General features: G+C 63.0%; 103 protein-coding genes (2 of these 103 only partly in view). 57 read left to right on the forward strand and 46 right to left on the reverse strand.

All coding sequences use genetic code 11. From position 1 onward, the window contains the following. Positions 1–301, forward strand: the 3' end of a protein-coding gene (locus GTA51_RS03965) for a polysaccharide deacetylase family protein (protein WP_160958878.1). 722 nt of this gene lie to the left of the window's left edge; 301 of the gene's 1023 nt are visible here — the last part of the coding sequence; its start codon lies beyond the left edge, outside the window; it ends in the stop codon at positions 299–301. Here GTA51_RS03965 and GTA51_RS03970 read toward each other — a convergent pair. Beyond that, on the reverse strand, positions 243–1055 hold the full coding sequence (locus tag GTA51_RS03970) for a glycosyltransferase family 2 protein (protein ID WP_160958879.1): 813 nt from the start codon (positions 1053–1055) through the stop codon (positions 243–245). The genes GTA51_RS03965 and GTA51_RS03970 overlap by 59 nt on opposite strands. Positions 1056–1607: 552 nt before the next feature. Between GTA51_RS03970 and GTA51_RS03975 the strand changes: the two genes are divergently transcribed. From GTA51_RS03975 to GTA51_RS04115, 29 genes are all read left to right on the forward strand, one after another. Next, positions 1608–3299, forward strand: coding sequence for a sensor domain-containing diguanylate cyclase (locus tag GTA51_RS03975; RefSeq protein ID WP_160958881.1), 1692 nt, complete (start codon positions 1608–1610; stop codon positions 3297–3299). Positions 3300–3340: 41 nt separating this feature from the next. After that, entirely contained in the window at positions 3341–4999 is a 1659-nt protein-coding gene (locus GTA51_RS03980) for an ArnT family glycosyltransferase (RefSeq protein ID WP_160958882.1), read from the forward strand. Next, positions 4996–5439, forward strand: coding sequence for a hypothetical protein (locus GTA51_RS03985; RefSeq protein ID WP_160958884.1), 444 nt, complete (start codon positions 4996–4998; stop codon positions 5437–5439). The genes GTA51_RS03980 and GTA51_RS03985 overlap by 4 nt, the downstream gene beginning before the upstream one ends. Further along, positions 5436–5975, forward strand: a complete 540-nt coding sequence (locus tag GTA51_RS03990; RefSeq protein WP_160958885.1) for a hypothetical protein — start codon at positions 5436–5438, stop codon at positions 5973–5975. Before GTA51_RS03985 ends, GTA51_RS03990 begins: the two co-directional genes overlap by 4 nt. Before the next feature lie 126 nt (positions 5976–6101). Then, positions 6102–7385 carry an aminotransferase class I/II-fold pyridoxal phosphate-dependent enzyme gene (locus tag GTA51_RS03995; RefSeq protein ID WP_160958887.1) on the forward strand — a complete coding sequence of 428 codons (1284 nt, stop codon included), beginning with the start codon at positions 6102–6104 and terminating at the stop codon, positions 7383–7385. Between the two features lie 65 nt (positions 7386–7450). Next, entirely contained in the window at positions 7451–8704 is a 1254-nt protein-coding gene (locus GTA51_RS04000) for an ABC transporter permease (protein WP_160958889.1), read from the forward strand. Beyond that, entirely contained in the window at positions 8697–9401 is a 705-nt protein-coding gene (locus tag GTA51_RS04005) for an ABC transporter ATP-binding protein (protein ID WP_160958890.1), read from the forward strand. Before GTA51_RS04000 ends, GTA51_RS04005 begins: the two co-directional genes overlap by 8 nt. Before the next feature lie 20 nt (positions 9402–9421). Continuing rightward, the gene (locus GTA51_RS04010; protein WP_160958892.1) at positions 9422–11104 is read left to right on the forward strand and encodes a TolC family protein; all 1683 of its coding nucleotides are present in this window, start codon (positions 9422–9424) and stop codon (positions 11102–11104) included. A gap of 1 nt (position 11105) precedes the next feature. Then, positions 11106–12053, forward strand: a complete 948-nt coding sequence (locus GTA51_RS04015; RefSeq protein ID WP_160958894.1) for an efflux RND transporter periplasmic adaptor subunit — start codon at positions 11106–11108, stop codon at positions 12051–12053. 7 nt (positions 12054–12060) lie between these two features. Beyond that, positions 12061–13200, forward strand: a complete 1140-nt coding sequence (locus tag GTA51_RS04020) for a GNAT family N-acetyltransferase (RefSeq protein WP_160958895.1) — start codon at positions 12061–12063, stop codon at positions 13198–13200. Beyond that, entirely contained in the window at positions 13184–14836 is a 1653-nt protein-coding gene (locus tag GTA51_RS04025; protein WP_160958897.1) for a hypothetical protein, read from the forward strand. Before GTA51_RS04020 ends, GTA51_RS04025 begins: the two co-directional genes overlap by 17 nt. A 50-nt stretch (positions 14837–14886) precedes the next feature. Then, positions 14887–15873, forward strand: coding sequence for a glycosyltransferase family 2 protein (locus GTA51_RS04030; RefSeq protein WP_160958898.1), 987 nt, complete (start codon positions 14887–14889; stop codon positions 15871–15873). Further along, a complete protein-coding gene (gene asnB, locus GTA51_RS04035; protein ID WP_160958900.1) occupies positions 15849–17723 on the forward strand; it encodes an asparagine synthase (glutamine-hydrolyzing) in 1875 nt (624 codons plus the stop codon). The genes GTA51_RS04030 and asnB (GTA51_RS04035) overlap by 25 nt, the downstream gene beginning before the upstream one ends. Further along, positions 17713–18648, forward strand: a complete 936-nt coding sequence (locus GTA51_RS04040) for a class I SAM-dependent methyltransferase (protein ID WP_160958901.1) — start codon at positions 17713–17715, stop codon at positions 18646–18648. The genes asnB (GTA51_RS04035) and GTA51_RS04040 overlap by 11 nt, the downstream gene beginning before the upstream one ends. Further along, positions 18645–19922, forward strand: a complete 1278-nt coding sequence (locus tag GTA51_RS04045; protein WP_160958903.1) for a glycosyltransferase — start codon at positions 18645–18647, stop codon at positions 19920–19922. The genes GTA51_RS04040 and GTA51_RS04045 overlap by 4 nt, the downstream gene beginning before the upstream one ends. Before the next feature lie 3 nt (positions 19923–19925). Continuing rightward, positions 19926–21830, forward strand: coding sequence for an asparagine synthase (glutamine-hydrolyzing) (gene asnB / locus GTA51_RS04050; protein ID WP_160958904.1), 1905 nt, complete (start codon positions 19926–19928; stop codon positions 21828–21830). Positions 21831–22315: 485 nt separating this feature from the next. After that, positions 22316–23404 (forward strand): HlyD family secretion protein, encoded by a 1089-nt coding sequence (locus tag GTA51_RS04055; RefSeq protein WP_160958906.1) that lies wholly within the window; start codon positions 22316–22318, stop codon positions 23402–23404. After that, positions 23401–26196, forward strand: coding sequence for a ribosome-associated ATPase/putative transporter RbbA (gene rbbA, locus GTA51_RS04060; RefSeq protein ID WP_160958908.1), 2796 nt, complete (start codon positions 23401–23403; stop codon positions 26194–26196). Before GTA51_RS04055 ends, rbbA begins: the two co-directional genes overlap by 4 nt. A 2-nt stretch (positions 26197–26198) precedes the next feature. Beyond that, positions 26199–27323 carry an ABC transporter permease gene (locus GTA51_RS04065; RefSeq protein ID WP_160958909.1) on the forward strand — a complete coding sequence of 375 codons (1125 nt, stop codon included), beginning with the start codon at positions 26199–26201 and terminating at the stop codon, positions 27321–27323. A gap of 182 nt (positions 27324–27505) precedes the next feature. Beyond that, a complete protein-coding gene (locus tag GTA51_RS04070) occupies positions 27506–27826 on the forward strand; it encodes a hypothetical protein (protein WP_160958911.1) in 321 nt (106 codons plus the stop codon). 357 nt (positions 27827–28183) lie between these two features. Beyond that, positions 28184–29335, forward strand: coding sequence for a glycosyltransferase (locus GTA51_RS04075; RefSeq protein WP_160958913.1), 1152 nt, complete (start codon positions 28184–28186; stop codon positions 29333–29335). Further along, positions 29313–30152 carry a polysaccharide deacetylase family protein gene (locus GTA51_RS04080; protein ID WP_160958915.1) on the forward strand — a complete coding sequence of 280 codons (840 nt, stop codon included), beginning with the start codon at positions 29313–29315 and terminating at the stop codon, positions 30150–30152. The genes GTA51_RS04075 and GTA51_RS04080 overlap by 23 nt, the downstream gene beginning before the upstream one ends. 1 nt (position 30153) lies before the next feature. Further along, positions 30154–31200, forward strand: a complete 1047-nt coding sequence (locus tag GTA51_RS04085) for an NAD-dependent epimerase/dehydratase family protein (RefSeq protein ID WP_160958917.1) — start codon at positions 30154–30156, stop codon at positions 31198–31200. Between the two features lie 429 nt (positions 31201–31629). Beyond that, on the forward strand, positions 31630–32337 hold the full coding sequence (locus GTA51_RS04090; protein ID WP_160958918.1) for a P-loop NTPase family protein: 708 nt from the start codon (positions 31630–31632) through the stop codon (positions 32335–32337). Between the two features lie 172 nt (positions 32338–32509). Further along, complete coding sequence (locus tag GTA51_RS04095) at positions 32510–33697, forward strand: glycosyltransferase family 4 protein (RefSeq protein ID WP_160958920.1); 1188 nt, start codon at positions 32510–32512, stop codon at positions 33695–33697. Between the two features lie 115 nt (positions 33698–33812). Continuing rightward, positions 33813–35246, forward strand: a complete 1434-nt coding sequence (locus tag GTA51_RS04100; RefSeq protein ID WP_160958922.1) for an exopolysaccharide biosynthesis polyprenyl glycosylphosphotransferase — start codon at positions 33813–33815, stop codon at positions 35244–35246. Then, positions 35246–35863: a hypothetical protein gene (locus tag GTA51_RS04105; protein ID WP_160958924.1), complete on the forward strand. Its 618-nt coding sequence runs from the start codon at positions 35246–35248 to the stop codon at positions 35861–35863. The genes GTA51_RS04100 and GTA51_RS04105 overlap by 1 nt, the downstream gene beginning before the upstream one ends. Positions 35864–35940: 77 nt before the next feature. After that, on the forward strand, positions 35941–38007 hold the full coding sequence (locus tag GTA51_RS04110) for a beta propeller repeat protein (protein WP_160958925.1): 2067 nt from the start codon (positions 35941–35943) through the stop codon (positions 38005–38007). A gap of 5 nt (positions 38008–38012) precedes the next feature. Then, on the forward strand, positions 38013–40199 hold the full coding sequence (locus GTA51_RS04115) for a glycosyltransferase (protein ID WP_160958927.1): 2187 nt from the start codon (positions 38013–38015) through the stop codon (positions 40197–40199). An 83-nt stretch (positions 40200–40282) separates the two neighbouring features. On the opposite strand, the gene GTA51_RS04120 is transcribed toward GTA51_RS04115, so the two are convergent. The 9 genes from GTA51_RS04120 to GTA51_RS04160 all read right to left on the reverse strand — a co-directional run bounded on the left by GTA51_RS04120 (position 40283) and on the right by GTA51_RS04160 (position 54924). Further along, the gene (locus GTA51_RS04120) at positions 40283–41401 is read right to left on the reverse strand and encodes a radical SAM/SPASM domain-containing protein (RefSeq protein ID WP_160958929.1); all 1119 of its coding nucleotides are present in this window, start codon (positions 41399–41401) and stop codon (positions 40283–40285) included. Positions 41402–41453: 52 nt separating this feature from the next. Next, on the reverse strand, positions 41454–43031 hold the full coding sequence (gene murJ / locus GTA51_RS04125; protein WP_160958930.1) for a murein biosynthesis integral membrane protein MurJ: 1578 nt from the start codon (positions 43029–43031) through the stop codon (positions 41454–41456). A gap of 91 nt (positions 43032–43122) precedes the next feature. Further along, positions 43123–44424 (reverse strand): O-antigen ligase family protein, encoded by a 1302-nt coding sequence (locus GTA51_RS21370; protein WP_160958932.1) that lies wholly within the window; start codon positions 44422–44424, stop codon positions 43123–43125. Positions 44425–44486: 62 nt separating this feature from the next. Continuing rightward, entirely contained in the window at positions 44487–45905 is a 1419-nt protein-coding gene (locus tag GTA51_RS04135; protein ID WP_160958934.1) for a GumC family protein, read from the reverse strand. Between the two features lie 17 nt (positions 45906–45922). Then, positions 45923–47119, reverse strand: coding sequence for a polysaccharide biosynthesis/export family protein (locus tag GTA51_RS04140; RefSeq protein WP_160958936.1), 1197 nt, complete (start codon positions 47117–47119; stop codon positions 45923–45925). A 531-nt stretch (positions 47120–47650) separates the two neighbouring features. Further along, positions 47651–48931, reverse strand: a complete 1281-nt coding sequence (locus tag GTA51_RS04145; protein ID WP_160958938.1) for a glycosyltransferase — start codon at positions 48929–48931, stop codon at positions 47651–47653. Then, positions 48928–50889 carry an asparagine synthase (glutamine-hydrolyzing) gene (asnB, locus tag GTA51_RS04150; protein ID WP_160958940.1) on the reverse strand — a complete coding sequence of 654 codons (1962 nt, stop codon included), beginning with the start codon at positions 50887–50889 and terminating at the stop codon, positions 48928–48930. Before asnB (GTA51_RS04150) ends, GTA51_RS04145 begins: the two co-directional genes overlap by 4 nt. A gap of 60 nt (positions 50890–50949) precedes the next feature. Beyond that, the gene (locus tag GTA51_RS04155; protein WP_160958941.1) at positions 50950–52098 is read right to left on the reverse strand and encodes an HDOD domain-containing protein; all 1149 of its coding nucleotides are present in this window, start codon (positions 52096–52098) and stop codon (positions 50950–50952) included. A gap of 162 nt (positions 52099–52260) precedes the next feature. Continuing rightward, on the reverse strand, positions 52261–54924 hold the full coding sequence (locus tag GTA51_RS04160; protein WP_160958943.1) for an ATP-binding protein: 2664 nt from the start codon (positions 54922–54924) through the stop codon (positions 52261–52263). Positions 54925–55288: 364 nt separating this feature from the next. Here GTA51_RS04160 and GTA51_RS04165 point away from each other — a divergent pair, with 364 nt between their 5' ends. Beyond that, a complete protein-coding gene (locus GTA51_RS04165; protein ID WP_160958945.1) occupies positions 55289–55543 on the forward strand; it encodes a hypothetical protein in 255 nt (84 codons plus the stop codon). Positions 55544–55629: 86 nt separating this feature from the next. Here the strand turns inward: GTA51_RS04165 and lplA are convergent, their stop codons facing one another. The 3 genes from lplA to GTA51_RS04180 all read right to left on the reverse strand — a co-directional run bounded on the left by lplA (position 55630) and on the right by GTA51_RS04180 (position 59593). After that, the gene (gene lplA / locus GTA51_RS04170) at positions 55630–56607 is read right to left on the reverse strand and encodes a lipoate--protein ligase (RefSeq protein ID WP_160958946.1); all 978 of its coding nucleotides are present in this window, start codon (positions 56605–56607) and stop codon (positions 55630–55632) included. Between the two features lie 170 nt (positions 56608–56777). Further along, on the reverse strand, positions 56778–58328 hold the full coding sequence (locus tag GTA51_RS04175) for a HAMP domain-containing sensor histidine kinase (RefSeq protein ID WP_160958948.1): 1551 nt from the start codon (positions 58326–58328) through the stop codon (positions 56778–56780). Then, positions 58313–59593 carry an ABC transporter substrate-binding protein gene (locus GTA51_RS04180; protein WP_160958950.1) on the reverse strand — a complete coding sequence of 427 codons (1281 nt, stop codon included), beginning with the start codon at positions 59591–59593 and terminating at the stop codon, positions 58313–58315. Before GTA51_RS04180 ends, GTA51_RS04175 begins: the two co-directional genes overlap by 16 nt. A 383-nt stretch (positions 59594–59976) precedes the next feature. On the opposite strand from GTA51_RS04180, the gene GTA51_RS04185 reads away from it, so the two are divergent. Genes GTA51_RS04185 through GTA51_RS04195 form a run of 3 tightly spaced genes read left to right on the forward strand, consistent with a single transcriptional unit; the run spans position 59977 to position 63594 of the window. Further along, positions 59977–61290: a hypothetical protein gene (locus GTA51_RS04185; RefSeq protein WP_160958951.1), complete on the forward strand. Its 1314-nt coding sequence runs from the start codon at positions 59977–59979 to the stop codon at positions 61288–61290. Then, the gene (locus GTA51_RS04190; protein ID WP_160958953.1) at positions 61274–62383 is read left to right on the forward strand and encodes a pyridoxal phosphate-dependent aminotransferase; all 1110 of its coding nucleotides are present in this window, start codon (positions 61274–61276) and stop codon (positions 62381–62383) included. The genes GTA51_RS04185 and GTA51_RS04190 overlap by 17 nt, the downstream gene beginning before the upstream one ends. Further along, positions 62380–63594 (forward strand): MFS transporter, encoded by a 1215-nt coding sequence (locus GTA51_RS04195; protein ID WP_160958955.1) that lies wholly within the window; start codon positions 62380–62382, stop codon positions 63592–63594. Before GTA51_RS04190 ends, GTA51_RS04195 begins: the two co-directional genes overlap by 4 nt. Here GTA51_RS04195 and GTA51_RS04200 read toward each other — a convergent pair. The 5 genes from GTA51_RS04200 to GTA51_RS04220 all read right to left on the reverse strand — a co-directional run bounded on the left by GTA51_RS04200 (position 63578) and on the right by GTA51_RS04220 (position 69363). Beyond that, positions 63578–64408 (reverse strand): FAD binding domain-containing protein, encoded by an 831-nt coding sequence (locus GTA51_RS04200; RefSeq protein WP_160958956.1) that lies wholly within the window; start codon positions 64406–64408, stop codon positions 63578–63580. The genes GTA51_RS04195 and GTA51_RS04200 overlap by 17 nt on opposite strands. Continuing rightward, positions 64405–64890 (reverse strand): (2Fe-2S)-binding protein, encoded by a 486-nt coding sequence (locus GTA51_RS04205; protein ID WP_160958958.1) that lies wholly within the window; start codon positions 64888–64890, stop codon positions 64405–64407. The genes GTA51_RS04200 and GTA51_RS04205 overlap by 4 nt, the downstream gene beginning before the upstream one ends. Then, positions 64887–67166, reverse strand: coding sequence for a molybdopterin cofactor-binding domain-containing protein (locus tag GTA51_RS04210; RefSeq protein ID WP_160958960.1), 2280 nt, complete (start codon positions 67164–67166; stop codon positions 64887–64889). Before GTA51_RS04210 ends, GTA51_RS04205 begins: the two co-directional genes overlap by 4 nt. Further along, the gene (locus tag GTA51_RS04215) at positions 67153–68448 is read right to left on the reverse strand and encodes a hypothetical protein (RefSeq protein ID WP_160958961.1); all 1296 of its coding nucleotides are present in this window, start codon (positions 68446–68448) and stop codon (positions 67153–67155) included. Before GTA51_RS04215 ends, GTA51_RS04210 begins: the two co-directional genes overlap by 14 nt. A 168-nt stretch (positions 68449–68616) precedes the next feature. After that, the gene (locus tag GTA51_RS04220) at positions 68617–69363 is read right to left on the reverse strand and encodes a hypothetical protein (protein ID WP_160958963.1); all 747 of its coding nucleotides are present in this window, start codon (positions 69361–69363) and stop codon (positions 68617–68619) included. Between the two features lie 130 nt (positions 69364–69493). Between GTA51_RS04220 and GTA51_RS04225 the strand changes: the two genes are divergently transcribed. Next, positions 69494–70564 carry a sensor domain-containing diguanylate cyclase gene (locus GTA51_RS04225; protein ID WP_160958970.1) on the forward strand — a complete coding sequence of 357 codons (1071 nt, stop codon included), beginning with the start codon at positions 69494–69496 and terminating at the stop codon, positions 70562–70564. On the opposite strand, the gene GTA51_RS04230 is transcribed toward GTA51_RS04225, so the two are convergent. Both GTA51_RS04230 and GTA51_RS04235 read right to left on the reverse strand, forming a co-directional pair. Continuing rightward, positions 70554–71954 carry an SLC13 family permease gene (locus GTA51_RS04230; RefSeq protein ID WP_160958972.1) on the reverse strand — a complete coding sequence of 467 codons (1401 nt, stop codon included), beginning with the start codon at positions 71952–71954 and terminating at the stop codon, positions 70554–70556. The two genes, GTA51_RS04225 and GTA51_RS04230, sit on opposite strands and share 11 nt — an antisense overlap. Positions 71955–71957: 3 nt before the next feature. Then, complete coding sequence (locus GTA51_RS04235) at positions 71958–72353, reverse strand: PadR family transcriptional regulator (protein WP_160958973.1); 396 nt, start codon at positions 72351–72353, stop codon at positions 71958–71960. A gap of 150 nt (positions 72354–72503) precedes the next feature. On the opposite strand from GTA51_RS04235, the gene GTA51_RS04240 reads away from it, so the two are divergent. From GTA51_RS04240 to GTA51_RS04250, 3 genes are all read left to right on the forward strand, one after another. Continuing rightward, complete coding sequence (locus tag GTA51_RS04240; RefSeq protein WP_160958975.1) at positions 72504–72755, forward strand: type II toxin-antitoxin system HicA family toxin; 252 nt, start codon at positions 72504–72506, stop codon at positions 72753–72755. Next, positions 72752–73099, forward strand: a complete 348-nt coding sequence (locus tag GTA51_RS04245; protein WP_246197964.1) for a type II toxin-antitoxin system HicB family antitoxin — start codon at positions 72752–72754, stop codon at positions 73097–73099. Before GTA51_RS04240 ends, GTA51_RS04245 begins: the two co-directional genes overlap by 4 nt. Before the next feature lie 245 nt (positions 73100–73344). Then, positions 73345–76008: a PEP/pyruvate-binding domain-containing protein gene (locus GTA51_RS04250; RefSeq protein ID WP_160958977.1), complete on the forward strand. Its 2664-nt coding sequence runs from the start codon at positions 73345–73347 to the stop codon at positions 76006–76008. A gap of 105 nt (positions 76009–76113) precedes the next feature. Here GTA51_RS04250 and GTA51_RS04255 read toward each other — a convergent pair whose 3' ends face one another. The 5 genes from GTA51_RS04255 to GTA51_RS04275 all read right to left on the reverse strand — a co-directional run bounded on the left by GTA51_RS04255 (position 76114) and on the right by GTA51_RS04275 (position 79717). Next, positions 76114–76725: a tetratricopeptide repeat protein gene (locus GTA51_RS04255; protein WP_160958978.1), complete on the reverse strand. Its 612-nt coding sequence runs from the start codon at positions 76723–76725 to the stop codon at positions 76114–76116. 173 nt (positions 76726–76898) lie between these two features. Further along, a complete protein-coding gene (locus GTA51_RS04260; protein ID WP_160958980.1) occupies positions 76899–77159 on the reverse strand; it encodes an SHOCT domain-containing protein in 261 nt (86 codons plus the stop codon). A 66-nt stretch (positions 77160–77225) separates the two neighbouring features. Beyond that, on the reverse strand, positions 77226–77690 hold the full coding sequence (locus GTA51_RS04265) for a periplasmic heavy metal sensor (RefSeq protein WP_160958981.1): 465 nt from the start codon (positions 77688–77690) through the stop codon (positions 77226–77228). Between the two features lie 264 nt (positions 77691–77954). Next, a complete protein-coding gene (locus tag GTA51_RS04270; protein WP_160958983.1) occupies positions 77955–78251 on the reverse strand; it encodes a hypothetical protein in 297 nt (98 codons plus the stop codon). Continuing rightward, entirely contained in the window at positions 78248–79717 is a 1470-nt protein-coding gene (locus GTA51_RS04275) for a terminase large subunit domain-containing protein (RefSeq protein WP_211922424.1), read from the reverse strand. The genes GTA51_RS04270 and GTA51_RS04275 overlap by 4 nt, the downstream gene beginning before the upstream one ends. Positions 79718–79842: 125 nt before the next feature. Between GTA51_RS04275 and GTA51_RS04280 the strand changes: the two genes are divergently transcribed. After that, positions 79843–80148: a hypothetical protein gene (locus tag GTA51_RS04280; RefSeq protein WP_160958984.1), complete on the forward strand. Its 306-nt coding sequence runs from the start codon at positions 79843–79845 to the stop codon at positions 80146–80148. A gap of 149 nt (positions 80149–80297) precedes the next feature. Here the strand turns inward: GTA51_RS04280 and GTA51_RS04285 are convergent, their stop codons facing one another. The 5 genes from GTA51_RS04285 to GTA51_RS04300 all read right to left on the reverse strand — a co-directional run bounded on the left by GTA51_RS04285 (position 80298) and on the right by GTA51_RS04300 (position 81917). Then, a complete protein-coding gene (locus tag GTA51_RS04285; RefSeq protein ID WP_160958986.1) occupies positions 80298–80849 on the reverse strand; it encodes a terminase small subunit in 552 nt (183 codons plus the stop codon). 188 nt (positions 80850–81037) lie between these two features. Next, a complete protein-coding gene (locus GTA51_RS21205) occupies positions 81038–81163 on the reverse strand; it encodes a hypothetical protein (protein WP_281353941.1) in 126 nt (41 codons plus the stop codon). 19 nt (positions 81164–81182) lie between these two features. Continuing rightward, positions 81183–81452, reverse strand: a complete 270-nt coding sequence (locus GTA51_RS04290) for a hypothetical protein (protein ID WP_160958987.1) — start codon at positions 81450–81452, stop codon at positions 81183–81185. Next, positions 81442–81675: a hypothetical protein gene (locus GTA51_RS04295; RefSeq protein WP_160958989.1), complete on the reverse strand. Its 234-nt coding sequence runs from the start codon at positions 81673–81675 to the stop codon at positions 81442–81444. Before GTA51_RS04295 ends, GTA51_RS04290 begins: the two co-directional genes overlap by 11 nt. Next, positions 81672–81917, reverse strand: coding sequence for a hypothetical protein (locus GTA51_RS04300; RefSeq protein WP_160958991.1), 246 nt, complete (start codon positions 81915–81917; stop codon positions 81672–81674). Before GTA51_RS04300 ends, GTA51_RS04295 begins: the two co-directional genes overlap by 4 nt. A gap of 179 nt (positions 81918–82096) precedes the next feature. On the opposite strand from GTA51_RS04300, the gene GTA51_RS04305 reads away from it, so the two are divergent. Then, entirely contained in the window at positions 82097–82441 is a 345-nt protein-coding gene (locus GTA51_RS04305) for a hypothetical protein (protein WP_160958992.1), read from the forward strand. Positions 82442–82553: 112 nt separating this feature from the next. Here the strand turns inward: GTA51_RS04305 and GTA51_RS04310 are convergent, their stop codons facing one another. Both GTA51_RS04310 and GTA51_RS04315 read right to left on the reverse strand, forming a co-directional pair. After that, positions 82554–83699, reverse strand: coding sequence for a pyridoxal phosphate-dependent aminotransferase (locus GTA51_RS04310; protein ID WP_160958994.1), 1146 nt, complete (start codon positions 83697–83699; stop codon positions 82554–82556). Between the two features lie 146 nt (positions 83700–83845). Continuing rightward, positions 83846–85351, reverse strand: a complete 1506-nt coding sequence (locus tag GTA51_RS04315; RefSeq protein WP_160958996.1) for a dynamin family protein — start codon at positions 85349–85351, stop codon at positions 83846–83848. 100 nt (positions 85352–85451) lie between these two features. Between GTA51_RS04315 and GTA51_RS04320 the strand changes: the two genes are divergently transcribed. Both GTA51_RS04320 and GTA51_RS04325 read left to right on the forward strand, forming a co-directional pair. Then, positions 85452–86009: a type I restriction enzyme HsdR N-terminal domain-containing protein gene (locus tag GTA51_RS04320; RefSeq protein ID WP_160958997.1), complete on the forward strand. Its 558-nt coding sequence runs from the start codon at positions 85452–85454 to the stop codon at positions 86007–86009. 423 nt (positions 86010–86432) lie between these two features. Next, positions 86433–86570 (forward strand): hypothetical protein, encoded by a 138-nt coding sequence (locus GTA51_RS04325; RefSeq protein WP_160958999.1) that lies wholly within the window; start codon positions 86433–86435, stop codon positions 86568–86570. A gap of 148 nt (positions 86571–86718) precedes the next feature. On the opposite strand, the gene GTA51_RS04330 is transcribed toward GTA51_RS04325, so the two are convergent. After that, positions 86719–87549, reverse strand: a complete 831-nt coding sequence (locus tag GTA51_RS04330; protein ID WP_160959000.1) for an XRE family transcriptional regulator — start codon at positions 87547–87549, stop codon at positions 86719–86721. Positions 87550–87687: 138 nt separating this feature from the next. Here GTA51_RS04330 and GTA51_RS04335 point away from each other — a divergent pair, with 138 nt between their 5' ends. After that, positions 87688–87942: a Mor transcription activator family protein gene (locus GTA51_RS04335; protein ID WP_160959002.1), complete on the forward strand. Its 255-nt coding sequence runs from the start codon at positions 87688–87690 to the stop codon at positions 87940–87942. A 276-nt stretch (positions 87943–88218) separates the two neighbouring features. On the opposite strand, the gene leuS is transcribed toward GTA51_RS04335, so the two are convergent. The 11 genes from leuS to GTA51_RS04390 all read right to left on the reverse strand — a co-directional run bounded on the left by leuS (position 88219) and on the right by GTA51_RS04390 (position 96974). Then, positions 88219–90741: a leucine--tRNA ligase gene (gene leuS / locus GTA51_RS04340; protein ID WP_160959003.1), complete on the reverse strand. Its 2523-nt coding sequence runs from the start codon at positions 90739–90741 to the stop codon at positions 88219–88221. Between the two features lie 67 nt (positions 90742–90808). Then, on the reverse strand, positions 90809–91204 hold the full coding sequence (locus GTA51_RS04345; protein ID WP_211922425.1) for a PIN domain-containing protein: 396 nt from the start codon (positions 91202–91204) through the stop codon (positions 90809–90811). Positions 91205–91206: 2 nt separating this feature from the next. Then, complete coding sequence (locus GTA51_RS04350; RefSeq protein ID WP_160959007.1) at positions 91207–91437, reverse strand: DUF2281 domain-containing protein; 231 nt, start codon at positions 91435–91437, stop codon at positions 91207–91209. A gap of 31 nt (positions 91438–91468) precedes the next feature. Then, positions 91469–91945, reverse strand: coding sequence for a transcription antitermination factor NusB (nusB, locus tag GTA51_RS04355; protein ID WP_160959009.1), 477 nt, complete (start codon positions 91943–91945; stop codon positions 91469–91471). Positions 91946–91957: 12 nt separating this feature from the next. After that, positions 91958–92428 carry a 6,7-dimethyl-8-ribityllumazine synthase gene (ribH, locus tag GTA51_RS04360; RefSeq protein ID WP_160959011.1) on the reverse strand — a complete coding sequence of 157 codons (471 nt, stop codon included), beginning with the start codon at positions 92426–92428 and terminating at the stop codon, positions 91958–91960. Between the two features lie 48 nt (positions 92429–92476). Beyond that, complete coding sequence (locus GTA51_RS04365; protein ID WP_160959012.1) at positions 92477–93700, reverse strand: bifunctional 3,4-dihydroxy-2-butanone-4-phosphate synthase/GTP cyclohydrolase II; 1224 nt, start codon at positions 93698–93700, stop codon at positions 92477–92479. 356 nt (positions 93701–94056) lie between these two features. Beyond that, positions 94057–94704 (reverse strand): hypothetical protein, encoded by a 648-nt coding sequence (locus GTA51_RS04370; protein ID WP_160959014.1) that lies wholly within the window; start codon positions 94702–94704, stop codon positions 94057–94059. A gap of 110 nt (positions 94705–94814) precedes the next feature. Then, entirely contained in the window at positions 94815–95291 is a 477-nt protein-coding gene (locus tag GTA51_RS04375) for a VOC family protein (protein WP_160959015.1), read from the reverse strand. Between the two features lie 36 nt (positions 95292–95327). Further along, positions 95328–95747: a DUF4019 domain-containing protein gene (locus GTA51_RS04380; protein WP_160959017.1), complete on the reverse strand. Its 420-nt coding sequence runs from the start codon at positions 95745–95747 to the stop codon at positions 95328–95330. Between the two features lie 11 nt (positions 95748–95758). After that, complete coding sequence (locus GTA51_RS04385) at positions 95759–96412, reverse strand: riboflavin synthase (protein ID WP_160959018.1); 654 nt, start codon at positions 96410–96412, stop codon at positions 95759–95761. Between the two features lie 94 nt (positions 96413–96506). Continuing rightward, positions 96507–96974, reverse strand: a complete 468-nt coding sequence (locus GTA51_RS04390; protein ID WP_160959020.1) for a methylated-DNA--[protein]-cysteine S-methyltransferase — start codon at positions 96972–96974, stop codon at positions 96507–96509. Between the two features lie 570 nt (positions 96975–97544). Here GTA51_RS04390 and GTA51_RS04395 point away from each other — a divergent pair. Next, a complete protein-coding gene (locus tag GTA51_RS04395) occupies positions 97545–100334 on the forward strand; it encodes a PAS domain S-box protein (RefSeq protein WP_160959021.1) in 2790 nt (929 codons plus the stop codon). Here the strand turns inward: GTA51_RS04395 and blaOXA are convergent. Next, positions 100331–101149 (reverse strand): class D beta-lactamase, encoded by an 819-nt coding sequence (gene blaOXA, locus GTA51_RS04400; RefSeq protein ID WP_160959023.1) that lies wholly within the window; start codon positions 101147–101149, stop codon positions 100331–100333. The genes GTA51_RS04395 and blaOXA overlap by 4 nt on opposite strands. 103 nt (positions 101150–101252) lie before the next feature. Beyond that, positions 101253–102224, reverse strand: a complete 972-nt coding sequence (gene mnmL / locus GTA51_RS04405) for a tRNA modification radical SAM protein MnmL/YtqA (protein ID WP_160959024.1) — start codon at positions 102222–102224, stop codon at positions 101253–101255. A gap of 110 nt (positions 102225–102334) precedes the next feature. On the opposite strand from mnmL, the gene GTA51_RS04410 reads away from it, so the two are divergent. From GTA51_RS04410 to GTA51_RS04470, 13 genes are all read left to right on the forward strand, one after another. Further along, the gene (locus GTA51_RS04410; RefSeq protein ID WP_160959026.1) at positions 102335–103375 is read left to right on the forward strand and encodes a rod shape-determining protein; all 1041 of its coding nucleotides are present in this window, start codon (positions 102335–102337) and stop codon (positions 103373–103375) included. A 154-nt stretch (positions 103376–103529) separates the two neighbouring features. After that, positions 103530–104492, forward strand: a complete 963-nt coding sequence (gene mreC, locus GTA51_RS04415) for a rod shape-determining protein MreC (RefSeq protein ID WP_343039459.1) — start codon at positions 103530–103532, stop codon at positions 104490–104492. After that, positions 104489–104959: a hypothetical protein gene (locus GTA51_RS04420; RefSeq protein ID WP_160959028.1), complete on the forward strand. Its 471-nt coding sequence runs from the start codon at positions 104489–104491 to the stop codon at positions 104957–104959. Before mreC ends, GTA51_RS04420 begins: the two co-directional genes overlap by 4 nt. Beyond that, a complete protein-coding gene (mrdA, locus tag GTA51_RS04425) occupies positions 104949–106805 on the forward strand; it encodes a penicillin-binding protein 2 (RefSeq protein WP_160959029.1) in 1857 nt (618 codons plus the stop codon). The genes GTA51_RS04420 and mrdA overlap by 11 nt, the downstream gene beginning before the upstream one ends. A gap of 29 nt (positions 106806–106834) precedes the next feature. Beyond that, positions 106835–107947, forward strand: a complete 1113-nt coding sequence (gene rodA / locus GTA51_RS04430; RefSeq protein ID WP_160959031.1) for a rod shape-determining protein RodA — start codon at positions 106835–106837, stop codon at positions 107945–107947. Between the two features lie 57 nt (positions 107948–108004). Next, positions 108005–108409 carry a bactofilin family protein gene (locus tag GTA51_RS04435; RefSeq protein WP_160959033.1) on the forward strand — a complete coding sequence of 135 codons (405 nt, stop codon included), beginning with the start codon at positions 108005–108007 and terminating at the stop codon, positions 108407–108409. Positions 108410–108531: 122 nt separating this feature from the next. Further along, complete coding sequence (locus tag GTA51_RS04440; RefSeq protein ID WP_160959034.1) at positions 108532–108951, forward strand: F0F1 ATP synthase subunit B family protein; 420 nt, start codon at positions 108532–108534, stop codon at positions 108949–108951. Between the two features lie 45 nt (positions 108952–108996). Further along, positions 108997–109572 carry a F0F1 ATP synthase subunit B gene (locus tag GTA51_RS04445; RefSeq protein ID WP_160959036.1) on the forward strand — a complete coding sequence of 192 codons (576 nt, stop codon included), beginning with the start codon at positions 108997–108999 and terminating at the stop codon, positions 109570–109572. Continuing rightward, complete coding sequence (locus GTA51_RS04450; RefSeq protein ID WP_160959038.1) at positions 109569–110120, forward strand: F0F1 ATP synthase subunit delta; 552 nt, start codon at positions 109569–109571, stop codon at positions 110118–110120. The genes GTA51_RS04445 and GTA51_RS04450 overlap by 4 nt, the downstream gene beginning before the upstream one ends. A gap of 4 nt (positions 110121–110124) precedes the next feature. Next, positions 110125–111633 carry a F0F1 ATP synthase subunit alpha gene (gene atpA, locus GTA51_RS04455; RefSeq protein WP_160959039.1) on the forward strand — a complete coding sequence of 503 codons (1509 nt, stop codon included), beginning with the start codon at positions 110125–110127 and terminating at the stop codon, positions 111631–111633. Between the two features lie 91 nt (positions 111634–111724). Further along, a complete protein-coding gene (locus GTA51_RS04460; protein WP_160959041.1) occupies positions 111725–112609 on the forward strand; it encodes a F0F1 ATP synthase subunit gamma in 885 nt (294 codons plus the stop codon). 18 nt (positions 112610–112627) lie between these two features. Then, complete coding sequence (atpD, locus tag GTA51_RS04465) at positions 112628–114040, forward strand: F0F1 ATP synthase subunit beta (protein WP_160959042.1); 1413 nt, start codon at positions 112628–112630, stop codon at positions 114038–114040. 5 nt (positions 114041–114045) lie between these two features. Further along, positions 114046–114175: the 5' portion of a F0F1 ATP synthase subunit epsilon gene (locus GTA51_RS04470; RefSeq protein WP_160959044.1), read on the forward strand. It continues 296 nt past the right edge of the window; the window shows 130 of its 426 coding nt (coding positions 1–130); the start codon lies at positions 114046–114048; its stop codon lies beyond the right edge, outside the window.

Below are 114175 nucleotides of genomic sequence, written 5' to 3' on the forward strand. Positions count from 1 at the left end.
CAATCCGGTCTGGATGCCCGAGGTCACCATGAAGCTGGCCGCCCTGGCCCACGCCCGGCGCGGCGGGCAGGTCCTGACGCTTTTCTGGCATTCCTCGGAATTGCTGCCGGGAGCCAGTCCGCATTTTCCGGACCGGGCAGCGGTGGACGCGTTTGTGGCAAAGGTCCGCCGCTTTGCCGAGTGGCTGCGACGGACCTTTGCTGTGACGGGGGTGACCCTTGGCGAGTTGGCCGGACCGGCCTTTAGCTGGCCGGAGTGCAGCCCGGCGTCTCGTCCGAATAGTACTCGGGAGCGGGGCTAGACAGGCCGCGGCCGTTTTTGTCGAAAATGGCGTACTGCTTGCAGCCGAGCTTTTGCAGGCGAAACTGCATCGAAGTTTCCAGAACGCCGATGCCGTAGGTGCAACTGCGGCGGAAGTTGATGGACGAGGCCTCTTCAAAATACTTCGTCGGGCAGGAAACCTCGCCGATGCGAAAGCCGAAATAGACCGACTGGGCCAGCATCTGGTTGTCAAAGACGAAGTCGTCGGAATTTTCCCACAACGGCAGCTTCTCCAGCACCTGCCGGCTAAAAGCCCGGTAGCCGGTGTGGTATTCCGACAGCTTGGCCGACATGAGCAGGTTCTGGGAAAGGGTTAAAAAGCGGTTGGAAATGTACTTGTACAGGGGCATGCCGCCGCCAAGGGCGGTGCCGCCGAGGATGCGCGAGGCAATGGCCACGTCGTATTCGCCGCAGGTGACCAGATTGGCCATGGCCGGGATGATTTTGGGCGTATACTGGTAGTCGGGGTGGACCATGATGACCACGTCCGCGCCGGTTTTAAGCGCCTCGGCGTAGCAGGTCTTCTGGTTGCGGCCGTACCCCCAGTTCTGCTGGTGGCGAAAGCAGCGCAGCCCAAGCCGCTTGGCCTGGTCGATGGTGCTGTCCCGGCTGCAGTCGTCAACGAGGATGACCTCGTCCACGATGTCTTTGGGCACTTCGGCGTAGGTGCGCTCCAAGGTGGCGGCCGCGTTGTAGGCGGGCATGACCACCACCACTTTTTTTCCGTTCATCATGGGCGTTGGCTCCAGGGGGGTCGCCGGATCGCTGGCGAAACGGCGGAATGCGCCGCGAGAAAATGAGGATTCGCGGCCGAACGAGGAACTAATCCTGAAATCGGGTGGCCTGTCAACTGCCGTTGCAGGGTAATTTCCGGAAAATTGCAGGCGCCATTTGCAATTCCGGCGGGTTAAAAGGCTGTTGCAATTTCTTCGTCCACCTGGACACAGCCCGGAGCCCTGCACGCCGCCAGGGCCGGACCCTGCCGGGCCGCCCGCTGCCGGTGGCTGGCAGCGCTGCCAGCCGCACCAGGACCCGGCCTCCAGGCCAGGCATGCGCCAACCGTACTCCTGATGCCCCTGGGGGGAGCGCAATTTTAGCGTCTGTATCAGCGGGTTCTCGGAAATAGTTTCCTTGTTTTTGTAATGTCGCAGGGAAAATATTTCGCAATTTGTACCAAGGATAGGCGATAAAATGCTTGTTCGTTCCATAGGAAACGCGTATATGGCCGAGGCTTCAATGCACAATGGCGATAACCGCGTTTCATAGGATTCAAGATTGTAGGAAGCATGTCGCGTCTCCCTTTTTACAAAAGTATCTACTGCAAGATAATGATCGCTTTCATGGCGGCCATTGCTCCACTTGTCGTTGTCCAGATATGGCTTTCCATCGCCATGCGGCATGATACCCTGGAGCATGGGCGCAGTCTATTGCATCGCGCCGTTTGCGATGCTGCAGCTGCCCAGGATACCTTGGCCGGGCAGCTGCAACAGGCTCTGGCCGATGCAGCGGCCGAGCCGGCCCTTCAGCTCATGGATCTGGATGCCGCCGATGCCGTGCTGCAACGACTCGTCAAGGATATTCCGGCCATTAGTAATGCCGTTGTCTGTGATCCGGGCGGCAACGTCGTGGCCTCGGCCAAAAAGCCGTTTGCCGGGGTGCGCAGCGATCACCGCCGGTATTTTGTCGAGGCCCTGCGTCGGGGGGGATTTGTGGCCGGTGACTATGTTGTCGCCCGGGTTTCCGGCGGCCCGTCCATTCATTTCGCCCAACCCATCCACAATGCGGCCGGACAGGTGGTCGGGGTTTTGGGGGTGGCTGTGCCGCTCACGTGGCATCAGCGGCTGTTTGAAACACTGGACGTGCCCAAGGGGGCCTTTCTGGCCTTTTACGATGTTCAGGGTGCGCTCTTGGCCCGCTATCCGGACAGTCCTTCCCGGCAGCCCGGGGAGCGTTTCGCGGCGTTGTTCCAGGGCCAGTTTTCCTGGCATCAGGCCGCCGGCTCCTTTGCCGCTCCGGGACCGGACGGGATAGAAACCTTGTATGCCTACAAGATTCTGCATTTAAACAAGGAGGCCACCGATCCTTACGGGGTCATGTTCATGGGCATTCCCATGCCCCAGGCGCTTCGGGAGGCTCGGGACCGCATGCTGGCCACGGCAGCGGTTTCGGTTGGTGCTGTGATTCTGGCCGTGCTGCTGGCGGCGGTCCTGTGCCGGGCGGCCATCGTCAACCGCCTGACGGTCCTGGCCGGGTTTGCCGCCTCCCTGGGCCAGGACCGGGTGTGCCTGCTGCCGCCGCGCTTTGGTGCTGACGAGATCGCGCAGCTTGGCCGGCGCATGGTGGACATGTCCTTGTCGCTGCACGAAAAAAATGAAGCGCTGGCGGCGACCATGGCCAGTCTTGCCCAGGAGCGCGATGCCTTGGCCGCCGCCGTGGCCCAGTTGCGCCAGGCTGAAGAGGCGTTGACGCGCCGGGCGGATTACGATGATCTGACGGGCCTTAAAAACCGGCGCTGCTTCCAGGAGCGGTTACGGGACGAGATGGCCCGCAACCGCCGGTACGGGACGCCGTTGACCCTGGTTCTTCTGGATATCGACGATTTCAAGCACATAAACGACACCTGCGGCCACAGCGCCGGCGATGCCGTGCTGCGCGGCCTGGGCCAGACCTTGCGGGCGACGTTGCGGGATGTGGACGAAGCCTACCGGGTGGGGGGCGAGGAGTTTGCCCTGGTCCTGCCGGCAACACCCAGCGACCAAGGGCTGCCGGTGGCCGAACGGGTGCGCCTGGCCGTGGCCGCGCTGGTGGTCCCCGTGGCGCACCAGTCCCTGCGGTGCACCGTCAGCCTGGGGGTGGCCGAGGCCGATCCCGGCCTGCAGGCGGAAAAAGACCTGTTCGCCGCTGCCGACCGGGCGCTCTATGCGGCCAAGGCCGCTGGCAAAAATTGCAGCCGTCTGGATGCCTCTACCCGCGCCTGAGGCTTTACAAGATGACCGGGCTTGGGTAGCGAAGGCAGGCCATGCCGCATATCACGACATCCGCCGGACCGATTCCGACTGCGCCGCCTTGCGGCCCCGCCACCCCGGGCTTTCGCCCCAACTGGGGGCTGGCCGCCGTGCTCGTCCTGGCCGCCTTCCTGTTGTTTTACAATCTGGGCCAGCGTCCCTTTTGGCAGGATGAGGCGGAAACCGCCTGTCTGGCCAAAAGCGTCCTTGAAACCGGCCTGCCCTACGCCTATGACGGGGTAAACGTCGTTTCCCAGGAAGAAGAACGCGAGTTTGACAAGGTCGGCGGCTATCTCTGGCGCTGGTCGCCCTGGATTCAGATCTATCTGCAGGCGACCGGCTTTGCCGTCGGCGGCCTGAACGCCTTTGCCGGCCGGGCACCGTTTGCCCTCGCCGCCCTGCTCGCCGTTTTCTGGACCTACCGGCTGGTGGCCCGCCATTTTGGCGACCGCACCTGGGCGCTTATGGCCGCGACCCTGCTGACCCTGTGCGTGCCCTATCTGCTGATTGGCCGTCAGGCCCGCTATTATGCGCCCGGCACACTTTTCGTCCTGTGGACGCTGGACGCCTTTTTGTCCGACTGGCAGCGCCGGGCCGGGCCTATTGTGGCCATGTTTGGCGGCATGATTCTGCTTTTTCATGCCAACTACCTGCTTTTCCTGAGTTTTGCTCCAACGGCCCTGGCCGCAGCCCTCTTTGTCTACCCGGAGAAATTCCATCTGCGCCGGCTGTCTGTCCTGGCCGGGGCCACTGTGGCCGTGGCTGTGGTTCCGGGCATCATGCTCTATCGTATCGGCCGGCAAAGCGGCATGTTCGATATCCTGCTCGTGCCGGAAAATCTCATGCTCTATTTCGCCGATCTTTCGATGTTTTGCATCCCGCTGCCGATTTCGGTGTATCTGGCCTGGCGCTGGCGGCGGTTTTTCACCCGTCTGGAACGCCCGGCCGAGGCGGGCGAGCGGTTCGTGCTGTTTGCCACGGTGTTGATCGTTCTCAGCCTGCTGTTTTTGGGCCTCGTGCCCCAGCGTTTTTTTCGCTATATCGCCCATCTGCTGCCGCTGTGCGCCATCCTGCTGGCCTATCTGGTGCGCCGGCTGTGGGATTTTTCCAAGGTCTCGGCCGTGATGCTTTTTTGCCTGCTGGCCTTTACCAACTGGCTGGCCGTGTATCCCATGGAACGGCTCAAGATCGTCAACCGGCCCTGGCAAAACGACTTCCGTATGCTTACTTCCCTTAATTTCCCCATCAAGCTTTTTGTCACCGAGCTTGTCTGCGGCTACCCCGACGTCAACACCTCCATCATCGATTTTTTCAAAACCAACGCCAAGCCCGGCCAGACCATCGTGGCCGAGTACGGCGATCTGCCCCTGCAATTTGCCCTGGACGGGGTGCGGGTGGTGGGCGGCCTGCAAGGGCCGGTGCCCGCCGATGTCCGGCCGGACTGGGTGCTGCGCCGCCGGGTGGTGCGGGTCAACCGCGACCGTTTTCTCTTTGGGGCCAGGGAATTTACCGACAGCCTGGATCTGACGCGCGATTTCGAGCGCGTGCCGCTGCCCTTGCCGGACGAAACCTTTGGCAACCGCACCGACGATCCCAACCACCATTATTTCATCCCGGTGGAGGCTCCCCAGAAAGCGCTGGAAATCTGGCGGCGCAAGGAGGCTTCCCAGTGAAATGGCCCCTTTCCCGCGAGACCGTGGTCCGGGTGCTCCTCATCGTGGCCCTGGGCGGCACGTTGTACAAGGGCTTTTTAAAAACCCCGGAAGCGGCCAGCCATCTGACGCCCAAGGCCTTTTTCGACGGGCTGGTCAACGACGGCGAGAACACGGCCATTATGAAGGAACGCCACCGCGACGTGCTGGAAGCCACGGACAAGGCGGTGCGGGTCCGTCTGGATGAGCTGCGTTCCGGCGTCTATAAACCGGCTCCCGGCTCGCTGGTTTCCGAGGCTTCGCTGACCCGGGCCATCCGCAAGGACGAGGCCACCCGGGCCCGGGCCGAGGATGACGTCCTGCGGGCGGATGAAAAGCTTGAGCGGGCCAGACGCCTGGAAGCCGCCGGCTGGCGCATGGGCCTTTTCGGCTGCACCCCGGCCGGGGAGGGCAGGCCATGAGCCGGGGCCGGTGCAGCCTTGGCAAGTGGCTCGGCCTGGGGCTTTTGGCCGTGGTCCTTGGCGGTGTCGGCGGGCTTGTCTGGTTTGGCGCGTGGTATTATCCGGCCCTGGGCTTGGCCGGCATCCCCAAATCCGGCTACCGGCAGGCCTTGGACACGGCGGCCCGGGGCATGACCGCCAGCGACGGCCTGGTCTTTGAGGATTTTGATTTTTCCAAATTCCGGGAAGTGGCGCGCGGCGGCGAAGCCTACGCCTGGGGTGCGGCCCGCTGCAAGGCGGCCGACGGGTCCACGACCTTTTACTGGGTCTATCTGGAGTGGAGCAAAAAGCGCGGCCAGTGGCTGCGCAACTACAGCCTGGAACTGGCCGCCCCGGACGATGAGATCTATTTTACCCGGCTGGTTCCCGGCCAGTTGGGCCGGGCCGGAATGGCTGCCGGCAAGCTGCTGGGGCAGTTGGGCTCACGCCTGCGCGAAGCGGCCGCCGGCCGCCCGGCGGGCCAGGACCGCCAAGGCTTGCAAAGCCCTGGTCTTTGACGTATTGGCCGTTGTTCCCGGCCGATTAACGGGAATCGGCACGGCCACCCGGCCGGCCAGACGGCCGGCTTTTCCTGCCTGACCGGGGCCGCCGTTTTCAAACTACGCGAGGAATCAACGAACGCCATGAGACTGCGCCAACGCTGCGATCAATTCAATGCCCTGCACTCCCAAATTTCGGCCCAGGGCATCAATCCCTATTTTCGCCCTATTGCCAAGTCCTGGGGCGCCGAGGTCGAGATTGGCGGCAAGCGCCTGGTCATGATCGGCTCCAACGACTACCTGGGCTTTAGCCACGACCCCCGGGTCATGGACGCCTCGGCCAAGGCCGTCTACCAGTGGGGCACCGGCCCTGGCGGCTCCCGCTTTTTAAGCGGCAATATGGTGCTGCACCATCTGCTGGAAGAGCGCCTGGCCGCTTTTGTGGGCAAGCGCAGCGCCGTGGTCCACGTCACCGGGTTTAGCACCAACCTGGGCGCACTGGGCGTGTTGGTCATGCCCAGCGATACGGTGCTGTGCGACCGCGAAAACCACGCCAGCATTTTCGAGGGTGTCAAAAACACCAAGGCCCGGCTGTCCACCTTCGCCCACAACGACGCCGCCCATGCCCTGGCCCGCGTGGAGGCCATCAAGGCCAACCGCCCGGACAACGACCTGTTCCTGGTCACCGAGGGCGTGTTCAGCATGTCCGGCGAGCTGGCCCCCCTGGACGAGATCGCGGCCGTCAAGGACGCCCATCCCGACGTGATCTTCTACCTCGACGACGCCCATGGCCTGGGCGTTTTTGGCCGGGGCGGACGCGGCAGCGCGGATCATTTCCGCATCACGGACAAAGTCGATTTCATCATGGGCACGTTTAGCAAGTCCATGGCCTCCATCGGCGGGTTTATCGCCTCCGACGACGAGGACATGCTGCGCTATCTGCGCTACCAGTCGCGCACCCAGATTTTCTCGGCCGCCCTGCCGGCCGCCAATACCGTGGCCGTGCTCACCTGCATCGATATCCTGGAGCGCGAACCCGAGCGCGTGGACCGGCTCCACGAAGTCACCGGGCGCATGCGCCAGGCCTACAAGTCCATCGGACTTCGCATCGGGGCCTCGTCCTCGCCGATCATTCCCATCATCATCGGTTCCGACGAGAAGGCCTTCCAGTTCTCCCAGGCCCTGTTCGAGGCCGGGGTATTCGCCTTGCCGGCCGTCTACCCGGCCGTGCCGCGCGGGCAGGCGCTTATTCGTACCGCCTACATGAGCACCCACCAGGATCGCCAGCTCGATTTCGTGCTGGAGGTTCTCGACCGCCTGGCCAAGGAGTTCCGCATCCGTGAATGCGACATCGAGGACGAGCCGCAGCCAGCTGACGGCGACGATGAAGGCGAAGCCGCGGCCAAGTCCAAGCTGTCCTATCTGTAAGCAGGACACCGAGTTGCGAGAACCGACAGACGCCCTGGTACGCCGAGGGGCTCTGGTGATCTGATATGGCCATAGGAAAACGGAAAAAAATTACAGTTGCCGAGCTGGACCGCATCCGTCGGCGGGGTGCGGGGCCGTTGCGGTACTACGATCTCGTGCTCGTCAGCATACGCGAGGTCTTGCGCAAGCGACGCCGCTATATCGGCGTCCTTGCCTCTATTGCCCTGGGCATGGCGGGATTTATCGTCATTATCACCATGGGCAACGACCTGAAGAAAAATTTTAACAACGACCTCGATCTGCTGGGCGGCGCGACCATCATGAACGCCATGTTCGAGCAGATCCAGCTCGAGCGCCAGGAGTGGTTTCGCGAACGCACACTGGCGGCCATCGGCCGCATCCCGGGCGTGCTCGACACCACCAAGGTGGCGCTCAAAGCCAGTGCCGTGACCACGTGGCACGACCGGCTCTTCGGCTTTAATCTCGTGGGCTGCGAAGCCAACTACTGGAAGGTCTTTTCCTTTAATGCCACGGTCGGGCGGCTGTTTGACCAGCAAGACGTTGACGCCGGTGCCCGGGTCTGCGTCGTCGGTGCCGACCTGGCCCGCCAGATGTTTGGCCAGGAGGACAAGGGACTGGGGCAGATCTTGTCCATCGACGACAATCTCTATACTGTGGTCGGCATCCTCGGCGGCGTGCGCGCCGGAGACCGCAGCCAGTTTGTTTTTTTGCCCATCACCACGGCCCTGGCCAGGGTGGGCGGTGTCTCCCAGCCGTACAGTTGCTATATCCGTTGCGCCACCTGGGACGACGTGGCCACGGTGGCGGCGGCGGTGCCCGGGGTGGTCAAGGCCAACCAGCCGGACCGGGGCCTGCGGGTCAATGTGGCCTGGGAGCCGCTGAAGCAGGTGCAGCGTATTTTCTGGTGGGTGGAGCTTTTCATCTACAGTTCCATCGTGGCCACCATGATCCTTGGCGGCTTTGGCATCTGGAACATCATGATGGCCACCGTGACCAGCCGCACCCGGGAAATCGGGTTGAAAAAAGCCATGGGGGCGCTCGATTCCGACATCCTCTACCAATTTCTCTTCGAGGCCCTGTGCGTGACCCTGTCGTCGTCGGTCTTTGGCGTCATTCTGGGCCGTATCGGCATCGAATACATGAGCCGCATGCTGGGAACGCGCCCGCCCGAGGGCATGTTTGTGCTGTGCCTGCTCATGGGCCTGGCCTTTGCCGCCATTCTCGGCGTTGGCGCGGGACTGTATCCCTCCATCCGGGCCAGCCGGATGCAGGTCGTGGACGCCATGCGTTATGAGTAACCAATACGACATTGCCGATGACAACGCCCTTGTCATCGACATCAATAACCTGACCAAGACCTACCAGACCGGCGCAGGCGGCATTTCGGTGCTTAAGGATGTCAATCTCCATGTGCGCCGGGGCGAGATGGTGGCGGTCATGGGGCCGTCGGGGTCGGGCAAATCCACCCTGCTGTTTATCCTGGGCCTTTTCCAGCCACCCAGCACCGGCGGCTACAAAGTGGCCGGGGTTGACGTTTTGTCACTGTCCCGTGACCAGCAGGCGATATTTCGTCGGGAGATGCTGGGATTTGTTTTCCAATCCTGCGATCTGCTCGAAAACTCAACCGTCTATGAGAATCTTGAGTTGCCGTTGATCTATGCCGGTGTGCGCCGCAGGGAGCGGCCAGACAGGATACGTGAGGCGCTTGGCATGGTTAACCTTGAGCACCGGCTCCATCAGCCGTCCAACCGCCTGTCCGGCGGCGAGCGGCAGCGGGTATCCATTGCCCGGGCGCTGGTCAATGAACCGGAATTTATTTTGGCAGATGAGCCCACCGGACAACTTGACCGGGAAAACAGCCTCCGTGTATTAGAGTATTTTACAAAGATCACGGAAGAAGCGCGAACGGCCATGGTCGTGGTCACCCACGACAACATGACGGCCGAACACTGCACCAGAAAATGCGTCCTTACGGACGGGTATTTAAACGGGTAACGCTCAACGGGGAGGAGCGCATGGCCAGGAAACTGAGCTATCGGCAGGGGATGCCGGCGTCCGGGGGGGACGTCTCGGGCCGCGCGTTTGCGGCTGTGTTGTTGCGTATTGGCGCTTTGGCGCTGGTTTGCACGGTGGTTTTGGGGGCCGCCCTGCCAGCCGTTGCCGCTCCCGGTGATCGCTACACCAAAGACAAGGTCAAGGGCGCTTCCACTGGGACCGCTGAAACGCCCAAGCCTTTTTCTGCCGCTGCTCCGGCCGCCGCACCTGCTGCGGCGGGCGACGACCCGGCACCGAGTTTTTCCAAGGCAGCCGGGGGGGTTGCCCTGGGGGCCACGGTGCTCAAAAACCCGGCCGATTTTAACGAGTGCGTGCGCGTGGCCCTGGCCCAGTCGCCCTTGCTCACGAAAAGTTCCATTGAGATTGAATCCAAGCGCCTGGATGTCGGGGATGCCTATTCCCAGTATATCCCCACCATCATCATGAGCACGACGTTTTATTTGCGTCTGCCGGAATACGAAAATACTGCGGCGGCATCCACCTGGTCCAATGTCCTTTCGAATGCCTCGTCCAACCCGGCCCAGAACCTGTCCAATTCCGTTTCTGCTGCCAACGCGATCTATGCGGGCAACTCCCTCAACCGGGATCGCAAAAAATACGACCTGAGCTTTTCCACCGGGGCCTGGAACCCGCTTCTGACCGCCTTTGACGTCCAAGCCAAAAAGGAAATGGTCAATATCGCCGTTCTGTCCCATTTGAAGGTTATCGACCAGGGGCTCAAACGCCTGGGGTTCACCTATCTCCAGATCGGCATGGTTGATTCCGTAATCCGCATGGCCAAGGAGAAGGAAGACCTGGCCCAGAAAAATCTTGAATACGTCAAGACCAGGGCTGGCCTTGGACAAGGGGCCCAGTTGGACGTGCGCATCGCTGAAACCAAGATCAATCTGTCCCGGGCCGAAGCCGAGAAGATGCGCACCACCAAAAGCGTGCTCCTGGATGAACTGAAGTTTATCCTGGGTGTACCCTTTGTGCAAAAAGTCGAAGTGGCCACCAACGACGTTGCCCGTCAGGTGCTCGAAGACTTCAGCCCGGCCAGCGTCACCGACGAAAGACTGAAAAAACACTCTTTCCAACTGCGTATCCTTGAATACGAAAAAGCGTTGCAGAAAAAAAGCATCGCCCTGTCCTACATCCACTTTCTGCCGACGTTTTCGTTCGGTTTCACCTCGGTCTCGACGCTGAGCAACAACAACTACAAGGACGACACCTCCTCCCTGCCGTTCATGTATCCCAACCTGACGCTGAACATGCCATTTGACTGGTGGACCAAAGGACGCGATGTCAGCCGCCAGTACAAAAAGATGGCCCAGCTCAACGTTGAAGGGCGCAATCTTGAATTCTCGCTGATGAGCCAGTTCCAGCAGTCCCTGGCCAAGCTGCGCGCCGCTGTCTCCGAGGTCAAATTCGCCGAATCCCAAGTGGAGCTGCAAAAGCTCACCGTGCAGCAGGCCCAGTTCCGTTTTGACGCCGGCCAGGTCGAATACGACTCCATTGTCGCAGCTATGACCGCGTATCTCGACAGTAAACAGGCATTGATCGGCAAGCAGTACGAGCGCGATTCCGCTATGCTCGAAGTTCGTTCCCTGTGCGGCGATTTCCAGGATCGCTACATCAACGCAACTGTTATGGAGAACATCTAACATGATACTGCGCGTCGCGCTCCTGGCTGCCGGCATCGTGTTGTCCGGACCCTGCGCCGTCCTGGCCCAGGCCCCGGCTGCGCCGGCTGCCCAGCCTGAAAGCGCCGAGCGAGCTTCGTTTCGTCCGGCGGATATCAGCTTTTCCGGCAAGCTCTACAGCCCGGTCAAGCTCGCGATCTTTTTGCCCTACACCGCCAAGGTACTGACGGTGACCGGCCATATCGGGCAAAAGGTCAAACGCGGCGACATTCTGGCCACGTACGAGATCCCGCTGGAAACGCGCATGGACGAGAAGACCAAGCTCTCCCCGGCCACCATCAAGGATTTGGAACACAAGTTGGCTCTGGCCGACAAGGAAATTGACCGGCTGTCAGCCAAGAGCCGCGAGCTGGAAGCCATGAGCCAGCGCAATATGACCTCGCAGCAGGCCATCTCGATGAACGCCAAGGAAATCGAGGTGTACCGCAAAGATAAGGCGGCTGTCAGTGAACAACTGGCCTTGACCCGCGACTTGCTCAATGACCGGGTGGAATTGGCCGAAGATCATTTCGGCAAAGGTGCCGGTATCGGCAAAGTACCCAAAGAAGGCATCATCAAGGCACCCAATGACGGTTTCGTCCTGTGGATGAACCCGGAGCTTCGGGCCGGGGTCAAGCTGGCTAAAGAAGCCGAGCTTTTTCAGGTCGGATCGCTCAATCCCATGATTATCCGGGCCCAGGTCCACGAGATCGAAGCGCAAAAGCTCAGAGAAGGGCAGTCAGCCACGGTCACGTTTGAATCCATTCCGGGCAAAAAATATACAGCCACCGTGTCGCGCATCCCCTGGGCTCCCATCCCGGCGGCGTTGCAACAGCCGTCCTATTACGAGATTGAGCTGACCATCCCCAACCCGGATGCCGAGCTTAAGGAAGGTCTCAAGGTCCAGATTACCATCCAGCCCGGCAAGTAGCTCCGCCATGACCAATTCTCCGCTCGTTGTTGCGGCTGTCGCCAGCCCGGCTGATCTGGATGCCTTTATCCGGTTTCCCTGGGAAATCTATAGGGACGATCCCTTGTGGGTGCCGCCGCTGATTCCCATGCAACGGGATTTTCTTGATCGGCGCAAAGGTCCGTTTTTCGAGTTCGGCCAAGCTGAATATTTTCTGGCTCGCCGGGATGGCCGGGTGGTCGGGCGCATTTCGGCCCACACAAGCGGCCTGTACGAACAGCACCACGATACGGAAACCGGCTTTTTCGGGTTTTTTGAAAGCGTTAACGAGCAGGCCGTGGCCGACGCCCTGCTTGAGGCCGCTGCCGCCTGGGCGCGGGAGCGCGGCAAGATCCGCATTCACGGACCGCTGTCCTTTGGCATCTACGACGAAGTGGGCCTTTTGGTTGACGGCTTTGATTCGCCGCCTTCCATGATGCAGACGCATAACCCGCCGCACTATGAGACCTTGCTGACCAACTGGGGGCTGACCAAAACCTACGACTGGTTCGCCTACCGCATCAGCCGCAAGCCCGGCATGGATGCGGCCAAGCTGGCCAGGCTTCGCGACTCCATCCTCACCCGCCAGAAGTGCTCCATCCAGCCCATTCCCCGCAAGGAATTCGCCAAGCGCGGTCCCCAGATCAAAGAACTTTTCAATGACATCTGGAGCAAGAACTGGGGGCATGTGCCCTTGACCGACAAGCAGTACGAAGACCTTTTTGTGACGCTCCAGCCGCTGGTGCGACCGGACCTGGAAAGCATGATCCTGGACGGTGACGAGATTGTGGCCTTTGCCGTGGTGTCGCCGGACATGAATCGGTCAGTCAAAAAGTTTAACGGCAAGTTTGGGTTGTGGCAAAAGCTGCAACTGCTCTGGGATTGCCGGGTCAAGCCGCTCACCCACTGCCGGGCCATAATCATGGGCGTTGCCCGTACCCATCAGTGGAAACGGCTGCACCATGCCATCATCATCAACATCATCGTCAATTTCCTGGTCAACCACCCGAAGATGGAATACTGCGACTGTTCGCTCATCCCGGAATCCCTGGAACAGTGGAACAAGACGCTGACGGATTTTGGCGGCGAGCGCTACAAGGTGTTCCGCCTCTATGATCGAGCCATCTGATCGGGGGATCCGCCGCTTCGATTGGTGGCTGGTCGCCTGCATTTCCCTGGGCGTTTATGCCCTGGCCCACCGGCTGGGGCTGGCCTCGCCCTTTGTCATCAACGACGACGCGCGCCAGCAACTCTTCTGGATGGCCCGCTGGCTCGATCCCGCCCTCTATCCGCCGGATTTGCTGTCCGACTACGCCGCTGCCTATGTGCCGGCCGGGGTCAAGGCCTTGTATTTCGTGGCGGTCAAAGGCTTTGGCCTGGAGCCGCTCTTTGTTTCCAAGCTCGTGGCCGGGGCGCTGTTTGTTCTCCTGGCTCTGGCCCTTTTCGGCCTTGGCGTGGCGCTTGAAGGGCCAACCCTTGGTTGGTTTGCCGCGGCCATGGCTTGGCTTATGCCGTATTTCCTCAAAAACATTTCCGGCGGTCTGTCCCGGGCCTTTGCCGGACCACTTTTGGCGCTGTTTGTGCTCGCCTGGATGCGCCGCTGCGGCCGTGGCATGGCCTGGGTCTTGCTCCTTGAGGCCGTAACCATCCCCTACATCGCCATCTTGTGCGCCGGGTGCGCCTGCCTGGACGCTGTGATGGCCCGCCTGACCGACCGGCCGGCCGCTCCCTTTCCCGCCCGTTCCAGCCACGGGCTGGCCCTGCTGGCTGCCGCGGCCATGGTCATCGGCCAAAACGTAACGCTGGCGGCCAAGGGTTTCGGGCCGCTGGTCGGCCGGGCTGCCCTGGCCGCCGGGCCGGAATTCAGCGCCGCCGGCCGCTTGGAACTCTATCCGCTGCCCAATCCGTTTTTTGATCTGTTCTACTGGCCCCTGGAGAGCATAGGGCTTTTTCTGGAATGGGGCCTTTTCCCGGGCATCGTGTCCCTGGCGGTCCTGGCTCCTGTCCTGTGGTACGGTGCCCGCAGCACTCCCTGGCCGCAACTGGCGGCCAAGGTCCGGCCCCTGGCCATGCTGTTGGCCGGTTCCCTGGCCCTCTATGTCCTGGCCCGGGCCATTGCCCTGGTCTTGTTCGTCCCGGACCGTTACATCTGCTATACCATCAATTTGTGCTATGCCCTGGTCTTGGCCGTGTGTCTGCGCCATGCCCTGGCCCCGCTGCTGACCCGGCGCTGGGCCGGTGCAGCCCTGGTCCTCCTGGCCGCCGGCCTTGGCGTGTGGCGTTTAACCAACGTCGGCCTCTACGATTACCGGGCCGATGCGCCGCTTTATGCCGCCGTGGCGGCGCTGCCGGCCGACGCCCTTGTGGCGGGCAATCCCAAGGATATGGACAATGTGCTGACCTTTGGCCGGCGCAATGTGCTCGCTTCCTACGAGCTGGCCCATGCCTGGAGCGTGGGCTTGTGGAAGTCCATGCTGCCGCGTCTGGCCCATCAGGCCGAAGCCTATTATGCCAAGGACGCCACTGTGGTGCGGGAATTCGCCAAAGCCTACGGAGTGGGCTGGATTGTGGTTCGCGAGGCGGATTTTGAGCCGGCGGCCATTGCCAGGGGGCCGCTTTTTGCCCCCTTTGACCGCCGCATCCAGGAACTGGCCGGGGCACCGGGCAATTTCGTCCTTCTTAACGAGGCGCAATTTCCCTATACCAGCCCGGAGCCGGGGGTGCGGCTGGTGGATGTGCGCCCTGCCGCGCAGCCCGCGCCCTGACCGGGGCTGCCGGGCCCCAAGCCTGTAACTCTGACGAATCGGCGGGAGCCATGCCGGATATGCTTTCCATCATCATTCCACTGTACAATGAGCAGGACAACGTCGAGCCGCTCTATGCCAAGCTTGATGCCGTGCTGCGCGACATGGGCCATGTCTACGAGATCATTTGCATCAATGACGGTTCCAGCGACGACACCCGGGAGCGCATCGATGCTCTGGCCGAGCGCGACAAGCGGCTGCGCGTGGTCCATCTGCGCCGCAATTTCGGCCAGACTCCGGCCATGATGGCCGGCATCGACCTGGCCCGGGGCGATATTCTCATTCCCATGGACGGCGATCTGCAAAACGATCCGGCCGATATCCCCAAGCTGTTGGCCAAACTCGATGAAGGGTTTGATGTTGTCTCGGGCTGGCGCAAGGACCGCAAAGACAACCCCATAAAGCGCAATCTGCCCAGCCGCATGGCCAACCGTCTTATCTCGTTCATATCCGGGGTCCATCTGCACGACTACGGCTGTTCGCTCAAGGCCTACCGGCGCGATATCATAAAGGGTGTGAAGCTGTACGGCGAGATGCACCGGTTTATCCCCATCCATGCCGCCTGGCAGGGCGCGCGGGTCACGGAAGTGGGCGTTACCCACCATCCGCGCATCCACGGCGAATCCAAATACGGCATGGAACGCACGATAAAGGTCATCCTCGACCTCATGACCGTCAAATTCCTCGACAAATATGCCTCCAAGCCCATGTATCTGTTCGGCGGCTTTGGTCTGGCCAGCCTTGCCGTGTCCGGGTTTTTTTTCCTGTTTATGCTCTATTGCAAATTTTTCCTGGATAAGAGCTTTATTGCAACGCCACTGCCACTGGGTGTGGTCATGTTCATGTTGATCGGCATTATGGCCATCTTCATGGGCCTTATCGCTGAAATTCTCATGCGCACCTACCACGAGTCCCAGGACAAGCCGACCTACATTGTGGACTGTACCCGCAACTGCAAGGAAGAGGATCGGTCGTGTGCGGAATCTGCGGTTTCGTAGGCACCGGCGGACCAGAAGCCCTTGCCGCCATGAACGCCTCCCTGGCCCGACGCGGCCCGGACGGCGAAGGGTTTTTCCATGACGCCCCGGCCGGGGTGCATCTGGCCCACCGTCGGTTGGCGATTATCGACCTTGCAGGCGGAGCCCAGCCCATGGCCACGGTCGATGGGCAACTCGTGGTCACCTACAACGGCGAGATTTATAACCACGGGCAACTGCGCCAGGAACTGACGGCGCGCGGCCATCGGTTCGTTTCCGATCACAGCGATACGGAAATCCTGCTCCACGGCTGGCGGGAGTGGGGGCCGGAGCTGCCCGCCCGCTTAAACGGCATGTGGGCCTTTGCCCTCTACGACAAGGCGCGGGGCGAGCTGTTCTGTTCCCGGGACCGCTTTGGCAAAAAGCCCTTTTTCTATGCGGCCCGGCCGGGTTTTTTTGCCTTTGCCTCGGAGCTTTCCAGCCTCGTGGCCCATCCGTTGCTGGTGGCGCGCACCATTTCCCGAACCAGCCTGCGCAAATATTTCGCCTACGGCTTTATCCCCGGCCCAAATGCCCTGTATGCCGGCACGCACAAGCTTGAGGGTGGTGCGAATCTGCTCCTGGACGTCCGCGATCCGGTCCCGCGTCTGCGCCGCTGGTGGACGTTTCGTCTGGAGCCGGACCACGCCCTGGCCTCGGCCCCGCCGGCGGGGGTGGCCGAGCGCGTCCTCACACTCCTGGATGCAGCCGTGGCCCGCCGGCTCATGGCCGATGTGCCACTCGGCATCTTTCTCTCCGGCGGTGTGGATTCCTCGGCCGTAACCGCCCTGGCCGCCCGACATGCTCCGGACATCCGGGCCTTTTCCATCGGTTTTGACGACCCGGCCTTTGATGAATCGGCCAAGAGCCGTCTGGCCGCCAAAGCTTTGGGTGTCGCCCGCCACGAAGCCCGGCTCTCCCTGCAGGCTGCCCTGGCCCTTATGCCCGAGATCGTCGGCCGGTTGGACGAACCCATGGGCGACGTGTCGCTCATTCCCACAGCACTTTTGTGTCGCGAAACCCGCCGCCACGTCACCGTGGCCCTTGGCGGCGACGGCGCGGACGAGCTTTTCGCCGGCTACGACCCCTTTAAGGCCGTGCGGGCCGCCGAGTGGTACAGCCGACTCATGCCCAAACCCCTGCACCGCGCCCTGGCTTTACTCGCAGCCCGGTTGCCGGTGGGGCATGGCTACATGGCCGCCAGCTTTAAACTGAATCGCTTCCTGCGCGGCCTGTCCCAACCGCCAAAGCTCTGGAATCCGGTCTGGCTCGGCCCCCTGGCCCCGGGGGAGGTGGCTGATCTTTTTGCCGAGCCCATCGATCCTGAGGACCTCTACAGCGAGGCCATCGCCATTTTTGAGTCCGGCGAATCCCGGGACATGGTGGATCGCACCATGGAATTTTACACCCGGCTCTATCTGCAAGACGACATCCTGGTCAAAACCGACCGGGCCGGCATGATGCATTCCCTGGAAGTGCGCGCCCCGTTTTTGGATATCGAACTGGTCGATTACGTGCGCACCATCCCGGCCGGGCTTAAATTCCACCGGGGAACGACCAAATATATTCTTAAAAAGGCCCTGGAGGCGGTCCTGCCGCACCAGATCATCTATCAGAAAAAGCAGGGTTTCGGCGTGCCGGTCGGGCGCTGGCTGGCCGAAGGCATGCTGCCCATGGGCGCGCCTTCGCCGGTTGAGGCCGGGCTTGACGCCGCCGCCATCACGGCCAAAATCACCGGACACCGGGCCGGCCGGGCCGATCATCGCCTGTTTCTGTGGAACCTTTGGGTGCTGCGCCATATGGACCTGGGTGGAGGCCGTCTTGCCGTTTGATTCCCTGGAATACACGACCCTTCGGGTGTTGCGCCGGTTCTTTTTTACCGAAAAGCGGCTGGCTGCCTGGGGCAGCCGGCTGCCGTACTACCGCGTCAACCAGGGGGTGGTCGATCCTGTGGCCATTGCCGACGCCTACGCCGCTGATCTCGGCCGCGCGGGTGTGGCAATCCCGGGCAAGCGCATCATCGAAATCGGCTGCGGGTCGGCCAACGGCGCGGGCTATGCTCTCATGGCCCGGGGGGCGGCCTCGGTTATTTGCCACGAACCCTACGCTCGCCACGACGTGGGCCTGGACGCCAAACATCTGGAAGCCATGGTCCTGGCCCATCCGGGCGTTCCATTTTCCAAGGTGCGCCGGGTGGCCACCCTGGCCGAACTGCCCGACGCCGCAGCAGATATCATCGTGTCCAATTCCGTGCTGGAACACGTGGCCGACACCCGGGCGCTTTTTGCCGAGCTGGCCCGCCTGCTCGTCCCGGGCGGCGTCATGCTCCATCGGGTCGATTACCGCGACCATTTTTTCAAATATCCCTTCCATTTCCTGCTCTATCCTCGGTGGGTCTGGAACTGGTTTTTAAATCCCGGCGATCTGCCCCGCTGGCGCTACGACGACCATGCCGGCGGTCTGGCCCTGGCCGGCTTTGACGTGTCGGCGCTTTCCTTTGAGCGTGACGCGCAGGCCTTTGCCGCCGTGGCCGACCGGCTCCACGCCGATTTCAAGCACCGCGACCCTGATATTATGAATATTACCAAAGCGACGTTATTTTGCCTGCGGCGGCCGGGAGGGGCTTTGCCCCTCCTGGACCTCCCCACCGGGGGGCCGCAGGCCCCCCGGACCCCCCCGGCGGGGGGAGCCATTTGCGCTGCGCCTGATGCGGACACCGGGAAACAGACTCCTCCGACTGGTAGAGGCAACTCGTGAGCGCTGCCGCCACCAACAACACCCCGGTAAAAAGTTTTGGGGAAGGGAGAGCGCGAGAGGAAAACCCTTTTTCCCAAAAAGGGTTTCCCTCTCGCAGTCTTCGCCCTCGCAACCTTCTCCTGCTCAATTACGAATATCCGCCCCTCGGCGGCGGGGCGGGCAATGCCACGGCCAATATGGCCCGGGAGTTGGCCCTGTTGGGCCATCGGGTGCGGGTGGTGACGGCGGCCTTTGCCGGGCAGCCCAGGCGGGACGTGGTGGATGGGTACGAGTTGTGGCGTATCCCGGCCGTGCGCCGTCAGGCCGATCACTGCTCACCCCTGGAAATGCTGACCTTTTTAGCCAGTGCGCTGGTTGCCTTGCCCTTTATGCAGGGCCGGTTTCGGGCCGACGCCTGCATCTGCTTTTTCGGCATCCCGTGCGGGCCGGCGGCCTGGCTGCTTAAGGTGCTCTGCGGCGTGCCCTATATCGTCTCCCTTCGCGGCGGCGATGTGCCGGGCTTTCAGCCCTACGATCTGGCCGGTTACCATCGGGCCACCGGGCCGCTGATCCGCTTTTTGTGGCGGGGGGCGGCCCATGTCGTGGCCAACAGCCAGGGGCTGGCCGCCCTGGCCCGCACCAGCGCCGGGGCGACACCCATCGCGATGATTCCCAACGGCGTGGACACGGCGCGGTTTGCGCCTGCCCCTGGGCCGGTTGGCGCGCCACAGGACGGGCCGGCGGCGGGGTCCGGTCCGATGCAGTTGCTGTTCGTCGGGCGGGTGGTGCAGCAAAAAGGCCTGGATGTGCTCCTGAACGCCCTGGCCCTGCTGCCGCCCGGACTGGACTACCGCCTGACTCTCGTTGGCGACGGGCCGTTGCGTCCGGCCCTGGTCGAGCAGGCCGCCCGGCTGGGGCTGGCCGGACGGGTGCGCTTTGCCGGCTGGGCTTCGCGAGAGGACATGCCGGCTGTATTGCGCGCGGCCGACGTGTTTGTTTTCCCGTCCCGGGACGAGGGCATGCCCAATGCCGTGCTCGAAGCCATGGCCTCGGGACTGCCGGTGGCGGCCACGCGCATTTCCGGCAACGAGGAACTGGTGCTTGACGGCCAGACCGGGTTTCTCGTGCCGCCAAACGACGCGAACGCCTTGGCCGTGGTCCTTGCCCGGTTGCTTGGCGACCGGGCGCTTGGCCGGCGTCTGGGCGCTGCCGGGCGGGAACGGGTGGTGGGGGAGTATTCCTGGCACAGCGTGGCGCAGCGGTATGCCGCACTGTGCGGCGGGGAAGGGGTCTAGAGCATGTGCGGCATCTGCGGCTTTGTCACCGATCAGGGCAATCCCGAAACCATGGGCAACATTCTGGCTGCCATGAACGGGAGCCTGGCCCATCGCGGCCCGGACGGCGAGGGGGTCTACCTTGACTGCTTTGCCCAGGGCGGCGGCGTGGCCCTGGCCCATCGCCGGCTGGCCATTATCGATCTGGTCACCGGCGATCAGCCGCTTTTTAATGAAACAGGCCGTCTCGTCATTGTTTTTAACGGCGAAATTTATAATTTCCAGGCGCTTCGCCAGGAGCTTGTGGCCAAGGGCCACGTCTTTGCCAGCCGCAGCGACACCGAGGTCATCGTTCACCTTTACGAGGAGCTGGGGCCGGCCTGTGTGACGCGCCTGCGCGGCATGTTTGCCCTGGCCATCTGGGACAAGGAGCGCCGCGAACTGTTTCTGGCCCGCGATCCCTTTGGCAAAAAACCGCTGTTTTATGCCGCCATCCCGGGCGGGTTGGTCTTTGGTTCGGAAATAAAGGCCGTGCTGGCCCATCCGGCAGTCACGCCGCGACTCGATGCCGAGGCCGTGGCCCACTATCTGACCTTGCAGCACGTGCCCGAACCGTCCACGGGCTTTCTCGGCATAGCCAGCCTGCCGGCCGGGCATACGCTGCTGCGCCGGGATGGCAGGACCCATATCGAGCGGTATTGGCAAATGGCCTACCAGCCCAAGCTGACCGGCTCGGTGGCGTCCTTGGCCAAGCAACTGCGGGAGCGCGTCACCGAGGCGGTGCGGCTGCGGCTGGTGGCCGATGTGCCGCTGGGGGCGCATCTGTCGGGCGGGGTGGATTCGGCCATCGTCACGGCGGTCATGGCCGGACTGACGGATCAACCCGTGCGCACCTTTTCCATTGGTTTTGCCGAGGAGGCCTTTAGCGAAACACCCAAGGCCCGGGCCGTGGCCGAGCGATTCGGCACGCGCCATACCGAATTCACCGTGGGGTTTGCCGAGGCGCGAAGCGTTATGGAAGCGGTGGTCGCGGCCACGGACATGCCCTTTGCCGATCCCTCGGCCCTGGCGGCCTGGCATCTGTGCCGACTGACACGCGAGCACGTCACCGTGGCCTTAAACGGCGACGGCGGCGATGAAATGTTTGCCGGCTACCAGCGCTACTGGCTCGATCCCCTGGCCGACCTGTACGCCCGCCTGCCAAACGCCCTCACCCGCCGGCTGGTCCCCTGGCTGGCTGCCCGGATTCCCGCCCGGGGCGACGTGCCGGTGGAAGCCGACTGGCGGGCGGGCCTTAAGCGTCTGGCCCAGGCGGTCAGCCTGCCCCGGGCCGCCAGTCTGGTGCGCTGGGGCTCGTATTTCTCGCCCACCGACCGTCTGGCGCTGTTGCGCCCGGAATTTTTAAAGGCCGCCGGCCCGGCCGATTCCGTGGCCCTGTACGAATATACCGCTGCCGCCGCCAAGGCCGAAAGCCCCTTGGATGCGTCGCTTTTCGCCGACGCCGCCATTTATTTGCCCGGGGATCTGCTGGTCAAGGCCGACCGCATGGCCATGGCCCATGGCTTGGAAGGGCGCTCGCCGCTGCTCGATACCGAGCTGGCCCTTTTTGCCGCCCGGTTGCCCACGCGCCTCAAACTTCGGGGCCTTACCGGCAAATATCTGCTGCGCCGGGCCTTTGCCAATCTCCTGCCGCCGGGTATCGCCTGGCAGTCCAAACGCGGCTTCGGGCTGCCGGTCGCGGGTTGGTTTCGCGGCCCCTTGCGCGATTTTGCTTCCGATCTGCTGCTTGGCGGGCGCGTGGCCCGCGAGGTTGCCCGGCCCGAGGCCGTGGCCGCTCTGCTGGCCGCCCATGTCGCCGGCCGGGCCGACCACGGCAAGCGCATCTTTGCCCTGGTCATGCTGGAACTCTGGCTGCGCCGCTATTTCTAGCCTTCTGATGGAGTAGGGTAACTGACTGTTTTTGCAGACTGACAGCATCTCGTAGGGTGCTGCGTAGCGTTTCGACATCCAAGAGCACACAGGGCGGCTGCTCCTCGTGCTGTTTTCGACCAGGCCTCCCCTGGCCAGGCCAGACTTGGTCGCCCCCCTGGCCTGGGCCGTGCCGTTCGGCAAAATCCCGGGCCGGGTCTCCCTCGCCCCACAAAAGCATCGCACAGCGAATGTAATGCCCTCAAATAAGGATAGTGCTATCCGTGCCCTTTTTAATGGGGTATAGAAAGCGCGCCGTCTTTATACAGAAATGCCAGAATCATCAGACGCGCATTGCGCGCAACAAACGCCTGGGCAGGCCCGGCGGCGGCCTGTGGGAGCGCGCGCACGAGCCCGGTTTGGGGACAGTGTGTTCCCGTGAGGTGGTGTGGCAGTCTGTTGCGGGCATCAGGGCATTGCTCAAGGTTTTTGCAGGGGTGAAGGTCATGGCGTCCACATCGTTTACGCGTTGGGTGGTTGGTACGGGAATTCTGGTTTGCCTTGGTGGCGCGGCCCTGGCTTGGTATTATTATGCCAAACCACCGGCAACCGTTGACTTTGCCTCAGGAAACGGACGCATCGAGGCCACGGAGGTGCTCATCTCCACCAAACTGGCCGGGCGTTTGGACACGGTCTTGGCCAAGGAAGGGGACGACGTCTCCCTGGGACAGGTGTTGGCCCAAATGGACGTCACGGTCTTAAAGGCCAATCTGCGCGAGGCCCAGGCCGCCATCGGGCAGGCGACGTCCCGCAAAGCCGTGGCCCTGGCCGCCGTCGATCAGCGGCAAAGCGAAATCACAGCAGCTCAAGCTCTGGTGGCCCAGCGCATAAGCCAGTTGGAGCTTTCCGCCAAAGAGGAAAAACGCACCCGGCAACTCTACAAGGGCGATTTCATCACCGGCGAAAAAATGGATGTGGACCGAACCACCACGGCAACCAACAATGCCCAGGTGCTGGCGGCCAAAGCCCAGCTTGAGGGCACCCAGGCCGCCCTGGAGGCGGCCAAGGCCGGGGTGCTCGAAGCCCAGGCGGCCATCGAGGCGGCCATGGCCCAGGCCGCGCGATACGAGGCGGACATTGAGGACTCCACCCTGACCGCGCCCATAAGTGGCCGCGTGCTCTATCGGCTGGCCGAGCCGGGCGAGGTGCTGGGCGTTGGCGGCCATGTGCTGACCCTGCTCGATTTAAGCGACGTTTACCTGACGCTTTTTTTGCCCACGTCCCAGGCCGGCCGGATCGCCCTTGGAGCCCAGGCGCGTATCGTTTTAGACGTTCGCCCGGATGTTTCCATTCCGGCCCAGGTCACCTTTGTCTCGCCCCAGGCCCAGTTTACGCCCAAGGCCGTGGAGACGCACTCCGAACGCGAGAAGCTCATGTTTCGGATCAAGGTCACGATCCCGCCGGACCTCCTGCTGGCCTATGCCAAGCAGGTGAAAACCGGCCTGCCCGGCGTGGCCACCGTGCGCCTTGCCCCTGAGGCACCCTGGCCGGCGGATATGCCGCCGCTGGTTGGCGAGAAGAAGAAGGGCCAATGACCTCCCCCGGCGTTGCCCGGCTGGCCGGCGTGTCCTTGCGCTACGGGAAAACCACAGCCCTGGAGGCCATCGACCTGGAGATCCCGGCCGGCTGCATGGCCGGCCTGATCGGACCCGACGGTGTGGGCAAATCCAGCCTCCTGGCCCTTATTTCCGGTGCCCGTCGCATCCAGACCGGCACGGTCGCCGTGCTGGACGGCGATATGGCTTCTGCGGGCCACCGCAAGGCGGTTTGTCCCCGCATCGCCTACATGCCCCAGGGTTTGGGCAAAAATCTCTATGCAGCCCTTTCCGTCACCGAAAATCTGACCTTTTTCGGCCGCCTCTTCGGCCAGGGGAAAAACGAGCGGGAAGGCCGTATTGCCGCGCTGTTGCAGGCAACCGGCCTGACCGCGTTTGCCGACCGCCCGGCCGGCAAGCTCTCAGGCGGCATGAAGCAAAAGCTTGGCCTGTGCTGCGCCCTGATCCACGATCCCGACCTGCTGATCCTCGATGAGCCCACCACCGGCGTGGACCCCCTGTCCCGGCGGCAGTTCTGGCGGCTTATCCAAACCATCCGGGCCGGGCGTGCGGGCATGAGCGTCCTGGTGGCCACGGCCTATATGGAAGAGGCCGAAAGCTTTGACTGGCTGGCGGCCATGGATGCCGGCCGCATCCTGGCCCAGGGAAGCCCAAAGGAACTGTTGGCGACAACCCAAAAGCCCGACCTGGAAGCGGCCTTTATCGAACTGTTGCCCCAGGCCAGACGCCGCGACCATAAGACCCTGGTCGTCCCGCCGTTTGTGGTCCGCGAGGGCGAACCTCCGGCCATCGTGGCCAAGGGGCTGACCATCCGCTTTGGCACGTTTACGGCCGTGGATCATGTGGATTTCGAGATCCGGCGCGGCGAAATCTTTGGGTTTCTCGGCTCCAACGGCTGCGGCAAGACCACGACCATGAAAATGCTCACCGGCCTTTTGCCGCCAAGCCAAGGGGAGGCCCTGCTCTTTGGGCAAAAGGCCGATGCCCACAATCTGGAAACGCGCAAGCGCGTCGGCTTTATGACCCAGGCCTTTTCGCTGTACAGCGAGTTGACCGTGCGGCAAAACCTCACCCTGCACGCCCAGCTTTTTCATGTGCCAACGGCGCAAATCGCCCCGCGCGTGGCCGAGATGCTGACGCGTTTTGATTTGAACGAGCAGGCCGACACGCTCCCGGACCAATTGCCCCTGGGCCTGCGCCAGCGCCTGTCCCTGGCTGTGGCGGTCATCCACAAGCCCGAGATGCTGATCCTGGATGAGCCGACCTCCGGGGTGGACCCCGTGGCCCGGGACAGTTTCTGGGAACTGCTCATCGATTTGTCCCGCAACCAGGGCGTGACCATCTTTATTTCCACCCATTTTATGAACGAGGGCGAACGCTGCGACCGGATTTCCCTGATGCATGCCGGCAAGGTGCTGGCCAGCGACACGCCGGCCAAGTTGGTCGAGCAGCGCGGCAAGACCAGCTTGGAAGACGCCTTTATCGACTGCCTGGAGGAAGCCACCGGCCCGGACCAGCAGCCCGGCCCGGAACAGCAGTCTGGCAAGGAACAGCAGTCTGGCCCGGACCAGCAGCCCGGTACGGACCGCCCCACGCCACCCCCCTTGCCGCACCAAGCTCCTGCGCAGCCACAAGGTGCCCTTCGCCGCAGCCTGCTGCGCCTTTGGGCTTACGCCGATCATGAGATGCGCGAGATGCTGCGCGACCCGGTGCGTCTGGTCGTTTCCCTGCTGGGCTCGGTGCTGCTGTTGTTTGTCCTGGGTTATGGCATCACGTTTGATGTGGAGCATCTCAAATTCGCGGTTCTGGATCGGGACCAGTCGCCGCAAAGCCGCGACTACATCCAAAATATGGCCGGCTCCCGCTATTTTATCGAGCAGCCGCCCCTGGCCGACGCCGCTGCCCTGGACCGGCGCATGGCCGGGGGCGAGCTGAGTCTGGCCCTTTCCATCCCGCCGGACTTTGGCAAGGATCTCCAGCGGGGAAGGGTGGTTACAATCGGCGTCTGGGTGGATGGGGCCATGCCTTTTCGCGGCGAAACCGTGCGAGGCTATATCGAGGGATTAAATACCTTGTATCTGCAGCAATTAGCCCTTCGTACCCAGGGCGTCGTCACCGGGCTGCCGGCCGCCGGCACGCAGGTGCGCTACCGCTACAACCAGGATTTCCGCAGCCTCTACGCCATGGTTCCCGGGGTCATCCCCTTGATGTTGATCTTTATTCCGTCGATCATGATGGCACTTGGGGTGGTGCGTGAAAAAGAGCTGGGTTCCATCATCAATCTCTACGTCACGCCGGTGACCCGGCTGGAATTTCTGCTTGGCAAACAACTGCCCTATGTGGCCGTCAGCATGGTCAGCTATTTCGGTATGGTGGCCCTGTCCGTTTTTGTCTTCGAGGTGCCGCTCAAAGGCAGTTTCACGCTTCTGACCTGTGCCGCGCTGCTTTTTGTGATCGTTACGACTGACCTCGGCCTGCTCATCTCCTCGTTTGCCAAAACCCAGATTGCCGCCCTGGCCCTGACAGCCATTCTTACCCTTTTGGCCACAGTCACTTTTTCAGGCCTCACCACGCCGGTTTCGTCCCTGCAGGGACCGGGGGCGTTTATCGGTGCCGTGTTTCCGGCCACCTTTTTCCTCAATATCAGTCGGGGAATCTTTACCAAGGCCTTGGGCTTTGGGGAGCTTGTGCCCAATTTTGTGGCCCTGGCCGCGTACGCTCCGGTGCTAACCGGGCTGAGCGTTTTTTTGCTGCACAAGCAGGAGAAGTGAGGATGCGCCATCTGATCAATATCTACCGCCTGGGCACCAAGGAGTTTTACAGCCTGTGGCACGACAAGATCCTGCTGGTCGTTATCTGCTGGGTCTTTACCGGCGGCATCTATGTGATCGGCACGGCCACGTCCCAGGAATTGCACCATGCCCCCATCGCCGTGGTGGACGAGGACGCCTCGGCCCTGTCGGTGCGCATCATCCAGGCCTTTTACGGTCCCTACTTCCAGCCGGCCCGGGTCATCCCCCTGGCGGCCGTGGACGGCGAGTTGGATGCCGGGCGCTCCATCTTTGTCCTTGATATCCCGCCGCATTTTGAACGGGACGTGCTGGCCGGAAAACAGCCCGACATCCAGGTCAATATCGACGCCACCTGCATGTCCCAGGCGTTTATTGGCGCGGTCTACATCCAAAACATCATTGCCAATGAAGTGGCGGCCTTTGTAGCCTGGGGCCAGCAAACGCCACAATTGCCCATCGCCCTGGCCACACGCGTCAAATTCAATCCCAATCTGACCAGTTCGTGGTTTGGCAGCGTGATGGAAATTATCAATAATATTACTTTGCTCTCTATTTTGCTCGTGGGTACGGCCCTGGTGCGCGAGCGTGAGCACGGAACACTCGAACATTTGATGGTCATGCCGCTTTCGGCCACAGAGATTTTGCTGGCCAAAATCTGGCCCACGAGCCTCGTCATCCTCTTCTCGGTCACGGTCTCCCTGTACGGCGTTGTGCGGGGAGCGCTTGGCGTACCCCTGGCCGGGTCTATTCCCTTGTTTCTTTTCGGGACATTGCTGCAGTTTTTCGCCACCGCCTGCATCGGCATCTTTCTGGGCACGATCTCGCGCAACATGCCGCAATTCGGACTGCTCATGATCCTGGTCATTTTGCCGCTGCAAATGCTGTCCGGCAGCATCAGCCCGCGTGAGAGCATGCCGGTTGTGGTGCAGGACATCATGCTGGCCGCTCCGACAACGCATTTTGTCTCTCTGGCCCAGGCGATTTTGTATCGTGGGGCGGATTTCAGTCTGGTGTGGCCGCGCTTTCTCGCCATCGCCGCCATCGGCGTGGTGTTTTTCGGGCTGGCCCTGGCGCTTTTTCGCCGCAGTCTGGCCCAATCCCGGTGACGGGGAGGCCGCAACAGCTCAAAAACGGACGCGAACGCCCGCATGGCCGGCCGGGCCTCCCACGGCAAGCGCATCTTTGCCCTGGTCATGCTGGAACTCTGGCTGCGCCGTTATTTCCAGCCTCCCCCCTTTTCGCCGATCAGCCAATGAGGCAGAATGGACCCTTAACAAAGGAGCCCGCCATGCCCTCTGCTCTGCGTATTCTGGTAAGCGTTGCCCTGCTGTGCGCCGTGTCCGGCGTCGCCCAGGCCAAGGGCGGTCCGCGCTGCTATTTCGTCGACGGCTATGCCGCAGCGCAAACCCGCGAACTGCTGGCCCAGGCCCAAAGCAAGATTGATGTCAACGACGAGGCCGGTCTGACCGATCTGCGGGCTTCGGGCCAGGTGCTCATGCCCCAGGGCAAACCGGCCGAAAACGTCCAGTGCGGTGCTGATGGCCTGTGCCAGGTGACGGTCTTTGGCAAGCGTTTGTGGATTCTTAAAAACGGCTTGCAGTGCCAGTAGGGTCAGGCGGTGTGAAAACGGGGCTGCTCCCGGCACTGTGGCTTTTCTTGTCTTTCGCAGTGAAATGCACCTGTTGCTTGATCCGGTTGGTCTTGCGCGCCGGGTCGGCAGTGTTCCTGTCGCGGGCATGTCTTGCGTACGCAGAGCGCGGCCGGGCCGGAAAGGATGCCACAAGAAGCACTGAAAACGTTCGGTCGGGTGTTGACGCTCCACTGGTTGTGTGGTGTCTGTCTGCCAGGGAAGGCCGAAGCAGGGCGCTTTTTGCGTTCTGGAGTCCGGGGCGGCGTTTTACGGCTGCTTGCGGCAGGAAAGTGGCGTTGTTGGGAAATCCTCCAATCCGTGGCTGGTGTTTTGTCCGTGACGCAGGTTAAAACAGTTCTTTATATCGTGGATGCACTCAACGTGGGTGGTGCCCAGGAGTTGCTCGTCCAGTTGGCGCGCCATACCGCGCCGCAGTTCCGTACGGTGGTGTGTTCCCTGCAAGACGATCAGGCCATGGCCGCCCGGCTTGCCGCCGCCGGGGCCGAGGTTGTCGTGCTGGGGCTGACACGGCCCTCCATCCTGCGGCCGGGACAATTCCTGGTCAGCGTCGTGGGCGCCATACGCGGCATCCTGCGACTGTGCGCCCGGGTGCAGCCCGATATCATCCACTGCCATCTGGCGGATGCCACGCTGCTTGGCGTTGCCGCCTCGCTGTTTCTGCCCGGTGCCAAGGTGTTTATCACCAAGCATACGCCGGTCCTGGCTCCCGGCCGCTCCTGGCTGGATTTTCGCCAACCGCTGCGCAGAGCCGTCCTGTGGCTGGTCTACCGCCGGGCCAGGGCCATCATTGCGGTCTCGCAAGAGACGCGGGAGGCGCTGTTGGACTGCTACCGCCTGCCGCCCGACCGGGTGGTGACCATTGCCAACGGCGTGCCCATCCCAGCACCTGACCAGACGCGCGCCGCAGCCTGTCGGGCGGCCTTTGGCCTTGCCCCCCAGGATGTGCTGGTGCTCAACGTGGGGCGTCTGGTACCTGTTAAAGGGCAGATCCATCTGGTCACCGCCATGGCCGGCCTGTCGGGCGCGCCCCGGCGTTTCGTCCTGCTGCTGGCCGGCGAGGGACCGTGCCGGGAGGAACTGGCCCGAAGCATTGCGGCACAGGGCCTGGGGGAGAGGGTGCGCCTTTTGGGGGACCGCGACGATGTGCCGCAGCTGTACGCGGCAGCGGACATTGTGGCCTTTGCCTCGTTGTCCGAAGGCACCTCCCTGGCGGTCATCGAGGCCATGGCCGCCGCAAAACCCATCGTGGCCACGGCCGTTGGCGGCAACTGCGAGCTGCTGGAAAACGGAATATCGGCCCTGCTCGTGCCGCCTGCCGATCCGGCCGCCCTGGCCGAGGCCCTGGCGGTCCTGGCCCGGGACGCGCCATTGGCCAACCGGCTGGGGCAGGCCGCCCGGGCCAAAGCCGTGGCCGGGTATTCCATTGAACGGGTGGTGGAGTCTTATGCAGCAGTCTGGGCGCGCTAAAGGGATACGCCGGTTTGTGGCCGGCTGGGGCAAAACCGTGCTTGGCCGGCTGGTGTTCGGGCTGGGGTTGGGCCGACGCCTGCTGGCCTCCCGGGCGGTGATCGTGGCCTTCCACCGGGTGCAGGGGCAGGGGCCAAACGACGCCATGACCATGCCCACGGCGCAATTTCGGGAGTGGTGCCGGTTTTTTCAAAAACATTTCCGGGTGGTGCCCCTGGAAGGCATCGTGGGCAAGCTTGAGCGGGGCGAAGCCTTTGCCGGCGAACTGGCCATCACCTTTGACGACGGCTACCTGGATTTTCAGACCGAGGCCGTGCCGGTGCTGGCCTCCCTGGGGCTGCCGGCAACGGTCTTCGCCGTTTCCGACTATGTGGGCACGGACATCCGGCCCTGGTGGGACACAGCAAAAGCGTATCCGTTCATGGATTGGACCCAGCTGGGCGCCGTGGCGGCCCAGGGCTTTGCCGTGGGTTCCCATGGCAAGAGCCATGCCGCCATGGACGAGCTGACCCCGGCGGCCGCCCTTGAGGAGCTTGTCGTTTCCAAGGCGGTGCTGGAAGCGGGGCTGGGCCGGCCGGTGGTGTGGTACGCCTATCCATACGGCCATCCGGAGAAAATGCCCGAGGCTGCCCGGGAGTCCGTGCGCCAGGCCGGCTACCGGGCGTGTCTGGGCTACGGGGGCCTTATCGGGCCCCAGGCCAGCCCCTTTCACCTCGACCGAATTTGTGTAAACGACTGGTTTTCCACCCCCTCCCAGTTCGGGGGATATCTTGTGGTTTTGTATCTGCGCCATCTGCTTGGAAGGATTCGTGAATAATATGCTGCAACTTGGAGACGCGGTTCGGCAACGTCTGGAGCAGCGGCCCTGCCGCTGGCTGGTCACCGGGGCCGCCGGTTTCATCGGCTCGCATCTGGTCGAGGCATTGTTGGGCCTTGGGCAGACGGTGGTGGGTCTGGACAATTGCAGCGGTGCCGCGCTGGCCAAGCTGGACCGTATGCGGCACCGCGTGGGCGAGGACGCCTTTGGCCGGCTCACCATTGTGAACGGCGACATCCGCGATCTGCAGTGCTGCCGCCAGGCCATGGACGGTGTCAACCTGGTGCTCCACCAGGCCGCCCTTGTCAGTGTGCCGGCGTCGCTTGCCGATCCCGTGGCCTGCCATGCCAACAACGTCACCGGCTTTTGCATGGTCCTTGAGGCGGCCAGACAGGCGGGCGTGCGCCGCGTGGTCTATGCCTCGTCAAGTGCGGTCTACGGCGACGATTCGGTTTTGGCCAAGGATGAAACCATGGCCGGTCAGCCGCGCACGCCCTATGCCCTCTCCAAGGTCGTCAACGAGCACTACGCCGCCACCTATGCCCGCTGCTACAACCAGGACGTGGTCGGGCTGCGCTATTTCAATGTGTACGGCCCCCGCCAGACCGCAACAGGGGCCTATGCCGCCGTTATACCGCTGTGGTTTGCGGCGTTGTTCCAGGGGCAGGAGCCGGTCATCTATGGCGACGGCAGCGCCACCCGGGATTTCTGCTTTGTCCAGGATGTGGTCCGGGCCAATATCCTCGCCGCGCTGCTTGAAAACGTGGCCCTGGCCGGCGAGGTGGTAAACGTCGGTTCTGGCCGGTCCGTGAGCCTGCTTGAACTGTATGCCGCCCTGAGTGAGACGGTCTATGCCCTGTATCCGGACCTTCCCCGGGTGTCGCCGCGCCATTTGCCGCCGCGCGCCGGCGATCTGCAACACTCCCTGGCGGATATGACAAAGACGCAACAGACGCTCGGTTTCATGCCGGAAGTCTCCTTGCGTCAGGGGCTGGCCGTCTCGGCCAGGGCGTATTTCGGCGAAGAGGGCACGACCGGAAATGTATAATGCAGTTCTGCCCGTCAATAGGCAAAGACTCTGCGGCTTACGGCGTAAAAGGAAGGAACGCGGCCTGATGCGATCGTAAAGTGGAGTTATTTGGCCGAAAAAAGAGTCGATATAGGCTGTGGCCTGGTCGTTGGCGTGTCTTTGGGAAACAGGTGATGGCGTTAACGTTTTGGAGGGGGGGCTGTTTGGAAATTGCGACCAAACCCGGAGTTGTCGGTTGCATGATTTCATGAATCGAGCTACATGGTAAGTGTGTCACACTAGGAAAAAATTATTCGCCTTGCCACTCCTTACGGTCTATTCCGATATGAAGGTTGTCCAGTGTCAAAAATAGACGGCCAGAAGGCAACAGAAAAACTCCTTGGCATGGTCCGTAACGCCGGTCCCGGAAAGGAGCAACGCCTTTTCCGAGTCGTGCCAAACGAGTTTATGGATGCGGCCTCCAACGAGCTGGGCCGAAGCAATGCGGGATTTTGCAGTATTGCACCCTCAGATCGCTCCCTTGCCCGACTCAAGTCCCAGCTGGACGCCATTTGGAGCAATCTTTTGCTGACGCAAGGGAAAACTCCCCGCAGCGTTTTGCTGACCTCCGCAGCAAAAGGCGAAGGTGTCACGTATGTGTCGGAGCGTCTGTGTATCTATCTGGCCCAGACCTATGGGCATAAGGTTTTGTATATCAACCTTGCCGATTCTTTGACATACGAGCAGGCTCCCGTCGAACTGCCGCCCGAGGAAATTCTGGACAGGCTGAGTTCCAGTCAAGGCATAAACAGCCTGACCATGGCCTCCAGTATTCCCGGCCTGTGTGTGTTAAGCCTCAATCTCTCCAGAAGCCAGCATGCCCTCCCCTGGCTGTTGCCGCAGCGCAACGTGATGGAGATGCTTTTGGACCACGCCCGGCAACATTTCGACATTGTCGTTTTCGATGCGGAGTCCGTGTTGATGGCTCCCTGGACCGCCACCATCGCCAAACCCGTGGATGCCAATCTCCTGGTCTGCCGTTTCGCGGTCACCCGGCGCGAACTGCTCAATGCGCTGCTTGATGCCTTCAAGGCGGCTGGCGTGCGGCCCCACGGCATTATTTTAAATGCCAGGCGGTACAGCGTGCCGCAGTCGCTCTACAGACTCCTGAAATAAGAAGGGGTGGGACGGACCATGGTCGTGCGAGGGGTCTTGTGCGTCGTTGGCGTCCGCACCCTCGGCGGTGCCCAGGATCTGCTGCTGTTGACCCTGCAAGCCTCGCCCGAGAGATGGTCGCCCTGTGTGCCCGGCTCATGGGGATGCCGCGTCGTAACCGTGTGGGAGCCGCATGGGCCAGACAGACTGCAAGCATGACCTGATCGCCGTGACCGGCACCCGTGGTTTCCCGGCAACCTGGGGCGGTGTCGAGCGCCAATGCGAAGAATTGTATGCGCGTCTGGCGGCGATGGGTTTCAATATCCTCGTGTATGCCCGCAGCGATTACGTCGGGCGCGACGTCACCAGCCATCGGGGGGTGCGCCTCAAGGTATTGCCAGCCCCGCGCTCCACGCATTTTGAGGCCCTCGTCCACACCTTGCTGTCGGTGCTGCATATGGCCTTTGTTTCCCGGCCGCGTGTGGTGCATTTTTACTCGCAAGGCCCGTGCCTGCTTCTTCCGCTGGTGCGGTTGCTGCTGCCCCGGGCCACGATCTTTTTCACGTGCGGCGGCCTGGATTGGCAGCGGCGCAAATGGTCCCGGCCGGCCTCCCTGGTGCTGCGGCTGGGGGAGTGGTTTTCGGCCCGCCTCACCGATGTCCGGATTATGGTGTCCCGGGAACTGGCCCGCTCCTATGGGGAGCGGTTTCATTGCCGCTGCGAAGTCATTCACAACGGCGTGGCCGTGCCGGTCCCCCCCACAACGGCCGCCCTGGCGGCCACCCTGGCGGGCCTGGGCTTAACCCCTGGCCGCTACATCCTTTCCGTGGGGCGGCTGACACCGGAAAAACGGGTGGAGGACATGGTGGCGGCGGTCCTGCAAATGCACTCTCCGGCCCGGCTGGTCGTTGTGGGCGACGAGGCGTCGGGGGGCGGCTATCTGGAGCGCCTGCGGCAGGCGGCCGACGGCCGGCCCGAAGTGGCCTTTGTCGGCTATCGGTTCGCTGAGGAACTGGCCGCCCTTTTTGCCGGGGCGCTGGTTTTCGTCACGGCGTCGGAGCTTGAAGGGCTGCCCCTGACCCTGCTGGAGGCCATGGCCTCCCGGATTCCCTGTCTGGCCAGCGACATTGCGCCCCATCGCGAGGTGCTGGGCCAGGACTATCCCTGGTTTTTCCCTGTGGGCGATACAACAGCCCTGGCGGCCCTGCTGGAAACGGCGCTGGCGTCCCCGCAGCAACGGGCGGGCCTGGGAGAGGCGTTGCAACAACGCGTGGCTGAGTCTTTTAGCTGGGACAAAACAGCGGCCGCTGTGGCCGCCCTGTACGCCCGCTCCTTGGGATGCACCGATTCGGGCCAAATACCACCGGTAGATTGCCCATGAATACAAATCGGAATGTTGTCAAAATGTTCATTGCCCTGGCCGCTGTGGGCATCATTGTCATGAACGTTTTGTTGTTGTTTGACTGGCCTGATTTTATAAAGGGACTGATGTAAGGATGTCGCAATCCATTCTTGACGAGCGTCGCAGACTGATAGAGCGTTTACGGACGGCAGCAGAAATTCTCGGCATCGCTGCCGGGTATCTTCTGGCCTTGGCTGTATGTCTTCCAGAAGCGGCCCTGCGGCCCGAGGGAGGGGTGCTGTTCGTCTCCCTGGACATTCTCAGCATCAATGTGCTGGAGTTGCTGGCGCTTTTCGGGATTCACCTGAGCCAGCGCAATGGCCACCGGTCCGCCTCCGACACCGAGCGCCATGGCTTTCTTCGGGAACTCTACTGCCGGCACCGGGAGATCCTCCTGGCCGATGTGATCCTGATGGTGCTTTTTTGGCTTGTCTTCCGGGCGCAGGCCAGACTGTTGCTGTTTATCCTTGTGTACTTGGCCCTGTCGCCGCCGTTGGGAACCGCCTTTCGCTGGCTGCTGTCCCGCCTGCTCCGTTCGGGGCTCTGGCGCCACACCACGCTCAATCTGCTCATCGTCGGGGCCAACGCCCGGGGAGAGGAGCTCTTTACGGAGAGCCGGAATTTTCCTTTTCTGGGATTTTCCGTGGTGGGGTTTGTGGATGACGCCGATCACACCGGCGGCAATGTCACCCTGCTCGGCAGACTGGATGATCTTGATGCCATCCTGCGTGAGAACGTCGTGGATGTCCTGGTTGTCTGCCTGCCCATACGCAGCCACTACGATGCCACCATAGCCGCCATGCGCGCGGCGGAACGCCAGGGCATCTCGTGTGAATCCCTGGGGTCGTTTTTCCCGGTCAGTGCCTGCAAGATGGGTGAGGATGCCGTGGGTCGGGCGATTTTGACCACCTGTCCGCTGCCGCACGGCCATTCGGTGTTCAAGCGGCCGTTTGATCTGGCGGCGGCCAGCTTGCTCCTGCTCGTCTTTTTCCCGGTCATGCTGCTGGCGGCCCTGCGTATCAAGCTGGAAGACGGCGGCCCGGTGTTTTATACCCAGCCCCGGGTGGGCCTCAACAAGCGGATTTTCCAACTCTACAAGTTCCGCTCCATGGCCGTGGACGCCGAGCAGCGCCAGCCGCACCTGGAGCGGGCCAACGAAATGGATGGACCGGTCTTTAAGATTGCCCGCGATCCGCGTGTGACCAAAGTCGGGCGGTGGTTGCGCAAGTACAATATCGATGAGATGCCGCAACTGATAAACGTGTTGCGGGGCGAGATGAGCGTGGTCGGTCCCCGGCCGATGTCGCTGCGCGATTACGGCCGCCTGACCGAGGATTGGACCCGCCGCCGGTTTACCCTCAAACCCGGCCTCACCTGCTATTGGCAGACCAAGCCAAACAGAAATTCCATGACCTTTGCCGAATGGATGACGCTGGATATGCGGTATGTCGAGGACTACAGCCTGTGGGAAGACGTGGTGATATGCTTAAAGACCATTCCGGCCGTACTGCGCGGCTCCGGCGTCTGATGGCGGCGGCTTTTGCCGTCCTCGCCCTGGGGCTTTCGGCCAACCAGGGCTTTGGCCAGACGGTGCTGGAAGATTTGAATGAAGATTCAAAATCGTATGTCCTCACCCTGGCCGGTCTTGTGGGCAAAAACACGTTTCAACAGGTGCACGGCGTGCTGACCCTGGCCTCTTCCCCGCCCGGCTCGCAGCATGCCTACGTCGTGACCATCACGGGCTGGCCAAAGACCAACGGAGAGAACACCTTTGTCTGGAACTCCGAAGACTCACTCATGGAGTCGCTGCTCGGACGGGTCAGCTGCCGCATCGTGCCGTCTGCCTCCAAACCGCCCAATATGCATTTTTTCTATCTCAGTCCGATACTGTTTAAGGGAGAGGGCATGGTGACCCAGCACGAGGGCGAGCGCCTGCGGCAGGTGCGCAAAGAGGCCTTGCCCACCCAAATTACGGCCCAGGCTGGGGAACTGACGCTTAATTTTACCGGGGATCAGGTGACGGGCCGCGTCTGGATGAGCGGCTACGATTTTACGCAAAAGGCCCCGGTGCGCTATCAGGCGAACTTGCAGGGAACGCTGTCCCGGGAACTCCAGCCCACCCCGCGTCGGGGGCGCAATGATTAGGTTTCCCCATGCTTAGGCTCCTTGCCGGGGGCGCGAGGGTTCGGTTTGCTTGGCAGCGGCTCCTTGTCGGAGGCGCAATGCTGCGGCTTTCGCTGCTACGGTTCCTTTGTGCCCTCTCCCTGGTGCTGCTCCATGTCGTGCCGGTGCGGGCGCAAAGCCCGACCCTGGTGCCGGCCGGCTACGGCGGGGGCGGGCGGTTTACCGCCCTGGCCGTGGACCCCACCAACCCCGCGTTGGTGGCGGTCGGCTCGGACGTGGCCGGCTATTTCATCAGCCGGGACGGCGGCGACACCTTTGCCCCACGCGGGGCCGCCATCAAGGGGCTGGCCGTTGCCGGGCTGGTCTTTGACCCCAAGACCGCAGGCACGCTGGTCATTTTGACCGATGGGGGCCTGTATCGCAGCCGCGACAGCGGTGAGACCACCGTCCTTCTGGCCGATCTCGCCTACGCTGACCGGTTTTTCGGCAGCCAGCTTCTGTTGCCCCTGGGCGAACAGCTGGCCGTGGCCACCCGGACCAAGGGCGTCTTTTTGGTTTCCTGGCGGCAGGATGCGCCCGTCGTGACGCCGCTGCCCGGTCTGGCCGGGCGAAAGGTCAACAGTCTGGCGGTGTTGGGAGACGAGCTGTTCGCCGCCACGAACACCGGGGCCAGGGTCTGGCGCGGCGGGCAGTGGCTCCCGGTCAACCAGGGCCTGAGCAGCGGAAAAAATCTCACGGATATGGCCGCCACCCCGGACGCGGGTCTTTTTGCCGTGGAGGAGAAAAGCGGCCTGTGGCGCTACAGTCCCGAGAAAAAGGCCTGGGAGCGCCCCGGCCCGCTGCCGCAACTGCCGCCCGGCGCCAAAGGACCGCTGCGGTTTAAGGCCCTGGCCCTGGACCCGGCAACACCCGGCCGGCTTTTTCTGGCCACCCACCCCGAATACTGGCCCTATCTGCTCTTCGTTTCCGATAACGGGGGCCAGACGTTTTCCCCGGTGGAGGATTTCACCCTGGCACCGCAGGCCCCGCCCAATTATCCCAAGGGGTTGGAATCGGTAGAGGCGCTGGCCTTTGCCCCAAACGGCGCGACACTCTTTCTGGCCGACTGGTGGAATCTGTGGCGCAGCCAGGATGGCGGCAAACACTTTTCCCAACAGCACAAGGGGCTGCAAAATACCGTGGTCAATGCCATCGCCACCCTGCCCGGACCGGAGGAAGCGATTTTTGCGGCCACGGCGGATAACGGGCTCATGGCTTCGCCTGACGCGGGAAAAACCTGGGCCAGGACCATGAACGGCGTGGCCGACGGCCATGTCGCCGCTGTGGGTATCAGTTCCCGCAACCCGGCCAAACGTTATCTGCTGGCCGAGCCCTGGCAGGCCGAAACTGCGGGCGAAACGGTCAGGCTCAATCTCTACCGCAGCCTGGACAGCGGGGCGTCCTGGCAGGCGCTGCCGGTGACGGTGGCGCGGCTGCCCCTGCCCGGCGATTACGCCAGCGGACGGCCCACGCTTTTGACCATTGATCCGGCCGACGATGACGTGGTGTATCTGGGCAGCAACGGCCATGGCCTCCATAAAGTCCGCGTCCCGGCTCTGGCCGACGACCCCGCCGCCGCCGTGACGCAGCTGAGCCGCAGCCTGCCCCGGGCCACCTTTTTTGGCTCCCAGAGTCTGCTGCTTTTCCCGGAGAAGCCCGGTCTGCTCCTGGCCGCAACCGTAGGCGGCGGCATCCGGCGCAGCCAGGACGGGGGCGCGACCTGGGCGGCGGTCACCGACCCGGGCCTGTTTGTTTTTTGTCTGGCGGCCGACCCGTCCCAACCCGGCCATCTCCTGGCCGGACTGCCGGAGAAGCGACTCCTGGAAAGCCGGGATTTCGGCCAGACCTGGCAGGAGCGGAACCTGCCCGGGGACCGGCCCCCGGCGCTGGCCGTCCAGAGCATCGCCTTTGACCCGGCCCGGCCCGGCCTCGTGGCCGTGGGCACGGCGTCGTATGATCTGACGCCGGGTGAGGGCGTGTATCTGAGCCGCGACAGCGGGGCGACGTTTGCCCGGGTGGCGGCGGCCATGGCCCCGGTAGGTGTTACGGTCCTGGCTCCCGGCCCGGACGGACTGCTGGCCGGTTTTAACGGCCTGGGCTTATGGCGTCTGGACCTGGGGCGGTGACCGCCATGGCTGCCGACAAACCACGCGTCCTTGGGGTGCTGGTCTCCACCCTGGCCATTGGCGGGGCGGAGCAGCTCCTTTTGGAACTGTGCCGCCGCCTGGACCAAAGCCGCTTTACGCCGCGCCTGTATTGCCTGGGGGCTCTCGGTCCCATCGGCCAGGAGTTGGCGGCGCTCGGTATCCCGGTGCGCGCCGGCCTGGGTGGCGGGGCGGGGAGCATCCTGCGTCTAACCCGGGTGTTTCGGCAAGACCGGCCCGAGGTGCTGCTCCTTATAAACCACCGCAATTGCCTCTTTTACGGCGTCCCGGCCGCCCGTCTGGCCGGTGTGCCGGTCGTGGTCAACTGGCAAAACGAAACGTATAAGCGCCATCCCTGCCACGAAGTGTACATGTTTTTGCGCCGGGCCATCGTATGGGGCCTGGATGCGCTGGTTGCGGCCTCCCGGGGCCACGCCGGCTATCTGGTCGGGGTGGAGGGTATCCCGGTCCGAAAGATCGCGGCCATTCCCAACAGCGTCGATTGCCAGGCCTTTTGCCCGACCCTCGGCTCAGACGCGGCTAAAGAGCGCCTGGGCATCCCAACCGGGTGCCATACTGCGGGCATCCTGGCCGCCCTTCGCCCGGACAAGGCCCATGATGTCTTTCTCCAGGCTGCCGCCCTGGTGGTGGCCGCCGATCCGGCCACGCATTTCGTCATCATCGGCGACGGGCCGCAGCGGCCTTTTCTGGAGGCCCTGGTCGCCCGGCTGGGGCTTGGCGGCCATGTGACGTTTTTGGGCTTTCGGCGCGATCTGGCCACCGTGCTGCCCGCCCTGGACGTGGCCGTCCTGTCGTCCCATCCCCAGCAGGAGACCCTGTCCGTGGCCGCCCTGGAAGCCATGGCCGCCGGCATCCCTGTCATCAGCACCCGGGTGGGCTTTATGGACGAGATTGTCCTGGAGGGTGAAACCGGCTGTCTGGTCCCGCCCGGCAACCCGCCGGCCCTGGCGGCGGCCATGCTGGAGCTTTTAGGCGATGACGCCAAGCGTCTGGAGATGGGCCGCGCGGCCTGCCGGCTGGTCCGGGAGGGCCATTGCCTGGAAGGCATGGCCCGACGTTTCGAGGCGCTTTTTGACGAACTGCTGGCCGGGCGCAGTCCCCGGGAACGGTTGTGCCAGCTCGCCGAGCGCCGGATCGCCCTGGCGCTGACCTGGGCCGAGGAGGGCCGCTGGCAGATGATTGACACTTTGCGCCGGCATCTGGCTGCGGTGGAGATCATCCGCTTTGATGCGCGCGGGCAGCAACGCCTGTCGCGGCTGGGGCGCGCCAGCGCCTGGACCCGGGCCGTGCTGCTGGCCGGCCTGACCTTTTGGCGTTCCTGGCGCTTTGACGTGGTCCTGTCCTGGTCCATCACCCCGGGCGTGTGCCTGGGGCTGCTGCTGCGCCTGCTCCCGGCCAGGTGGCGGCCGGTGCATGTGATCCGCGATTTCCACCTGGATCTCTCGCGCCCGGGCCTGGGCTACCGTTTGCGACTGGCCTTGCTGCGGCTGGCCCTGCCCGGCATTGACGTCTTGTGGTGCACCTCCGAGCCGGAACGGGCCACCTATGCAGCCCTTTTGGGCCGCCCCCTTGAGGCCACGGCCTTTTACCCGGACGAGCCGCCAAGCCAGTTTCTGGACCGGCCGGACACGCCGCCCGGGGACTATGTCTTTGCCTACGGCAACAGCGACCGGGATTTTGGCAGCCTGCTGGCGATTGCGGACAAGGTCGGCCGGGAGATCGTGATTTTGAGCCAGGCGTGCGCCTTTCCCGAACAGCTCCCGGACGGTGTGCGGCTGATCCGCAGCCGGGTCAGCGAGGAAGCGCTAATCGCGCTGATCGAGGGCGCGGCCGTGGTGGTGGTGCCGACCGGCAACCGCACCCTGGCCGCCGGGCAGAACGTGCTGCTCGAAGCCATGGCCCTGGGCCGGGCCGTGGTGGCGGCGGCCAATGTGGCGGTGTGCGCCTATTGCGAGCCGGGCGAGGGTGTCCTTTTTTATGAGCCCGGCGACCGGGCCGGCCTGTTGGCGCAGTTGCAAAGCCTGCTTAATAATCCGCAACAGGCCCGGGCCATGGGACAACGGGGCCGGGAGCGGGCGCGGGAGCTTCTTGCGGCCCAGCCCGGCCTTTTCCTGGAGCTTGTGGCCCGGGCGCTCAAACAGGCCGGGAAATAGACCCGACCCCCGGGTGCTGCCGACCGGTCTTTTCCTGACGGCGCAGGCACCAGTCCCGGCGGCCGGATTGGCCCGGCCTCAAACTACCGCAGCCGCGCGAGCTTTTCCCCGGCCAGGGCCAGAAAATAGCGGCCCAGATGGCCGGCGTTTCGCACCGGGCTGCGCAGCACGCTGAACTTGTAGTTGATGCTCATCTGGCAGGAGCAGCGGTTGCAGACGGCCGGGAATTTTCCCTGGCGGATGGCGTCCCGGGTCGGCCGCATGGCTTCGATGACCGCAGCCAGGGGCTGCTCCAGGATGTTTCCGGCCGGGCCGAGCAGGGCGCAGGGCAAAACAGAACCATCGGCATCCACAAAGAGCTTGGTGGCGATTTCCAGACAGGAAAAATCATTGAGGCACTGGCGCATCCACAGGCCCGATTCGTCTTGGCAGTGTTGGAAATACTGCTGCATCCAGGGCGCGACATGGGGGATGTTGGTGCGGACCTTTTCCTGTCTGGCCAGGCCAACAAGCGCCTTGAAATAGTCCGGCAACTGCGCCACCTGCTCTTTGGTCAGAAGCATGTCGCTTTTGTCGGCGGCTTCCACGTTGTGGTAGTTGTTCCAGAGGTGGAGCGGCTGGAAGTTGATGTAGTCGACGTTATTTTCCTTGGCAAAGGCGATGACGCCGGGAAGGTCGTCGTAATTTTGCCGGCACAGCGTCGTGTTGATGTTGACCTTTATTCCCAATTGCTTGAGCAGGCGGATGCCGTTGGTCGTCCGCTTTAAAAAGCCCTTGCCGCCGCGCAGAAAGTCGTGGGTTTCTTCGCGATTGGACTCCACGGAAATGTCGATCCACTGGGCTTTTTGCAACAGGGCCAACTGGTTGGCCGTGCATTTTTCCAGGAGCAGGCCGTTGGAGACCATGGAAAAGGTGAGGCCAATCTCCAGGATCTTTTCGATCAGTTCCCAGACATCCCGGCGAAACAGCGGCTCTCCCCCGGAAAGATAGATATGGGGGATGCCGACGGCTTTGGCTTCTTCAAATAAGGTGAACAGCCGCGTTTGGGCCAGTTCCCGGCTTGCGTCGAGATTGTAGGCTTCGCAGTAGCGACACCTGGAATTGCAGCGGCTGGTGATGTTGCAAAACAGGCAGTCATAGCCCAGCTCACCCCGTTCATACCGCCTAATCTGATCGACCGCATTGATGATCCTGCGCACCATACGCTGTGTTCCTTTCGGGTTTGCCGGGCCTGATTGGTGATTCGGGGCGGGCTCAGTTTCGGGCCGCCCGCCTGGGGATGACCAGATCCAGGCACCAGCGGATCTCGCTATTGCGGGAGAGGAGCAGACTTCCCAGGAAGGCTGCTGCGAAAACCAGCGCCGCCAGCAGAAATATCCACAGTTCCCCAAGGGCAAGATACCCCAGCCCGGACTGGACGGCAAAGGCCAGTCCGGTGGCGAGCAGCGTGGCACCCGCCACTTGCAGATAGGGGGCCAGGGTGGGCAGCTCCCGGAAGACGCCCAGGGCGCGCTGGATGATGGCCATAAAGATGGTGCATGTCAGGGCCGTGGTCACGGTGGTGGAGATGGCAATGGCCTGGGGGCCGCCGACCAATCGGATAAAGAGCAGGTTGAAAAACACGTTGAGGCCCATGGTGACGATGCCGACGAGCATGAGGGTCTTATTTTTGCGCAGGGCCGTGAAAAAGACGCCGTTTAACACGGCATACGAGGCGAAAATCATGCCCACCGCGTACCAGGCCAGGGTAAGCGCCGTGGCCTGGGCGGCTTCCCGACCGAAAGCTCCGCGCTGCAACAGCACCATGACGATGTCTTGGGAAAACAGCAGCACAAAAGCGGTGGTCCCGGCCGAGACCAGACACAAAAACAGCACCCCGCGCCAGAACACCTGACGCAGGCCGGCCGTGTCCCGGGCTTCAGCCTGTTCGCTGATAAACGGGAAAATGGCCCGCGCCGCGGCAATGACGAACAGTTGCAGGGGCAGATCGTTTATGCGGTAGGCGTAGCGCAGGGCCGACACCGAACCGGGCGGCAGTTCGGTGCTCATGACCTGGTCAAAGAGGATATTGGAATTGACCACCAGCCCGCCGACCACCAGCGGCCAGACGAGCAGTCCGAATTCCCGCAGTCCGGGACCGGCCGGGGCGCGCGGCAGGGTCAGGGGAAACGCCGGGCCGCGAAGGGCCAGGGCCATGACCAACAACTTGGCTGTGGTGCCCAGGAGAAAACCGATGGCCAGGGCCGTGACACCCCGTTCGCCGAAAACCGTCAGGACGGCGATGATGGCCAGATTGATGGCGAGCTGCGCCCCGTACAAGGCGGCAAAGCGTTTGTTGGCTTGCAGCACCCCGGCCAGAACGGCGGCCCCGCCTTCCAGGAAAATGAGCCAGACCAGCAGGCGCACCAGGGAATTGCCAAGCTGCTGCTCGCCCACGGGAAACCCATAGCCGATAACGGCCATGATCGGTGCCGACCAGACATAACACCCGAAGCTCAAAGCCAGCATACAGAGCAAAACGGCCCAGCCCAGGTTGGCCAGATTGCGGCGCAACACCAGCGGGCCGCGTCCCTGCCAGGTCATATAAAGCGGCACCAGGGCCGATACCACGGCCTGCCCGAGCAGCATGGCCAGGATGGCCGGGAAGGCATAAGCGACGTTAAAAACATCCAATTCGCTGGACACGCCGAAGCGGTAGGCAAAGAGCATTTCCTTGCCAAGGGCCAGGATTTTGTCCAGCAGCGTCAAGCCGACGATGATCAGGGTGGAACGGCGGATGCCGTCCATGACTTCCAGACTCATGGGCGGCGTGTCCCGGCCGGCCCGGGGCATCCGGCGCGCCTCGAAATTGGGCCAGAAGTGCGGGTGGCGGCGCTTGGTCCGGCCGGCGGCGTCGCCGGGGGCGTCAGGCGGGAAGACCGCATTACAGGCTCGCGTCCAGGAGGTCGGGGCGGTCCAGCAGCAGCGCGGCCAGACCGGCGAAGGAATAGGTGGCCGTGTTGGTGAATGGACAAAGCGAGGCCTCGACAAAGATGTTGTTGACCAGGGTCACCGTGACCCCGAGCGTGAGGAGAATGACGGTGTTGGCCCAGGTATTGCGCGCAATGCGGGGATCATCGGCCAGGGCATTGAGCCTTCGAAACACGGTGGCAAGCAGGCACAGGTAGACGACAAGTCCGATAAATCCCAGTTCGGCGGCCATGCCGATGAGATGGTTGTGTTGATTGTCCTGAAAGACTTCCGGTGCGTCGGATACGGAAAAGTGGGCCAGTCCCACCCCGAAAATGGGGTTTTCGCTGATCAGGCGCAGGGACTTGGCGACAAGTTGGAAGCGGATGTTGACTTCTTCAAGCTGGGCAATGCCCCCGGCCTCGCGATTTTGGGAAAACAGCCGCCCCGAGTTGGCGAGAACCCCGACCAGACAAAGGGTGATCAGCAGGGGTGTGAGCTTCCAGGTCGGCGTTTTGGAGCGATAGAAAAAGAGGAGGGTGCCCAGGGCGAGCAAAAAAACAAGATAGGCCGAACGGGTGGCCGTAAAAAAGATCCCCACCCCGGAGAGTGGCATGAGAACAAGCAGCAGAAAGCGCCGCAAAGGGCTGACCAGGGGCAGGAGGAGCAGGCCGGCAACAAAGCAGACGGTCATGGCCAGGCCGTTGAAGGCGGCATTGAGAAACGGCCCGCGCGACCGGTCAAGGTGCAACAAAATGGTTTTGTCGGTGATATAGGCGGGGAATATCAAGAAATTGACATTGTAGCGCTCAAAAATTGCAGTGATGCAGAGGTAGACGCCGAGCCAAAAGAGGGTGGCCAGTAAAATTTTGATGCCTTGCGCATTTGTAAAAAAGTATCTGATAAAAATGAAGGCCATGAACGGTTCAAAATAGCCTGTAAAAAAAATGTACCAGGGCTTGGGCGTGTTGGGGTATTTTGAGGCAAAGCCGTTTATGGCCATGGATAGAATGCACAGCAACAGGAAAAGGACCATCAGCAATTCGATCTGACGCCCTTTGGGGAATTGTACGCGTCTGAAAAAGAGGAGATAGGCGGCGCTGGCACATAACAGCGCAAAGGTGAAACGCTCGATGGAAAGATCGAAGAGTCCTGGAATTTTGAGCGTATAAAAATACGTGTTGAACACAGCAACAGCAACAATCCAGAAACTGAACAGCACCGGAAACAAGTGACACTGCGTTGCCGACATGTTTTGGGTCGACTGCTTTTTCACGAGGAGCATCCCCATAAAGCCGCCAGGGCCAAGGCGGCCACTGTGCATACCAGGAGCATGGCCTAGGTTTCCGTATGGGGAAGGGAACCCAGGAGCGGCAGATCACACCAGCGGTCAATATCTTCGGGCGTTTTGATGCTGTGGTCGAAATAGTCCAGGGTGAACGCGGTGGACAGGCCCAGAAACAGGCCCAGGAACAATCCCAGGATGACCAGGCCGAACCGGTTGGGTTTATACGGCGTGCTGGGGATGGTGGCCGGATCGACCAGGGTAACGATCAGGTCGGGCCGGGACAGCGAATTGGCCTGGCGCGCCTGCTCCAGCTTGGCGCTGGCGTCGGCGTAGGCCCCGCGGGCCAGTTCGTAGTCGTTTTTCAAAAAAGCATAGGTGGAACGCAGTTGGGCCGTGGAGCGCAGGGAATCCTCTTGCAGGGCGATGGCCTGGTCCAATTCCTCCAGCATGCTGTTAAGGCCGGCGGCCTGGATGCGTTTGCCCGCGATATAGCGCTGTGTCTCGTTTTGCAACAAGGTGATGTCGGCCTGGAGTTCCTGCTTGAGGCGCAGGAGTGGTTCGTACTGCGGCGTGAACTGCGTCTCCATTTCCTGAATTTGCATCCGCAGTTGCGCCACTTTATAACTGTAAGCGGTGATGGCCTTGCCGCTGCCTTCCATCTCGGGAAGGATCGCCGGCCCATGGTTGGCGGACATGCTGGCCTCAAGATCGTCGATGGTCTTCACCAGGGCGACGTAGTCTTCGCGAAGGGATTGGCGCTTTGTCTGGGCCGCATTGAACAACGTCTTGGTGCCGTTCTCCGTGTTGCCTTTGTTGCTGTCGAGATTTAAAATATCGACCATCTCCAGAGCGTTGGCGCTTTCAAAATCCTGAAGGAGTTTGGCTTTGGCGTGCATGGTCGCATAAAGACTATCGACCTGTGTTTTGAAAAATTCGTAGGAGTATTCAGTCCGGTTTTTAGTTATTTCGGTAAAGACTTCCTGATAGACTTTGGTGACGGTATTGACGGTATTAAAAGCCATCTGGGGACTGCTGTTGTCATAACTGATGATGAAATCGCTGGTGGCCTCGAAGCTTTCCCCTTTGGGGGGTGTCACTTCAATGTCCTTGCCGAGCTGGGCCACGATCTTCTGGTATTCGGCATCGCTTTTACCTGGAAATAATGCTTCGGCCACGCGGCTGAGCACCCGGTTGGACAGGATCATCTCCCGTTGGCCGGTGAGGATGCGCATGTATTGGTTTTTGGAATCCGTGTAGACGTCCTTTTGCAGGGGATCGATTTGCTGGCTCATGGTGACGGAGAACTTGGACCGGCACAAGTACTTCGACGGCAAGAGCACGGCCAGGGCGAAGAACAGGGCGAAGGTGGCACAGCCGACGGTCAGGATAAGCCTTTTGTGATAGAAAACGATGAAGATCACTTCACGCAGGATGTTTCCTGATTCTCTGTTGGCGTATTTGTCAGACATGGTACTGGCCCTTCCCATTATTGGGTCGTTAATGTCGAACTGCTGCCGTTTCTGAGCGAGGGCGTTATGTCATAGTTGACAGTAAACGAACTGGTGAAAGGCACCACAGCGTAGAGTCCCTTGGTAAAGACCTTGGCGATCACATCGTTGACGTCGTCCAGAGAGCTTTTGGGGACATAGACAATATCGGACGGTTGCAGATACAGGTCGGCATACATCTTTCCGCTATCCAGCAGGCGTTGCAGATCCACCCGGTAGGCCAGGGGCTTGAGCAGGCCGTTATTGCGAATGACCAGGACGTCATGGAGATTGGCGGAACTCTTGAACCCGCCGGCCTGGCCCAGGGCCTGGGCCAGATTGAGCCGGCCCTGCAACTCAAAGACGCCCGGGGCGTTGACCTCGCCGTACACGTAGAGCTTGTTGTTGTGTATTTCGAGCAGGATCAGCGTCACTTTAAGATCGTTGACGTATTTGGCGTAGCGGTCATTGATGGTTTTTTCCAGTTGGGGCACGGTCAGACCGGCCGCGTCGATATTGCCGATGATGGGAAAGCCCACCCGGCCGTCCGGGGTGATGGGGGCGATTTTGCTTTGGCCGCGGGGTGCTGTGGTGATGGCCTTTTTGAGCTCATCAATGCGAATGTTGAATTCTTCCAGACTGACGGTGAGGGACGGCTTTTTGATAAAGGCCGCGTAGCGTTTATTGAGATCTTCAGTCACTTCCGAGATGGTTTTTTCCGCGATTTTCACTTCACCGACAAGCGGCAGGGAAATTTTTCCATCGGCCCGGACCAGCGTGCTGACGTTGAACTGGGGATGGTACGGGAAGGCGATGCTCAGGCGGTCCTGGATGTCGATGCGGTAATCATTGACCGTGATGGCGTGGCTGATGTGATAGACCACTTCCAGCACATCCCCGGCCCCCATGCGATAGGTTGGAATGGCCGGTATGGCTTCCCCGTCGAGCACCTTGAATCCTGGATTGTCCGTCACGCTGGCCGGCGTCAGTTCCAAGGCCTTGGCCTGTTCCAGCACTTGTTGCACGCCGGCCTGATCCTGGACTGTGACAATGGATTCGGGCTGGTCCTTGCTTGATCGGACGCATCCCCAGGAAAACAGAAGGCCAACGGTCAAGACGGCTGCAACAGTACCGGGGATCAGTCGGTTGAACGGCGTGGCTGCGCTGCATTTTCCTGGCGGTGTTGTGGCGTTCATCAGAAGGGCTCCTGGGGCAGTGCTTGGGCGATAGGGCCGCACATTTTGTTTGGTCTCAGCGAAAAACCGTCAGTGTAACCTGGGCAATGCCCTGCCGGCAGTCCTGGTCAGCCCGCTGGGGTGACTTCGTCGGCTGCAGGCGCGACTCGTGGAGACGGAGTTGCGCGTTGTGCTGTTTGACTCGTTTACAATCTGATACTGCACTGTGGCCTCTCGGTTCTGATCCGTGCGGCCCCTCGGTTGTCTCGCGTCTGTAACACGCTTGATTGTTTCTGCCTTTCGTTGCGTCCGGGGCTAAGTCCCGACAGTGGCGACTGTGCCGCGCCTTGCGGCCCCAGGTCGTAAATGGCAACTTTCAAGAAGTGTGCCCAAAAAGGGCGCTTTAGGCCGTGGGCCAAAAAGACGGGTTGGGCGCAGGGACCGGGAGCGCTCGGGCAGGGAGATGCGTCGCACGCACCACACGGGTCTGGGTGGTGTGCTGCGACAGCGCATTTAAGGCGGTTGATTCTAAAAAAACCTTACCAGAGGGTGTTATCGGCCAGACAGGCGGGGCTTGGCCCCAAGCGTGCCAAACAAGGCCAGCAGCTGGGTCAGGTGGGTGTCGAGGGAGCCGGTACGCAGGGCGCGTTCCCGGGCGGCCCGGCCCATGGCGGGCAGGGCTTCCCGCCGGGCCAGCAGCTCTGCCAGTTTGGCCGTCAGATCGGCCACGGAGTCCGGAGCAAAGAGCCGGCCGGTGATGCCGTCCTCGATCAGTTCCGGGATGCCGCCGATGTTGGCGGCCAGGACCGGGGTGGCCTGGAGCGCACTTTCCAGCACGGCCAGCGGGGCGTTGTCATACCAGCGGCTCGGGGCCACGGTAAAAAGCGCCCTGGAGACCAGCCCGGACAGGGCCGGTTCGGCCAGGAATCCGGCAAAGCGGACCCGCCCGGCAAAGGCCGGCCGCACCAGTCCCTTGAGAAAGGCCTCATAGTCGCCCAGCCCCCGGCCGGCCAGGACGAGGTCTACATCCGGGGCGAGATTCTGGAAGGCCTCAAGGAGCATATCCAGCCCTTTTTCCGGGCTTAATCGCCCAAAATAGAGGATGTAATCGCCCTTGTCGCCCGAAGGCGGCGGTCCGTCGGTCTCCACACCCTGGCGGATGACATGGATCTTTTCGGCTGCAAAGCCGCCGGCCACCAGCTTGTCGCGCATAAACGTACACGGCGCGACAAAGGCATCCACCTGATCGTAAACGCCCACCAACCGTTGGAAATACATGGCCGCCCCGCGCACCAGTGAGGCCGGCAGGCTGTTTTTGACGCAGCGATGGGCAATGCCATGCCAGTAGGCACCGGTTATGCACTGCTGGCAGGGGCTGTTGTCGCGCAGCAGTTGGTAATTAAGACACAACAGATGATAGTCGCCCAGGCGCATGACGACCGGCAGGCCGCGTTCCTTGAATACTGTTATCACGCTTGGGGACATATAGTTATAGATGTTTAAGATGTAGCCGAGGTCCACCTCGCCGAGGTCGTCCAGCAGGCGGTGCAGGGCGCGTTTGGCCTCAAGGGACCACACGGCCCGGCCCAGGAGCCGGGGGAGTGCCGTGAGCGCGTCCAGTCCCGATCCCAGGGTGTTGTAATGGGTCTGGCCGGGCCGGCCGGGCGGGGGCAGAAAATAGCCGGCGTAGGGCGACGGGGCGCTGCCGGCGTAGGCCACGCTAAAGGGGATGGCTTCACAGCCGAAGTGGGGCAGGCGCTCCAGCAGGCGAAAGAGGTACTTTTCCGTGCCGCCGTTGACGAAGAAATATTTATTGCAGCACACGATCTTCATGGGGCCTGCTCCCGGGAGCCAGCGGGTTTGGCGCACAGCCAGCGCCCGGCCCACATTTGAAAGTTGTAGAGCAGCCAGACCCGGTCGGTGTAGCGTCCTTCGCCGGCGAAAAAGCGGGCAACGGTCCGGCCAACCTCATCGGGGTCGAGGATGCCGACACGCGTCAGACTTTCCCGACTCAGCGCCTCCCGGACCCCCCGGGCGTGGGGGCCGCGCAGCCAGGCAGCCAGGGGGATGCTGAAACCCTGCTTGGGCTGGCCGGCCAGACTCCCGGGGACGCGGCGGCGCAGCATATCGCGCAGGATGCGTTTGGCCTCCCCGTCTTTGATCAAAAAATCCATGGGGAAGCTGAACGCCAGTTCGGCGATGCGGTGATCCAGCAGCGGGTCGCGGCATTCCAGGGAGGCGGCCATGGAGGCCCGGTCCACTTTGAGCAGGATGTCCTCGGGGAGCCAGAAGGCGAAGTCCCGGCGCATGAGCCAGTCGGACAGGCCGCCGGCCGTGGTCGGGTCGGGCAGATCAAGGGCCGGAAAGGGCGGGATTTCCGGGGCCGCGCGGCCAAGCAGACGGGCCACGGCAGATGCTGGAAAGCCCCGGGCGGCGTAGCATTCCACCACGTCCCGGGGACTATCCAGGGCCAGCAGGTCGAGGAATCGTCCCAGGCGGGCGGCGCGGTCGGCCGCGCGGGCGTTGCGGCTGGCCCCAAGCAGGCGGGCGTCGGCCAGACGCTCCCAGGGCAGGGCGCGCAGGCTGTGGGCCAAGGCCCGGCGCACCAGCCCGGGGATGGGGCTTAAGGCTTTAAAATACCGGGGATAGCGCTCGTAGCCGGTATAGCCGCCAAACTGCTCGTCGCCGCCGTCGGCCGACAGGGCCACCTTGACGTGTTCCCGGGCAAACCGGGACAGGATGAACGTGGGAATGCCCGAGGTGTCGCCGAAAGGCTCGTCATATATTTCGCAAAAATCCCGCAGGGCCTCGGAGGCGATGTCCGGGGTCAGGCGCAAAACCTTGTGGGCCACGCCCAAGTGTCGGGCCAGGGCTTCGGCCTTGGTCGTCTCGTCGTGGTTGCGTTCGGCAAAACCGATGGTGAAGTGGGTGAGGTTGGCACCCAGCTCCTGTTGCAACACGGCCGCCACAAGGGAGGAATCCACGCCGCCGGAGAGAAACAGGCCCACCGGCACGTCAGACACCAGCCGCAGGGCAAAGGCCTCCTTGCAAAGGGCGTCGAGTTCCTCCCGGGCTTGCTCGTAGCTGCCCCGGTAGCTGCCCCGGATGGTGGCGTCGAGGGTAAAATACCGCGTCTCCTGATACGATCCATCCGACCGGATGGCCAGCATGGTCCCCGGGGGCAGTTTCCTGACGTTTTGAAAAACCGTGTCCGGCCCCTCAAAATAGCCGGTCTGGAAGTAGCGGAACAGGGCATCGCGGTTCAGCTCAGGCGCAAAGTCGTTGCGGGCCAGCAGCGCGCGCATCTGCGAACCGAACTGGCAGGAGCGGGGGCCAAGGCTAAAGTAGAGCGGTTTGACCCCCACCCGGTCGCGGCATAAATACAGCGTTTTTTCCGTCACATCCCACAAAGCCAGGGCAAACATACCCAGGAAGCGGCGTACGGCCTCAAGCGGCCCGAAGACGGCGGCGGCATTGACAGCGACTTCGGTGTCGGATGTCCCCCGAAACGTGACTCCCCGGGCTTCCAGTTCGCGCCGTATCGCCTGGTGGTTGTAGATCTCGCCGTTAAAGACCACGACAAAGCGCCCGTCGGCGCTGCGCATGGGTTGGGCCCCCAGGGGCGAAAGGTCGATGATGGACAGCCGTCGGTGGCCCAGGCCGATTGGGCCGTCAAGCACCAGGCCGGCATCGTCCGGGCCGCGCTGGCGCAGGGCGTCGCGCATGGCCAGGATGTCCCGGGCCGTGACGGCCTGCCCGTCAAAACGCAGTTCTCCGCAAATGCCGCACATGGGTGTCTCCGGGAACGGGTGGGGTTGGCTGCCGCTGTGGTCCTGGCGGCAGGCTGCGCTTTATATCTTTAAGAGATAATGAATCCGGGTCAAATCCATCAGCATGTTTGAGTTGGCGAGCAGGGCGCGGATGGCGTTAAAAGGGATGGCGGGGTGCAGCTGCCAGGCGATGGGTTCGATGAAAGGCTTGCTGGTCTGGTCGAAATATTTGGCAAACTGATTGGCGATATACAGGACGGACAGGTATTTGGCCAGGGTGCTGTCGCCGTGATGGGCCTGGGCAGAGGCGGCGGCAGGGAGGTGGTGCGAGCGCGTGAGCGTACACAGCAGGCTGTCAATGTCCCATCGGGCCAAGGTGCTTGCGCCGACGGCGGCGTGTTCGTAGTGCCACAGGAGCGTGTCGTTTCGCCGGCTGTCGGTTGCGACATACGGCCGCAGGCAGGCGGTCTGCTGTTCCTGTGCAGTCGTAAGGATGATGCATTTGCCGATGTCGTGGAAGAGCCCTGCGGTATAGAGGATGCTGGGGTCGAGTTCGGGTGATATGGCGGCGAAGTAGGAGGCACAGGAGGCGCAGTAGGCCGAGTGGCGGACAAGCTGGTGGAGCGTGTCCTGCGTGGCGTCTGTACCCTTCAGTTTTGCGGCCAGAAGCTCTTTGACGACGATGGCTTTGAGCGCTTCGACGCCCAGGCGCGATACGGCGTATTTGATGGAATTTGACTTGTTTGCTGCTGCGTAGAACGCTGTATTGGCAACGTTTATGACCCGCAGGCACAGTATCGGGTCCGAGCCTATGAGTTCGGCTATCCTGGTGATGCTGCCATGATTGTTGTTTATTTCAGTTATCAAGCTGGTGGCATCGGTAAATATGGAACGAAGCTCGACATTATCCAGTTTGTCAATCGGAAAAACGGAGAGATCGCCTGCTGCGGAACAGCTCTCGTCGTAGTCTGAATGCTTGTCGTTGCGCGTCAAGGTGGCAACAAATTGTTCAGAGAAAGCGTGTATCTCTCCGTTGGGGTGTGAAAGGATTTCTTGCGTGCAGATGCCTGTGTCCACAACCGATGCCTGGGATGACGCATGGACGAACAGTCTGTTGCGGTGAGTCAGTTTTTGCTTGTAGGCGTAGTGGATAAGAAAAGTACAGGGCAATAGAAGCATAAGGAGCACAGAAGCGGTGCTCAAAAAGTCTAATTCCAGAATGAAGTCCATCTTTTCAAGCCGATGCTATTTAATAGCAATGCTTTTGCGGCTGATGTCCGCAAATTGGTGGAAAAATACAGACCGGCCGTGTCCCGACCCAGGCGTCGGCCGCGTCCTCCTGGTGAAAACCCCGGGGAAGGCAGGTGCCACGGCAGGGGCTTGGCCCGCTGCTCACGTTGCCCTGCCCTTGTGCGCCAGCAGCCGGTCGATGACAGCCGTCAACTCGGCCAAATCGACCGGTTTGGGCACATACCCGTCCATGCCGGCGTCCAGGAACGTTTCCCGGTCGCCGGCCATGGCATAGGCGGTCATGGCGACGATGGGGATGGCGGCGTTTTCCATACCGGCCTTGCCGGCGCGGATCGCCCTGGTGGCCGCCACGCCGTCCAGACGCGGCATTTGCACGTCCATGAGAATCAGGTCGAAGGGCTGCTGCGTCAGGCGCAGGAGGGCTTCCTGGCCATCGACAGCGGCTTCCACGGCGTACCCGGAGTTTTTAAGCAACCGCGTGCTGGCCATCAGGTTCACGGCATCGTCTTCGGCCACGAGAATGCGCCACGGCCGGTCCTGCCTGGGGGTCGCAACCGGTTGGGTCTTTTCCGGCTGCGGCGCATTCGCCGGCGGCAGGGTGAAGGGCAAGGTGCAATACATCGTCGTTCCCACGCCCTCGGTGCTGTCAACGGCCATGGTGCCGCCCATCATGGCGACCAGTTTGCGAACGAGGGCCAGGCCCAGCCCGGCCCCTTGGAAGCGACGGGAATAGGAGGCTTCGGCCTGGGCGAAAGGCTCGAAGACGGTCTGGAGGAGCTCGTCGGCAATGCCGATGCCCGTGTCGCTTACGGTGAGCAGGATGTGCTGCACGCCGTTGTGCCGGCCAAGGGGGGTGATCTCCACCCGGATGCTGCCGGTCTCGGTGAATTTGATGGCGTTTCCGACTAAATTCAAGAGGATTTGCTGCAGGCGGGACTTGTCCCCGAAAAGTTGTGGCGGCAGGCGTTGGTCGATGTGAAAGTCCAGTTGCAGGCCCTTTTCTTTGGCCTCCCGGGCGAAAAGTTCCAGGATGGCTTCCTGCTGTTCGGCCAGCGCGAACACCGCTTCATGGATGGGCAGTCTGCCTGCCTCGATTCTGGACAAATCCAGGATGTCGGACAGCAGATGCGTCAGGCGCTGGGATGATTTGCGTGTTGCGAGGAGATATTCCTTTTGTTCGGCATCCAGGCTGGTGTTGGCCAACAGCTCGAGCATACTGCGGATGCCGTTGAGCGGCGTGCGTATCTCGTGGCTCATGTTGGCCAGAAATTCAGTCTTGGCCTGACTGGCCGTCTTGGCCCGTTCAAGGGCGGCACGCAGGTCTTCCTGGGCCCGCTTGCGGACAGTGATGTCGATGTCGGAGCCACGATAGCCGCGCAGATTTCCCTGCGCATCAAGCAGGGGCATGCCGCTGGTGGAAAACCAGACGAGGCTGCCGTCTTTGGCCTGGATGGTCTTTTCAAGCCACAGGAAGGCGTCTCTGCGCTCAAACAGGGAAAAGGACGCCTGGGTGAAGGCTTCGCGATCTTTTTCGGGGTGCCAATCAAAAAAATGCAGCCGGCCGACCACCTCTTGCGGGCTGTATCCCAGAACAGAGGTGACGACAGGGCTTATATAGGTATAGAGTCCTTGGGCATCAATCTCCCAGATGATGGTGCGGTTTTGCACGGCGAGTTGCTCATAGCGCAGCTTGCTTTCCCGCAAGGCGGCGTCGGCCCGGTCGCGTTCCTGGGTGCGGGCCTGGATGACGGCGGCCATGGTGTCGAACGACTCGGCCAGTTCGCCAATGGTCCCGGAATACCCGGACAGGCCGGTGCGCACGTCAAGATCGCCGGCCCCAAAGCCCTTGGCCACGGCGCTTAAGCGGCTCAGCGGTGCAATAAAGCCCCAGGTGCCCACCAGCCAGGCCAGAAAAACGGAGAGCAGCAACGAGGCCGCCAGCCAGAAAACAGTGGTCAAGGTCACGGCGTCTGCCTGGGCGATGACCCCGCTTTCCGGGATGCTGACGAAAATATTGAGGTAGGGTGGCGCGTTGCCAATAGCCACGCGCCGTACGGCGAAAACACGGCGAACGCCTTCCGTACTCGTTTCGGTGAAAAGCGCCTCACGATGCGCGGCTTGTATATTGGCCCAAACCGCCGGCGCGATGGGCTGGCCGATGGCGGCCTTGTTCACGGGGGGGTAGCGGGAGAGCCGACGGCCGTCCCGGTCGGCCAGGCCGATAAACGAGTGTTGCGGCAACCGGGCCTGATTAAAAATCAACGTGAAATCCTGCAAGCGCAAGGTGGCGATTAAAATCCCGCAGATCTGGCCGGCCGCATCCCGCACCGGGTTGGCGAACGGCAGCACCGGCACGCCGCTGACTTTGCCCACGGCGTATTCGCCCACGGCAAAAGTGCCGGTGGACAGCGCCTCTTGAAATTCCTTGCGCTCGGAGAGGTTTTGCCGGGTAAAAGGAAGGGCCGAGGCCAGGGCCTCGCCTGTTTGCGACAGCAGGGCGAAATTGACGTAGTTGGGGTTCCCGAGCAGGACGTTGCGCAGAAGCTGGTTGCAAGCGGCGACATCCAGGGCACGCACGGCGTTGTCTTGGGATAATGCCTGCATGATGGTTTGCAGGCGGGCGATCTCGGTTTCCTGCTGATGGGCGTAGTATTCGGCCAGATGGAGTGTGGTCAGGCGGGCGTGTTCGATCTCGTGGTTTCTGCGCTCCCAGCCCGAGCCAAGGACTACGGCCAGCATAGGGAGCACCCCGGCCAGAACGACCAGTATCAAATTGCAGCGAATCGAACTTGGGAGCCTGATCATGCGTCTGTCCTGCGGTGCGATACAGTCCTTTTGCGTGTATGGCAAGGGTTGCGCCGCGCTCCCCGGCCGTGGCTGCGAGGCCTGGGGATGGCGCGACGCAGCGCGTTGCGCAGCCCATTCATTTCCCTCCCTGTAAGCCATTTGGACCATGGAGTCGAGGTGGTGTTGCAACAAAGGCGAACAGGAAGCGACCAGGGCAAAGGAACAGGGGTATCCGGGAGCATTCGTTTGCTCCGGGCGTTTCTTGCCCGGCCCGGGTGTGCGGCGTCTCCCGCCTGTCTTGACGCCGGTTTTTGATGTGATAGGCAACGCCCTTTGGCGTCAAAGGCAACGTCGGCCAATACATAAAAGGAAGGTTGACAGGATGAAGCGATTTAATCCGCACGCGGATGCCGGTCTCGCTGGGGAGGCTGGTTCGATGGTCGAGGCCCCGGCCGGCGCCTGGGTGCGCTACGAGGACGCCATGGCGGAAATTGCCCGTCTCCACAAAGCCCTGGCCCCTATCCTGCGCCATGCTGCGGGTGATGACAAGCAGCCGCCGTTGCGGCTGAATATCGAAGAAACCCGAGTGATTAAAAAGGAAGTGCTGGAGCAGGGCGCGTGGCTGCCGCGCGGGTGACGATTCCGCGCTGCACAAAATAGCTCCCGTCGGCTGTCCTTGCCGGGAACCTGGATCGAAGATGGTCCAGCCGGCCCAGGGAGCATTTAAAACAGGCAATCGAGCAGCGTCGCCACGTCCACGTCGCGCAGGTATTCGCCCAGGGGCACGCCGGCCAAACGGGCGGCCAGGGCATCGCGGTCGTGGGGGCAGCCGAGAAGCCGGTCTTCCAGTTCGGCCACGGACCGGCGGCCGAAATAGTCGCCGTACAGGCGTACCGCTGTGATGCGCCCCTGGACGCTGTCGAGATGGACTTCCACCACGCCGCCCTTTGTGCGGCTGGTTTTGGTGAAGGCGTAGTGCGGGGAAGCGCCGTAGTTCCAGTCGTAGGCCCGGTATTTGCGTTCGGCCAGCAGGGAAACGGCGCTTTGTTCTGCGGCGCACAGCCCCCTGGCTTGCCGGGCACCACCGCCGCAGACGTGGTTCATGACATGGGCCATAAACGCCTCCACGGCCATGGGTTCGGGCAGATGCGCGGCGATGTTGGTCACGCGTTTGGGGATGCTTTTGACGGCCTTGTCCCGGTATTTGACCGGGTCCACCCGCAGCGCGCCGGACAGATCGGCCATGGCTGCGGAAAAAAGCAGGGTGCCGTGGTGGAGCACCCGGTCTTTGAGCACGAACTGGGCGTTGCCGGAGATTTTTTTGCCGTCAATGGCCAGATCGTTGCGTCCCTCAAAGGTGCATGGCACGCCCAGGGCCGCCAGCGCCTCGATGATGGGCGCGGTGAAGCGGCGAAAGTCGATGTCGCGGTCAGACTCGCCAAGGCTTATGAAGGTGAAGTTGACGTTGCCAAGATCGTGAAAGACCGCCCCGCCGCCGGTCAGGCGGCGCACCACCGGGATGGCGCGCTGGCGCACAAAGGCTTCGTTGATCTGTCCCCGGGTGTTCTGGTTGCGCCCGACAATGACGGCCGGGGCGTTGCGCCACAGCATGAACACGTCCTCGGTGCTTTGGCGCAGGAGCCATTCCTCGGCGGCCAGATTGGCGGCCGGGTCCGTGTGGGCGAGTTCAATAAAGCGCATGCAGTCTCCTTTGAGGCCTTCCCGCTGCCCCGACGGTAGCCGCCGGCCGCACCGCTGACAAGACCCGGCCGGCCTGGAGCAGCCCGGGGCCGCTTGAAAAAGGAAACAACGACGGCAAGGGACTGGTCCTGGGGGCAGGGGGTGGCCACCCATGGCCGCAGCGCCAATGGTCAGGGGTTTGTTGGCGGCTGCGGCGTTTGGCTCTCCTTGGCCGGGGCCGCCGGCAGGGTGAAGGCGAACAGGCTGCCCTGGCTTGGCGTGCTTTCGGCCCGAATGCGGCCGCCGTGGTGTTCCACGATTTCCTTGCAGATGGCCAAGCCAAGGCCTGTGCCTTGGGGCTTTTCCGTCAGGGTGTCCCGGTTGCCCAGTTGCTGAAACCGCGAAAAGAGCTTGGGGATGTCTCCGGCGGGTATCCCGACGCCGGTATCACTGACCTCAAAGAGCACCCAGCCCGGCTGGGGGGTGCTGGCGCGCAGGGTTACCGTGCCCCAGGGCGCGAATTTGGAGGCGTTGGCCAAAAGGTTGATGAGCACCTGATGGATGCGGTCCGGGTCAGCCCGCACCAGCGGCAGATCCGGGGCCACGGCCAGGACCAGCCGGGGATGGGGCGGCACGTTGAACAGGGCGGCAGCCACTGTGGCGGCGGCGGCGGCCAGTTCGGCCGGCGCGTGGGCACCGAAGTGCCACACCATATGGCCGGACTCGATCTTGTGCAGGTCCAGGACGTCGTTGATCATCCGTCCCAGGCGCTCCCCTTCCAATTGGATGATCTTTAAGTTCTGGCGAATGCGGCCGGCCTGGGCCGCAAGCTTGGCGTCGTCGGCGGCGGCGGGGAGGAAGTGCTTCTCGAAGTTTTTGGCGATAAGCTTGGCATAGCCCAGAATGGAGGTCAGGGGCGTGCGCAGTTCGTGGGAGACCGAGGACAGGAAGGCGGACTTCATGCCGTCGAGTTCCGTCAGCCGGCGGTTGGCCCCTTCGAGCTGGGTGATTTTTTCCCGGATGGCGTGGCGCATGGCGTCGAAGCTGCGGGCCAGCGTGCCGATTTCGTCGTCGCGGTGCAGCGGGATGGCGGTGTCGAGCTCTCCTTCGGCCAGCCGGTCGGCGCTGCCGGCCAGCCGGGCCAGGGGCCGGATGACGTAGCGGCGGGTGAAGACAATGAGCACCAGGGAGGAAAAGACCACGCACAACAGCGATCCGGCCACGAAGGTCTTGGCAATGTCGCGCTTTTTCGCCTCAACGGCATTGGTCTTGACCTTGACGTAGGCATAGAAAAACGGCTTGGCGTTTTCAAACGCCCTGATGGGCGTGACGCTGACCCGATAGTGGTTTCCGTCCGGCTGGGCCGCCAACGGCTCGAGCTGCGGGTTGTCAACGGTGAACAGGCGCGCATCGATGTCGTCGAGATCCCGGACGTTTCTGCCCACAACCAGCGGATCGCGGGCGTAATAGACGTTGCCGTCGGCTCCGACGACCATGCCATCGACGAATTCTCCCCCGGTCAGTTCTGTCATCATGTTCGCGTCGGCCACGGACTCGTAGCGCAAAAGCTGCCGGTTCATCAAAATGCCCGGCAACTGCACCTTGGTCCAGGCGGCGGCGTCGAGTTCGGCGGAAAACCGCTGGGTGTAGAAATAGCCCACGGCAAAAAAAGCAGCCGTCTCAATGAGGATGACCACCAAGCCGATGGTCAGCGTCAGGCTGTGCTTTATTGTTTTTTCCATGCGGGCGCTTCCGTGCCGGAGTTGTTGCCGGTTTGGGTCTTGACTGCGGGCGGCCTGACTCGGGCGGCTTTGGCCTTGGCCTCGGTCTCGGCCAGGATGGCCGTCAGGGTGTGCGGCCGGGTTACGAAGGCAAGGAAGGCGTCAAGTCCCGCTTCGGCCACGGCCGGCGGCGTGGCCAGGTCGTAGTTAAAGGCCCAGTGCGGGGCGGCCCGGATGACTGCGGCAAGGCGGCGTTTCAGCGGACTGTAGAAGTCCGGCGCGACTTCCCGGCTGGGGGCCAAAGCCCCGGACCCGGCGCTCATTGTCTCCTGTAATCCGGTCGCGGCGAAATACGGCAGCACCTGCTCCGCTGCCCCGACATTGCCGGCCTTGGCCACGGCCAGGACGTCGATGGGGCCAAGGGCCACGTCCGGGACGCCCGGGTCAACGGTCGGGAACACAAAGAAATCAAAGCCTTCTTCCTGGGGCCAGCCCATTTGGCCGTCAAACAGGCCGATGATCCAGGTGCCCATCAGGATCATGGCCGCCTGGCCGTGGAAGACCTGTTTGGCGGCTTCGGACCAGTCGTAGGCCTTGGGCGCGGGGAAAAAATAGCCCGCATCCAACAGCGACTGCCACAGGGAAAAGGCCCGCAATACCTGGGGATCGGTATAAGAGGCCTCGCCGTCCATGAGCTTTTGCCGATACTCCGGGCCGGCCGTGCGCAGCAGCAGATAGTCGAACCAGAACTGGGCCGGCCAGCGTTCCCGGGCACCAAGGGCCAGGGGGGCGATGCCGGTGGCCTTTATCCGGGCGCAGACGGTGCGAAATTCCTCCCAGGTCGTCGGCGGGGAAAGACCCAGGCTGGCAAAGATTTTGCGGTTGTAGAAAAAGGCCACGAAATGCTGGGTGAGCGGCAGGCCGTATTTGCGGCCGTCATAGGTGCAGGCCGCAGCCAGCGGACCTGGAAAAACGTCGTCGAGCCGCGCCTCCTGCCAGACGGTGTCCAGCGGGGCGAGCTGGTCGGCTGCTGCCAGGGACTCCAGCCGGGCACCGGCCCAGTAGGAAAAGATGTCGGGTGGCTGGCCGCTGTCCAGCATGACCCGGATGCCGACCTTGAATGATTCGTGTTCAAAAGCGATGGGTTTGAGATTGTAATGCGGATGTTGCGCATTGAAAGCGGCCGCCATATCGTCGATGCCGCCGCGCAGGGCACCGCTCCAGTAATGCAGGAGGACGATTTTTTCGGAAGACTGGGCTGCCGTTGCAGCGCTTGCCAAGGCCATACAGATGATTATGCAGGACGCAAGAAGCAGCCTATGCGCGCACAGCCACACAATATTTCTGGGATCTCCTGCCAATTCAGACCGCCTTGGAAGTTTCAAAGCACGCTGGAGGCCATCGGTCCTGCCGCAAAGTCTGCCGCTTGCCGTTATCCAGCGCGGGTACAGCCGCATTCCTGGGCGACAAGACCTGGCGACATCCTCTATTATTGCATTCATTCCATGGATGCGGTGAAAAAGCAAATGCGCCACAGCGCGCAATCGGCCCTGGACGACGGCTGTTTCCCGGCCCTGTCTTGTGTTTACCCCGCGCCACTTTTATAATGGCATTTTAGGGCGCATCCCCGCCTGTGGGGGCGCGCCGCCAGCCGACCCAGGAGTAACGCATGTCTGCTGATTGCCGTCTTGCCATGGATGTCCCGTCAGACGTCGGTTTCGCCCGGGTGCTGACCGCTGCGGCCGAGGCCCTGGCTTTGCGCGGCGGGTTTGGCCGGCGGGAAAGCCTGCGCTTCCAACTGACGGTGGAGGAATTTTTCGGCTGCCTGACCGAGACGGTCGACGCCAGCCAGGCCATCCGGGTGGTCCTGACCGGCAAGAAGCATCTGCTGCGGGCGGCCTTTGACTTTGAGGCCGCGAGTCTGTCCCTGGGGGGGCTCAATGTCGTGGCGGCCGCCCCGGCCTGCGCCGCCAGCGAACCGGCCGGCGACCTGGGCCTGCTGCTGGCCGGCAAGGCAGCGGATCGGTTTCATATCGAGCACCGGGGCGAGCGGCGTTTTGGCCTGGAAGCCGAGGTGGACAAGGCCTATCCGCCGGGGGCTGCGGTGCAGGCACCGGCGGCCTATCCGGCTCCCTTTACGGCCCGGGCCGGCAGCGACGCGGGCCAGCTCGCCTATGCAGCCGCCCTGGCCGCCGCGGCCTATCCGGCCTGGCACTGTCCGGGGAGTTTTCAAACGCCCGGCAAATTTGCCGACATGATCGAAGACGGGCAGGTGCGCTGCGTGGTGGCGACCGACGCCGCCGGCCAGCCGGCCGGGCTTCTCAGTTGGACCCCGTGCAGCGACCGGGGACTTTATTTTTCCGGTCCCTTTGTCTTTGCCCCGGGCCAGGACGGCGCGGCCGTGGCCCGGGTGTTGGTCGAGGCCTTTTTGTCCCTGGTCGGTCGGGAAAAATACGAGATCGTTTTGAGTCTGCGCGCCACCCCGGATGCGCCGGACGGCTATTTCGAGTCGCTGGGGGAGTTGAAACTGTGCCGCGAGGACGCCTGCCGGCCGCAGCAGGTGCTTTTCCGCCATCTGCGCGAAGACGCCGGTCTGGCCGTGTGGCGGCATCCCGACCTGGAGGCCTTTTTGCTGGACGCCTACGACCGGCTGGCCATGTTTCGCAACTTTCTAAACGCCCCCTCGCCCACATCCCGGCCGCGCCGGGAGTCCCTGCTCGGGGCCAACCTGGATCGCAAGCGCGACCTGGGCGAACTGCGCACACTTCTGGACGGCGAGGATCTGGTTGACAACCTGCGCCGCCACGTCGCGGCCCTGCGCCAGCGCGGTCTGGGCAACATCTTTTATTACATGGACCTTTCCCAGGAATGGGAAGCGGCCCTGGCTGGGGATCTGACGGCAGCCGGGTTTACGCCCAGCGTCGTATTGCCCCACGGCGGGCGGGGCGATCTGGTGGTGTGGCAGCATGTCCCGGCTGCTTGACCGCGTTCCCGCCTATGTGCGGGAATTTGAGAGCTATGTGCCCAGCCGCCCTGATCCGGTGCTCATGCGCCAGTATGGCGTGACCGGGCTGCATCGCCTCAATAACAACGAAAACGCCCTGGGGCCGCCGCCGCTTGCCCAAGAGGCCATTGCCGCCTTTGACCCGCACCGGGCCGCGATCTATCCCCCGGGCGACGCCTACGATCTGCGCGCGGCCCTGGCCGCCAAGTTCGGCAAAAGCCCGGACCAGTTTTTGGTTGGCAACGGCTCCTGCGAGGTCATTTCCTCGGTGGTGCGGGCCTTTTGCCAGCCCGGCGACGCCGTGGTCACGGCGGATAAGACCTTTGCCGTCTATGAATGGGTGGCCCGGTTTTCCGGTGTCGAGCCCGTGCTCGTCCCCCTGCGCGACCAGGCCATTGACGCCGGGGGCATGCTGGCGGCCGTCACTGCCCGGACCAAGGTCGTTTTTATCTGCAATCCGAATAATCCCACCGGCACCTGGTGGAACCGGCAGACCCTGGAAACGTTTCTCGCCGGGCTGGCCGGCCGGGCCGTGGTGGTGCTCGATGAGGCCTACCGCGAATACGTAACCGACCCGGATTTCCCGGACGGTCTGGAAGTCCTCACGCGCCATCCCCATGTCCTGGTCTTTCGGACCTTTTCCAAGATGTACGGTCTGGCCGGGCTGCGGGTGGGCTATCTGTGCGGCTCCCAGGAAGCGGTGGACATCGTGCGACGCACCCACATCGCCTATTCGGTCAATGCCTTGGGCCAGATCGCGGCCACGGCCGCCCTGGCTGATGACGCCGGCCATATTGCCGCCACCCGGGGCATGGTGGCCCAGGCTCGCAGCTTCCTGCGCGACCTCTTTGATGGGCTGGGGCTGGAATATGTGGCCGGGGAGGGCAATTTCCTCATGGCCCGCACGCCGGTTTCCGACACGCTGCTCTATCGCCGGCTCATGCGCGAAGGGGTGATGATCCGCACCATGACCGGCTTTCGGTTTCCCAACTGGATTCGCGTTTCCCTGGTCGAAGAACCGGCCATGGCCGCCTTTGCTGCGGCGCTTAAAAAGGTGTTGGACAAACCATGACCCTGAGCGAATCCCGGCCGCCTGAGCGGCTTTTTACCTACGAATTCACCGTACTGACCCTGGCCGCCGGATTTGGCTTTTGCAACATCGCCATTTTTTACGGCTTTGCCAGCTATTTGCAACGGCTTGGGGTCGAGGCCGGCTGGCAGGGGGTGCTCCTTGGGGCCGAACCTCTGGCCGCATTTTGCCTGCGCCCGTTTTTAAGCGTGTGGGTCACGCCGCGAAACGCCCTGTCTTTGGCGAAAGGCGCGCTGCTCGGCATGGGGCTGGCCCTGTGTTGCTACCAGTTTGCCCGGGAGATTCCCTGGATTTTGGCGGTGCGCCTTTTCCACGGCGTCTCTTTCGTTTGTCTGGTCAGCGCCGTCACCACCCTTTTGGCGCATACGATTCCCAGAACCCTGGCCGGCCGGGCCTTTGGTTATTTCTCCCTGTCAGCGCTGGTGCCCTATGCCGTCATGCCGCCGCTTATGGAATGGCTCGTGCCGCGTCTGGGGGGCGAGGACGTGGCCTATGCCGTGTGTTCGGTGCTTATTGTGCCGGCCCTGGTCCTGCTGGTCCCCCTGGGGCCGCGTCTGGGCCGCCGGGCCATGGCCGGTGTGCCGGGCACCGAGCGCCCCAGGCTGGACGCCGTGCGCCGCAATCTGGCCCAGCCGGCCGTACGCTTGGTGCTGGGAGCCAGTCTGTGCCTTTTTTTGAGCACCACCCTGGTCTTTTTCTACATGAAGCCCTTTGCCCTGGGCCTGGGGCTGACCGATCCGGGCCTTTTTTTCACTGTCTCCACAGTGGCCTCCATCCTGGTGCGGGTTACGGCCGGGCGGTTTTACGACCGGCTGCCCAAGGTCTGGCCGCTGCTGGCCGCCCTGATCGGGCTGGCCGGCTGCATGGCCGGCTTTGGCGCCACGGGTACGGTGGGGCGCTATCTGGTCCTGGCCGGTGCCTACGGGGCCTGCCTTGGCGTGGCCATGCCGCTCTCCAACGCCGTCATGTTCGAGCGGTCCCAGCCGGCCATGCGCGGGGTCAATATGAATCTGATGCTGTTTATGATGGACGCGGGCTATGTGGCCGGTCCCATGCTCGGCGGGGCCATGCTGGCGGCCGGGGCCGGCTACCCGGTGCTTTTTTGGACATGCTCCGGGTTTGCCGCGCTGTCCGGGCTGCTGGTGGTCGTGCTGGCTGTGGCCCGGCCGGCGAAGTCTAGGGCTGGGGCGTAAGGCGCAGGAGCAGATTGCCGGCCGCCTGCCGGCGATAGGCGGCTGAGGCCCGCACGTCGGTCATGGGCGAAACGGCCTCCCGGATGGCGGCGGCGGCCCGGGTCAGAGACTCGCGATTGAGTCTCTGGCCGGTCAAGGCCGCTTCGGCGGCCGGGAGACGTCGGGCGGTGGGGGCGAGGCTTCCCACCGCGAGGCGGGCCTCGGTCACTGTGCCGGCGGCGTCGGTGGCGATGACGGCGGCCAGACTGGCCACGGCAATGGCCAGGGCGTCGCGCCGCCCGATTTTTTCAAAGTGCTGGAGCGCTGCCGGGGCCGGTGGCGCAACGACCACGGCCGCGATGATCTCCCCGGCCGCCAGGGCGGTGCGGCCCGGGCCAAGCAGGAAGTCGGCCAGGGGCACGACGCGCCGGCCCTTGGCCGAGGCCAGTTCCAGGCGGGCGTTAAGGGCCAAAAGGGCCGGCAGGGTGTCGCCGGCCGGAGAGGCCGTGGCGATGTTGCCGCCAAGCGTCCCCATGGCCCGGATGGGCGGCGAGCCCAGCGTCTCCAGGGCCAGGGCCAGCACGGCCAGATGCTGGCGCACCAGGGGATGGCGGGCCAGCGTCGCATGGCTGGCCATGGCTCCCAGGCGGATCAGGCCGTCACCTTCGGAAATTCCGGCCAGTTCGCCGATGCCTTCCAGCAGGGCCACAGCGCAGGACGCCGGCCCGCGTTTGGCCACCAGCAGATCCGTGCCCCCGGCCAGAACGTGCGCCCCGTCGGCCAGAAGCGGCCACAGCGCTTCCAGGCTGGTCGGGCAATAAACCGCGCCGATCACGATTTTTCCTCGGCCATGGTCTTGGCCGCAGCCAGCACCGCATCCACGATTTTGCCATAGCCGGTGCAGCGGCACAGGTTGCCGGACAAGGCCCGGCGCACCTGCTCGCGATCCGGGTCGGGCTGGCGGGCCAGCAGATCGACGGCCGCCACGGTCATGCCCGGGGTGCAGTAGCCGCACTGGACCGCACCATGGGCGGCAAAGGCCGCCTGGACCGGATGGGGGGCGGCGGCCGTGCCCAGGCCCTCGGCCGTGACCACGTCTTTGCCGTCAAGTTGGGCCGCCAGCATGAGGCAGGACAGGCGCACCTCGCCGTTAACCAGGATGGAGCAGGCCCCGCATTCCCCGGAGCCGCAGCTTTCCTTGGCGGCGGTGAGGCCGAGATCGTCGCGCAACACATCGATGGCCCGCCGGCCGGGCCGCACGTCAAGGCTCGTGGCCACGCCGTTCAGGGTCAATTGCAGCCGGATGGTCGCGCTCATTCAGGCCCTCCCAGGGCGGAAAGAAGGTCTTCGGGGGTGACGGGAAGGCGTGTGACGTGCAGCCCGGCGGCATCGAAAAGGGCCTGGGCAATGGCTGGGCCTGGGCCGTGGATGCCGACCTCGCCCATGCCGCGAAGCCCGAGTGGGCCGGTGGGTTCGTCGTCGGCAACAATCAGACAGTCGATGTCGGGCAGGTCCAGCGCCGTGGGAATGAGATAGCGGCTCAAGTCCCCGGCCCCCATGCAGCCGTTTTCCAGGGCCGGATCTTCAAAAAGGGCCAGCCCGATGCCCTGGGCCGCCGCACCCTGGACTTGCTGCGTCACACCCTCCAAAGAGAGCACCCGGCCGCAGGCCACGGACACCACGCACCGGCCAAGGCGCACCCGCCCGGTCAGTTCGTCCACTTCCACGGCGCACAGGCAGGCCCCGTGGGAATAAAAGCGATGAGGAAACCCGAGCTTGAACTGCCGGCCGGTGTCCGGCGGATTTTCCACCACGGCCATGACAAACTGGTCCACGCACAAGCGGTCGTCGCGGGGCAGGAGCGCCCCAAGGCGAGCCAGGGGCACGGCCGCGCCGGTGGCGGGATCGGTGACCAGCCCGGGCGAGAGGATGAGCCGGGCCGGATCGTCGCACAAAAGGGCCAACGCTGCCCGGGCGCGCAGTTTGGCCTCCATGGCCCGGCAGGCCCCAAGCAGCGCATTGCCGAAGGTGAAGGTGGTGCGGCTGGCCGAGGATGAGCCGGCCGGCAGGCAGTGGCGGGTATCGGGCTGGATAAGGGCAAAGGCTTCGGGGGACTGATGCAGCGCCTGAGCCGCCATGGTCACAAAGGCCGAGGCGTTGCCCTGGCCCATGTCCGGCACGGAATTGTAGATGCGAAAGGTGCCCTGTTTGGTCAGTTCCAGCTTGGCGGCGGCGGCGTCGGGCAGGCCCCGGCCGTAGCCCATGGCGTTTTGCATGCAGGTCACGCCCACGCCCCGCCGGGTAAAAGGCGGTGCTTGGCGCTTCCAGGCCGCGCGTTCGGTCCAGGCGGGATGGGCCAGCACGGCGGTCAGGCACTCGGCGGCCCCGGCCCCGGGTTCGGGAGTCACGCCGATGGCGTTGGGCTCGCCCCGGCCCAGGGCATTTTGCAGCCGCAGCCCGGCCGGGTCGCGACCCAGGCGCGTGGCCAGAGCATCCATGAGCCGTTCGATGGCAAAGCTGGATTGCAGCACGCCAAAGCCGCGAAACGCGCCGCCCACGGGATTGTTGGTGTAGGCGCAGGAGCCTTCCAGCCGGGTGTGCGGAATGCGGTACGGCCCGCCGGCATGTTCCAGGGCCAGGGCCATGATCTCGCCGCTTAAATGGGCATAGGGTCCGGCGTCGAACAGCAGCGAACCGGTCAGGGCGCGCAAGGTGCCGTCGGCATCGGCCCCGAGCGTAACGCGCATGACGGCGGCGTGGCGCTTGTAGCCGGCCAGAAAGGTCTCTTCGCGGTCCCAGACCATTTTGACCCAGCGTCCGCCGGCGTTGAGGGCAGCCAGGGCCAGCAGACACTGCACGGTGGCCCCGTCCTTGCCGCCAAAGCCGCCGCCCAGATACGGCGCGCGCACCCGGATGGTCCAGGGATTAAGCCCCAGGGCATGGGCGATCTCGAAGCGGTCGCGAAAGGGGGCCTGGGTGGAAACGACCATGTCCAAAACGCCGGCCGGGGTGAGCCGGGCCGTGCCGTTGGGCAGTTCCAGAAAGACGTGGTCCTGCATGGGGGTGTGGTATTCCCCGGAAACCGTCACGGCGCAATCGGCCAGGGCGGTTGGCGCATCGCCCTTTTCCACCAGCCCGTAGGCCAGCAGATTGCCGTCCGGGTGTTCGGGATGCACATAAGGGGCGTCCCGGTCCAGGGCGGCTGCCGGCTCGAACACGCCGGGCAGGGGCGAAAAGGCCGCGTCGATGCGCGACAGGGCCAAGGCCAGGGCCTCGCGGCTTTCGGCCAGCACCAGGGCCACGGGATCGCCCCGATGGCGCACGCGCTCGCCGCAAAGGACGGGCTGGTCCTTGTGGACGATGCCCTGGCGGTTGGTTCCGGGCACGTCGCGCCGGGTGAGCACAGCCACGACCCCGGGTGTTGCCCGGGCAGCGGCGACGTCCAGGCCGGTTATCAGGGCATGGGCCACGCCCGCCCGGCGCACCCCGGCCCAGAGGCAGCCCGGGGGGGTGACATCGGCGCTGTAGCGCTCGGCCCCCACGGCCTTGGCCAGGGCGTCGGCCCGGGGGAACACGGCGTCAGGGCCGGTCACCGAGAGCCTCCCATTCCGCCCGGATATGGGCCAGCAGGGTCTTGGCCCGGTCGGTGTAGAGATTGACCGCAGCGAAATCCGGCGTCTGGGCAAGCTTTTGAAGCATAAGCCCGTCGGTGCCGAACCAGCGGGGGAGCAAGCCCCCCAGGATGTAGCCCCGGCGGCGCAGTTCGCCTACGGCAAAGGCCACGCCGGGCGCGCCGGTGGCGAGATAGACCTGGACCACGGCCAGCCCCTGCTCTTTGGCCTCGGCATCGAGGGCGTCGAGATGCTCGGGCAGATCCCGGCCGATGGTGGCCACCTGGACGCGCCTGACCTGGGCGAAATCGAAGGTGCGGCTGTCCACAACGCTCTGATCCGCCTCGGGAACATCGGGGCCGTCGAAGCGAACGTCGCGGTCAAGTGCTATGCCGGAGAGGATAAAGGTCAGGGTGTCCCGATAGCATTCGGGCAGATAGAGTGGCTGCGCCGTGTCGCGGTCCACCCGAAAAAACATCAGGCAGCTCACGCGGCCGGCCGCGCCTTCTTTTTCGTAGGCTCCAGACGGCATGAGCGACAGTTCCAGGGCGCACTCGACGTGGCCTTGCTTCGTGCCGGTTTTCTGGGTGACCAGATGGGTGCACACGGCCTCGCCGAAAAAGGCCTCGGCGTAATCCATGGCGTAGGAAAGTGCTTCCAGGCGTTTTAAAATGCGAAAGGCGATGGAGGTGTTGCGGTAGTGGTGGTCGACCAGCAACTGCCCCTGCTCATAGACTGCGGCGTTGGGCGGCGAACTGCGGTAATAGGCACCCGTGCCGGCGATCTCCCCGGTCGGCAGCCGGGCCACCACGGTGAGCACCTGGCGCTGGTGGTTGAGCGCCGTTAAGCGTTCGGGCACGTAATAGTCGATGACCGGATACTTGTCGCCGTAGATGGCGTGAAACAGGCGGGCCACGCCGGGTGCGTCTTCGCGCCGCAGCATATCAAGTTCGTAGGGCTCTCCGGCCGCAAGTTCCGTCTCGGCAGCCAGGATGCGGGCCACGGCCGCCTGTTTGACGGTTTCCTCGTCGAAATGCGCCTGGGCAAAGAGGCACCAGTCCTCCAGAGCGCCGGACCGCAGCAGTTCCGGCAACGCCTGGGGCGCGCCGAAACGTTCGGACAGGAGCGCGGCCAGGGCGGTCGTGACGGTCGCGGCCACGCCCTGCTCGGCCAGGGGCGTGCCGGCGACCAGGGCAGCGGCTGCGCCAGCTTCAAGCCCGGCCGTAACGAGGAGTTCCCGCATGGTATCTGCGTCGAATTGCATCGTAATCCTTTTGGGCGTCAGCGTCGGGGCCATCGATTTCGGGCCGGCAGCGGCCCGGTGGCCTCTCGTGTCGCGTGCGGCAATTGCCAGTATGGTTTGCCGAGCCTCAACACGCTGCATTTATTATTTTTATTAACAAAACATAAATACTTTTTTGTGAACGCCACACTAACCGTAGGCAGCGTCGGCGGCCTGGGGATTGTCCTGGCGCACGGCATCGGCCAGGGCATTTAAGGCCTCGGCCACGTCGTCCAGAGGCGGGGGCGTGGGCAGACGGGGCACGTCAAAGGTAGTGGGATCGAGGGGGACAAAGGCCAGATCGTTGTTGAGCCGGCTGGTGTCGCTGACAGAGCCGCAGGTATATTCCTGTTCCAGGCGGTCGGGGTTCAGGGACTTGTTGAAACGGATCAGTTCCGAGGGACATTGGCTGGCGTTGACGGCCTCGATTTCGGCATTGATCGTGTCCGCCACCCCGTGCAGATGGTCGTAGCCGGGGATGGGCATCATGCGTCCGGGTTGGCGCGGGTCCGGGGCGTAGCCGCCTTCATTATACTGGGCGATTTCCTGGCGCATGGCGGCATAGGCCCGGGCAACGACCTTGCGGTAGCGTCCGGCGGCGGTCAGGGCCAGGGGGCGGGTGAAGGTGCGGATGGACCCGGCGTCGGCGGTCAACCGGGTGGGATCGAGGCCAAGGCCCGCCAGGAAGGCATCGGCTTTGGGGCTGTCCAGGAGCAGATGGCGCAGGGCAAAAATGTGTTCGAGGGCAGGTCCAGCCCGTTTGCGGACGCGTCCGAGCAGTGCCTCGAAATTTTCCAGGCGTTCGTCCAGGCGGCAGCGGCGCGAGAAGAAGTTGTCCGCCATCTCGCACAGGACTTCGTTTTTGAGATCGTCAGCGAAATCGGACCCGCTGGTCATGGGTGCGCTCCGGGGATGCGGTTTGCCATGGCTTGCTGGTATCCTGTGGCCCGACCCTTGGCAAGGGACGGGCCATGACAAACCGCGACGCTTTGGCTAGATTGGCATAGGTCTGAGAGGAGGTGTGCCCATGGAGGCTGATTCCCGCACGCGGGCGGAACTGCTCGCCGAAATCGCGGTGTTACAGCGGCGTCTGGCCGGCCTTGAGGTCGAGCGGGAGCGTTTTATGGCCGAGGAGCGGGTGTTGCGCCAGGGCGAGGACCGCTACCGTCGGCTGCTCGAATCGGTGACCGACTACGTCTACACGGTGACGGTCAGGGGCGGCCGGGCCGTGGGCACGGAACACGGTCCCAACTGCGTGGCCGTCACCGGCTACACCGCCGGGGAATACCGCGATAATCCTCTGCTGTGGCTGACCATGGTGGCCGAGGAGGACCGCGCGGCGGTGCTGGAACATGCCGCCCGGCTCCTGGCCGGGGAAGACGCCGGTCCCCTGGAACACCGCATCCTGCACAAGGATGGCACGGTGCGCTATGTGTGCAACACCCCGGTGCTGCACCGCGACGCCGCAGGCATCCTTCTCGCCTACGACGGCATCGTCAACGACATCACCGAACGCAAGCGGGCCGAGGAGCTTTTCACCCGGCTGTCCCTGCACGACGCCCTGACCGGCCTGCCCGGTCGGGCGCTCTATATGGACCGCCTGCGTCAGACCATCAGCCTGGCCGAGCGCCACAGCGAGCGCACAGCGGTCTATTTTATCGATTTGGACCATTTCAAGGACGTCAACGACCGCCACGGCCACGAGGTCGGGGATGCGGTGCTGGCCGAGGCCGCCCGGCGGCTGACGGTCTGCATGCGTCGTTCCGACACGGTAGCCCGGATTGGGGGCGACGAATTCGTGGCCCTGACCCCGGGCATTGGCGAGACAGCCAATGCGACGGCCATGGCCGAGAAGATCGTTGCGTCGTTGCGCCGGCCTTTCGAGGTGCGCGGGGCGGTCTGCCAGCTTGGCGCCAGCGTCGGCGTGGCCTTTTATCCCGACGACGCTACCCGCAGCGGCGAGCTGTTGCGGCTGGCTGACGCGGCCATGTATGCTGCCAAAAATGCCGGGCGCAACGGCTGGCGACTGGCCGGGAGCCTGCCGGCCGCCGCTGTTGTAGCCGGGGAGCCGGCCGCCACCGGGGACGTTAGCCGATGAGGCCAAGCACGCGCCACCACCAGTAATCCAGCGGCCACAGGGCGATAATGGTGATGGCGGCGGTGAGCAGGCACAACCGCGTCACATCCCGGCCCGGCAGGTAGCCCGACTGGATGGCCACCACCAGCGGCGGGGCCTGATAGGGCAGGATGACTGAGGAAAAAGCCACCACCTGGGTCATGGCCACGGCCATGGGGGACCAGCCCACGGCCGCGGCCAGATCCGCCGTTAGGGGCGTCATCACCGGCGGCACCCCGGGCAGCGTCACCGCCAGCCCGACCAATGTGGACAGGCCGGAGAGCAGCCCGAAGGCCAGCCCCGGGGCCTCGGGCGAAAACGGCAGCGCGGCAATGGCCAGCCGGGCCACGCTCGCGCCCAGGCCGCTGTGGTCGGCCACCGCCCCCAGGCTGACGATGCCGGCCACATAAAAAATCGCCTCAAACCGCAGACTCCCGAAAGCATTGCCCGGCAGCAGGCCGCTGCCCGGGAACAGACAGACCAGAGCCGCCAGCATCCCGGTCCAGGCCGCCGGGATATGGTGCCAGCCGTCGCTGGACCACAGGACGACGGCCAGGGCCAGCACCAGCCCCAGGCGGCGCTGGGCCGCCGTGGTCGGACCCGGGGCGGTTTGGGGCGGGGCTGCGGCGGCCGCCTGGGGCGCGTCGCGATACAGCACGGCGAGTAAGGCGATGAGCAGGCCAAGGCGCAAGGCCCCGAGGATGGGGAAGTGGAGCAGGAAATAGGGGCCGTAGGACGGGACCAGCCCGAGGATGGATTCCATGGAGCCGGCCAGGACATTGTTGGGGATATTGGCTGGCAGCACGGCCGTGGCTGGCAGATAGGTGCCGAAGAGGCCTCCGAGGATCAGGCCGATGCGGCCCTTGCTGCCGGGGCGATAGCCCAGCCGGTCGGCCAGGGCGGCCAGTATGGGCAGCAGCAGCATGGTGCGGCCCATGGCCGAGGGCATGATAAAGAGCATGGCTGCGGCAAAAAGCGTCACCCCGGCCACGGCCCGGGGATAGGAGCGGGTCAGGACCGGGGCGAGCCGGTCAGCCAGCCGCTCGCCCAGGCCCGTGTGGCGGATGGCCTCGCCAAGCACGGCCCCGGAAAAGACCAGCCAGACCGCTGACGAGGCGAAGCCGGCAAAGACGTCGGCGGCCGGGGCCACTTTGCCGGCCATGCACAAGGTGAAAAAGACCAGCGCCGTCAGCCACGGCGGCAGCCAGCCGGTGGTCCACAGGCCGATGGCCAGCAGCACGGCCGCTCCGGCCCGGACCTGGGCATCCAGGGTCCAAAACGGCTGGAACAGGGCCAGCCCGGTCACACAGATGGCGGCCAGGGCCAGTCGCTGGCGCAGGGGCAGGGCGATGGCGGCAGGGGATGTGGGCATGGGTTATATCCTGGCGGATTCGCCGCTGGGTGCGGCGTCGGTTTGCGGGCCAGGGCGGGCGGCCTGCACGTTGCTGGCGGCCTCCAGGAAACGGCCGAGCAGGGTCAGCCGGTGGGCGATGTCGGCCCGCCAAAAATCCAGGCGCTCCCAGCCAGGCGGTGTCAGCCGATACACTTTGCGAGCCGGCCCCGGGCCGGCCGTGTCCCAGGTCGCGGCCAGTTCCCCCTCGCGTTCCAGGGCGTTTAAGGTGCGATAGACCGCTCCCGAATCCAGGCTGGCCTCGGGCAGCAGGCTGCGTATCCGGGCCAGCAGGTCGGCCCCGTGCCCCGGGGCCTGTGCGGCGGCGAGCAGGATAAAAGCGGGCAAGTGGCGGTAGCCCTTGTTTTTCGGCGCAGCCATGGGTGGGCTCCTGGTGTTTTTTCGGAGAATAGTGTATTTTATAGTATGCTGTAAAGTACAGTTTCTAAGTTTGGTTCACGAAGGTGTCCGGTCCCGGTGTTCCCGATCAGGCCCAGTTGACATGGTATTAAAAAATAATATCATAGTATCATGAACGCCAAGCACGCCAAAACCCTGGAAGCAATTTGCGCCAATCCGGTGCGTGCGGGCATTTACTGGCTTGATATCGTTGCTCTCTTTGAGGCAGTCGGGGCGAATGTACGCCAAGGGCAGGGCTCTCGGGTGCGCGTGACCCTAAACGGCGTGCGGGCCACTTTCCATGAGCCGCACCCGGAAAAGACAACGGACAAAGGCGCTGTGCGTGCGGTCCGGCAATTCCTGGAAAGCGCGGGGGTGAAATGATGAACGCATTGACGCACATGGGGTATGTTGGAATTTTTGACTACGACCCGGGTGACGAGGCATTTCATGGGCGTGTCATGGGTATGCGTGATACGATCCACTTTTGCGGGAAATCCATTGACGATCTGAAGAAGAGTCTGGCCGTGGGTGTCGAGGATTATTTGGCCCTGTGCGCCGAAGATGGCGTGCAGCCTGAAAAACCGTATTCCGGCAAGATCGGACTTCGGCTGAACGCGGATCTGCACCGGCTGGCGGCAACGGTGGCCAAGGCCGAAGGAAAAAGTCTCAACACCTGGATCATGGAAACCATCGAGCGCCAGGCAAAAGCCAGTCTCTCGGCCTGAGCACGCAAACAGCCAGCCCGGCAAGGACATGGTCGTGGCGCGGCGGGTGTCCCGGGAGCTTTGGCAACACGATTGGGACGCTCCCGGGGTTTGTTGCGAAAATGATAATGAACTTGCGATAGTTGTGCCCCGCCACAGGCCCAAGCCGGACCTCGCCCCTGCATTGCCTTCCTTGTATCGAAACGATACAAAGGCAAGGTGGCAGAAATTGAAACCCGGACCGGGTCCGGCCAGGCGGGGGCGACGTGTTTGGCAAACTCGCACGCGCGGTGAAGGGGCTTTTTTGCGACAGTCAGTCGGATGCGCCCCAGGGAATGACCGAAGAGCAGATCCAGACCGAATTTAAAAAACGCTACCACCATTTCAAACTGCTCTTAACGGCCAATAAAAAGGCCCTGGAGCTGATGACTGAAATGGAGGAGGCCTTAAACGGCCGCCGCACCTTCGGCATGGCCTTTATCCGCGCCCATTCCACGGCCGTTTCGGTCAATGTCTATAAGATTGTCGAGCACTTAAATTCCATCGCCCCGGGCCGGTATACAGAGCTGTACAACCGCATCAAAGACATCCAGCGGCGTATCGGCGAGTGTCTTATCCATTCCAGTGAAGGCGAAGCCTCGATGGCACTCGTTATTCCCCTGGAAAAGACCGGCCGCGATCTGGCCGATCAGGTCGGCGGCAAGATGGCGGGGTTGGGCGAGATCGTGCGCCGCACGGGCCTGCCTGTGCCGCCGGGATTCGCCATTACCGCCCGGGCCTATCGCCGGCTCATTGAGGACAACGACCTCAAGGATGAGGTGAATCGTCTGCTCCAGTCGGCCGGTCCCGACGACCAGCGCAATCTGCTCATTTTAAGCTCCCAGATCCGCAACAAAATCACCGAATCCGAGCTGCCGGCCGATGTGGCCAAGGCGATCATGGACGCCTACGCGGCCTTGTGCGCGCCCTTTGGCCACACGTTCCCGGTGTCGCTGCGCAGTTCGGCCCTGGGCGAGGACGAGGCCGGCCAGACCTTTGCCGGCCAGTTTTCCTCCAAGCTCAATGTCGGACCCGAGGACATCCTGCAGTGCTACAAGGAAATCGTGGCCAGCAAGTACAGCCCCCAGGCCATGACCTACCGCTTCAACCGGGGCATCCCGGATGAGGACGTGGCCATGTGCGTGGGGGTCATGGCCATGGTGGACGCCGTGGCCGGCGGCGTCATCTATTCCCGCAATCCCCTGGATATCCGCGACGATTCCGTGCGCATCCACAGCGCCTTCGGGCTGCCCAAGTCCGTGGTGGACGGGTCGGTGGGCACCGACGAATTCGTTTTTGCCCGGGAAACGCCGCCCAAGCTCATTGAGCGCCACATCCGGCAAAAGGACCAGGAGTTCACCTGTCTGCCCGGGGAGGGCGTGTGTCGGGCCGAAACCATCGGCGCGCGGGCCATGGAACCGAGCCTCACCGACGCCCAGGCCCAGACTCTGGCCGAGGCGGCGGTGGCGCTGGAAACCATGCACGGCGCACCGGTGGACGTGGAATGGGCCGTGGATGCGGCCGGGGCCATCCAGTTTTTGCAATGCCGTGAACTGGTGCAGTTGCCGAGCCAAAGCGGCGGTACCGCCCACCGGGTGTGCGGCACGCCGCTTGTCTCGGGCGGCGTGACGGCCAGTCCCGGCGCGGGCTGCGGGCCGGTCTGCATCGTTCGCCGGGAGGCCGATCTGCTGCGTTTCCCCCGGGGCGGGGTGCTGGTGGCTGTCGAAGCGCCGCCGCGCTACGCGTCCATTATCGACAGGGCTGCGGCCATCGTCACGGAAAAGGGCGGCGCGGCCGGGCATTTGGCCAACGTGGCCCGGGAGTTCCGGGTGCCGGCGATCATGGGCCTGCCCGGGGCCTTGCATCTGCTTGTCCCGGGCGACGAGGTCACGGTGGACGCCGATGGCCGGGCCATCTATGCGGGCCGGCTCCAGGAACTGCTTGACGAGGCCGAGGCCCAGCGTCAACCGATGCCGGAGCGGATAACGCCCATGCACGCCATTTTGCGCCGGGTCATGAATGAGATCACGCCGCTTTCCCTTATTGACCCCAACGCCCCGGAATTTGCCCCGGAGAACTGCCAAAGCCTGCACGACGTCACCCGGTTTTGCCACGAAAAGTCCGTGGCCGAGATGTTTAATTTCGGCCAGGAGTTCCACTTCTCCAAGCGGGCGGCCAAGCAGCTCAAATACAAGGGCACGGCCATGAAGTGGTGGTTTATAAACTTGGACGACGGCTTTACCCACGAGGTGCCGGGCAAGTTCGTCAAACTGGAGGAGATCTGCTCGATCCCGGTGGGGGCCTTGTGGGACGGCATCATCGCCATTCCCTGGCAGGGACCGCCGCCGGTGGACGGCCGGGGCCTTATGTCCATCATCGTCCAGGCCTCCACCAACCCGCATCTGGAAGCGGCCGCCCATTCGTCTTTCGCCGAGCGCAACTATTTCATGGTGGCCAGCAATTACATGTGCTTAAGTTCCCGCTTCGGGTTTCATTTCTGCACTGTGGAAACCATGGTCAGCGACCGCAACCAGGAAAACTACGTGAGTTTCCAGTTCAAGGGCGGGGCGGCGGAATACACCCGGCGTCGTCGCCGGGCGCAGTTTGTGGGCGAGATTTTGGAAATCCACGGCTTTGTGGTGGAGGTCACGGAAGATGCGTCCTTTGCCCGGGTCAACGGCGGCCCCCAGGAAGAGATGCTGCGCGCGCTTAAAGTCATCGGCTACATGCTCATGCACACCCGCCAGCTCGACATGATCATGCACAACGAGCCCATGGTGCAAAGTTACAAGCAAAAAATCCTGGACGATCTGGTCACGGTGGTGGGGCAGCCTCTCCATGCGTCGCCGCCCTGCCCGGTCAAGACGTCGGAAGCTGTGCTGGAGAGTTAGTCGCGGCGGTGGGTTGCGTGGGTCAGACAGCCGCGTAAGCCAGGGCCGGCGCGCCAAAAAAAAGCCCCGGCGTGAACCGGGGCTTTGGGCAAAAGCCGGCAGGCGTTATTTTCCCGACAGTTCCTGGATGGCCTGGGCCACGGGCTTGTTGCCGGGCAGGACGGCCTGGGGATTTTTCGCGGCCAGGGCCTTGAGCGCGGCCAGGGCTGCGGCCGGGTCGTTTTTGTCGTGTTCGAGCACCACGCTCTTGTTGAAGTTGGCGATGACGTGCCCGGGGTTGACCGCAATGGCCTTGTCAAAGCACTCGATGGCCTTATCGAATTTTCTCTCATGCCGGTACATGACGCCAAGATCGGTGAGGACGTCGGGATTCCCGGGTTCCAGGGTCAGGGATTTTTCGTAGGCGGGAATGGCTTTTTCCGCCTGATCGGTGTCGAAATAGAGATTGCCCAGTTCGGTCCAGGCCGCCAGATTGGCTGGTTCCAACTGGGTCTGTTTTTCCAGGGCCTTGATGCGCTCGATTACGGCCGGAGCCGGGGCCGGCGCTGGGGCAGGAGCCTGCTGGGCTGTTGGGGCCTCGGCCCGGCCGGACGGGGAGCCCATCATGCCCCGGGCCGTGAAGCCCAGAAAAATGCCGGCCAAAAGAGCCAGTCCGGCCCCGAGAAGTGCAGCGCTGCGGCTGACGGTGCTGGCTTCGCCGGAATTGGTGCTCGCCATGGGATCTCCTTTTGCTGCGGGAATGTCGTGCGGCCGGCAAACTAGCAATGTCGCCGGGAAATGTCATCGGGGCAAAAAGACCCGAGGCGGCCGAAGCCGCCTCGGGCGGGGGGGTGGAGAGGAGACAGAGGGTCACATACACTTGTCAGGTCTATAGAGACAACAGGAACTGCCTATCTGTTCCCGTCGGTTGCCTGGGGATCAACGGCTACCCGCAGCCGTTTGAATTCATCTGCAGTGATGGCCCCTTCGGCCAGTCGCAGGCGCAGGATGCGCAGGGCGTCGTCGCGGTCGGCAACGGCTCCCCGGCGAAAATCCGGCCGCCTGCCAGAGCGAAGCAAACGGAAGAGGAGCACGGCCGCAGCCAGCCCGAGGAGGATCAGTGCCGGCAACAGCCAGCCGCCCGGGAACTGAAAGCCGTAAATCGTACACATGTTGGTACCGGTTGGTTGGGGTCAGTCCCGGGGCCGGTCTCGCAACCAGCCCCGGACAGTTTCAATCTATTGGCAGCCGCCGCCGTGGTAGCCGCCGCCCATGCCGCCACCCATCATGCCGCCACAGCCGCCGCCAAAGCCGGGACCGACTTCCTTGGCCAACTGGATGCGAAGCTGGGTGCGCTCGGAGAGCAGCTTGCCCTTGATGTCGCCGATCTGCTTGGTCAGGGCATCAATCTTGGCCTGATCCGGGGTCGGGGCCACGGCCAGGGCATTGAGTTCCGCCATCTTGACGCCAAGTTCAGCCCGCATCTGGGTGGTCTTGGCGGCATAGGCGTCATGAATTTTCTGGAAGGCAGCCTGCTTTTCCGGGGTCAACTGGGCCATGCCGCCGCCCATGCCGGGACAGCCGCCTTGGCCGCCACCTTGGCCGCCGCCCATGCCGTCACCGTGACGGGCCAGGGCCAGGGAAGAAGTCAGGGCCACTGTGGCCAAAGCAACCAGGGCGATACGAAGCATCTTGCTACGCATGAGAAAACCTCCGTTTGGTGAGCCGGCCGCAGCCGGCTGCACTGTGTCCTGTCCGGGCAAACGCCCGAAGCATGCCCTCCCTATTGCAGTCGCCATGCCATGTTGTTTTATCGCGTAAATACAGTGTGTTAAATAATAAATGGTTTTGCTCCCCGAGCCGTTGGCCTGGATAGATACTGCCCATTGCGGCCCCGGCCGACCGGGAATGTGTCTCTTTTTTATACAGGGTGGAAAGCATCAACTTATTAGAATAACTGCATAAAATCAGGAGAAGCCGCCTCGGCCGCCGTTTGCGCCCCCCTGTGACGGTCGCAGTGTCTCGAAAATATCCACTGCCGCCGGCCGCCCCCCCTCGGCCGAGCCGCCAATGAAGGCCGCACTCCAAGGATCGGTTTCCTCCACCACCGTTTCCTCCGCCGCCCGGGGCAGCGCCCGATACGAAAACATGGGGGCACCCACGCTCTCCCGGCCAAGCCGCCAGCCCACCAGCAAAAAGACCAGGGCCGCGCCCAGATGGGCCAAGGTCTCCAACCACCGCCAGTCGCCTTCCAATACCGTCATGGGGCCTCCTCCTGGGTTTGACTGTCGGCCAGCACCGCGTCGATGAGCTGGGCCGCCGGTTTATCCACCGTTTTTACTGTTCCAGCCGTCAGCGGCCTGGCCATGCAGGCGTGGCAGGCCTCGTCGTAGATGTGATCCTCGCCGGTGGTGTCGATGTCCTCGACGTTGCGCCGGTCCGTGGACAACAGCGGCAGGGTGCGGATGAAATCCTCGCAGGTGTCATAGACCTGCAGCATGGGCGGGCCGTCTTCGCGCGGCCGCAGCCGTTCGTGAAACTGGCGGATCTTGACGGTGCGCGACGGATCGCCCGGTGCCAGATACACGCCTGCCCCGGCAAACACCTCGGCTGTGCTCGGCCCCTGGCCGCCACCCCGGTAATCCGGCTTTTTGGCGAAACAGTCCGGGCCGCACAGCCGCGTCACCCGCCGCCCGGCCAGGCTAAGGGTCGCCTCCCGGGCCAGGATGCCGGCGGCGATCTGGGAATCGGTCAGGCGCAACCCCTGGTTGGGCGACCCATTGGAGCCGTACCATTCGGCAAACCGATACAAACGGCCGTCCGGGTCCACCCACCACCAGCCCACTGAAAACGGCGCGCCATAGCCCCAGTCAAAGGTCATCAACAGCGGCGCATTGTCCGGCACCGGCCGGGGCTTGACCACATGAAGGCGTCGGGAAAAAGCAAAGGCCTGCCCCATAAACACGTCCCAATCGCCTTCAAGATAGGCCGTGCGATACGGTTCGGGCAGCGCCTCCAGCCGGGCCACATAGCCCGGGTCGCGCTCCATCAGGATGCGGTTGTCGGCAAGCCGGCCCGGCAGATAGCAGCGCAGCATGCCGCCCTCGGCCACCGGCGCGCGCCGACACTCCCCGGGCGGGGCAAAATCCACAAACCGCGCCTTGGCAAACCCGTGCCCCACCCCGCCCGGGTTGGAAGCGCAGACAATGCCCGGCACCTTGTGGCGCAGCGCCGGCGGCACCTCGATGGCGCACCGCAGCCTCCCCCGCAGATAATCGTATTGAAACTCCGTAAAACTCGTCAGTTCGTCGATGTAGAGCGCATGCAGTTCCGCACCCTGATAGCGGAACACGTCCACCTCGCGCGGGCAGCCGCAAAAGGTGAGGATGGAACCGTTTATGAACTCAAACCGCTGTTTTGCCGCCCGGTACTGCGCCACCGACCGGGGAAACTGGGCCAGTGCCGGCAGGATATGATTGCGCTCCAACTCCGGCATGGTGCGCCGGAACAGATACGCCCGCAGCCCCGGCACCCGCAGACAGGTGAGCAGTGCCTCAAACCGCAAGGCATGGCTCTTGCCCGGTCCGGCCGCACCGCCAAACAGGATTTCGTTGGCCGGACAGGCATGCAGCGCCGCCTGGATCGGCTGCGGCGCATACTCCAGCACCACGCGCCTGCCCCCGTTGCCTGCCTTGGCTCTTTCTGCCGAAATATCGTCAAAATCCTGCAAACCCGCACTCCTGTGTTCGGATGCCACTTGTAACAGGCTATTTTAGCATAACTTATTGGTGGCATGATTCAGGCAAGCCACCCCCCCAGAGGACCGGTTCGCACCGTTTCTTAAAGGAGCCTCCCATGTCACGCCTCCTCCTGCACCGCCGCCTTGCCCTTGGCCTGCTCGCCAGCACCCTGCTGGTGGCCAGCGTCTGGGCCGTGCCCTCGCTGTGCCAAGCCCCGCCCCGTGGCTATGCCCGGTTGCTGGCCACCCGGGCCGCCGTGCCCCCGGACGCCGTGACGGATTGCCGCATGAGCGCCATCCGCTTGCGCGGGGCTTGCGGTCCCGACGCCGCCATCCCCGATGAGGACTTCGCCAGCCTGCGCGACCAGTGCCGCCAAGCCGCCAAGGCGGGTGCCGCCGGCCAACGCATCGCCCGCATGTAAGCCAGCCGATTTCCTGCGCAACAGTTACCCAGAGGCAGGGCAGACGCCCACCGGACCACATTTCAGGCCAGCCGCCCCTCCCTGTTGCCCACCGCCTTTGCGCGTCACGGATGGCCGCCCAACGGACTACACCCCGGGCCGGCCGTCCCTTATTCGCCCGCCGCTCCCTGCGGTCCGGGCTGCGCCGCCTCCGGGAGCGCCTGCGGAAAGGGCGCACAGGTCACCACCGTCACCGGCCTGACCGCCTCCTCCTCTCCAGTACCCGGCCGCGTGCCCAGATGCCGGGATAAGGCCGACAAGGCCTGGGTCTTGCCATGCAGCTTCACCCGCACCCCCTTGCCCGGCGTCTCCACAATCTCCGAGACGCAGGCCGCCTGATCGGCCGTCAAGGTGTCCGAGGGCCGCAATCGCACGCCCTCCTCGCCCCAGGCCACAAAATCCCGCATGTCGGCAAAGGCCAGTCGGGCCAATTCCACCACCACCCGGTCCTGGGTGATGCCCAGCCGCTGGCTGCGTTCGGCCATGGCCGCTTCAATAGCTTGGCGCACATGGGGCAGGCCCCGAAGACGCGGGCCGGCATCCCGGGCGCTCTTCTCGCTGTACCCGGCCCGCACCGCCGCCGCAGTCGCGTTGCAGTCCACCAGATATTCTTCCACAAACCGCCGCTGGCGGTCCGTTAATCGCTGTGTTTGTTGCTGCATCAAAAACGTCCTTGTGGGAGGTGAAGGGAGAGATGAAGGGTGCGCGGCGATGCTGGAAGCTGTGTGATGCTGGAGATGCAGGCGGGGGGGAGGGAGGTATAAGAGGAAGATGCCTCCGGCGGCCGGGGGGGTGCCCCCCCCGGCGGGTCCAGGGCAGCGCCCTGGCGGGGTCCGGGGCAGCGCCCCGGTTAGTGCAACTGGCGGGAGGGGCCGGACCAGTGCCATAGGGCGAGGATATCGGCCAGGGACAGGTGGGGGTTCAGAGCGAGCAGGCTGTCCAGGGACAGGGGTTTGCTGGCAAAGGTGGCAGGCATATGGGTGTGCTCCAGCGGGTTAGGCGGCCAGGTTTTGTTCTTCGAGGATGGTCAAGCGGGTGGCGTGGGTTTCCAGGCGTTCGGTCACGCGTTCCATTTCGGCCCGGGTCGGGTAGCCGCGGGCGAGTTCCAGGCGGCAGTCGTTTTGGGCTTTTTCGTAGGCGCGCATGCGTTCCTGGAGGTTTTCGATGGATCTGGCCACGTCACTGACCCATTTGCGGGTGAAAAACAGGACCATGCCGACCAAAAAGGAAATCCAGGCGGGCAGCAGCAAGGCATCAGGCGTCATGGGCGGGGCTCCGGGTGGGTTTCGGTTTGATGATGTGGGGCAGGGCTGTTTCGGCCAGATCGATGCCGGCCTGGGAACCAATTGCGGCCAGGGCGATATCGGTGATGGACTGGATTTCGTCGGGAGTCAGCCCCATGCTGTATTTGCGGCTGAGCGCCACAGCGACGATGGCCAGGGTGGCGGCCCAGAGTTTGCGCGAAGCCAGGGGGGACACGCGGGTCATGAGTACCACCGCTCGGGCAGGGGGATTGTCGCGTTGTCGCCGCAATAGGGGCAGGCGTGCGCGCCGCCCAGCGCCACGCAGCTCACCGAACCGACGTACACGGTGTCGCATACGGAGCAGGCCCGATGCACCTTGTCGGAAACGTAGCAGATCGTCCCATCCTCAGTAATCGAGGTGTAGCTGGTCATAACGGCGTTACGTAGATCGGCCGGCATGACCGGCAGGGGCGAGTGTGTGTTCATGTTGCACCATCCTTAAGTCCATAAGGACCATGGAAGGCGGACATGGACCAGTCAGTCTATGTCAGAATTGTTTGCAAATACCAGCGCACAGGTAAAAGAGTCTTTTGCAAATCGCTTTACAGCCTTGGCCGGCTTGGGCAAGGTCGGTAAAACGGTAAAATAACCACACGGAGAAAACCATGGGTCTGCGTTTGATGCTGGTGCTGGGTGTGATGCTGCTGGCGGGCTGCGCCGGCCAGGGCACAGGGATGGACGGCGGGAAGCCGCCGGTCATGACAGTGTCTGATTACTATGGCTACTGCTCAGCCTTGCCGACCCCGGATGCCTGTGTTTCCGACCCCATCTGCAACCGGTTCCGCCAGGAACTGACGCAAGCCCCGCAGGACTTGCACGCCTGTCTGGCCATGTGCCGCAAGACGGGCGACGCCCTGTATACAGACAATCTGATCAACGGGTGCAGCGGCATACTCGATAGGGCCGTGGACTTTTGCGACCAGTTTTGCCGTCGCCGCGATCCTTCCTGAGCGGGTGGTTCTGTGACGCGGCGGGGAGTCACGGCCCAGGTCATAGGCCGCGTATTCCGGCTGCCAAAAGGGGCCGGAAGCCAGGCTGACAGGGGAATGGCAAGCTCGCCCGCTAGCCGCAATGCGCGGCCATGTAGCGCCCCAGCCGCTCCAGGCCTTCCTCAATGTTCTCCAGGGAATTGGCGTAGGAAAAGCGCAAATGCCCTTCGCCGCCAGGGCCGAAGTCGATGCCCGGGGTGACGCCGACATGGGCCTTTTCCAGGATGTCGTAGGCCAGGGCCAGGGAATTGGGATGCAGATGGTCGGCCCGGACAAAGACGTAAAACGCGCCGGTGGGTTCGGTGCGCGGGGCCAGACCGAGCTTGGTCAGGCCGGCGAGCAGCGCCCGTCGCCGTTCGTCATAGACTTGGCGCATGGCCTCGGCCGCGGCCAGTCCGTCCGGGGTCAGCGCCGCAAGGCCGGCCCACTGGGACACGGAAGAGGCGCAGATAAAGAGATTTTGCTGGAGCTTTTGCAAGAGCGGCATCATGGCTGCCGGGGCGATCAAATAGCCCAACCGCAGGCCGGTCATGGCAAAGCGCTTGGAAAAGCCGTTTAAGATGAGCGCCTCATCGGAAAATTCCAGGGCGCAGCGGGCCGGTTCGCCGTAGGTCAGGCCGTGGTAGATCTCATCCGAGATGACGGTCTTGCCGGTGGCGCAGGCGGCTTCGATGGCCGCAGGGGTTAAGAGCGTGCCGGTGGGATTGGCCGGGGAATTGAGCAGGATGCCGGCGGTGCGGTCGGTCACGCATTCGCGCAAGCGCTGCGGGGTCCACTGGAAGCCGTCTTCCTCGGCCACGGGCACATAGCGCGGGGCCAGTCCCGTAAACCGCAGAAAATTGGGATAACAGGCGTAGGCCGGGTCGGTGAGCAGGATATGCTCTCCGGGTACGGCCATGGCCCCAAAGGCCAGCAGCATGGCCGGCGAGGTGCCGCCGGTGACCAGCACCCGGTCCGGCGTGATGCTGACGCCGTATTCCCGGGCGTGCAGATCGCAGATGGCCTGGCGCAGGGCAAGCAGGCCAAGGCTGTGGGTATAGTGGGTGTGTCCGTCGGTCACGGCCTTTCGGGCGGCTTCCTTGACGCACTCGGGCATATCGAAGTCGGGTTCGCCGATTTCCAGGTGGATGACCCGATGGCCGGCAGCCTCGATGGCCTGGGCGCGTTCGAGGATGTCCATGACGAGAAACGAAGTGATGTCCTTGCAGGCAGGATTCATGGCTGGCCGTCCGGTTGTAGTGCGTGGGAGCGGGAAGGTGTAGCCCGCCGGGCGGCGGCAGGCAAGGAAAGACCTTGGGACGAAAAAGCGGTCAGACAGCGCAACGCTGCCTGACCGCTGGAAACGGCGCTGTCGTGATCGGATGTCTAGGCCCGGGGCTGCCCCGAATCGGACTCCGGCTCCGGCGTTGGTGCGGTTGGCTCGGGCGCAACCGTCGACGGCACGCCCGAGGGATGGGCGTAGCGGTCGTTTAAGGTCTGGATGAAGCGCTCGCTGTCGGCAATGACCGAGACGAGCAGCTTGCGGTATTTCTGGCCCCAGCCGGCTGGTTCGCTGCGAAAGATCGAGCGCCAGGGCGCGGTGTTGCGGCCAAACGCCCGCACCAACCCTTCGCGGATGGGACCGTAGGGATAGGTTTTGGCCACTGCCCGGGCCACAGCCGCAGCCGACCATTTTCGGGCCAGCATATGCAGCCAGCCCGCGCCGCCAAGGCACAGCGCCAGAAAGATCAGGGTCCGCCAGGTCTCGTCAAAGACCCAGCCGAGCCAGGCCGGGACCACGCCGTTGGAGAAAGGATGGCCGGTCAGCAGATAGAGGGTCAGCAGCAGGGCGGCGAGTCCCCCGAACAGCCCGGCGTCGCGCGAGAGCGTGCCCGAGCGCCAGCGGGCCAGCATGGTGCGCAGTTCCGGCACCCGGGTGTCCTCGACCTCCCGGGCCAGCTTTTCCAGTTCGCCGACAATGCGGTAGGCCCGCTCCACCCGCACCTGATTCATGCGGGTGTGGATGCTGGCCAGATCGGCGTCGCGCTTGGCTTCGAAGCGTTGGCGCAAGGCTGCGTCGTCGATGGGCACGGCGGCCGAGGGCGAATAGATGCGATAAAACTTGCCGGCCGTGAGGCCCTGCTGGGCCAGGGCGCGCTGCCACGCACCCACGACCTCTTCCGGGTTGTCCTCACGGGCGGCAATGTCCATTTGGTTGAGCACGTAGATAAATTTATTGGAATCGCGGCGGTTGATGGTGGCCGCCACGAGATGGGTGAGTGTGTCGCGCATGGCCCCGGGTTCGGGGCGGCGGGCGTCGAAGAGCACCAGCACCAGATCGGACAGGTCCATGATATGGTTGGTGATGCGCAGGGTGGCCGTGCGCTGGGCGTCGGCGTCAAAGCCCGGGGAATCGATGAGGATGATGCCGCGCAGCTTGTCGCTGGGGCAGGTCTTTAAGCGGATATAGGAATCGATGCGGCCGCCCTCGCCGGGCTCGACCTTTTCAAGTTCCTCGCTCATCTTGTAAAAGGGAAAGCGCAGATCGGCGTTCAGGGCCGTGCCGGGCAACACCCGGGATTCGCCTGAGGCATTGTAGCAGACCACCGTGAACTTGTCGTCCACGGCATGGGAGCCGGTCTGCTGCACCGGGATATCCAAATAGTTGTTGATAAAGGTCGATTTTCCGGCGGAAAACGGTCCCAGGATGGAGATGAGCGGCCACCAGGCTATCTGGGAGATGGTGGATTGGTCGTTGCCGATAAGGCCAAGACCCCGGCACACCGTGTCGAGCTTTTTGAAACTGCCCACCGCTTCGACCAGCAGCGGGTTTTCCAGTTGCAGATGTTCCTTAAGGCTTGCCAGCCTGTCGCGCAGTCTGCCGTCTTCCATGCCGCCCCCTGGCCGAATCGAGTGGCCTTCTCTATCAAATGATTCGGGATTCGTCGAGAAGCCTGACGCAGATACCGCAACGCCGCAACGGAGGCTCCCCATGCACGAAGAATCGCTTGGCAACGTGATCCGCGACTATTTGACCGGCGAGGAGCTGGAGGAGACATCGTACGAGGAATTCCGGCAAGGTCTGGCCCGGCTGCTGGTGGAGGAAAAGGGCTATCCCCGGGAGCGGTTGCAGCCCAAGGTCGGGGTGTGTTTCCCGGCGGCGGGGAGCCTCTACACCCGCATGGTCGATCTGGCCGCCACGGATGCGGCTGGTCGGGTGCTCTTGTTCATTATTTTTTGTTCCGGCGAACCCGGCACCTACCTTCGCGAGACCCTGGCCGCGGCCAGGGTCTACGACGGCGGGCCGGTGCCGCTGGCCCTGGTCACCGACACCCGCGAGGCCGTGCTGCTCGACGTGGCCAGCGGCCGGGAGCTGGGCCGGGGCATGCGGGCCGTGCCGGCCTATGCCGCCCTGGCTGATCTGGCCGCGCCCATGGCACCGCTGTCCGACGAAGCCCTGGACCGGGAGCGGCGCATTCTTTTTGCCTACAGCGAATTTCTGTCCGGCGGTTGTTGCCAGGGGGCCTGCCGCCCCAAAGCCAAGGCCTGACGGCGAGGGGGGGGCGACGCCGTTACCGGCACATGGTGGGGGGGGGCTGCGCTGTTTCGGCGTACGGGCGGCGTGGCCCGGAAGTCTTTGCCCTGCCCCAAGAACTTTGGCGCACCACGGAGCAACCTTTCGCCAGACCTCAAAATGCAAAAAAAGAAAGGCCCCGACTGCAAAAGCCGGGGCCAGTAATGTTGCGCTATGAAAATGACAAATGGGTTAATGTGACTGCCTCGACTTCAAGAAGTAGAGCGCGTGTTTACCACACGTGGAGTTTGCCAGGATTCCGTTGTATCGCTGGCCTGCAAGTGCTCTACGGCGAGGAGGACTGTCCGACTTCTGATTCACCCAATGGCATCACCCCCGTTGAAGTTGCAAACAACCTTCATCAAGGACACAGCTGAAATATAAGTCCGGGTTGTAACGGTGTCCAGTGCTTTTTTTGCTTTCTTTGGGCTGGGCGAACGGCTGCGGGTGGATCTACTGGCCTGGGACGCGGCCGGCAACATCGCCACCCGCACCGCCGCAACCAACTCTCTGGGCGGATTGGCCAACCGGGCTTAGGCCGACGACACCGACGACCATCCGACCTCGGCCGGAGAGGCCAGCGACCACAGGGGCAGCGTGGCCTTGTCGCCGGCAGGCGACCTGGGTCGCATACTGTCAGCGCGTCAGTTTTGGAATAATATTCCTAAAATGCCTGAGGATGGAATCAGTCTAATTCCCGAGCGGTCCAGATGCAGCGGCCGATGATCTCAAAATCATCGGCATCGGCCACGAGCAACACGTTGCTGTCGTTGTCCGAGGCGATGCCGAGTTGCCCGCCGGCGTCGATAAGGCGCTTGATGTACATCTGGCCGTTGTAACGCAGATAATAGACTTTGTTTTTCACGAACTGGCGGCGGCCTTCGTCGATGAGCACCACCGAGCCGTCGGCGATGGTGGGCTCCATACTGTCGCCAAAGGCCCGGATGGCGGTCATATATTCCGGGTTGCCCTTGGAACGGATCCATTCGGTGCGAAAGCTTAGGTAGGTGAGCGTGCGGTCGCCGGTTTCGGTGGACCCTCCGCCCATGGAGGCCGTGGCTTCGCGCAGCGGCACCTCGGTATAGTTGCTTTCCCGAGTCTCCCTGGCCCGCAGACCGCGCAAAATGGAACGCAGGGCAGCGTAATCCCCGCCGCCTTTGCTGGCGGCATCAGCCCCGCCGTAGGCCGGTTCACGCACCTGGAAGCGCCGGGACGGCGGTCCGTCGGCCGGGTAGGGCAAGGCCTCCAGGCGCTGGCGGCCAAGGGACACCATCTCTTCGTAGGACAGCTCGAAAAATTCCGCAAATCGGCGGCGCAGGGGGGGCTTTGGCACCTGCTTGCCAGCCAGAATCTTGCTCACATAGCCCTGGCTCACGCCAACAAAGGCGGCCAGATCACCCTGCTGGGCTTCCTCCATGGCCGCCAATTCCACCAGGGCTCGCCAGAAATACTGGTCTTCCTCGGTGCGAAACGGGCCGTCCTCCTGGGGAGGCAGCAAGTTATCGCGTCTGATCATGGTCGAACTGTGCCCCAGGCCGGGAGAAAATGTCCATTCCTTTTTTGGCATATTATTCTTGACAAATATTCCTAGCAGGAATATTTATGCCGTCAGACAAGGCCGCTGTTCCACCCAAAGACCACGGAGACGGTTGCGATGCGTGAAGCCGAGTTGGAGACCACATTGGCGCAAAGTCTGGGGGCTGAAGCCGCCCGGGCCGCACTGGACGCCCTGATTGCCGCCTGGGGCGGGTGCAGGCTGGATATCCCCAAGGGGACGTTTTCCAAAAAACGCCGGCGGGACGACGAAATCCGGCAACGCCACCGCGCTGGCGCGGATCTTTTCGCCCTGCGCGATCTGTACGGGCTGTCAGACAGGCATTTGCGGCGCATTTTGTTCACAACCCACTAACCGAGGCAACGGCCCAGCCCGTCTACCCGCCAGGACCAACCGGTCCTGGCGGTTTCGTTTGGGCGCTTGGCGCAGTCGGCCAGGTGCCGGCCAGCGCCCAGAGCCAATTGAAAAAGACTTCTCTTCTCAAGGTGTTCCGGGGCACCCGCCGTCGCGGCAGCTTTGCCCTGCAACCCCTTAAAAAACTTCTCCCTTTCAGGGGGTCCGGGGGGGATGATCCCCCCCGGCCGCCGGAGGCATCTTCTGCCTTTTCTTCCCACCCACACAACGTGGGGGCTAATTCGCCACCACGTTGACCAGCTTGCCCGGCACCACGATCACCTTGCGGATGGTCTTGCCTTCGATGTGTTTGACCACATTGACTTCGGCCAGGGCGGCGCGTTCCACGTCCGCATTGGACGCGTCCCGGGCCACGCTGATCTTGCCGCGCAGTTTGCCGCACACCTGCACCACAATATCCACCGTATCGGTCACCAGGGCCGACGGGTCGTGGGCCGGCCAGGGCTGCTCAATTAAAAGCGTTTTGTGCCCCAGGCTCTGCCACAACTCCTCGCAGATGTGCGGGGCGATGGGTGACAGTACGGCCAAGAGCGTCCCAACGGCCGAGGACACGGCCTTGGCACCCTTGGGCTCGGCGCGCAGGGCCTCGACATTGGCATAGAGGAAGTTGACCAGCTCCATGGCGGCGGCAATGGCGGTATTAAACTGGAAGCGTTCGCGGATATCCGCCCCGGCCTTGGCGGCGGTGGCGTGTTCGCGGCGGCGCAGTTCGGCGAAAAGGGGCGGCAGCCCGTCCAGGCCCAGGCTCTCGGCCGTGGCGCAGGGCGCAACCGGGGTCAGCAGGCCGGCCAGTTCTTCGGTGGCCAGCCGCCACAGGCGCGACAGGAAGCGCGAGGCACCTTCGATGCCGGTGTCGCTCCACTCCAGGTCTTTTTCCGGCGGCGCGGCAAAGAGGATAAACACCCGCACCGTGTCGGCCCCGTACTTGCCGATCATGAGATCCGGGTCCACCACATTGCCCTTGGACTTGCTCATCTTCGAGCCGTCCTTGATGACCATGCCCTGGGTCAGCAGATTGGCAAAAGGTTCGTCAAAGGCGATCAGACCGCAGTCGCGCAGAGCTTTGACGAAAAAGCGGGAATAGAGCAGATGCAAAATGGCGTGCTCGATGCCGCCGATATACTGGTCAACCGGCAGCCAGTAGGCCAGTTCGGCCGGATCAAAGGGCCGATCCTGCTCCCGGGCCGAGGCGTAGCGGGCGAAATACCAGGACGATTCAAAGAAGGTGTCCAGGGTATCGGTCTCGCGCCGGGCCTTGCCGCCGCACAGGGGGCAGGCCACGTCGGTAAACGACGGCGCATGGGGCAGCGGCGAGCGGCCATCCGGCATAAGGGCCAGATCGCGCGGCAGTTCCACCGGCAAATCGACATCCGGCACGGGCACGATGCCGCATTTTTCGCAGTAGATGACCGGAATCGGCGCGCCCCAGTAGCGCTGGCGGGAAATGTTCCAGTCGCGCAGGCGGTAGTTGATGCTCTTTTTGCCGCGCCCGGACCCGTCGAGCCAGTCGATGATGGCGCTCTTGGCCGCCTCGTTTTGCATCCCGCTAAATTCGCCCGAGGCGACGAGCACGCCCGGATCGACGTAGGCCGCTTCCAGGCTTGCCGCGTTAAGCGTCGCGCCTTCGGGCTGGATGACGACCTGCATGGGCAGGTCGTACTTGCGGGCAAATTCGAAGTCGCGCTGGTCGTGGGCCGGCACGGCCATGACCGCGCCGGTGCCGTAGCCCATGAGTACGAAATTGGCCACGTAGATGGGGATTTCGCGGCCCGTGGCCGGGTTGACGCAGTAAGCCCCGGTAAAAACGCCTTCCTTTTCCAGATCATCGGCCGAGCGCACGATGCGGTCGAGGTTGCGGACCTTGTCCACAAAGGCCGTGACGGCGGCTTCCTGGGGCTTGCCGGCAATAAGGCTCGCCACCAGGGGATGCTCGGCAGCCAGGCTCATGAAGGTGGCCCCGAAAAGGGTGTCCGGCCGGGTGGTGAAGACCGTAATGCCGTCGGCCCCGTCGGTGCCGCCAAGGGGCGCGGCCAGCGGAAAAGTGATCTCCGCGCCAACCGACTTGCCGATCCAGTTGCGCTGCATGGTCAGCACGCGCTCGGGCCAGCCGCCGACAAGCTTGTCCAGGTCGGCCAGCAGTTCCTCGGCGTAGTCGGTGATGCGCAAAAACCACTGTTCCAGATCTTTTTGCACCACCAACTGGTCGCAGCGCCAGCAGCAGCCGTCAATGACCTGCTCGTTGGCCAGCACCGTGCCGCAGGTTTCGCACCAGTTTTGGGGCGAATGCTTGCGGTAGACCAGCCCCTTTTCCAGGAATTTCAGGAAAAACCGCTGCTCGTGGACGTAGTAGCCGGGATGGCAGGTGGCGATTTCGCGCCGCCAGTCGTAGGAATAGCCCAGGCGCTGTAACTGGACGCGCATGGAATCGATATTGGAGATGGTCCAGGCAGCGGGATGGAGCTTGTTTTTTATGGCGGCGTTTTCCGCCGGCATGCCAAAGGCGTCCCAGCCCATGGGGTGGAGCACGTTGTGGCCTTCCATACGCTTAAACCGCGCCACCACGTCGCCTATGGAGTAGTTGCGCACATGGCCCATATGGATGCGCCCGGAAGGATAGGGGAACATTTCCAGGACATAGTACTTGGGCCGGGACGGGTCGGCTTCCACATGGAAGTGGCCGCCCTCTTCCCAGATGCGTTGCCATTTGGTTTCGACGTCCTCGGGCACATATCTGCTCATGGGGAAATGCTCCTTGACGGGAAAGGTATTATTCGGCGCTTCCAGACGGCCGAGCGCGGTCAGATCATCACACACCGGGGTATGGCGGCAGGTTGATGCCTTCAATGAACCGGTAGTCTTTCTGGTTTTTGGAAATGAGCGGCCAGCCGTTGGTCAGGGCCGTGGCAGCAATGATGGCGGCGGGCATCCGAAGCCCATGGCTGAGCCGGTAGCGGCGCATAAGATCCTGGGTGCATTTGGAAATCATGCCGTCAAAATGAATCAGCCGAAATGTGGCCATAAAGGCGTCGAGTACGGCGAGTTCCTGTTTGTCCCTGCAGCCGGCCAGGAGTTCCAGCGAGGTGACGAGGCTGACAGCCGGTCTTGCCGCCGCGCGTGCCGCCTCAAGCACGGCCATGGCTTTCGCGTCTGCGCGTCCGTAATCAATCAACACGTCGGTGTCGAAGACGACAACGCCAGCCACGGTTACCGAGTCCATTCCTGCCGGCGAAGCGCGGTAACCCAGGCCGCAGCGTCGGCCATGTCCGCCCGGTCGCGCCACAGGCCGCAAAAGGCCGCCGCGTCGGCGGCCGCGTCCGGGCCGGCCGGCCCGGGCGCAGCATGGCGTGCCCGTAAAAAGGCAATGAAATCGGCTGCCTCTTCCTGGGCCTGGGGCGGCAGGGCGACGAGGTCGGCCAGCACGGTTTCGATGTTCATTGCCAGTTTCTCCGACGCGCGCGGTTCGTAGCTACAGGTCTTTTTGTATCTCGAACTCGCCGCTGTCAACGGCCTTGGCGATGGCGTCGAGGATGCCGTTTATAAAGTTGCGCGAGTTCTCATCGCCATAGCGCTTGGCCAGTTCGATGGCTTCGTTAAGCGAAACCCGCAACGGAATATCGGGGCGTTTGAGGATTTCATAGACGGCCAGCCGCAAAATGGTCAGCTCCACCTTGGCGATGCGCGCCAGTTTCCAGTTCTTGGAAAAGCGCACGACCAGGGCGTCGATGTCGGTCTGGTTCTGCCACACGCCCAGGACCAGTTCCCAGGCGAACTGCTGGCCGGCCGGGTCGTCGCCCTCGGCCACGTCGTGGGGGCAGTGGCGAAACACCCGCAAAAGCGAGCGTTCGTCCACAGCGGACTCGAAAATAAGGCCGTAGAGGCACTCGAAGGCCTGCTTGCGGGCCTTGCGGCGGGAAGCCGGCTTTTTCTCTTCGGATTCTGGCATAGTGGGCTTTGGTTAGATTTGCTCCAGGACACGGACCATTTCCAGCACGGCGGCTGCCGCCTCAACGCCTTTGTTGCCGGCCTTGCTGCCAGCCCGCTCGATGGCCTGCTCCAGGGTATCGACGGTCAGGACGCCAAAGCCCACAGGAACGTTGGTGTCGAGCATGACTTGGGCCAGCCCTTTGACGCATTCGTTGGCCACGTAATCAAAATGCGGCGTGGCCCCGCGAATGACCGCGCCCAGGCACACGACGCCGTTGTACTTTCCCGAGGTGGCCAGCTTTTTGGCGGCCAGCGGAATCTCGAAGGCGCCCGGCACGCGCACGATGGTGATGTCGGCCCGGTCGCCGCCGTGGCGGGTCAGGTAGTCCACGGCCCCGCCGACCAGGCGTTCGGTGATAAAGTCGTTGAAGCGTCCGGCCACCAGGGCGAATTTGAGTCCCTTGGCGTCAAGCTGGCCTTCGATGGTGCTTACGTGCAGCATGGCGATTCTCCCCGACGGTTGTCCGTCGATTGGTTTGGCGTCGTGGCGCTACTTGGTCTGGCCGCAATCCGGCAGGGTCAGGATATGGCCCATGCGGTCGCGCTTGGTGGTGAGATAGCACGTATTTTCGGAGCAGGGGCAGGTCTCGATGGGCACCCGGTCCACCATCTCCAGGCCGTAGCCTTCCAGACCGACGATCTTTTTGGGATTGTTGGTCATAAGCCGCATCTTGCTGATGCCCAGTTCGACCAGGATCTGCGCGCCGGTGCCGTATTCCCGCAAGTCGGCCTTAAAGCCAAGCTTCAAGTTGGCTTCCACGGTGTCAAAACCCTGATCCTGGAGGGCGTAGGCCTTGATCTTGTTGCCAAGACCGATGCCCCGGCCTTCCTGGCGCATGTAGAGGATGACACCCTTGCCTTCGTCCTCGATCATACGCATGGCCTGATGCAGCTGGTTGCCGCAGTCGCAGCGCAGCGAGCCGAACACGTCGCCGGTCAGGCATTCGCTGTGCACGCGCACGAGCACCGGTTCGCCGGGCACAATATCGCCTTTGACCAGGGCGATGTGGGTCTTGTTGTCCGAACTGGCCTCAAAGGCGATGGCTTTAAACGAGCCAAAGGCCGTGGGCAGGGTGGCCTCGGCCACTTTGGTGACAGAGGTGTGGCCAAAACGCATACGGTAGCGGATCAGATCAGCCACCGTGGCGATTTTGATGCCGTGCTTCTCGGCGAATTCGATGAGGTCCGGCATGCGGGCCATGTTGCCGTCATCGCGCATGATTTCGCAGATAACGGCAGCGGGCTTAAGCCCAGCCAGTCGGGCCAGATCCACGCTGCCTTCGGTCTGGCCGGCGCGCACCAAAACGCCGCCGTCCCGGGCGCGCAGCGGGAAAATATGCCCCGGGGTGACCAGATCGTCCGGCCCGGCCCCTTCAGCCACGGCCGAGAGGATGGTGGTCGCCCGGTCGAAAGCGGAGATGCCGGTGGAGACGCCGACCTTGGCTTCGATGGACACGGTAAAGCCGGTGCCAAAGGGCGACTTGTTGTCATCGGTCATCATGGGCAGGCCGAGCTGGTCCACGAGGTTGGGGGCCAGGGGCAGGCAGATGAGTCCCCGGCCGTGGGTGGCCATGAAATTGATGATTTCCGGGGTGACCTTTTCGGCGGCGATGGTGAGATCGCCTTCGTTTTCGCGGTCTTCGTCGTCGACGAGGATGATCATCCGCCCGGCGCGGATTTCCTCGATGGCTTCATCGATGGGGGTGATGTGCATATTGGGTGTACCTCGTTCGGGCCGGCCTGGGGCGATCGGCACCATGGGGGAAAGACCAAAGACCCGGTTCGGGCCGGGGCAAAGGGGGCGCACTCTACTTCAGGGGAGCTGGCAAGGCAAGCAGTGCGGAATAGCAGATTTTTGCAGAAGAGAAGACAGAAGGGAAGACAGAAGAGGCCTCCGGCGGCCGGGGGGATGATCCCCCCGGACCCCTGCAATTGGAGAAGTTATTTTTGGGTTGCGGCAGGGGGCGACACCCTGGCCCCCATAAATCCTTGCCTTCCAGGAGGGATTCCAAAGGGGCCACCCCTTTGGCCGCCGGAGGCTCTTCTATCTTCCCCCCGGCCACGCGGCCCTTAGACCTGGATATCTATGCTGGGGCGCGGCGCGGCGGCAGGCGCGGCAGGTGCCTCGGCGGCGGTCGGCGCAGAAGGCGTCTGCGTCGTCGGCGTTTCCCCGCCGGTCGTGGCCGGAGCTGCGGTATCAGCGGAAGCAGTAACTGCGGCGGTGGTGGAAACGACGGCTGCTTCGCCGCCGGTTGCGGTCGCGTCCGTGGCGGTCGAGCCGTCGGTGGCGGCCTGGGCGCGGGCTTCGAGGTCGTCGCGGGTGGCGTCAAGGCTGGCCTGGGATGTCTGGGCAACCTGCTGATCGACGAGTTGCCTGACGCTCTTGTCCGCCTTGTGCGCGTTGATGGTGGCGGCGACGTATATTGACGCGCCCGAGCGTGAAGCAGCCACGGCAAGCTGGGCAGTCAAATCGGTGAGCATGGAATTCATGCTGTTGCTGAAGGATTTTTCCGTCTGGTAGCTGTCCAACCTGGAAGCCAGATATTTGGACTGCTCAAAATTCGTTTTAACGAAGTTGCCTGACAGCATATTGTCCGTCCGGGCAAAGTCCGATTGGGCGGCAACGGCTGTGGCGGCGGTTGTTTGTCCGGGTTTTTGCGTCTGCAGCAGCGAGGAATGAAGGCTTGTCCCTGTGAGGGAAAGGCTTGCGACGTCCATGACACCCCCTCCTGCGTTCCTACGATAACTTTATCGGCTGCACGAACGCGGGAGATTAGGGGGCGGATAATGAATATCGCAACTTTTTTTGCCTGGGCTGCGAAGGCGGTTTAGCCGCCAAGCACGGCGCGCACAAATTCCTCGGGCATCATACTGGCGGCCGCGATGTCGGCCACGCCAAGGCCGCGCTCGTGCAGACGCAGGATGACGGCGTCCATGGGTTCGGCCACCTCGATGATATGGCCGTCCGGGTCGCGCAGGCGAAAGGCCCGCTGGCCCCAGGGGGCGCTTTTTAACGGGTGGATGATCTCGGCCCGGGCCATGACGCGCTCGAAGGCGTCTTCGATGGCGGCGTCCTCGAAATACAGCTCCAGGTTGTCGCGGCCCATGGGACCGTGCGGCGCAGCAGGTTCCTCGTCAAAGACGATGCGCCGGGCGGTCTCGGTTGCCCAGAGGCAGAAGTGCGGATAGGCGACGTAACCGGCCAGCACATGGACCGGCGTCTGGCCGAGCACGTCTTCGTAAAAGCCCCGGGCGCGGTCCATGTCGGCCACAAAAAGGCACACGCTGCGGTAGTCGATGGGCATGAGGTGTGCTCCTTTGGCGGCGCGTTGGGGTGGAGGTTACTTTATGAAATAGCCGGCGGCGCGCCAGGAGCCGTCTTTGTCCAGCAGGAAAGTGACGGTTTCCAGGGCATTGGCCTTGTTGGCAAACTCGGTTTGGTAGGTCAAAACGACGTAGGAGCCGTCGGGTGCGCCGGGCAGGGACCGGGTCAGCATGGAGGATTGCCGGGTGCGGTCTTTGACCGCGCCCAGGGGTTTTCGGATGCCGGTAAGGGTGTCGGCCCAGGCTTTTTCGGTGATGGCCCCTCGAAAAAAGGACGAGGCTTCTTGCCAACTGTCGGCGTAGCTGCCGGCGTCGCAAAGGGCCAGCCATTTGGTGGCCGCCGCAATGGCCGGGGCTTCCTCGTTGTCAGCGGCCCGGGCCATTGCCGCGGGCAGGCAGAGCGCAGCGCACAGTACAAGGGTGACGAGAAGGTTCATGGGGCGGCTCCTTAAAACCCGTGTTCCCGTAAAAAAGCCTCGGAAATCTGCGACTGCTTCCCGGCCTTGGCGTCCTTCCAGGGGCCGAGCATCCGCAGCACGTACTTGCCGAGCATGTCCGTCTCCATGTTGACCACAACGCCCGGCTTCCAGCCGGCGATGGTCGTGGCTCCCTGGGTGGACGGGATGATGTTGACGGTTAAAAAACCGTCGCCGCATTCGTTGACCGTGAGGCTGATGCCGTCGAGTGCCACCGATCCCTTGGGCACAACGAACATCGAATTTTCTTCGGGAAACGTTATTCTGTATTTGACAGACTGTCCAGCCGGCGTCACGGATGCAACCTTGGCCAGACAGTCCACATGCCCGGACACCAGATGGCCGCCCAGGCGGTCGCCCAGGGCCAGGGCGCGCTCCAGATTGACTGTGCTGCCGATTTTTAGCGCGCCGAGGTTCGAGCACGACAGCGTCTCGCCCGAGGCATAGGCGCTAAATTCTCGCTGCCCGGCCGTTTCCACGGTCAGGCAGACGCCGTTGACCGCAATGGATTCGCCCAGAACGATATTTTCCAGCGCAAACAACGCCTTGATGCGAAACCGCGTCTCGTCGCCGCGCGCCTCAACGGCCGCAATCCGCCCCAACCCCATAACCAGTCCCGTAAACATAGAAAACCTATCCTCGCCCTGCATCACTCGCCCCCTTTCGGGGGTCCGGGGGGATGATCCCCCTGGCGGGTCCGGGCAGCGCCCGGTCTTCGACTTACACAGTCCCTTCGAGTTGCAGCAGGTATTGTTTCATGTCGATGCCCGGCCCGAAGCCGGTGAGTGCGCCGCTGGTGCCGACCACCCGGTGGCAGGGGTAGAGCAGCGGAAAGCGGTTGCCGGCCATGACCCGGCCCACGGCCCGGGCCGCCTTGGGGCGGCCGACTTTGGCCGCCAGCCAGCCGTAGCTGACCTTTTGCCCGGCCGGCACCGCGGCCAGTTCGGTGAGCACCTGTCGCGAAAAATCCGTCACCCCGTCCCAGGCATAGGGCAGCTGCGGCCAGGTGCAGCCCTGGCCGGCCACATAGGCCTCAAGGGCCGCCTGCACGGCCTCGCCGGCCGGCGTGCGTATCTCCCGATGCCTGCCTTCGGCCCAGGTCAGTTTGAGGCCGGTAACGGCCGCGTCGTTCCAAACAATTTCCAAAGCCAACGGCCCGGCCAGACATGTCTCGGTGAAAATCGACATGGCGTGTGCGCCTCCGTGGTGTGTATGCCTCCGGCGGCCGGGGCTTTGCCCCGGACCCCACCGGGGCTTTGCCCCGGACCCCACCAGGGCTTTGCCCTGGACCCACCGGGGGGATCATCCCCCCGGACCCCCGCAATGGGGGTGGGATGGCGCTTGTTGTAGGCTATTTTGGCCGGCCTTGCCATCATCCTGGTTTCTGCCGGGTGGGTTGGGCCGGTTTGATCCGGGGCAAACGGGCAATCCGGTAATGTTTCAAGCGATTGAGTTCTTGTTTTTTGCGTGCGTAAATCATAGGATAGGTTACTGTGCCGATTCTGTGACATGCAAAAGTTGCACAGAAACGGTTGCGCGCCCTTTCGGTGGTGGAGGAAGGCAGTGAATAGAGTGAAGCCGAAGATGAAGATTGGCTGGGTTCTTTTTTTTGCCTGCCTGCTGTTGTCCCTCATCGTTGGGGCGGCTTCTGTTTATATCGCTAAGATGATGCGAGTTTCATTTTATAAGAGCGCATTTCAGAAAGAAAGCGAAAGTCTTGAGAAACAACTGTTGTCGCATACAATACACAGCCAATTGATGGGCGCTGTCATTTCCAATGGCTTAAACCAGCTTGATTTAAAACAAGCTGTGTCAAAAAACGGCAGCGATGCGGGCGCGCTGATCGAATCCCGCGAGACGCTCAAGCCTTTGCGGGAACGCTTCCATCTGGACGGCATCTATCTTGTCGATTCCGACGGTGTTGTGGTCATGCACGATACGGATGGCAGGTCGTCCACAGGAACAAATGTTGCGTTTCGGCCGTATTTCAAACAGGCCATGGCCGGCCATATCAGTATTTACGCCGCCGTCGGGAACAATACCTCCGAGCGCGGCCTGTATTATGCCGCGCCGCTGTATGCAACGACATCCAATACATCGTCGGTCATTGGCGTCGTCCTGGCCAAGGCCCCAGGGGATTCCCTGGACGAGATGCTCAAAAAGTTCGGCGATGCCGCGCTGTTGTTGTCGCCCCAGGGGATCGTTTTTGCCTCAAGCCGGGAGGACTGGCTGTACGCCATTGCCGGCAAAGCCGACGCGGCCCGGCTGGAAGCAATCCGGGGACTCAAGCAGTTCGGCAAATATTTTGAGACCAACGAACCCACGCCGCTCCCGATTGCGCTTTCCGGCGAGGAAGCCGACTTCGGGGGCGCGCGCTACAGCATTGAGCAAACCCCGTTTGATTGGGGTGATCCGGCCGGTGACTGGCGCATCGTGACCTTGTGGAACACCTCGCGCGTCAATCCGCCGGGATTGCTGGCCGGCATCGGCATTGCCGGCGGCGGGTTGACGCTGTTGCTCACGCTCATGACCGCCGTGATTGTAGACGGTCGCAAGCGGCACCGGCAGGCGCAACAGCGCTTCAAATTTCTGGGCACGGCCCTGGAGACAAGCCCTTTGGCCGTCATCATGGCCGATGCGGCAGGCAAGATCCGCTGGGTCAATCCGCAATTCGAGCGCTCGACCCAGTATGGCCCGGACGAGGCCCTGGGCAACGACCCCAAGCTGCTCTCCAGCGGACTGACTGCCAAGGAGACCATCCGCGAACTTTGGGAAAGTCTCCTGGCCGGGCGGTCCTGGGCCGGTGAGTTCGTCAACAAACGAAAGGACGGTTCGCTGTATCACGCTGCCAGCGTCGTCACGCCGGTTATGGACGAGAACGGCCGCCGCCTGGGCTATGTCTGCCTGCAAAATGACGTCACCGACCAAAAGCGCGCCGAGCAGACCATCCGCAGCGCGCAGACGGAGATGACCCAGATCTTTAATACGGCAGCGGGTGGGATGCGGGTCATTGACAAGGACTGCAACGTCTTAAAAGTTAATGATGCCTTTGTGGCACTGAGTGGCTACCCCCGGGAAGAACTGACAGGAAGCAAGTGCTACGACCTGTTTGCCGGCGACGACTGCCACACGGAGCAATGCCCCCTAAGCCGCATACTGCAGGGCGAAGAGCGGATAGAGGAGTTGAGTCTTCGCCGGCATCGGGACGGCATGCCGATTTATTGCGAAGTCAACATCACCCCCTACACCACGCCGGATGGAGAAATTGTCGGGGCCATTGAAGATTTCCGCGATGTTACGGAACGCATGCGAGCCCAGCATCGTATCAAGCAAAGCGAAAGCAAGTACCGGGAACTGGTCGAGAGCGCCAGCAGCATAATCCTTAAATTGGACATGGACGGCACGATCACTTTTTTTAATGAATATGCGCTGGCATTTTTTGGCTATGCCGCAGATGAAGTCGTTGGGCGGTCCATTGTGGGCACGATCATTGCCGACGAGGACGGCGAAAGGCGGCATTTGCGTACGCTGCTCGGTGACATCGGGGAGCATCCCCAAGACTATGCCAGCACTGAGAGCGAAAATATCTGCAAAGACGGGCGGCGCGTCTGGATAAGCTGGACCAACAAGGTCATCCGCGATGACATTACCGACAAGCCCAAAGGGGTGTTGCGCATTGGCCTGGACGCAACAGAGCGCAAAAAGGCTCAGGACGGTTTGCACAGCGCCATGGAAATCATCTCCGGCAGCATCCGCTATGCCAGCCGCATCCAGCGCGCCATCCTGCCGACCCCGGAGCAGTGCCGCGAACTTGTGCCCCGGCATTTCGCGGTCTGGGAGCCGCGCGACGTGGTCGGCGGCGACATCTATTGGGTGCGGACCTGGGGCGAGGGGGTGCTGTTTATCCTGGCCGATTGCACGGGGCACGGCGTGCCCGGGGCGTTTATCACCCTCATTGCCAGCGGTGCCCTGGATAGGGCCGTAAGCGAGGTCGCGCCCGGCGATCCGGCGGCACTGATTGCGCTCATGAACCGGTATGTGAAAGTGGTGCTCAGCCAGGATCTGGATTTCGGGGCCGGGGAAGGTTCCGACGACGGCCTGGAACTCGGCGTCTGCTACATCGCCCCGGACCGGCAGTCGCTGGTTTTTGCCGGCGCGCATTTTCAGCTGTTCTGTGCGGGCGGCGAGGGCATTGATCTGGTCAAAGGGGATCGCAAAGGCATCGGCTACCGGTTCGTCTCCCTTGATGCCTCCTTCGCCAATCAGACGGTCCCGGCCAGCCCGGGCCAGCGCTTTTACATGACCACCGACGGGCTTATCGACCAGATCGGCCAAAGCGGCGGCAGCCCCCGGCGCAGCTTTGGGAAAAAACGTTTTGTCAGCCTTTTGGCTTCCTTGCAGGACAGGCCTTTGGATGAGCACGGCGAGGCCATTTTTGCAACCATTGAGGCCTTTCGCGGCCAGGAAACCCGGCGCGACGACATTTGCGTCATCGGGTTTGAGCTGGAGCCGGCGCAGGCGCTTACGGTCAACCCAAGCCTTGGTTAATAGATTCCCTCGCTGCGCAAAATGGCCAGAGCCACCTGTTTGCGGGCAGGGACGACGGCCTGGGCCGCGTCGGGCCGGGGAATTGCAAGATTCAGGGCAAAGTACCAGGTATCCGGGCCGCGCGTGACCAGCCCGACATACCAGCCCACCCCGGGCGTGACGCGGCCGGTCAGCCCCGTCTTGGCCCGAAGGACGGCGTCCGGCCTCTGTTCGACGAGCATCAGCTCTAAAACGGTCGCGACGGCGGTTTCGCCAAAGGGCAGCTCGCGACGGTTCAGGCGCGTAAGGAATTCGATTTGCTGCAAGGCCGAGATGCGCAGCGCGCCGTCCAGCCAAAAACGGTCGATGCCGCCGGCGATGTCGGCGTTGCCGTAGCCGGCAGCGGCGACGCCCGCAGCCATGCGCTCGGGGCCGACGCGTCGGGCAATCTCTTGAAAGACCGGCACGCAGGACAGGGCAAAGGCCTGGCGCAACGTCAGATCAGCGTTCCATTCGGGTAGAAACCGGGGCTTGCCGTCGTAGGCAAAGACCTCGTCCGGGCCGGTGACGGCAGCGCAGTCCAGGGCAAGGAGCGCATTGAGGATTTTAAACGTGGAGGCGGGCAGGAAGGGGGTTGCGGCGCGGCTGGCGTCGTAGACGAGTATTTGGGGCGCGCCGTCTTTCTGGAGGACCATGGTCCCGCTGACCCCGGCGGCGTCGAAATGGGTTTTCCAGTCCGGCCGCTCGACCAGCGTTGGCGCGGCGTCGCCGGCGTCGGCCCGGGCAGCCGGGGCGGTGAAAAGGAGCAGGCCGAGGAGCAGGGCGGCGTAGCGCATGGTGATTGCCTCGCTGTGGCGACAATTGGTTGCTGTTTTTTTTGAAGAAGTGCGCCTGGAAATTCCTCGCCAAGGCCAGTAACTCCCTGAAAAACTTCTCCTATCAAGGGGGTCCGGGGGGGATTATCCCCCCCGGCCGCCGGAGGCACTCTTTATCTTCCTCTTCTCGTTCTCTTTCCATTCCCATCCCCTGCCAAATATCCTCGCGCTCCAGGCGTGCCGCGATCTCGCGCAAAATCCCTTGTTTGTCGGCGGCCCAGGCCGGAGCGACGAGTTCGCCGGGCGCGGGATCGGCGTTCTGGCGTTCGATGGCGACATGGGCCGGCAGGCGGGTGATGGCCTGGCATACGGCGGCGACGTAGTCTTCCCGGGCCATGGGCACGTAGCCGCCGGCGGCGTAGAGGCCGGCCAACCCCGAGCCGGCAACGACTAAGGTGTTGTGGAATTTGACCCCGGCGATGGGCAGGGTGGCGAGGAAATCGACCGTGGCCAGGAAATCGGCAACGGTTTCGCCGGGCAGGCCGGCCATGACGTGGGCGGTGACAAAAAGTCCGGCCGCAGCAGCGTCGCGGCTGGCCCGGGCGAAGGTAGCGGCCGTGTGCCCCCGGTTGATGCGGGCCAGGGTGGCGTCGTTGGCCGATTGCAGGCCCATCTCCAGGCGCACGTGGCCGAGTGGGGCGGCGGCGAGCAGACTTATTTTTGCGTCATCCAGGCAGTCCGGCCGGGTCCCCAGGCACAGGCCGGCGATGTCGGGCAGGGTGGCCATCTCGGCCAGCAGGGCGGCCAGGCGCTCGGGTGGGCCGTAAGTATTGGAAAACGATTGCAGATACCCGAGCAGGGCTTCACCGCGTCTTCGGGCCGGTCCTGTCAGCGCCGCCCATTGCGCTAAAAGGCCGAAGCCTTTAAGGTGCAATCCCGTCCCCGATCCGGCCGCGTTGCAAAAAAGGCAGCCGCCCAGGGAGAGCGTCCCGTCCCGATTGGGGCAGGAACTCCCCGCATCCAGAGGAATTTTTTTGGCCCGCCGGCCGAAAACGGCTCGCAAGGCCTGGGAAAGCGTATGGAGACGGGGCGGCATGGCGGCTTTTCCGGATCGGTAAATCAACCGTTGACAACGCGGGATGAATCGGCAAACACAACGCGTCTGCGCGAGAGCGTATAGGCCGATTTTGCGGCAAGCGAGGCGGTATGTCCAGGATTTTGGATAGGATATTAGGGCTTTTCTCCAACGATCTGGCGATTGACTTGGGGACGGCCAACACATTGGTGTTTGTCAAGGGCAAGGGCATTGTCTTGTCCGAACCGTCGGTGGTGGCGGTCAAAAAGGACCCCCGGGGCGGCAACAAGGTGCTGGCTGTGGGCCTTGAGGCCAAGCGCATGCTCGGCCGCACCCCCGGCAATATCGTGGCCATCCGGCCCATGAAGGACGGCGTCATCGCCGACTTCGAGGTCACCGAGGCCATGCTGCGCCATTTTATTTCCAAGGTGCACAACTCCCGGCGCCTTGTGCGGCCCCGGATCATCATCTGCGTGCCGACCGGCATCACCCAGGTGGAAAAACGCGCAGTCAAGGAATCGGCCCAGAGCGCCGGAGCCCGTGAGGTCTACCTCATCGAGGAACCCATGGCTGCGGCCATCGGAGCCAATCTGCCCATTACGGAACCCACCTCCAACATGGTGGTGGACATCGGCGGCGGCACCACGGAAGTGGCGGTCATCTCCTTGTCCGGCGTGGTCTATTCCAAGTCGGTGCGTGTTGGCGGCGACAAGATGGACGAAGCCATCATGCAATATGTCAAACGCAAGTACAACATGCTGATCGGCGAATCCACGGCAGAGCAGATAAAGATCCAGGTCGGCTCGGCCCACCACTCCACCAGCCAGGGGGAGATGGAAGTCAAAGGCCGCGATCTGGTGACGGGTATTCCGCAAAACATCACCATCTCTTCCGAGGAAGTGCAGAAATCCATTTCCGAGCAGGTGGACAGCATTGTCCAGGCGGTGCGTATCGCCCTGGAACAGACGCCGCCGGAACTGGCGGCCGACATTGTGGACCGGGGCATCGTGTTGACTGGCGGCGGCGCGCTCCTGCGCGGCCTTGACCAGCTCCTGCGCGAGGAGACTTCGCTGCCCATCACTGTTGTCGATGACCCTCTTTCGACGGTTGTTCTCGGGTCCGGTCGGGCTCTGGACAACTTAGACGTGCTCAAGGAGGTCACGATAGATTAAACCCTCCCCACAGCGGATCGCGGTCGGCCTGCTCGTTGTCCTCTTTCTTTACCTGGGCCTTTTTACCTGGAACATCCGAACCGGCTACGTCGATACACTGGCGAGTCATACCGGACTGGAATTTACCAGGTGGGCACTGACCCCGGGAAAATGGGTGCACGGACAGGTTTCGTCGTTTTGGTCCCGCTATCTGTATTTCGTAGGCATCCGGCAGCAAAACGACCAATTGCTCTCGGACCTTGAGGCCGCGAAAAAGGAGCTGTCCGAGCTGCGCGAAAGCGCCTCGGAAGTGGAGCGCCTGCGCCAGCTGTTGTCCATGACGCCACCCGCTGATTGGACGCGCCAGGGGGCTCGTATTATTTCCCATCGCCTGGGGCCTAATGCGGCCCTGGAGACGTTTCTCATCGACAAGGGCAGCGCGCGCGGCGTCTCGGTCAACACCCCGGTGGTCTCGCCGGACGGCGTTGTCGGCCGGGTGCTGCGCATTTCGCCCACAGCGGCCACCGTCCTGCTCATTACCGATCCCAACAGCCGTATTCCGGTGGTTTCCCAGAAAAACCGCACCCAGGGCATCATCAAGGGCGAAGGGCCGTCCAAGGAACTGACCTTGCTGTACGTGGCCCAGGGCGCGCCCATCGAGGAAGGCGAGATCCTCGTCACCTCGGGGCTGGAAGAAATTTTTCCCAAAGGATTGCCCGTGGCCCGGGTCACGTCCATCGGCCGGTCCGGCTCGTCGCTGTTCCAGCTCATTGCGGCGGTGCCGCTTTTTGCGCCGCTGCAACTTGAAGAAGTGGCCATGCTGTTTAAGGCCACGGCCCTTACGTCGGCCACGGGCGCGCCGGCAACGCCGGTGCCGGTGGTGTCGCAGCCCGTCACGCCGCTGGTCACGCCGCCGGGCGGGGCCGTGCCGCTGGCCAAGCCGGTCAAAGGCCCCAAGACGCCGGCCGCCATTCCCCCGGCTCCAGGCCAGGGCGCGCCGGTCCCGGCCCCCGTCATCCAGGCTCCGGCTCCCCAGCCGGTCCCGGCCAAGCCCGTCGAGGCCCCGAAAAAACGCGATGCCGCCCCGGCCGACGCCGAGAAAAAACGCCGCAAGCCGGCCCGGACCACAGGGCAATGAGACCGGCCAACATCGTCTTTTGGTCCCTGGTGACCCTGCTTGGGGTCTGGCTGCAAAACCTCGTCCCCGGGGTGGACTTCCTGGCTCCCGGCCTTATCCTGGCCATGCAGGAGGAGAAGTGGACCGTGCCGGTGTGGCTGGCCTTTATCTGGCTTTTTATCCACGAAGGCACCGGCTCCATGCCCTTTGGGGCCGGGATTCTCTGGTATGGCGCCCTGGCCGGACTCTATTTTTTCGGCCATTGGCTCTTTGAGGCCCGCAACTTTTTGTTTATGTTCATTCTTGGGGCGTGCCTTGGCGCAATGCATTTCTTTTTGATAAACGTCATGGCCCTGCTCCAGGACTGGTCCATACCCATGGAACGCCTGCTCACCGAGTCGGCCCAGCAGGCTTTAATTTTTCCCATCGAGTGGGGGCTGTTGTATTTGATCCACCACTATCTTCCGGAAAACCGCCATGCGGCTTGAAAGCGATTCTCCCCAACAACATGCGCCGCGTTCCGGGCTGATCCTGCTCCAGGCCCTGGTCCTGGGGCTTTTTTGCCTGTTCACCTTGCGCCTGTGGTATTTGCAGGTGCACAAGGGCAGCAAATTCTCTGAAATGTCCCGGGACAATCAGTTGCGCCAGGTGCTTATCGGCTCGGCCCGGGGACGCATCGTCGATGCCAACGGCCTGCCCCTGGCGCTCAGCGAACCCTCGTTCGCCCTGGGGCTGGTGCGCGAGGACTGCGAGGACGTGGATGCCACCCTGACCAAGGTGTCGGAGTGGACGGGCGTGGACAAGCATGTGCTCACGGAAACGTTTAAGCGCGGCAAAAAACGGGTCAAACCCTTTGAGCCGCTTATCCTCAGCACCGATCTGCCCTTTGAGGCCCTGGCCCGTATCGAGGCCAACGCCATGCTCTATCCGGGGCTGGAAATCGTTATCCGCCAGAAGCGCTACTACCCCACCGGGGAGCTCATGTCCCATGTGCTGGGCTATGTGGCCGAAGCCAACGAGGACGAACTGGAAAAAAATCCCCAGCTCTCGCTGGGTGATTCCGTGGGCAAGCAGGGGCTGGAACTGACCCTGGAAAACGAACTGCGCGGCTCCAAGGGCCGCAAGCAGGTCGAGGTGGACGCCTTTGGCCGCCAGCACAACGAAGCCATTCTGGAACCGCCCCAGGCCGGCAAAGACATCAAGCTCTCCATCGATGCCAATCTCCAGCGCGAATCCGCCAAATTGCTCGAAGGGCAAGCCGGGGCCATCGTGGTCATGGAGCCGGACACGGGCAAGCTGCTGGCCATGGTCAGCCAGCCGAGTTTTGACAACAACATGTTCGTACTCGGCGTGCCGGCGGACAAATGGCGGGAACTGCGCGACAACCCGCGCCATCCCATCCAAAACCGGGTGACCCAGGGCGTGTACCCGCCGGGTTCGGTGTTTAAGCTGCTCATGGCCGCCGCCGGCCTGTCCGAAGGCCTTATCCGGCCGGGCGACGTGGTGGCCTGTCCCGGGACATACCGGGTGGGCAACCGCGATTTCCACGACTGGAAAAAGGGCGGCCACGGTGCCCTGGATCTGCGGGGCGCGTTGGTGCACTCCTGCGATATTTATTTTTACAAACTCGGCGACCGCATGGGCATCGATCGATTGCACGACTACGCCACGGCCAGCGGTTTTGGTGCGCGCACCGGCATCGACCTGCCCCATGAAAAGGCCGGGCTGATTCCGTCCAAGGAATGGAAGCGCAAGCGTTTTGGCGCAGCCTGGTCCAAGGGCGAGACGGTCATCGCCTCCATCGGCCAGGGCTACGTGCTGACCTCGCCCCTGCAAATCGCCCGGTATCTGTCGGCCCTGGTCAACGGCGGCCGGCTCATGAAGCCCGAACTGGTCCAGACCGAGGCGCCCCGCCTGGACGCCACGCTGCCGGTCAAGGACACCGACCGCCAGATCATTCTCGATGCCATGGTGACCACGGTGGAGCAGGGCACGGGCAAATCCCTGCTGCGTTCCGATGTGGTCACCGGGGCCAAGACCGGCACGGCGCAGGTGGTCAAGCTCATAAACGCCGACGTGCGCCAGAAAACCGCCCAGATGCCCTACGAACAGCGCGACCACGCCTGGGTGGCCAGCTGGGGCCGCAAGGACGGCAAAACCTATGTGGTGGTCTGTCTGGTCGAACACGGCGGGCACGGCGGCGAAGTCAGCGGCCCCATCGTGCGCAAGATTTTCGAACAGCTTTTCGGCTCGGCCCCGGCCCGGTCCGCCAAATCGGCAGCTGCGGCCCCGGCCCCGACTCCGGCAACGGACCCGGCCGACGTCGGCGATTAGACCTTTTCTAACCCGGGGGCTGGGAACGCATGCCTTTTGACAGACGACTCATCCTGTGCGTGAACTGGCCGCTTTTGGGCCTGACGGCGCTTTTGTTTGGAGTGGGGGTGCTCAACCTCTATTCCGCCAGCGGCTTTCGCATGGGCGATGAGCTGTCGCTGCAGCCCTTTTACAACAAGCAGCTCATCTGGGGTCTGGCCGGACTCTTCTGTCTGCTGGCCATGGTGGTGTTTGATTATAAGTATCTGGCCACCATTGCCTGGCCGCTCATGATCGTCATGACCGTCATGCTGGTGCTGGTGCTCATTTTCGGCAAGACCGTGTCCGGGGCCAGACGCTGGCTGCCCATTGGCGGCTATTCTTTCCAGCCAAGTGAAATCGCCAAAATCGCCATGCTGTTGCTGGCGGCCAAGATCCTGTCCAAACGCTCCGAACGCCTGGGCTGGCTGGATCTGGCCGGCATCCTGGTGGTGTCGCTGCCCGTGGCCGGGCTCATCATCGTCGAGCCGGACCTGGGCACGGGCCTTAACGTCCTGCTGCTGGTGGCCGGGCTGATCCTCTACCGGGGCCTGACCGGGCCGGTGTTTAAGACGCTGGCCGTTGCCGGGCCGATCCTTATTCCCTGCGGCTGGTTTTTCCTCAAGCCCTACCAGAAGGGGCGCATTCTGACGTTGTTTGATCCCCAGCGCGATCCGCTGGGGGCCGGCTACCACATCATCCAGTCCCAGATCGCCATCGGTTCGGGCCAGATGTGGGGCAAGGGCTTTTTGGAAGGTACCCAAAGCCAGTTGCGCTATCTTCCCGAAAAGCATACAGATTTTGCCGTGGCAGTGTTTGCCGAAGAATGGGGGTTTATCGGCGGCATTGTCCTTTTGACGCTTTTCTGCCTGTTTTTGCTGCAATTTTACTCCACAGCCAAAAATGCCAAAGATCGCTTTGGCAGCTATCTGGCTGCGGGCGTATTCTTCTATTTCTTCTGGCAAATCCTCATCAATATGGGTATGGTGCTCGGCATCATGCCGGTCGTTGGTATCCCTCTGCCGTTTATCAGCTACGGGGGGAGCGCCACCTTTGTGAATTTCACCCTCGTGGGCATCGTCGTCAACGTTTCCATGCGTCGCTATCTGTTCAAAAAGAACTAGCGCGGCGGGATCTTGCGGCAAACGGGGCAAAGAGCGCGCCGGCAGTCGGAGGGTCTTTTGGGGAAACACGACATCAACGCCTTCCTAGGGGTTGGGACGTCCTTTGTCGGGCGGCTGACCTTTGGCGGCGTGGTGCGCATTGACGGCGAATTCGAAGGCGAAATCGTCTCGTCAGGAACCCTGGTGGTGGGCAGCCAGGCCAGGGTGGCCGGGCGCATTACCGTGGGCCGGCTGGTGTGCGACGGCTTCGTGGCGGCCGAGGTGTCGGCGTCGGCGTCGGTGGCGGTGCATGCCCGGGGGCGTGTGGTCGGTTCGGTGTGCACGCCGTCGCTGGTCGTGGACGAGGGCGGACGCCTGGACGGGCTGGTGTCCATGGGCCGGGACGAGGTGTTGGCCGACCCGCCGGCCCTGGCCGCAGGAACTTCGCCCGAAACTTCACAAAAGCCGGATCGTAAGGCGTAGCGGGGCTTGACGCCACATACGGCGTTACGGTTTTTGTCAAAAAGGGCTGGACAGGCCAGTTCAAATCGGCTACTGCCGCTTGCTGACTTTGCAAAAATTTTCACAACCTCCCGGAGGCGACGATGATTGACTTAAACGCCACGTTTTTCGTCCAACTCGTCAATTTTGTGCTCATCCTGATCCTGCTCAACGTCATCCTCATCGGACCCATCCGCCGGGTGCTCAAAAAACGGGCTGAACTCGTCGCTTCCCAGATGGAAGGCATCGAGTCCTTCGCGTCCTCGGCCAGCTCCAAGCTCAAGGATTACGAATCGGCTCTGGATGCCGCGCGCGTGGCCGCAACGGCCGGGCGCATGGCGATGAAGGCCGAGGGACAGGCCCAGGAAAAGGAACTGCTTGAGGCTGCCGGCGCTGCTGCGGTTGCCACCGTACAGGCCGCCAAGGCGGAGATCGCCTCGCAGTCCGCTACGGCGAAAAAGGCCCTTGAGGCCAAGGTGTCGGGGTTGGCTTCCAAGGCCGTGGCCAGGGTGCTGGCGGCTTAAGGCCCGAGGATTTTCGTGGATTTCTCAAGGAAAGGGAGGGTTCAATTGAAAAGGCTCCACCTCATCGCCACAGTGGCCCTGGTGCTCGGCGTGGCCGCATGTGCCTACGCGTCGGGCGACGCAGGGGCTGCGGAGGCTCACGGACTGAACTGGAAGGATTTCCTGTTCCGCGTGATCAACTTCGTGCTGGTGTTCGCCGTCATCGCCAAGCTGGCCGGAAAAAAGATGGTCGGTTTTTTCCGGGGACGCAGCGAAGCCATCGAAAACCAGTTGGCCGACCTCGACAGCCGCAAGGCCGATGCGGCCAAGCGGTTGGGTGAGATCGAGGCTTCCATCAGCGATCTGGCCAGCGAAAAGGCCCGCATTGAAGCCGAGTATCGCCGCCAGGGCGAAGCGTTGCGCGATTCCATCGTCGCCGCCGCCGAAGCCAAGGCCGTCCAGATCAAGGAGCAGGCTGCCACCGCCGCCGCTGCCGAAGCTCGGGTGGCCATGCAGGAACTTCGTGCCCAGCTTGCCGATTCCGTGATCGCCGCGGCCAAGGCTTCGCTGGAAAAGAAGCTGACCGCCAAGGACCAGGACAAGCTCGTGGATGAATACTTAACCAAGGTGGTGTTCAATTGACCGGCAACATCGTCGCGCGCCGTTACGCCAAGGCGCTCTTCGCGCTGGCCAAGAAGGCCGGCAAAAAGGCCCCGGCGGAATACGGCAAGGATCTGGAGGCGTTTGCTTCCGTCCTTGAGACGTCTGCGGATCTGCTTAAGGTGTTTGCCAACCCCATCATCAGCGCCGATTTGAAGAAAGCGGTGCTGGCCGGGGTGGTCGGCAAGCTGGCCCTTAAGCCCATGGTCGCCAACTTCCTGTCGCTTCTGGCTGACAAGGAACGCCTCCCCTACGTGCTGGAAGTGTCCGCCTACTACCGGACCCTTTTGGACGAGTCGGAAGGCGTTATGCGCGGGCAGCTCCTGACTGCTTTTGCCCTCGCCGATGCCCGCCAGGATCAAATCAAGTCCAAGCTTGAGAAACAGTCCGGCAAAAAGCTGGTGCTGTCTTTTGCCGTCGACCCCGCCATCATCGGCGGCGTAGTCCTCAAGGTCGGCGACAAGGTGTTGGACGCGAGCCTTCGCGCCCAACTTGAAATATTGAAAGAACAAATCAAGAGGGGTGAGTAGGGCCATGCAAATCAAAGCGGAAGAGATCAGCCAGATCATCGAACAGCAGATTCAGCACTACGAGTCTCGCGTTGAGATGAGCGAGACTGGCACTGTGCTGTCCGTCGGCGACCAGATTGCCCGCGTCTACGGCGTCCAGAACGCCATGGCCATGGAGCTTTTGGAATTCCCGGGCGGTATCATGGGTCTGGTGCTCAACCTGGAAGAGGACAACGTCGGTGTGGCCCTTCTTGGTGAAGACACCCACATCAAAGAAGGCGACCCGGTCAAGCGCACCGGCAAGATCTTCTCGGTGCCCGTCGGCGACGCCGTCACCGGCCGCGTCATCGACCCCCTGGGAAGCCCCATCGACGGCCTTGGCCCCATTGAAGCCAAGGAAGTGCGTAACGTCGAAATCAAGGCCCCCGGCATCATCGCCCGTAAGTCGGTCCATGAGCCCATGTACACGGGCCTTAAGGCCGTTGACGCCATGACCCCCATCGGTCGTGGCCAGCGCGAACTGATCATCGGCGACCGTCAGACCGGCAAGACCGCCGTCTGCATCGACGCCATCCTGGCCCAGAAGGGACAGGGCGTGTTCTGCTTCTACGTCGCCATCGGCCAGAAGAAGTCCACGGTTGCCCTGGTTGCCGAAACGCTGCGCCGTTACGGAGCCATGGAATACACCACCATCATCTCGGCCACCGCGTCCGAGCCGGCTTCGCTCCAGTTCATGGCCGCCTACTCCGGCTGCACCATGGCGGAGTACCACCGCGACAACGGCCGCCACGCCCTGATCATCTATGATGATCTGTCCAAGCAGGCCGTCAGCTACCGCCAGATGTCCCTCTTGCTGCGTCGTCCCCCCGGACGTGAAGCCTACCCCGGCGACGTTTTCTACCTCCACTCGCGTTTGCTGGAGCGTGCCGCCAAATTGTCCGATGCCCTGGGAGCCGGCTCCCTGACCGCGCTGCCCATCATCGAGACCCAGGCGGGCGACGTGTCGGCCTACATCCCGACCAACGTCATCTCCATCACCGACGGACAGGTTTACCTCGAGCCCAACCTGTTTAACGCCGGTATCCGTCCGGCCATCAACGTCGGTCTGTCGGTCTCCCGCGTCGGTGGTGCTGCCCAGGTCAAGGCCATGAAGCAGGTCGCCGGTACGCTGCGTCTCGACCTCGCCCAGTACCGCGAGCTGGCCGCTTTCGCCCAGTTCGGTTCCGATCTGGACAAGGGCACCCAGCTCAAGCTCAATCGCGGCATGCGCATGGTGGAACTGCTCAAGCAGCCCCAGTACAAGCCCATGAGCGTGGCCGAGCAGGTTATCTCCCTGTTCGCCGGTACCCGCGGCTTCATGGACGATGTGCCGGTTGAGTCCGTGCGCAAGTTCGAGGAAGGCCTGCAGGAGTACTTTGCCAACGCCAAGAGCGACATCCTGAACGAGATCCGGGATAAGAAGGCGCTCGACGACAGCCTGACCGCCAGACTTGGCGCGGCCATCGACGAGTTCAAAAAGGGCTTCAAGGCCTAGGCGTCGCGCTTAAAAACCATGAAGGTTTTTTGCAAAAAGGCGGCCGTTCGCGGCTGCTGCGCAACGCTGACACAGGCCTAAAGGGGGAGCCATGCCTGCGCTCAAAGACGTAAAGAACAAGATCAACGGGGTCCGAAAGACCAAGCAGATCACCAAGGCCATGAACATGGTGGCCTCGGCCAAGCTGCGCCACGCCCAGTCGCGCATTGAGCGGTTTCGTCCCTACGCCGACAAGTTCTACGAGATGCTCGGAGAACTGGCCAAAGGTGCCGACTCCTCGACCCATCCGCTGCTGGAAGCCCGCGAAGAAGTAAAGACTGTCCTGATGGTGGTCATTACCTCGGATCGCGGTCTGTGCGGCGCCTTTAACAACAACATCATCCAGGCGTCCATGAAGGTCGCCCGGGCCAAAACCGCCGAAGGCAAGACCGTTAAGATCATGTGCGTCGGCCGCAAGGCCCGCGACAGCTTCCGGCGCACCAGTTTTGAAATCGTGGCCGCCTATGTCAATGAAATGGCTGCCTTCGACTTCTCCCTGGCCACGCGTATCGGATCTGAGGTCATCGGCGGCTATGTCGGCGAAACCTACGATGAAGTGATCATGGCCTTTGGCAAGTTTGTAAGCCTTGCCCGCCAGGAACCCACGCTTTTGCCCGTGCTGCCCCTTTCCCCTGCCGCCGCTGTCGGTGAGGTCAAAGAGGACGTCGGCGCCAAGGCCGAGTACATCTACGAACCGTCGGTGGAAGGTCTGCTCGCCGAGCTCTTGCCCCGGTTCATCAATGTCCAGATCTATCGCGGGTTGCTTGACACCTCGGCCAGCGAGCACGCTGCCCGGATGCGATCCATGGACAATGCCACCAGGAACTGCGACGACCTCGTCAGCTCGCTTACCCTGGTCTACAACAAGGCCCGCCAAACGGCCATTACCAAGGAACTGATGGACATCGTCGGCGGTTCCGAAGCACTCAAGGGATAACCAAGGGGGCATCATACAATGAGCGCGACAAGCGGAAATGTCGGAAAAATCGTGCAGGTCATCGGCGCCGTTATCGACGTCGAATTTCCCGAGGGCAAACTGCCGAATATCTTGAATGCCCTCGACATCAAGAACGTTAACAATGAATTCGCTACCGACCTCGTGGTCGAAGTGGCCCAGCACCTCGGCGACAACGTCGTGCGCTGCATCGCCATGGACTCCACCGACGGTCTGGTGCGCGGCATGGCTGCCACCGACACCGGTTCGGCCATCCGCGTCCCGGTCGGCAAGGGTGCCCTTGGCCGCATCCTGAACGTCGTCGGTCGTCCCGTGGACGAAATGGGTCCGGTTGACTCCACGGTCATGTGGCCCATCCACCGTTCGGCTCCGGCCTTCGTGGATCAGTCCACCAGCATCGAGCTGCTTGAAACCGGCATCAAGGTCATCGACTTGCTGATTCCCTTCCCCAAGGGCGGCAAGCTCGGCCTGTTCGGCGGTGCCGGCGTCGGCAAGACCGTCGTTCTCATGGAGCTGATCAACAACATCGCCAAGCACCACGGCGGTCTGTCCGTGTTCGCCGGCGTTGGTGAGCGCACCCGTGAAGGCAACGACCTTTATCACGAGTTCAAAGAAGCCGACATCCTGGGCAAAGCCTCACTTGTCTACGGTCAGATGAATGAGCCTCCGGGAGCCCGCGCCCGCGTGGCCCTGACCGCTCTGACCTGCGCTGAGTACTTCCGCGACGAGGAAGGCCAGGACGTGTTGCTCTTTATCGACAACATCTTCCGGTTCACCCAGGCTGGTTCCGAAGTCTCCGCCCTTCTTGGCCGTATGCCTTCCGCGGTCGGTTACCAGCCGACCCTGGGTACCGACCTTGGTGCCCTCCAGGAACGCATCACCTCCACCAAGAAAGGCTCCATCACCTCGGTCCAGGCCGTTTACGTGCCTGCCGATGACTTGACCGACCCCGCGCCTGCCACCACGTTCTCCCACTTGGACGGCACGCTGGTTCTGTCGCGTCAGATCGCCGAGCTTGGCATCTACCCCGCGGTTGATCCGCTCGACTCCACGTCGCGCATTCTCGATCCCCTGGTTCTGGGTGCCGAGCACTACGCAACAGCCCGTGAAGTCCAGTCGAGCCTGCAGAAGTACAAGGATCTCCAGGACATCATCGCCATTCTCGGTATGGACGAACTGTCCGACGAGGATAAGCTGACCGTTGCCCGCGCCCGTAAGATCCAGCGCTTCCTGTCGCAGCCCTTCTTCGTTGCCGCCCAGTTCACCGGCAAGGAAGGCCGCTACGTGAAGCTTGAGGACACCATCAAGGGCTTCCGTGCCATCATCGACGGCAAGCATGATGATATCCCCGAAGGCGCCTTCTACATGGTCGGCGACATCAACGAGGCCGTTGAAAACGCCAAGAAAGGATAACGATCATGGCCCAACTCCGCCTTGAAATCGTCACCCCGGACAAGCTCGTCTTGTCCCAGGATGTTGACTACGTGGGCGCTCCGGGTCTGCTTGGTGAATTCGGCGTCATGGCGAACCACATCCCGTTCCTGTCGG

Origin of the sequence: Solidesulfovibrio aerotolerans (assembly GCF_009856865.1) — a bacterium.
Taxonomy (GTDB): Bacteria; Desulfobacterota; Desulfovibrionia; order Desulfovibrionales; family Desulfovibrionaceae; genus Solidesulfovibrio; species Solidesulfovibrio aerotolerans.

Excerpts from the sequence above, each read along its gene's own strand:
- atpA (WP_160959039.1), top strand. The coding sequence starts at position 110,125 with ATGCAAATCAAAGCGGAAGAGATCAGCCAGATCATCGAACAGCAGATT.
- GTA51_RS04320 (WP_160958997.1), top strand. The coding sequence starts at position 85,452 with ATGCACGAAGAATCGCTTGGCAACGTGATCCGCGACTATTTGACCGGC.
- GTA51_RS04270 (WP_160958983.1), bottom strand. The coding sequence starts at position 78,251 with ATGACGGTATTGGAAGGCGACTGGCGGTGGTTGGAGACCTTGGCCCAT.
- GTA51_RS04240 (WP_160958975.1), top strand. The coding sequence starts at position 72,504 with ATGAACGCCAAGCACGCCAAAACCCTGGAAGCAATTTGCGCCAATCCG.
- GTA51_RS04145 (WP_160958938.1), bottom strand. The coding sequence starts at position 48,931 with ATGAAGATCGTGTGCTGCAATAAATATTTCTTCGTCAACGGCGGCACG.
- GTA51_RS04350 (WP_160959007.1), bottom strand. The coding sequence starts at position 91,437 with ATGAACATCGAAACCGTGCTGGCCGACCTCGTCGCCCTGCCGCCCCAG.
- GTA51_RS04015 (WP_160958894.1), top strand. The coding sequence starts at position 11,106 with ATGATACTGCGCGTCGCGCTCCTGGCTGCCGGCATCGTGTTGTCCGGA.
- GTA51_RS04100 (WP_160958922.1), top strand. The coding sequence starts at position 33,813 with ATGTCGCAATCCATTCTTGACGAGCGTCGCAGACTGATAGAGCGTTTA.
- blaOXA (WP_160959023.1), bottom strand. The coding sequence starts at position 101,149 with ATGCGCTACGCCGCCCTGCTCCTCGGCCTGCTCCTTTTCACCGCCCCG.
- GTA51_RS03980 (WP_160958882.1), top strand. The coding sequence starts at position 3,341 with ATGCCGCATATCACGACATCCGCCGGACCGATTCCGACTGCGCCGCCT.
- GTA51_RS04180 (WP_160958950.1), bottom strand. The coding sequence starts at position 59,593 with ATGGCCTTGGCAAGCGCTGCAACGGCAGCCCAGTCTTCCGAAAAAATC.
- GTA51_RS04285 (WP_160958986.1), bottom strand. The coding sequence starts at position 80,849 with ATGCAGCAACAAACACAGCGATTAACGGACCGCCAGCGGCGGTTTGTG.
- GTA51_RS04070 (WP_160958911.1), top strand. The coding sequence starts at position 27,506 with ATGCCCTCTGCTCTGCGTATTCTGGTAAGCGTTGCCCTGCTGTGCGCC.
- GTA51_RS04370 (WP_160959014.1), bottom strand. The coding sequence starts at position 94,704 with ATGGACGTCGCAAGCCTTTCCCTCACAGGGACAAGCCTTCATTCCTCG.
- GTA51_RS04380 (WP_160959017.1), bottom strand. The coding sequence starts at position 95,747 with ATGAACCTTCTCGTCACCCTTGTACTGTGCGCTGCGCTCTGCCTGCCC.
- GTA51_RS04155 (WP_160958941.1), bottom strand. The coding sequence starts at position 52,098 with ATGGACTTCATTCTGGAATTAGACTTTTTGAGCACCGCTTCTGTGCTC.
- GTA51_RS04135 (WP_160958934.1), bottom strand. The coding sequence starts at position 45,905 with ATGTCTGACAAATACGCCAACAGAGAATCAGGAAACATCCTGCGTGAA.
- GTA51_RS04460 (WP_160959041.1), top strand. The coding sequence starts at position 111,725 with ATGCCTGCGCTCAAAGACGTAAAGAACAAGATCAACGGGGTCCGAAAG.
- GTA51_RS04105 (WP_160958924.1), top strand. The coding sequence starts at position 35,246 with ATGGCGGCGGCTTTTGCCGTCCTCGCCCTGGGGCTTTCGGCCAACCAG.
- GTA51_RS04225 (WP_160958970.1), top strand. The coding sequence starts at position 69,494 with ATGGAGGCTGATTCCCGCACGCGGGCGGAACTGCTCGCCGAAATCGCG.
- asnB (WP_160958904.1), top strand. The coding sequence starts at position 19,926 with ATGTGCGGCATCTGCGGCTTTGTCACCGATCAGGGCAATCCCGAAACC.
- GTA51_RS04295 (WP_160958989.1), bottom strand. The coding sequence starts at position 81,675 with ATGACCCGCGTGTCCCCCCTGGCTTCGCGCAAACTCTGGGCCGCCACC.
- murJ (WP_160958930.1), bottom strand. The coding sequence starts at position 43,031 with ATGCCCCGGGCCGGCCGGGACACGCCGCCCATGAGTCTGGAAGTCATG.
- GTA51_RS04230 (WP_160958972.1), bottom strand. The coding sequence starts at position 71,954 with ATGCCCACATCCCCTGCCGCCATCGCCCTGCCCCTGCGCCAGCGACTG.
- GTA51_RS04175 (WP_160958948.1), bottom strand. The coding sequence starts at position 58,328 with ATGGAAAAAACAATAAAGCACAGCCTGACGCTGACCATCGGCTTGGTG.
- GTA51_RS04300 (WP_160958991.1), bottom strand. The coding sequence starts at position 81,917 with ATGAACACACACTCGCCCCTGCCGGTCATGCCGGCCGATCTACGTAAC.
- GTA51_RS04410 (WP_160959026.1), top strand. The coding sequence starts at position 102,335 with ATGTCCAGGATTTTGGATAGGATATTAGGGCTTTTCTCCAACGATCTG.
- GTA51_RS04025 (WP_160958897.1), top strand. The coding sequence starts at position 13,184 with ATGATCGAGCCATCTGATCGGGGGATCCGCCGCTTCGATTGGTGGCTG.
- GTA51_RS04205 (WP_160958958.1), bottom strand. The coding sequence starts at position 64,890 with ATGAGCGCGACCATCCGGCTGCAATTGACCCTGAACGGCGTGGCCACG.
- GTA51_RS04185 (WP_160958951.1), top strand. The coding sequence starts at position 59,977 with ATGTCTGCTGATTGCCGTCTTGCCATGGATGTCCCGTCAGACGTCGGT.
- GTA51_RS04215 (WP_160958961.1), bottom strand. The coding sequence starts at position 68,448 with ATGCAATTCGACGCAGATACCATGCGGGAACTCCTCGTTACGGCCGGG.
- GTA51_RS04315 (WP_160958996.1), bottom strand. The coding sequence starts at position 85,351 with ATGGAAGACGGCAGACTGCGCGACAGGCTGGCAAGCCTTAAGGAACAT.
- GTA51_RS04390 (WP_160959020.1), bottom strand. The coding sequence starts at position 96,974 with ATGTCGATTTTCACCGAGACATGTCTGGCCGGGCCGTTGGCTTTGGAA.
- GTA51_RS04330 (WP_160959000.1), bottom strand. The coding sequence starts at position 87,549 with ATGATCAGACGCGATAACTTGCTGCCTCCCCAGGAGGACGGCCCGTTT.
- GTA51_RS04190 (WP_160958953.1), top strand. The coding sequence starts at position 61,274 with ATGTCCCGGCTGCTTGACCGCGTTCCCGCCTATGTGCGGGAATTTGAG.
- GTA51_RS03970 (WP_160958879.1), bottom strand. The coding sequence starts at position 1,055 with ATGATGAACGGAAAAAAAGTGGTGGTGGTCATGCCCGCCTACAACGCG.
- leuS (WP_160959003.1), bottom strand. The coding sequence starts at position 90,741 with ATGAGCAGATATGTGCCCGAGGACGTCGAAACCAAATGGCAACGCATC.
- GTA51_RS04365 (WP_160959012.1), bottom strand. The coding sequence starts at position 93,700 with ATGCACATCACCCCCATCGATGAAGCCATCGAGGAAATCCGCGCCGGG.
- GTA51_RS04055 (WP_160958906.1), top strand. The coding sequence starts at position 22,316 with ATGGCGTCCACATCGTTTACGCGTTGGGTGGTTGGTACGGGAATTCTG.
- GTA51_RS04095 (WP_160958920.1), top strand. The coding sequence starts at position 32,510 with ATGGGCCAGACAGACTGCAAGCATGACCTGATCGCCGTGACCGGCACC.
- atpD (WP_160959042.1), top strand. The coding sequence starts at position 112,628 with ATGAGCGCGACAAGCGGAAATGTCGGAAAAATCGTGCAGGTCATCGGC.
- ribH (WP_160959011.1), bottom strand. The coding sequence starts at position 92,428 with ATGCTGCACGTAAGCACCATCGAAGGCCAGCTTGACGCCAAGGGACTC.
- GTA51_RS04235 (WP_160958973.1), bottom strand. The coding sequence starts at position 72,353 with ATGGCTGCGCCGAAAAACAAGGGCTACCGCCACTTGCCCGCTTTTATC.
- GTA51_RS04385 (WP_160959018.1), bottom strand. The coding sequence starts at position 96,412 with ATGTTTACGGGACTGGTTATGGGGTTGGGGCGGATTGCGGCCGTTGAG.
- GTA51_RS04160 (WP_160958943.1), bottom strand. The coding sequence starts at position 54,924 with ATGATCAGGCTCCCAAGTTCGATTCGCTGCAATTTGATACTGGTCGTT.
- GTA51_RS04305 (WP_160958992.1), top strand. The coding sequence starts at position 82,097 with ATGGGTCTGCGTTTGATGCTGGTGCTGGGTGTGATGCTGCTGGCGGGC.
- GTA51_RS04080 (WP_160958915.1), top strand. The coding sequence starts at position 29,313 with ATGCAGCAGTCTGGGCGCGCTAAAGGGATACGCCGGTTTGTGGCCGGC.
- GTA51_RS04020 (WP_160958895.1), top strand. The coding sequence starts at position 12,061 with ATGACCAATTCTCCGCTCGTTGTTGCGGCTGTCGCCAGCCCGGCTGAT.
- GTA51_RS04310 (WP_160958994.1), bottom strand. The coding sequence starts at position 83,699 with ATGAATCCTGCCTGCAAGGACATCACTTCGTTTCTCGTCATGGACATC.
- mnmL (WP_160959024.1), bottom strand. The coding sequence starts at position 102,224 with ATGCCGCCCCGTCTCCATACGCTTTCCCAGGCCTTGCGAGCCGTTTTC.
- GTA51_RS04000 (WP_160958889.1), top strand. The coding sequence starts at position 7,451 with ATGGCCATAGGAAAACGGAAAAAAATTACAGTTGCCGAGCTGGACCGC.
- GTA51_RS21205 (WP_281353941.1), bottom strand. The coding sequence starts at position 81,163 with ATGCCTGCCACCTTTGCCAGCAAACCCCTGTCCCTGGACAGCCTGCTC.
- GTA51_RS04440 (WP_160959034.1), top strand. The coding sequence starts at position 108,532 with ATGATTGACTTAAACGCCACGTTTTTCGTCCAACTCGTCAATTTTGTG.
- GTA51_RS04140 (WP_160958936.1), bottom strand. The coding sequence starts at position 47,119 with ATGAACGCCACAACACCGCCAGGAAAATGCAGCGCAGCCACGCCGTTC.
- mrdA (WP_160959029.1), top strand. The coding sequence starts at position 104,949 with ATGCGGCTTGAAAGCGATTCTCCCCAACAACATGCGCCGCGTTCCGGG.
- asnB (WP_160958940.1), bottom strand. The coding sequence starts at position 50,889 with ATGTGCGGCATTTGCGGAGAACTGCGTTTTGACGGGCAGGCCGTCACG.
- GTA51_RS04245 (WP_246197964.1), top strand. The coding sequence starts at position 72,752 with ATGATGAACGCATTGACGCACATGGGGTATGTTGGAATTTTTGACTAC.
- GTA51_RS04005 (WP_160958890.1), top strand. The coding sequence starts at position 8,697 with ATGAGTAACCAATACGACATTGCCGATGACAACGCCCTTGTCATCGAC.
- rodA (WP_160959031.1), top strand. The coding sequence starts at position 106,835 with ATGCCTTTTGACAGACGACTCATCCTGTGCGTGAACTGGCCGCTTTTG.
- GTA51_RS04115 (WP_160958927.1), top strand. The coding sequence starts at position 38,013 with ATGGCTGCCGACAAACCACGCGTCCTTGGGGTGCTGGTCTCCACCCTG.
- GTA51_RS04335 (WP_160959002.1), top strand. The coding sequence starts at position 87,688 with ATGCGTGAAGCCGAGTTGGAGACCACATTGGCGCAAAGTCTGGGGGCT.
- GTA51_RS03975 (WP_160958881.1), top strand. The coding sequence starts at position 1,608 with ATGTCGCGTCTCCCTTTTTACAAAAGTATCTACTGCAAGATAATGATC.
- GTA51_RS04110 (WP_160958925.1), top strand. The coding sequence starts at position 35,941 with ATGCTGCGGCTTTCGCTGCTACGGTTCCTTTGTGCCCTCTCCCTGGTG.
- GTA51_RS03990 (WP_160958885.1), top strand. The coding sequence starts at position 5,436 with ATGAGCCGGGGCCGGTGCAGCCTTGGCAAGTGGCTCGGCCTGGGGCTT.
- GTA51_RS04120 (WP_160958929.1), bottom strand. The coding sequence starts at position 41,401 with ATGGTGCGCAGGATCATCAATGCGGTCGATCAGATTAGGCGGTATGAA.
- GTA51_RS04265 (WP_160958981.1), bottom strand. The coding sequence starts at position 77,690 with ATGCGTAGCAAGATGCTTCGTATCGCCCTGGTTGCTTTGGCCACAGTG.
- GTA51_RS03995 (WP_160958887.1), top strand. The coding sequence starts at position 6,102 with ATGAGACTGCGCCAACGCTGCGATCAATTCAATGCCCTGCACTCCCAA.
- rbbA (WP_160958908.1), top strand. The coding sequence starts at position 23,401 with ATGACCTCCCCCGGCGTTGCCCGGCTGGCCGGCGTGTCCTTGCGCTAC.
- GTA51_RS04290 (WP_160958987.1), bottom strand. The coding sequence starts at position 81,452 with ATGACGCCTGATGCCTTGCTGCTGCCCGCCTGGATTTCCTTTTTGGTC.
- GTA51_RS04260 (WP_160958980.1), bottom strand. The coding sequence starts at position 77,159 with ATGTGTACGATTTACGGCTTTCAGTTCCCGGGCGGCTGGCTGTTGCCG.
- GTA51_RS04195 (WP_160958955.1), top strand. The coding sequence starts at position 62,380 with ATGACCCTGAGCGAATCCCGGCCGCCTGAGCGGCTTTTTACCTACGAA.
- GTA51_RS04255 (WP_160958978.1), bottom strand. The coding sequence starts at position 76,725 with ATGGCGAGCACCAATTCCGGCGAAGCCAGCACCGTCAGCCGCAGCGCT.
- GTA51_RS04395 (WP_160959021.1), top strand. The coding sequence starts at position 97,545 with ATGGGCGCTGTCATTTCCAATGGCTTAAACCAGCTTGATTTAAAACAA.
- GTA51_RS04090 (WP_160958918.1), top strand. The coding sequence starts at position 31,630 with ATGGATGCGGCCTCCAACGAGCTGGGCCGAAGCAATGCGGGATTTTGC.
- lplA (WP_160958946.1), bottom strand. The coding sequence starts at position 56,607 with ATGCGCTTTATTGAACTCGCCCACACGGACCCGGCCGCCAATCTGGCC.
- GTA51_RS04165 (WP_160958945.1), top strand. The coding sequence starts at position 55,289 with ATGAAGCGATTTAATCCGCACGCGGATGCCGGTCTCGCTGGGGAGGCT.
- GTA51_RS04280 (WP_160958984.1), top strand. The coding sequence starts at position 79,843 with ATGTCACGCCTCCTCCTGCACCGCCGCCTTGCCCTTGGCCTGCTCGCC.
- GTA51_RS04220 (WP_160958963.1), bottom strand. The coding sequence starts at position 69,363 with ATGACCAGCGGGTCCGATTTCGCTGACGATCTCAAAAACGAAGTCCTG.
- GTA51_RS04010 (WP_160958892.1), top strand. The coding sequence starts at position 9,422 with ATGGCCAGGAAACTGAGCTATCGGCAGGGGATGCCGGCGTCCGGGGGG.
- GTA51_RS04085 (WP_160958917.1), top strand. The coding sequence starts at position 30,154 with ATGCTGCAACTTGGAGACGCGGTTCGGCAACGTCTGGAGCAGCGGCCC.
- GTA51_RS04375 (WP_160959015.1), bottom strand. The coding sequence starts at position 95,291 with ATGCCCATCGACTACCGCAGCGTGTGCCTTTTTGTGGCCGACATGGAC.
- GTA51_RS04030 (WP_160958898.1), top strand. The coding sequence starts at position 14,887 with ATGCCGGATATGCTTTCCATCATCATTCCACTGTACAATGAGCAGGAC.
- nusB (WP_160959009.1), bottom strand. The coding sequence starts at position 91,945 with ATGCCAGAATCCGAAGAGAAAAAGCCGGCTTCCCGCCGCAAGGCCCGC.
- GTA51_RS04065 (WP_160958909.1), top strand. The coding sequence starts at position 26,199 with ATGCGCCATCTGATCAATATCTACCGCCTGGGCACCAAGGAGTTTTAC.
- GTA51_RS04420 (WP_160959028.1), top strand. The coding sequence starts at position 104,489 with ATGAGACCGGCCAACATCGTCTTTTGGTCCCTGGTGACCCTGCTTGGG.